Origin of the sequence: Psychrobacillus sp. OK032 (assembly GCF_900111345.1) — a bacterium.
GTDB lineage: Bacteria > Bacillota > Bacilli > Bacillales_A > Planococcaceae > Psychrobacillus.
This window is the reverse complement of record NZ_FOGY01000005.1, coordinates 230,686-330,140: the sequence shown is the minus strand read 5'-3', so window position 1 is coordinate 330,140 and position 99,455 is coordinate 230,686. Positions and strand designations below refer to the sequence as shown.

General features: G+C 36.7%; 100 protein-coding genes, 10 tRNA genes and 1 other annotated feature. Of the genes, 75 read left to right on the top strand and 35 right to left on the bottom strand.

Annotation, left to right across the window (positions count from 1 at the left end; genetic code table 11):
* Window positions 1–18 precede the first annotated feature (18 nt).
* From BMZ04_RS12340 to BMZ04_RS12295, 10 genes are all read left to right on the top strand, one after another.
* Window positions 19–94: transfer RNA gene (locus BMZ04_RS12340), tRNA-Phe, on the top strand.
* A 15-nt stretch (window positions 95–109) separates the two neighbouring features.
* Window positions 110–185 (top strand) — tRNA-Thr (locus BMZ04_RS12335).
* Between the two features lie 5 nt (window positions 186–190).
* Window positions 191–274: transfer RNA gene (locus BMZ04_RS12330), tRNA-Tyr, on the top strand.
* Between the two features lie 6 nt (window positions 275–280).
* Window positions 281–354 (top strand) — tRNA-Trp (locus BMZ04_RS12325).
* A gap of 27 nt (window positions 355–381) precedes the next feature.
* Window positions 382–457, top strand: a tRNA-His gene (locus BMZ04_RS12320).
* A 38-nt stretch (window positions 458–495) separates the two neighbouring features.
* A tRNA-His gene (locus BMZ04_RS12315) sits at window positions 496–571 on the top strand.
* Window position 572: 1 nt separating this feature from the next.
* Window positions 573–644 (top strand) — tRNA-Gln (locus tag BMZ04_RS12310).
* Window positions 645–653: 9 nt separating this feature from the next.
* A tRNA-Gly gene (locus tag BMZ04_RS12305) sits at window positions 654–728 on the top strand.
* An 11-nt stretch (window positions 729–739) separates the two neighbouring features.
* Window positions 740–813 (top strand) — tRNA-Cys (locus BMZ04_RS12300).
* A 32-nt stretch (window positions 814–845) separates the two neighbouring features.
* Window positions 846–928: transfer RNA gene (locus tag BMZ04_RS12295), tRNA-Leu, on the top strand.
* A 105-nt stretch (window positions 929–1,033) separates the two neighbouring features.
* On the opposite strand, the gene BMZ04_RS12290 is transcribed toward BMZ04_RS12295, so the two are convergent.
* The 4 genes from BMZ04_RS12290 to BMZ04_RS12275 form a co-directional block, all read right to left on the bottom strand.
* A complete protein-coding gene (locus BMZ04_RS12290; RefSeq protein ID WP_093270663.1) occupies window positions 1,034–2,326 on the bottom strand; it encodes a TRAP transporter large permease in 1,293 nt (430 codons plus the stop codon).
* A 19-nt stretch (window positions 2,327–2,345) separates the two neighbouring features.
* Complete coding sequence (locus BMZ04_RS12285) at window positions 2,346–2,846, bottom strand: TRAP transporter small permease (protein WP_093270659.1); 501 nt, start codon at window positions 2,844–2,846, stop codon at window positions 2,346–2,348.
* Between the two features lie 103 nt (window positions 2,847–2,949).
* Complete coding sequence (locus BMZ04_RS12280; RefSeq protein WP_177184425.1) at window positions 2,950–4,020, bottom strand: TRAP transporter substrate-binding protein; 1,071 nt, start codon at window positions 4,018–4,020, stop codon at window positions 2,950–2,952.
* Between the two features lie 373 nt (window positions 4,021–4,393).
* Window positions 4,394–5,161 (bottom strand): fumarylacetoacetate hydrolase family protein, encoded by a 768-nt coding sequence (locus BMZ04_RS12275; protein WP_093270650.1) that lies wholly within the window; start codon window positions 5,159–5,161, stop codon window positions 4,394–4,396.
* Window positions 5,162–5,525: 364 nt separating this feature from the next.
* Between BMZ04_RS12275 and BMZ04_RS12270 the strand changes: the two genes are divergently transcribed.
* From BMZ04_RS12270 to BMZ04_RS12255, 4 genes are all read left to right on the top strand, one after another.
* Complete coding sequence (locus BMZ04_RS12270; RefSeq protein WP_093270726.1) at window positions 5,526–6,533, top strand: 2-hydroxyacid dehydrogenase; 1,008 nt, start codon at window positions 5,526–5,528, stop codon at window positions 6,531–6,533.
* Window positions 6,534–6,634: 101 nt separating this feature from the next.
* Window positions 6,635–7,300, top strand: a complete 666-nt coding sequence (locus BMZ04_RS12265) for a GntR family transcriptional regulator (RefSeq protein WP_093270647.1) — start codon at window positions 6,635–6,637, stop codon at window positions 7,298–7,300.
* Window positions 7,301–7,324: 24 nt separating this feature from the next.
* Complete coding sequence (locus tag BMZ04_RS12260; RefSeq protein ID WP_093270644.1) at window positions 7,325–8,746, top strand: NAD-dependent succinate-semialdehyde dehydrogenase; 1,422 nt, start codon at window positions 7,325–7,327, stop codon at window positions 8,744–8,746.
* A gap of 95 nt (window positions 8,747–8,841) precedes the next feature.
* Window positions 8,842–10,149, top strand: a complete 1,308-nt coding sequence (locus BMZ04_RS12255) for an aminotransferase family protein (RefSeq protein ID WP_093270641.1) — start codon at window positions 8,842–8,844, stop codon at window positions 10,147–10,149.
* A 123-nt stretch (window positions 10,150–10,272) separates the two neighbouring features.
* Here BMZ04_RS12255 and BMZ04_RS12250 read toward each other — a convergent pair whose 3' ends face one another.
* The 3 genes from BMZ04_RS12250 to BMZ04_RS12240 all read right to left on the bottom strand — a co-directional run bounded on the left by BMZ04_RS12250 (window position 10,273) and on the right by BMZ04_RS12240 (window position 12,339).
* Window positions 10,273–10,779 (bottom strand): DUF6933 domain-containing protein, encoded by a 507-nt coding sequence (locus BMZ04_RS12250; protein ID WP_143128299.1) that lies wholly within the window; start codon window positions 10,777–10,779, stop codon window positions 10,273–10,275.
* 139 nt (window positions 10,780–10,918) lie between these two features.
* Window positions 10,919–11,767 (bottom strand): MBL fold metallo-hydrolase, encoded by an 849-nt coding sequence (locus BMZ04_RS12245; protein ID WP_093270635.1) that lies wholly within the window; start codon window positions 11,765–11,767, stop codon window positions 10,919–10,921.
* Window positions 11,768–11,967: 200 nt separating this feature from the next.
* Window positions 11,968–12,339 carry a VOC family protein gene (locus tag BMZ04_RS12240; protein WP_093270632.1) on the bottom strand — a complete coding sequence of 124 codons (372 nt, stop codon included), beginning with the start codon at window positions 12,337–12,339 and terminating at the stop codon, window positions 11,968–11,970.
* A 215-nt stretch (window positions 12,340–12,554) separates the two neighbouring features.
* Between BMZ04_RS12240 and BMZ04_RS12235 the strand changes: the two genes are divergently transcribed.
* The 4 genes from BMZ04_RS12235 to BMZ04_RS12220 all read left to right on the top strand — a co-directional run bounded on the left by BMZ04_RS12235 (window position 12,555) and on the right by BMZ04_RS12220 (window position 16,180).
* Complete coding sequence (locus tag BMZ04_RS12235; RefSeq protein WP_093270629.1) at window positions 12,555–12,923, top strand: DUF1801 domain-containing protein; 369 nt, start codon at window positions 12,555–12,557, stop codon at window positions 12,921–12,923.
* A 49-nt stretch (window positions 12,924–12,972) separates the two neighbouring features.
* Window positions 12,973–13,190 (top strand) — a binding site (T-box leader).
* A gap of 47 nt (window positions 13,191–13,237) precedes the next feature.
* Window positions 13,238–14,677, top strand: a complete 1,440-nt coding sequence (gene proS, locus BMZ04_RS12230; RefSeq protein WP_093270626.1) for a proline--tRNA ligase — start codon at window positions 13,238–13,240, stop codon at window positions 14,675–14,677.
* A gap of 128 nt (window positions 14,678–14,805) precedes the next feature.
* The gene (locus BMZ04_RS12225; protein ID WP_093270623.1) at window positions 14,806–15,318 is read left to right on the top strand and encodes an RNA polymerase sigma factor; all 513 of its coding nucleotides are present in this window, start codon (window positions 14,806–14,808) and stop codon (window positions 15,316–15,318) included.
* The gene (locus BMZ04_RS12220; RefSeq protein ID WP_093270620.1) at window positions 15,305–16,180 is read left to right on the top strand and encodes a hypothetical protein; all 876 of its coding nucleotides are present in this window, start codon (window positions 15,305–15,307) and stop codon (window positions 16,178–16,180) included. Before BMZ04_RS12225 ends, BMZ04_RS12220 begins: the two co-directional genes overlap by 14 nt.
* A gap of 217 nt (window positions 16,181–16,397) precedes the next feature.
* On the opposite strand, the gene BMZ04_RS12215 is transcribed toward BMZ04_RS12220, so the two are convergent.
* From BMZ04_RS12215 to BMZ04_RS12205, 3 genes are all read right to left on the bottom strand, one after another.
* On the bottom strand, window positions 16,398–17,432 hold the full coding sequence (locus BMZ04_RS12215) for an ATP-grasp domain-containing protein (protein WP_093270617.1): 1,035 nt from the start codon (window positions 17,430–17,432) through the stop codon (window positions 16,398–16,400).
* 266 nt (window positions 17,433–17,698) lie between these two features.
* Window positions 17,699–18,214 (bottom strand): hypothetical protein, encoded by a 516-nt coding sequence (locus BMZ04_RS12210; RefSeq protein ID WP_093270614.1) that lies wholly within the window; start codon window positions 18,212–18,214, stop codon window positions 17,699–17,701.
* Window positions 18,215–18,217: 3 nt separating this feature from the next.
* Window positions 18,218–18,907 carry a B3/B4 domain-containing protein gene (locus tag BMZ04_RS12205; RefSeq protein WP_093270611.1) on the bottom strand — a complete coding sequence of 230 codons (690 nt, stop codon included), beginning with the start codon at window positions 18,905–18,907 and terminating at the stop codon, window positions 18,218–18,220.
* Window positions 18,908–18,963: 56 nt separating this feature from the next.
* Between BMZ04_RS12205 and queG the strand changes: the two genes are divergently transcribed.
* The 4 genes from queG to BMZ04_RS12185 all read left to right on the top strand — a co-directional run bounded on the left by queG (window position 18,964) and on the right by BMZ04_RS12185 (window position 21,936).
* Window positions 18,964–20,103, top strand: a complete 1,140-nt coding sequence (gene queG / locus BMZ04_RS12200; protein WP_093270608.1) for a tRNA epoxyqueuosine(34) reductase QueG — start codon at window positions 18,964–18,966, stop codon at window positions 20,101–20,103.
* Between the two features lie 9 nt (window positions 20,104–20,112).
* Window positions 20,113–20,589: a tRNA (uridine(34)/cytosine(34)/5-carboxymethylaminomethyluridine(34)-2'-O)-methyltransferase TrmL gene (gene trmL / locus BMZ04_RS12195; RefSeq protein WP_177184424.1), complete on the top strand. Its 477-nt coding sequence runs from the start codon at window positions 20,113–20,115 to the stop codon at window positions 20,587–20,589.
* Window positions 20,590–20,889: 300 nt separating this feature from the next.
* Window positions 20,890–21,072, top strand: a complete 183-nt coding sequence (locus BMZ04_RS12190) for a hypothetical protein (RefSeq protein WP_093270605.1) — start codon at window positions 20,890–20,892, stop codon at window positions 21,070–21,072.
* A 39-nt stretch (window positions 21,073–21,111) separates the two neighbouring features.
* Window positions 21,112–21,936, top strand: coding sequence for an aldo/keto reductase (locus tag BMZ04_RS12185; protein WP_093270602.1), 825 nt, complete (start codon window positions 21,112–21,114; stop codon window positions 21,934–21,936).
* Between the two features lie 34 nt (window positions 21,937–21,970).
* On the opposite strand, the gene BMZ04_RS12180 is transcribed toward BMZ04_RS12185, so the two are convergent.
* From BMZ04_RS12180 to BMZ04_RS12160, 5 genes are all read right to left on the bottom strand, one after another.
* Window positions 21,971–22,546, bottom strand: a complete 576-nt coding sequence (locus tag BMZ04_RS12180) for a hypothetical protein (RefSeq protein WP_093270599.1) — start codon at window positions 22,544–22,546, stop codon at window positions 21,971–21,973.
* 370 nt (window positions 22,547–22,916) lie between these two features.
* Complete coding sequence (locus BMZ04_RS12175; RefSeq protein ID WP_369802661.1) at window positions 22,917–23,267, bottom strand: HIT family protein; 351 nt, start codon at window positions 23,265–23,267, stop codon at window positions 22,917–22,919.
* Between the two features lie 29 nt (window positions 23,268–23,296).
* A complete protein-coding gene (locus tag BMZ04_RS12170; protein WP_093270593.1) occupies window positions 23,297–24,145 on the bottom strand; it encodes an RluA family pseudouridine synthase in 849 nt (282 codons plus the stop codon).
* 51 nt (window positions 24,146–24,196) lie between these two features.
* Window positions 24,197–24,667 (bottom strand): thioredoxin family protein, encoded by a 471-nt coding sequence (locus tag BMZ04_RS12165; protein WP_093270590.1) that lies wholly within the window; start codon window positions 24,665–24,667, stop codon window positions 24,197–24,199.
* 2 nt (window positions 24,668–24,669) lie between these two features.
* A complete protein-coding gene (locus BMZ04_RS12160; RefSeq protein ID WP_093270587.1) occupies window positions 24,670–25,095 on the bottom strand; it encodes a disulfide formation protein C in 426 nt (141 codons plus the stop codon).
* A 369-nt stretch (window positions 25,096–25,464) separates the two neighbouring features.
* Between BMZ04_RS12160 and BMZ04_RS12155 the strand changes: the two genes are divergently transcribed.
* The 6 genes from BMZ04_RS12155 (at window position 25,465) to BMZ04_RS12130 (ending at window position 31,596) form a co-directional block, all read left to right on the top strand.
* Window positions 25,465–27,006: a carbon-nitrogen hydrolase family protein gene (locus BMZ04_RS12155; protein WP_093270584.1), complete on the top strand. Its 1,542-nt coding sequence runs from the start codon at window positions 25,465–25,467 to the stop codon at window positions 27,004–27,006.
* 18 nt (window positions 27,007–27,024) lie between these two features.
* On the top strand, window positions 27,025–28,746 hold the full coding sequence (locus tag BMZ04_RS12150; protein WP_093270578.1) for a phospho-sugar mutase: 1,722 nt from the start codon (window positions 27,025–27,027) through the stop codon (window positions 28,744–28,746).
* Between the two features lie 152 nt (window positions 28,747–28,898).
* A complete protein-coding gene (locus tag BMZ04_RS12145) occupies window positions 28,899–29,075 on the top strand; it encodes a Zn-dependent hydrolase (RefSeq protein WP_093270575.1) in 177 nt (58 codons plus the stop codon).
* Window positions 29,059–29,637, top strand: a complete 579-nt coding sequence (locus tag BMZ04_RS12140) for a Fic/DOC family protein (protein ID WP_093270573.1) — start codon at window positions 29,059–29,061, stop codon at window positions 29,635–29,637. Before BMZ04_RS12145 ends, BMZ04_RS12140 begins: the two co-directional genes overlap by 17 nt.
* A gap of 184 nt (window positions 29,638–29,821) precedes the next feature.
* Window positions 29,822–30,937 carry a GAF domain-containing sensor histidine kinase gene (locus BMZ04_RS12135; RefSeq protein ID WP_093270570.1) on the top strand — a complete coding sequence of 372 codons (1,116 nt, stop codon included), beginning with the start codon at window positions 29,822–29,824 and terminating at the stop codon, window positions 30,935–30,937.
* 11 nt (window positions 30,938–30,948) lie between these two features.
* Entirely contained in the window at window positions 30,949–31,596 is a 648-nt protein-coding gene (locus BMZ04_RS12130) for a response regulator transcription factor (RefSeq protein ID WP_093270567.1), read from the top strand.
* A gap of 352 nt (window positions 31,597–31,948) precedes the next feature.
* On the opposite strand, the gene BMZ04_RS12125 is transcribed toward BMZ04_RS12130, so the two are convergent.
* Together BMZ04_RS12125 and BMZ04_RS12120 are read right to left on the bottom strand one after the other, a co-directional pair.
* Window positions 31,949–32,824, bottom strand: coding sequence for a cation diffusion facilitator family transporter (locus BMZ04_RS12125; protein WP_093270564.1), 876 nt, complete (start codon window positions 32,822–32,824; stop codon window positions 31,949–31,951).
* Window positions 32,825–32,905: 81 nt separating this feature from the next.
* Window positions 32,906–34,228 carry a hemolysin family protein gene (locus BMZ04_RS12120; protein ID WP_093270720.1) on the bottom strand — a complete coding sequence of 441 codons (1,323 nt, stop codon included), beginning with the start codon at window positions 34,226–34,228 and terminating at the stop codon, window positions 32,906–32,908.
* Window positions 34,229–34,461: 233 nt separating this feature from the next.
* On the opposite strand from BMZ04_RS12120, the gene chrA reads away from it, so the two are divergent.
* From chrA to BMZ04_RS12090, 6 genes are all read left to right on the top strand, one after another.
* Window positions 34,462–35,625, top strand: a complete 1,164-nt coding sequence (gene chrA, locus BMZ04_RS12115) for a chromate efflux transporter (RefSeq protein WP_093270561.1) — start codon at window positions 34,462–34,464, stop codon at window positions 35,623–35,625.
* Between the two features lie 463 nt (window positions 35,626–36,088).
* Window positions 36,089–37,831, top strand: coding sequence for an ABC transporter ATP-binding protein (locus BMZ04_RS12110; RefSeq protein WP_093270558.1), 1,743 nt, complete (start codon window positions 36,089–36,091; stop codon window positions 37,829–37,831).
* The gene (locus BMZ04_RS12105; RefSeq protein ID WP_093270555.1) at window positions 37,828–39,567 is read left to right on the top strand and encodes an ABC transporter ATP-binding protein; all 1,740 of its coding nucleotides are present in this window, start codon (window positions 37,828–37,830) and stop codon (window positions 39,565–39,567) included. Before BMZ04_RS12110 ends, BMZ04_RS12105 begins: the two co-directional genes overlap by 4 nt.
* A gap of 62 nt (window positions 39,568–39,629) precedes the next feature.
* The gene (locus tag BMZ04_RS22405; RefSeq protein WP_177184423.1) at window positions 39,630–39,812 is read left to right on the top strand and encodes a hypothetical protein; all 183 of its coding nucleotides are present in this window, start codon (window positions 39,630–39,632) and stop codon (window positions 39,810–39,812) included.
* Between the two features lie 286 nt (window positions 39,813–40,098).
* Window positions 40,099–40,908: a DUF2935 domain-containing protein gene (locus BMZ04_RS12095; RefSeq protein ID WP_093270718.1), complete on the top strand. Its 810-nt coding sequence runs from the start codon at window positions 40,099–40,101 to the stop codon at window positions 40,906–40,908.
* Between the two features lie 88 nt (window positions 40,909–40,996).
* Window positions 40,997–42,253, top strand: coding sequence for an MFS transporter (locus BMZ04_RS12090; protein WP_093270549.1), 1,257 nt, complete (start codon window positions 40,997–40,999; stop codon window positions 42,251–42,253).
* Between the two features lie 317 nt (window positions 42,254–42,570).
* Here BMZ04_RS12090 and BMZ04_RS22820 read toward each other — a convergent pair whose 3' ends face one another.
* On the bottom strand, window positions 42,571–42,786 hold the full coding sequence (locus BMZ04_RS22820) for an SRPBCC family protein (RefSeq protein ID WP_255367905.1): 216 nt from the start codon (window positions 42,784–42,786) through the stop codon (window positions 42,571–42,573).
* Window positions 42,787–42,866: 80 nt separating this feature from the next.
* Window positions 42,867–43,070 carry a YheE family protein gene (locus tag BMZ04_RS12080; protein WP_093270546.1) on the bottom strand — a complete coding sequence of 68 codons (204 nt, stop codon included), beginning with the start codon at window positions 43,068–43,070 and terminating at the stop codon, window positions 42,867–42,869.
* Between the two features lie 72 nt (window positions 43,071–43,142).
* On the opposite strand from BMZ04_RS12080, the gene BMZ04_RS12075 reads away from it, so the two are divergent.
* The 4 genes from BMZ04_RS12075 (at window position 43,143) to BMZ04_RS12060 (ending at window position 46,153) form a co-directional block, all read left to right on the top strand.
* A complete protein-coding gene (locus tag BMZ04_RS12075) occupies window positions 43,143–43,532 on the top strand; it encodes a ferritin-like domain-containing protein (RefSeq protein ID WP_093270544.1) in 390 nt (129 codons plus the stop codon).
* 206 nt (window positions 43,533–43,738) lie between these two features.
* On the top strand, window positions 43,739–44,881 hold the full coding sequence (locus tag BMZ04_RS12070; RefSeq protein WP_093270715.1) for a DUF445 domain-containing protein: 1,143 nt from the start codon (window positions 43,739–43,741) through the stop codon (window positions 44,879–44,881).
* Window positions 44,882–44,897: 16 nt separating this feature from the next.
* Complete coding sequence (locus BMZ04_RS12065) at window positions 44,898–45,242, top strand: YlbF/YmcA family competence regulator (protein ID WP_093270541.1); 345 nt, start codon at window positions 44,898–44,900, stop codon at window positions 45,240–45,242.
* A gap of 131 nt (window positions 45,243–45,373) precedes the next feature.
* The gene (locus BMZ04_RS12060; protein ID WP_093270538.1) at window positions 45,374–46,153 is read left to right on the top strand and encodes an enoyl-CoA hydratase; all 780 of its coding nucleotides are present in this window, start codon (window positions 45,374–45,376) and stop codon (window positions 46,151–46,153) included.
* A gap of 224 nt (window positions 46,154–46,377) precedes the next feature.
* On the opposite strand, the gene BMZ04_RS12055 is transcribed toward BMZ04_RS12060, so the two are convergent.
* Entirely contained in the window at window positions 46,378–46,563 is a 186-nt protein-coding gene (locus tag BMZ04_RS12055; RefSeq protein WP_093270535.1) for a YhzD family protein, read from the bottom strand.
* Between the two features lie 143 nt (window positions 46,564–46,706).
* Here BMZ04_RS12055 and BMZ04_RS12050 point away from each other — a divergent pair, with 143 nt between their 5' ends.
* The 6 genes from BMZ04_RS12050 to yhaM all read left to right on the top strand — a co-directional run bounded on the left by BMZ04_RS12050 (window position 46,707) and on the right by yhaM (window position 52,399).
* On the top strand, window positions 46,707–46,904 hold the full coding sequence (locus tag BMZ04_RS12050; RefSeq protein ID WP_093270532.1) for a helix-turn-helix transcriptional regulator: 198 nt from the start codon (window positions 46,707–46,709) through the stop codon (window positions 46,902–46,904).
* Between the two features lie 2 nt (window positions 46,905–46,906).
* Window positions 46,907–47,218, top strand: a complete 312-nt coding sequence (locus BMZ04_RS12045; protein WP_093270529.1) for a DUF2178 domain-containing protein — start codon at window positions 46,907–46,909, stop codon at window positions 47,216–47,218.
* Window positions 47,219–47,243: 25 nt separating this feature from the next.
* Complete coding sequence (locus BMZ04_RS12040; RefSeq protein ID WP_093270712.1) at window positions 47,244–47,441, top strand: hypothetical protein; 198 nt, start codon at window positions 47,244–47,246, stop codon at window positions 47,439–47,441.
* 97 nt (window positions 47,442–47,538) lie between these two features.
* Window positions 47,539–48,750 (top strand): metallophosphoesterase family protein, encoded by a 1,212-nt coding sequence (locus BMZ04_RS12035; RefSeq protein WP_093270526.1) that lies wholly within the window; start codon window positions 47,539–47,541, stop codon window positions 48,748–48,750.
* A complete protein-coding gene (locus tag BMZ04_RS12030) occupies window positions 48,747–51,464 on the top strand; it encodes an ATP-binding protein (RefSeq protein ID WP_093270523.1) in 2,718 nt (905 codons plus the stop codon). The genes BMZ04_RS12035 and BMZ04_RS12030 overlap by 4 nt, the downstream gene beginning before the upstream one ends.
* Window positions 51,461–52,399 carry a 3'-5' exoribonuclease YhaM gene (gene yhaM, locus BMZ04_RS12025; protein ID WP_093270520.1) on the top strand — a complete coding sequence of 313 codons (939 nt, stop codon included), beginning with the start codon at window positions 51,461–51,463 and terminating at the stop codon, window positions 52,397–52,399. Before BMZ04_RS12030 ends, yhaM begins: the two co-directional genes overlap by 4 nt.
* Window positions 52,400–52,831: 432 nt before the next feature.
* Here yhaM and BMZ04_RS12020 read toward each other — a convergent pair whose 3' ends face one another.
* Complete coding sequence (locus tag BMZ04_RS12020; protein WP_093270517.1) at window positions 52,832–53,770, bottom strand: peptidylprolyl isomerase; 939 nt, start codon at window positions 53,768–53,770, stop codon at window positions 52,832–52,834.
* Between the two features lie 138 nt (window positions 53,771–53,908).
* Between BMZ04_RS12020 and BMZ04_RS12015 the strand changes: the two genes are divergently transcribed.
* Window positions 53,909–54,016 (top strand): YjcZ family sporulation protein, encoded by a 108-nt coding sequence (locus BMZ04_RS12015; RefSeq protein WP_093270514.1) that lies wholly within the window; start codon window positions 53,909–53,911, stop codon window positions 54,014–54,016.
* A 110-nt stretch (window positions 54,017–54,126) separates the two neighbouring features.
* On the opposite strand, the gene BMZ04_RS12010 is transcribed toward BMZ04_RS12015, so the two are convergent.
* From BMZ04_RS12010 to BMZ04_RS11985, 6 genes are all read right to left on the bottom strand, one after another.
* Window positions 54,127–54,312, bottom strand: a complete 186-nt coding sequence (locus BMZ04_RS12010) for a hypothetical protein (protein WP_093270511.1) — start codon at window positions 54,310–54,312, stop codon at window positions 54,127–54,129.
* 69 nt (window positions 54,313–54,381) lie between these two features.
* Window positions 54,382–54,927, bottom strand: coding sequence for a DUF3267 domain-containing protein (locus BMZ04_RS12005; protein ID WP_093270508.1), 546 nt, complete (start codon window positions 54,925–54,927; stop codon window positions 54,382–54,384).
* A gap of 116 nt (window positions 54,928–55,043) precedes the next feature.
* Window positions 55,044–55,577 (bottom strand): HTH-type transcriptional regulator Hpr, encoded by a 534-nt coding sequence (locus BMZ04_RS12000; protein ID WP_093270505.1) that lies wholly within the window; start codon window positions 55,575–55,577, stop codon window positions 55,044–55,046.
* Between the two features lie 416 nt (window positions 55,578–55,993).
* On the bottom strand, window positions 55,994–56,377 hold the full coding sequence (locus BMZ04_RS11995) for a YtxH domain-containing protein (RefSeq protein ID WP_093270500.1): 384 nt from the start codon (window positions 56,375–56,377) through the stop codon (window positions 55,994–55,996).
* A gap of 103 nt (window positions 56,378–56,480) precedes the next feature.
* Window positions 56,481–57,005, bottom strand: a complete 525-nt coding sequence (locus tag BMZ04_RS11990; protein ID WP_093270497.1) for a tryptophan transporter — start codon at window positions 57,003–57,005, stop codon at window positions 56,481–56,483.
* A gap of 120 nt (window positions 57,006–57,125) precedes the next feature.
* A complete protein-coding gene (locus BMZ04_RS11985) occupies window positions 57,126–57,551 on the bottom strand; it encodes an HIT family protein (protein ID WP_093270494.1) in 426 nt (141 codons plus the stop codon).
* A gap of 112 nt (window positions 57,552–57,663) precedes the next feature.
* Between BMZ04_RS11985 and BMZ04_RS11980 the strand changes: the two genes are divergently transcribed.
* Entirely contained in the window at window positions 57,664–58,413 is a 750-nt protein-coding gene (locus tag BMZ04_RS11980; RefSeq protein WP_093270491.1) for an ABC transporter ATP-binding protein, read from the top strand.
* Entirely contained in the window at window positions 58,397–59,593 is a 1,197-nt protein-coding gene (locus BMZ04_RS11975) for an ABC transporter permease (RefSeq protein WP_093270488.1), read from the top strand. Before BMZ04_RS11980 ends, BMZ04_RS11975 begins: the two co-directional genes overlap by 17 nt.
* 250 nt (window positions 59,594–59,843) lie before the next feature.
* On the opposite strand, the gene BMZ04_RS11970 is transcribed toward BMZ04_RS11975, so the two are convergent.
* Together BMZ04_RS11970 and BMZ04_RS11965 are read right to left on the bottom strand one after the other, a co-directional pair.
* A complete protein-coding gene (locus BMZ04_RS11970) occupies window positions 59,844–61,013 on the bottom strand; it encodes a M20 metallopeptidase family protein (RefSeq protein ID WP_093270485.1) in 1,170 nt (389 codons plus the stop codon).
* A 307-nt stretch (window positions 61,014–61,320) separates the two neighbouring features.
* A complete protein-coding gene (locus BMZ04_RS11965) occupies window positions 61,321–61,809 on the bottom strand; it encodes an antibiotic biosynthesis monooxygenase family protein (protein ID WP_093270482.1) in 489 nt (162 codons plus the stop codon).
* 202 nt (window positions 61,810–62,011) lie between these two features.
* Between BMZ04_RS11965 and hemE the strand changes: the two genes are divergently transcribed.
* From hemE to BMZ04_RS11925, 8 genes are all read left to right on the top strand, one after another.
* A complete protein-coding gene (gene hemE / locus BMZ04_RS11960; RefSeq protein WP_093270479.1) occupies window positions 62,012–63,064 on the top strand; it encodes a uroporphyrinogen decarboxylase in 1,053 nt (350 codons plus the stop codon).
* A 17-nt stretch (window positions 63,065–63,081) separates the two neighbouring features.
* Entirely contained in the window at window positions 63,082–64,014 is a 933-nt protein-coding gene (hemH, locus tag BMZ04_RS11955) for a ferrochelatase (protein ID WP_093270476.1), read from the top strand.
* 295 nt (window positions 64,015–64,309) lie between these two features.
* A complete protein-coding gene (locus tag BMZ04_RS11950; protein ID WP_093270473.1) occupies window positions 64,310–65,248 on the top strand; it encodes a YncE family protein in 939 nt (312 codons plus the stop codon).
* Window positions 65,245–65,919 (top strand): response regulator transcription factor, encoded by a 675-nt coding sequence (locus BMZ04_RS11945; protein WP_093270470.1) that lies wholly within the window; start codon window positions 65,245–65,247, stop codon window positions 65,917–65,919. Before BMZ04_RS11950 ends, BMZ04_RS11945 begins: the two co-directional genes overlap by 4 nt.
* Entirely contained in the window at window positions 65,916–67,310 is a 1,395-nt protein-coding gene (locus BMZ04_RS11940; protein ID WP_093270467.1) for a sensor histidine kinase, read from the top strand. The genes BMZ04_RS11945 and BMZ04_RS11940 overlap by 4 nt, the downstream gene beginning before the upstream one ends.
* On the top strand, window positions 67,307–67,753 hold the full coding sequence (locus BMZ04_RS11935; protein ID WP_093270464.1) for a FixH family protein: 447 nt from the start codon (window positions 67,307–67,309) through the stop codon (window positions 67,751–67,753). The genes BMZ04_RS11940 and BMZ04_RS11935 overlap by 4 nt, the downstream gene beginning before the upstream one ends.
* A gap of 96 nt (window positions 67,754–67,849) precedes the next feature.
* Window positions 67,850–68,419, top strand: coding sequence for a TetR/AcrR family transcriptional regulator (locus tag BMZ04_RS11930; protein ID WP_093270461.1), 570 nt, complete (start codon window positions 67,850–67,852; stop codon window positions 68,417–68,419).
* A gap of 67 nt (window positions 68,420–68,486) precedes the next feature.
* Window positions 68,487–70,676: a YhgE/Pip domain-containing protein gene (locus BMZ04_RS11925; RefSeq protein WP_093270458.1), complete on the top strand. Its 2,190-nt coding sequence runs from the start codon at window positions 68,487–68,489 to the stop codon at window positions 70,674–70,676.
* Window positions 70,677–70,932: 256 nt separating this feature from the next.
* On the opposite strand, the gene yhfH is transcribed toward BMZ04_RS11925, so the two are convergent.
* Entirely contained in the window at window positions 70,933–71,058 is a 126-nt protein-coding gene (gene yhfH / locus BMZ04_RS11920; RefSeq protein ID WP_093270455.1) for a protein YhfH, read from the bottom strand.
* A gap of 122 nt (window positions 71,059–71,180) precedes the next feature.
* Here yhfH and BMZ04_RS11915 point away from each other — a divergent pair, with 122 nt between their 5' ends.
* The 7 genes from BMZ04_RS11915 to BMZ04_RS11885 all read left to right on the top strand — a co-directional run bounded on the left by BMZ04_RS11915 (window position 71,181) and on the right by BMZ04_RS11885 (window position 80,805).
* Entirely contained in the window at window positions 71,181–72,173 is a 993-nt protein-coding gene (locus BMZ04_RS11915) for a lipoate--protein ligase (protein WP_093270452.1), read from the top strand.
* Between the two features lie 144 nt (window positions 72,174–72,317).
* Window positions 72,318–73,019: a response regulator transcription factor gene (locus BMZ04_RS11910; protein WP_369802662.1), complete on the top strand. Its 702-nt coding sequence runs from the start codon at window positions 72,318–72,320 to the stop codon at window positions 73,017–73,019.
* Between the two features lies 1 nt (window position 73,020).
* Complete coding sequence (locus tag BMZ04_RS11905; protein WP_093270443.1) at window positions 73,021–74,067, top strand: sensor histidine kinase; 1,047 nt, start codon at window positions 73,021–73,023, stop codon at window positions 74,065–74,067.
* The gene (locus BMZ04_RS11900; RefSeq protein WP_093270440.1) at window positions 74,027–74,803 is read left to right on the top strand and encodes an ABC transporter ATP-binding protein; all 777 of its coding nucleotides are present in this window, start codon (window positions 74,027–74,029) and stop codon (window positions 74,801–74,803) included. Before BMZ04_RS11905 ends, BMZ04_RS11900 begins: the two co-directional genes overlap by 41 nt.
* Window positions 74,775–76,709: an FtsX-like permease family protein gene (locus BMZ04_RS11895; RefSeq protein WP_093270436.1), complete on the top strand. Its 1,935-nt coding sequence runs from the start codon at window positions 74,775–74,777 to the stop codon at window positions 76,707–76,709. The genes BMZ04_RS11900 and BMZ04_RS11895 overlap by 29 nt, the downstream gene beginning before the upstream one ends.
* A 117-nt stretch (window positions 76,710–76,826) precedes the next feature.
* Window positions 76,827–78,377 carry a fatty acid--CoA ligase family protein gene (locus BMZ04_RS11890; RefSeq protein WP_093270431.1) on the top strand — a complete coding sequence of 517 codons (1,551 nt, stop codon included), beginning with the start codon at window positions 76,827–76,829 and terminating at the stop codon, window positions 78,375–78,377.
* Window positions 78,378–78,828: 451 nt separating this feature from the next.
* Window positions 78,829–80,805 (top strand): S9 family peptidase, encoded by a 1,977-nt coding sequence (locus BMZ04_RS11885; protein WP_093270425.1) that lies wholly within the window; start codon window positions 78,829–78,831, stop codon window positions 80,803–80,805.
* Between the two features lie 128 nt (window positions 80,806–80,933).
* On the opposite strand, the gene BMZ04_RS11880 is transcribed toward BMZ04_RS11885, so the two are convergent.
* Window positions 80,934–82,289 (bottom strand): amino acid permease, encoded by a 1,356-nt coding sequence (locus BMZ04_RS11880; protein WP_093270421.1) that lies wholly within the window; start codon window positions 82,287–82,289, stop codon window positions 80,934–80,936.
* Between the two features lie 135 nt (window positions 82,290–82,424).
* On the opposite strand from BMZ04_RS11880, the gene BMZ04_RS11875 reads away from it, so the two are divergent.
* The 8 genes from BMZ04_RS11875 to BMZ04_RS11840 all read left to right on the top strand — a co-directional run bounded on the left by BMZ04_RS11875 (window position 82,425) and on the right by BMZ04_RS11840 (window position 89,808).
* A complete protein-coding gene (locus BMZ04_RS11875; RefSeq protein ID WP_369802660.1) occupies window positions 82,425–82,952 on the top strand; it encodes a GNAT family N-acetyltransferase in 528 nt (175 codons plus the stop codon).
* The gene (locus BMZ04_RS11870) at window positions 82,949–83,677 is read left to right on the top strand and encodes an ABC transporter ATP-binding protein (protein ID WP_093270413.1); all 729 of its coding nucleotides are present in this window, start codon (window positions 82,949–82,951) and stop codon (window positions 83,675–83,677) included. The genes BMZ04_RS11875 and BMZ04_RS11870 overlap by 4 nt, the downstream gene beginning before the upstream one ends.
* On the top strand, window positions 83,674–84,423 hold the full coding sequence (gene fetB / locus BMZ04_RS11865; protein ID WP_093270408.1) for an ABC transporter permease: 750 nt from the start codon (window positions 83,674–83,676) through the stop codon (window positions 84,421–84,423). Before BMZ04_RS11870 ends, fetB begins: the two co-directional genes overlap by 4 nt.
* Before the next feature lie 216 nt (window positions 84,424–84,639).
* The gene (locus BMZ04_RS11860) at window positions 84,640–86,484 is read left to right on the top strand and encodes an SLC13 family permease (RefSeq protein WP_093270405.1); all 1,845 of its coding nucleotides are present in this window, start codon (window positions 84,640–84,642) and stop codon (window positions 86,482–86,484) included.
* 137 nt (window positions 86,485–86,621) lie between these two features.
* A complete protein-coding gene (locus tag BMZ04_RS11855) occupies window positions 86,622–87,260 on the top strand; it encodes a class I SAM-dependent methyltransferase (RefSeq protein ID WP_093270401.1) in 639 nt (212 codons plus the stop codon).
* 11 nt (window positions 87,261–87,271) lie between these two features.
* Window positions 87,272–87,742, top strand: a complete 471-nt coding sequence (locus BMZ04_RS11850; protein ID WP_093270398.1) for an S-ribosylhomocysteine lyase — start codon at window positions 87,272–87,274, stop codon at window positions 87,740–87,742.
* Window positions 87,742–88,674, top strand: coding sequence for a cysteine synthase A (cysK, locus tag BMZ04_RS11845; RefSeq protein WP_093270393.1), 933 nt, complete (start codon window positions 87,742–87,744; stop codon window positions 88,672–88,674). The genes BMZ04_RS11850 and cysK overlap by 1 nt, the downstream gene beginning before the upstream one ends.
* Complete coding sequence (locus BMZ04_RS11840; RefSeq protein WP_093270389.1) at window positions 88,675–89,808, top strand: bifunctional cystathionine gamma-lyase/homocysteine desulfhydrase; 1,134 nt, start codon at window positions 88,675–88,677, stop codon at window positions 89,806–89,808.
* Between the two features lie 114 nt (window positions 89,809–89,922).
* Here BMZ04_RS11840 and BMZ04_RS11835 read toward each other — a convergent pair whose 3' ends face one another.
* The 4 genes from BMZ04_RS11835 to BMZ04_RS11820 all read right to left on the bottom strand — a co-directional run bounded on the left by BMZ04_RS11835 (window position 89,923) and on the right by BMZ04_RS11820 (window position 93,554).
* Entirely contained in the window at window positions 89,923–91,149 is a 1,227-nt protein-coding gene (locus BMZ04_RS11835) for an NAD(P)/FAD-dependent oxidoreductase (protein ID WP_093270384.1), read from the bottom strand.
* Complete coding sequence (locus tag BMZ04_RS11830) at window positions 91,142–91,480, bottom strand: (2Fe-2S)-binding protein (protein ID WP_093270379.1); 339 nt, start codon at window positions 91,478–91,480, stop codon at window positions 91,142–91,144. Before BMZ04_RS11830 ends, BMZ04_RS11835 begins: the two co-directional genes overlap by 8 nt.
* Window positions 91,477–91,743, bottom strand: coding sequence for a (2Fe-2S)-binding protein (locus tag BMZ04_RS11825; protein WP_093270375.1), 267 nt, complete (start codon window positions 91,741–91,743; stop codon window positions 91,477–91,479). Before BMZ04_RS11825 ends, BMZ04_RS11830 begins: the two co-directional genes overlap by 4 nt.
* 80 nt (window positions 91,744–91,823) lie before the next feature.
* On the bottom strand, window positions 91,824–93,554 hold the full coding sequence (locus BMZ04_RS11820; protein WP_093270372.1) for a sigma 54-interacting transcriptional regulator: 1,731 nt from the start codon (window positions 93,552–93,554) through the stop codon (window positions 91,824–91,826).
* A 159-nt stretch (window positions 93,555–93,713) separates the two neighbouring features.
* Here BMZ04_RS11820 and BMZ04_RS11815 point away from each other — a divergent pair, with 159 nt between their 5' ends.
* Genes BMZ04_RS11815 through BMZ04_RS11795 form a run of 5 tightly spaced genes read left to right on the top strand, consistent with a single transcriptional unit; the run spans window position 93,714 to window position 99,319 of the window.
* Window positions 93,714–94,895 (top strand): NAD(P)/FAD-dependent oxidoreductase, encoded by a 1,182-nt coding sequence (locus BMZ04_RS11815; protein ID WP_369802659.1) that lies wholly within the window; start codon window positions 93,714–93,716, stop codon window positions 94,893–94,895.
* The gene (locus BMZ04_RS11810; RefSeq protein WP_093270366.1) at window positions 94,895–95,935 is read left to right on the top strand and encodes a proline racemase family protein; all 1,041 of its coding nucleotides are present in this window, start codon (window positions 94,895–94,897) and stop codon (window positions 95,933–95,935) included. The genes BMZ04_RS11815 and BMZ04_RS11810 overlap by 1 nt, the downstream gene beginning before the upstream one ends.
* Entirely contained in the window at window positions 95,936–96,856 is a 921-nt protein-coding gene (locus BMZ04_RS11805) for a proline racemase family protein (protein ID WP_093270363.1), read from the top strand.
* Window positions 96,857–96,914: 58 nt separating this feature from the next.
* A complete protein-coding gene (gene dapA / locus BMZ04_RS11800) occupies window positions 96,915–97,808 on the top strand; it encodes a 4-hydroxy-tetrahydrodipicolinate synthase (protein ID WP_093270360.1) in 894 nt (297 codons plus the stop codon).
* 20 nt (window positions 97,809–97,828) lie between these two features.
* Window positions 97,829–99,319 (top strand): aldehyde dehydrogenase family protein, encoded by a 1,491-nt coding sequence (locus BMZ04_RS11795; RefSeq protein WP_093270357.1) that lies wholly within the window; start codon window positions 97,829–97,831, stop codon window positions 99,317–99,319.
* Window positions 99,320–99,455: the final 136 nt, after the last annotated feature.

Below are 99,455 nucleotides of genomic sequence, written 5' to 3'. Positions count from 1 at the left end.
CTTAGCGTAAATCGAAGAGGCTCAGTAGCTCAGTCGGTAGAGCAAAGGACTGAAAATCCTTGTGTCGGCGGTTCGATTCCGTCCTGAGCCACCATGTTTTTTTTAGCCGGCCGGAGTAGCTCAACTGGTAGAGCAACTGACTTGTAATCAGTAGGTTGAGGGTTCAAGTCCTTTCTCCGGCACCATTCTTGGAGGGGTAGCGAAGTGGCTAAACGCGGCGGACTGTAAATCCGCTCCTTAGGGTTCGGCGGTTCGAATCCGTCCCCCTCCACCAGTTTTTAGGGGCATAGTTTAACGGTAGAATAGAGGTCTCCAAAACCTTTGATGTGGGTTCGATTCCTACTGCCCCTGCCAACTAATTATTAGTTAACTTGAATAATGGCGATTGTGGCGAAGTGGTTAACGCACCGGATTGTGATTCCGGCACTCGTGGGTTCAATTCCCATCAGTCGCCCCATATTCCTTTAAAGTTAGCTCTTTTTTTATTTAATAATGGCGATTGTGGCGAAGTGGTTAACGCACCGGATTGTGATTCCGGCACTCGTGGGTTCAATTCCCATCAGTCGCCCCATTGGGGTATAGCCAAGCGGTAAGGCAACGGATTTTGATTCCGTCATGCCCTGGTTCGAATCCAGGTTCCCCAGTTTTTTTTTGCGGAAGTAGTTCAGTGGTAGAACACCACCTTGCCAAGGTGGGGGTCGCGAGTTCGAACCTCGTCTTCCGCTCCATTATTTCCTTCGGCGGCATAGCCAAGTGGTAAGGCACAGGTCTGCAACACCTTTATCACCGGTTCAAATCCGGTTGCCGCCTCCAGTTTTATAATTAAATTATGATACTTATATTTTGCCGGTGTGGCGGAATTGGCAGACGCGCGGGACTCAAAATCCCGTATCCTCTGGATGTGTCGGTTCGACCCCGACCACCGGTATCCTTAGTTAAAACGAATTAATTCAAGAAACAATAAAACACCCACAAACGTTGTCAAATCAATGTTTGTGGGTGTTTTTGTTTAGTCTGATAGATAGTACTTTCATTAACGACCTGTTCCACCTATTAAATTCGGTAAAAACATAATAAATGGCTCTGCAAACATAAAAACAAATAGTAATATGATTAAAGCGATTGTAAATGGAAGTGTTGCTTTAGCAACTTGTTCTAAAGTTAATCCACTAATAGCACTAGCAACGTTAAGGTTATCGCCAACCGGTGGTGTTAAAAATCCAATTTCTGCTGCTAAAATCATGACAATCCCAAAGTGCACGGGATGCATTCCTAATTCTGTTACAACAGGCAATAAAATAGGAGCTAATAAAATAATTCCAGCTAATGTTTCCATAAACATTCCGATAAACACAAGTAGGATAACAATTGCACAAAGAATGACCCATGACCCGACAGGAAGAGATGTTAAAAACTCCGCAATTAATATAGGGATTTTCTCTATTGTAAGAATTCTTCCATAAGTAGAAGCGGTCGCTATAATAATAAGGATTATCCCAGAAATTAAAATAGTCTGTTTAAATAATTCAATTGCATCTGCCCGTTTTATTTCCTTATAAATAAAAATTCCTAAAAAGGCACTATACGCTACTGCAATACCTGCTGCTTCAGTTGGAGTAAATATTCCTCCGTAAATTCCGCCGAGTACAACAATGGGCATTAACAGTGTCCACTTTGCTTCATTAATATAATTAAAGCGTTCTTTCCAAGTAGCTTTTTTTCCAGATCCAATAAAACCTCTCTTTTTAGAGATAACATAACTGATCGACCAAAGTAACGCTGCGATAAATAAACCAGGTATGATGCCAGCAATGAATAAATCGCCAATAGAAGTATTTGTTGTAATACCATAAATAATTAAAGGTATACTTGGTGGAATAATTATTCCGAGGGTTCCGGCTGAAGCAACTACTCCTGAACTGAATCCTGGATCGTACTTTTCTTTTACCATTGCTGGGATCATAATTCCTCCGATAGCTGCAACCGTCGCTGGACCAGATCCACTAAGTGCTGCAAAAACAGTACAAGCCAAAATTGCAACTCCAGCAAGTCCCCCAGTCTGGTGACCAACAAATGACTTAGCAACATCAATTAATCGTCTAGAGAGCCCTCCATGTTCCATTATTAAACCAGCAAATACAAATAGTGGAACTGCCATTAAAGCGTAAGAATCTACTGTAGTGAACATTCCTTGTGCAATGAACTGCAGTGGCATTTTTTCCGTGATGAATAATGTTAAAACAGATGATATACCAAGTGCAAACGCAATAGGAACACTAAGAATCATTAAAATAATAAAACTTCCAAATAATATTAGAGTAGCCATGCTCTCACCCCCTGTAAAATTAATGGCTTTCTTTTAAGTTTCTCAATTCCTTAAAGCCATTTATGATATGTTGGGTAACTCTAAATGTCATTAATAAAGCTCCCATTGGTAATCCGAGATAAACAATATACATTGGAATTCGGTTGGCAGGTGATACTTGTCCCATGTTGAACTGATTAATAACTGTTTGAACACTATAGTAATCTACGAATAGTAGAAAACCTATCCAACAAAATAGAGCAATTATTTTAAGGATTTGACTATAAGTTGGAGAAATTTTATGAAGTATATTCACTAAAAAGTTAAATTTCACATGCCGTTGATATCTTACCGCAAAGGCTGCACTTGTATAAACAAACCAAACAAATGCATATCTTGATAATTCCTCTGACCATGTCAATGACTCGTTAAAGATATAGCGCATAATAACTTGGAAGACACATAAAAATGAGAAGAAAATTAATAAACTTGCTGATAAATAAGTTTCAATATGATCATCCAAATGTTTATAAAGTTTCATTAAAGTCGCCTCCTTAAACGCATTTAAACTAAATTACACCCAGAAATTCGTGGTTAAGTTATGGTATAATCGCCAAGTCTCTGGGTGCTAATTTTATACATTATTATTTTATGGCATCTAGGAATTTGTCATTTCCAGTAGCTTCAAGTAATTGGATTAATTTTTCTTTATCAACTTTATCTGCATTCTTTTTATAAAACGGTACGGAAGCCTCAATCCATGCATTATATTCATCATAAGTTAGGTCCCTAAAGATAGCACCTTCTTCTTCGAGCTTAACTCTTAGCTCAGCATCGATCGTACTATTTAATTCCCTCAAATACGTAACTGTATCATTTATAGAGGATTGTATTATTTCTTGATTATCTTTAGAAAGTCCATTAAAGAAATCTTTGTTCATGATATATATTTCAGGATCATAAATATGGCCAGTTGTTGTAATATACTTACTAACCTCGTGGAATTTTCCTGAATGGATAAGTCCAAGAACGTTTTCAACTCCATCGACAACACCTTGAGATAAACCTGTAAATACTTCAGTGAAAGCTAATGGTGTTGGATTTGCTCCTACTTCTTTCCAATATGCGATATGCATAGGGACTTCCATCGTACGAATTTTCAACCCACCTATATCATCGGGTGTAACGATTTCTCCTTTATTGTTGGATAAGTGTCTATAACCTAGTTCACCATAATTTAATCCAACAAGTCCGCTTTGTTCTAATCCTTTTAATAATTCTTGTCCAAATTCTCCATCAACAACTTTATGCGCTGTCTCTGAATCTTTAAAAATAAATGGAAAATCAAATATTTGTAGTGCAGAAGAGAAGTTGGCAAGTACTCCAACTGAAGGAGATGACATCTGAATATTACCTGCTTGTGTACTTTCTATCATTTCTCTTTCTCCACCTAGCTGACCATCAGGATAAATATCAACTTCGATTCTTCCATCCGATCTTTCTTCAACTAGCCTTTTAAATTCCATAAATGCTTTATGTTGTGTAGTTTCTGTAGATACAACATGCGCTGCCATAATTGTGATTTTTTTATCACTACTTGTGCTTCCATTTGAAGCACCGCCACTACTACTTGACGTTGTATTTGTTTTGGAACATGCTACAAGTGTTATAGCTACAAAAGCTAAAAGTAAAAAATATAACCCTTTTTTCAACATATTCATATCCCCTTTACCAATGTCATAGAAACTTTCTTTAAGAACAAATCATCAATTACTCCATATGTTTAATTCAAACTTCTGAGTAAAACTAACATCTTTCCAATCGATAATGACCCAATGCCTCATACTTTTATCAAACAAAAAGTAGAACTTTTTTCTTTTCTGCTTGCAAGAACTTGATACAAAAGCTTGTTTTTTTGGATATCTTCGCTCCTTTCAGGTAAGTCCTTGAATGTTTGTGTGTAAAAGTATAATTACACCCAGTACCTAAAAACAGGCATTTGGTTGCTTTATAACACTTTGAGTCGATTGTCGACGAAATTAGTGTCTATCGTATAATATTTTTATTTGTTAATGATATATTTTAAAATTAACTTTCTGTCGACAACACAATTTTATTTTTTAATTCACCAATTCCTTTAATACGAACTACCATTTCATCTTTAGGATTTACGGGACCTACTCCAAAAGGAGTCCCTGTAATAATTACATCGCCCGGAAGAAGTGTCATTACTTTGGATACATAGCTCACGATATAGTCTATTCCGAAAATCAAATTTTCAGTATTGGAACTTTGTTTTAATTCGCCATTAACATGGAGAGTAATATCTAATTTACTTGGATCGATGTCCCTTACAATACCCGGACCAATTGGGCAAAATGTATCAAAAGATTTTCCTCTTGTCCACTGACCATCAGAAAATTGCAAATCTCGTGCTGTTATATCATTTGCTATTGTATAACCAAAAATTGCATCTTTAGATTCTTTTTCTGTTATGTTTTTAGTTTTCTTTCCAATAACTATTCCTAATTCTGCTTCATATTCAACATGTTTTGTTTGTATAGGGTAAATAACTACATCTTCTGTAGCAATTACCGTTGTGTTTGGTTTAAGAAAAATTAGTGGTTCTTTCGGTAGTTCAAGATTTACCTCTTTTGCATGATCAACATAATTAAGGCCAATACAAACTACTTTGGATGGCTCAGTAGGGGGTAATAATTTTATATCTGTTATGTCTAATTCTTGTTCAGTTACAGTAAAATTTGAAAAAATGTCTCCGTCAATCACTTTTACTTTTTTGTCTTTTAATACCCCATACAATATATTGCTATTTTGATCTTCAAATCTAATTATCATCGTAAATAACTCCTTTCATAATTTCTTTATTTTTTTCATAACCCACAAAAAGGTAATACTGGGTTGAGGTATATTAACCTGACGATAGATTAATAGTTTTAATACTCTATGTTCATGGTAAGCGCAATTATTCGAACAATTTAAAAACCATTTTTTCTATTCAAAACTTTTACTAATAAGTAGTAATTCAACACTTTTTAATAAATTTAAAATAGTAGTTATGAAATAAACTTCTATCTAAGTTAGAAAACGTATTAAATATCTTTATAATTAATACCTTCAGCTAGAACTTTTCTAAAGTTTTTTAAAGTAGTCATATTGTCGACTATCGACAATATAATAAAAATACGGAGGGAATTATGTGATCAAAAAAAGGATTATTGCCTACAATCGATTGGAGAAACCTGTATTAGAAGAATTAAAAAGTAAGTATGATGTTAAGTCTTTTAAAAATATAAATACTAAAACTGACAAAGTGTTTTTAGGTTACTTAGAAAAAACGGAAGGGATTATTGGGCTAGAATTAGAAGTTGATAAGGAGCTACTAGAAAATGCACCTAATTTGAAAATCGTAAGTAATGTTTCTGTTGGCTATAGTAATTTAGATATGGAAGAATTAACAAAGAGGAACATTATGGCAACAAATACACCAGATATCTTAACAGATACAGTTGCTGATACTGTATTTGGTCTATTACTAGCTACCGCAAGACGAATTCCAGAGTTAGACCATTTCGTTAAATCAAAACAATGGAAGGATCCATTAGAATCAGAACATTACGGCATAGATGTGCATCATAAAACATTGGGTATCATTGGAATGGGGAAAATAGGGCAAGCAATTGCTCAACGTGCAAACCTTGGATTTAATATGAATATTTTATACAATAGCCGGACAAAAAAGCCTGAAGCCGAAGCAAAATATAATGCTACCTATTGTAATTTGGATGAATTACTTAAACAATCTGATTTCGTTGTACTAATTACTCCTTTAACGGAGGAAACGAAAGGTTTTATTGGTCGAAGGGAATTTCAACTTATGAAAAAGTCGGCCATTTTTATTAATGGGTCTCGAGGAAAAACCATTATAGAAGAAGACCTTATTGAAGCATTAAAAAATGGCGAAATTGCCGCAGCAGGCCTCGATGTTTTTAAAATAGAACCGGTTGAACATGACAATCCATTATTAAACATGAAAAATGTTGTAACACTTCCTCACATTGGTTCTTCAACCTTTGAAACAGAGTTGAAAATGTCTGAACTAGCGGCTAAAAACCTTGTGGCTGGTCTAAATGGTGAAAAACCACCTTCTTTAATTAATTCGGACGCTTGGGAAAATATTAAGCCAGTAGTGGGTAAAAAATTCTATTGATAAGTTTAAAAATAGAATTATACTCCTTCAACAAATTGTCGACAATCGACTAACTGGCTGATCGTAACATATGGGCAATATATAGGGGGATTTCGTTTAATATGAATGATTCCATCAAACAAGAGTCATTAGGTGAACTTGTAGCAAATGAAATAAGGAAAAGTATTTGGTATAAAGAACTAGAATTTGGTCAAAGGTTAATTGAAAATGATTTATCTGAAAAGTATGCCGTTAGTCGAAGTACGATAAGAGATGCCCTAAAAATTCTTGAATATGAAGAATTGGTAATTAGTAAGCCAAGAAAAGGCACTTATATTTCTCAATTTTCTAATAAAGATTGGCGAGAAATAATTGAACTTCGAACGATGGTAGAAGCTTATGCTTTCGTTAAAGCGATTCCCAAAATTGAAAGTGAGCAAATTAAGAAATTAAAGACGATTCTAGAAGAAATGCGCACCAATACAATAAATGAAAATTGGAGAAATTTATTTGACTTGGACATGAAGTTTCATAGTTACGTTGTAAATTTATCGGGAAATTCTCGTGTTATTAGGATATATGAGTCAATTCAAGTTCAAATAAGGACTTTTCTCGTTAATCTTGATAAATATTATTCTAACCATCAGTCATTCTACGAAGAACAAAAAGAACTATTTGAAACTATGTTAACGAAGGATCCTCAACTAATAGATAAAAAGATTCGTATCCATATTGAATATGTGGAGGGTGAACTTCTGGCATATGATCAAAATTCAATTAATGATTAATAGATTTTATTAGAGGTGATATGAATGCAAAACTTATTGTTTATTGATGGAAATTGGACTGGGGAAAACTTGGAGAAGTTACCGGTGTATAACCCGGCTACTGGAGATATAGTATCTGAAGTACCAAAAGGCGGTAAAGATGAGGCACTTGCAGCCGTGGAAGCGGCACATCGAGCATTTGAGTCATGGTCTGACACTACAGCTTATGAGCGAGCTGCTCTATTGAAAAAATACTTTCATTTAATTATTGACCATGAAGAAGAATTAGCAGAAATAATGACGAGAGAAATGGGAAAGCCGTTTACTGAAGCAAAAGGTGAAGTTCATTATGCTGCAAATTATATTGAATGGTACGCGGAACAGGCAAAACGGATTTACGGTGAAACGATTCCTAGCCATGATAAAAACAAACGACTGCAAGTTTGGAAAAAACCTATTGGTGTTGTTGCTGCAATTACACCATGGAATTTCCCAGCTGCCATGTTAACAAGAAAGATGGGACCAGCTCTAGCTGCCGGATGTACAGTCGTTATAAAGCCTGCTAGTGACACTCCATTAACAGCAATCAAACTCGTAGAATTGGCGGAAGAAGCAGGTTTTCCAAAAGGAGTTATTAATATTATCACTGGTTCTTCAAGTGAAATAGGCGGTGTCTTTTTATCAGATCCACGAGTGAAAAAGGTTACCTTTACGGGTTCTACGGAAGTTGGAAAAGTTCTAATGCGACAAGGTGCTGACACCGTGAAGAAGTTAAGTCTTGAGCTTGGTGGTCATGCCCCGATGATTGTTCTTAACGATGCAAATATCGACACTGCAGTTCAAGGAGTGATGGCTTCAAAATTTAGAAATGGTGGTCAGACTTGTGTTTGTGTCAATCGGGTTTATGTACAGTCTAAAATCTATGAACAGTTCATCGATGCCTTTGCTGCTCGAGTAAAAGAACTTAAAGTTGGTAATGGGATGGAAAGCGGTGTAAATATCGGTCCGTTAATTAATCAGGCTGCTGTGGAAAAAGTCGCTGAACATGTTGAAGATGCTGAAAAAAACGGTGCTACAGTAGTTGTGGGTGGCGGTCAACCAGAAGATAAAGGAAATTACTATTTACCAACAATCATTAAAGATGCAAACGAAAATATGTTAATTATGCGAGAAGAAACATTTGGTCCAGTTGCTCCGATTCAAAAATTTGAGAGCATTGAGGAGGCAATTAAACTAGCAAATGATACACCTTATGGTTTAGCTGCATATGTCTTTACAGAAAATATTTCGCAAGGTACGAAAATTATTGAAAAACTAGATTATGGAATTATCGGTTGGAATGATGGTGCACCTTCTGCTGTGCAAGCACCATTTGGCGGCATGAAAGAAAGTGGACTTGGCCGTGAAGGCGGACATCAAGGTATTGATGATTTTCTAGAGATTCAATATGTATCAATCGGAATCTAATAGATTAACAGATTCTTTTGGGAATCGATATTTTAAGTTGCTTGCAAGAAACAGACAAAAAGAAAAGTCCATAATATATTAGGAGGAGAAGAAATATGTCAAAAACATCCCAAAAAAGTTTAAAAGAAGAGTTAGTGGAATTAGACAAAAAGCATTTTATTCATCCGACATCTAATATGAAACAACTTCAAGAGGATGGTCCAACATTTATTTTTACTGAAGGTGACGGGATTTACCTGAAGGATGTAGAAGGAAGAAAATTAATGGACAGCCTTTCTTCCCTTTGGAATGTAAACATTGGACATGGGCGTAAAGAACTTGCAGAAGTCGCAAAAGAACAAATGGAAAAGCTAGCATTCACTTCTACTTTTAATAACTGGAGCCATGAACCAGTTATAAGACTTGCCGCTGAAATTGCAAACTGGACACCAGGAGATTTAAATGCGACATTCTTTACTTCTGGTGGGTCGGAATCTAATGATACTGCATTTAAAACAGTTCGTCATTATTGGAAAATTAAAGGTCAACCAGAAAAAAAGAAAATTATATCTAGAAAACTTTCTTATCATGGCGTTGCAATGGGAGCAACAAGTGCAACGGGTATTGAACAATTCCATACGTTTACAACGTCAATCGCTCCCGATTTCCACTATGTCGATAGTTCAGTAGTATCATTGAAAGAACTGATTGAAAAAGAAGGCGCTGATACGATTGCTGCATATATTTCAGAGCCTGTTCAAGGATCTGGTGGGGTAAATCTTCCTCCTGAAGGATATTTCCAAGAAGTTAGAAAAATTTGTGATGAAAATAATATCTTATTTATTGCAGATGAAGTGATTTGCGGTTTCGGTCGTCTAGGAACGAATTTCGGTATAGAACGGTTCGGTGTGATCCCAGACATTATTACGATGGCTAAAGGTATAACGAGCGGATACGCGCCGTTAGGTGGTATGATTCTTTCTGAAAGACTTCATAATGAAATCATTGAAAAAACGGAAGGAAACTTCTGGCATGGGTATACGTATAGTGGTCATCCGACTGCAGCTGCTGTTGCACTCAAAAATTTAGAAATTATTAAGAATGAAAACTTAATGGATAATGTTAATGTCGTTGGAAAACAAATGCTTGAAGGTTTTGAGTGGATAAAAGAACAAAATGATAATGTGGACAATGTTCGGGGGATGGGCTTACTCGGAGCAATTAGTCTAGAAAAAGCTTCAAAATCTGCTGAACCAATCGGACCTAAAGTAGTTGCAAAAGCTCTTGAAAAAGGACTAATTTGCCGTTCTGTTATTTACGACGGGCAAGATACTCTTGCATTTGCACCACCCCTAATAATCACGAAAAACCAAATGGAGGATATGATTACGATCGTCAATGAATCTATTAAAGCAGTAAAATAGTATGGGCAGGTTGGCATTTATGCCAACCTGTTTTCAAATTATGGAGTACCTCCGAATATCACCTTTTTTTCGCGCCACACACCATTCAACGATATTTCAAAATTCTATTTAACATCTACATATCTAAAGCTTTGTTTGAAATATGGGAATACCCGCGAATTCCTCCAAATCCTTATACATTTCTTGATTTGGATAGAAGTAGTCTTTTTTTCCATCACCGACTAAATTACGGCTAAGCTTTCGACTTATGGCAGGTTGATAAATTGTATCATTATCAAGCAATTCCTCAAAGAAATACAATGTTTCACATGCTTTATTCATCCTTGAAACTAATGTCCTGTTTTTTGTTTTCGAATAAGTAATGTTCTTAGCAGAATCAATAAACTGCTCTATCACATCGTTGTTTATATACTCTTGTTCAAAGGTATTCCGGATAGATTGTAAAATAATTTCATCCATATTTTTAAAATCTTTAGCTTTAAGTCCATGCAAAACAATTACGTAACGATTCTTATCGTTTACAAGTACAACTGTTTTTCTTCGATTAACAATTATCAGATTGGCATGCCATGATGTGAGAGGTTTCTCCTCATTAACTGTTTCTGGATTCTTTTTTAATTGATCTAACAACTTTTTCGTACATTGAATAATCATAAGTCAAATCCCTTTCGGCATAGATTTCTCCATATACATTCAAAATCACTCCCAGAAATCCTGAACAATTTTTGGTCTATTTAAAAGTATGGAGTCACTCTCCCGTTTTGCATTGTTACGCATACCCATTCACAAAGTATCCGATTATTTCTAAATCGTCTTTCGTTAACTCATGTTGGAAATACGAGGACATCTCTGTCGCAATTTCCTCTATCTCCCCTTTATGTTTTTTCGTTAATATAGCACTCTTCTTCAATAATGACACAAAGCTAGCAAATTCATCTTTTGTTAAAGGTGCTGGATGATGAGATAAGAAATATATTTCTGCATCATACCCTTCTATCTTCTCCAAAAGCTTAGTCATCTTTTCAATGGTATAGTGCCATTTTTCAGCGTACATATTTGCATAGAGGCAGTCACCAAGAAACAGCGCTTTTTCCTCCGGTATATAGAGGAGGTTCGAATCAGATGAATGATCTCCACCAACATGTTCAATGATACAGGAAACCCCACCGAGTTTAAGGGTTATTTGCTTTTCAAAAAGGATTGTGGGATTTGGTATAATAACCTCTCGCTTACTTCCAAGCTCTAGTTTTATTGCGTCTGCACAAAAAGGAATTTCAATCCCTGCTTCGACACGTTCATCCAACTCCTTGTCTTCCCATGATAATTCCTGCATTTCCTTTACTTTATCAAAGGTCATGAAATTGGCGATGGAAGTCATGTCCATTTCGCTTAAGCCAAATACATGATCCCAATGCCAGTGTGTAAGGGCAAGAATACTCCCGGTAATATGATAGGAAGTTAATTGCTCTTTGAATTGTTTAGCGTGATTAGAAGAATTCCCAGCATCAATCAACAACGTCTGTTCGTCCCCTACAACAGCTGCTAATATCGGACGATCTGTTTTTTGATAGGGAGGGAGGTAGAAGAGGCGATTGGAAAGCTTTTGTAATGTTTGCATGTATTCGTACTCCTTTAAAGAATGTTTGTAACGTTCATTATATACTACTCTTAGAGATGACAAAACAACGGTCCCCCGGTAATATGAATTTAATCTTAATTCGTTTAAATAAAAATAAAATCCTCGTAAATGTTGCGAAATGAACATTTACGAGGATTTTTAGTTTTTTGAGAAAAAATGTTTTATGTAGCCAATTATTTTTAGCGGTGTTGATCTAGAAGAATTTGATTCCCGTCTGGATCTTCAATTGTAAAATGTGCGGGTCCTTCATTTGTTTCATCAGCTTCAGTCAACATTTTCATTCCTTTTGCTTTAAGCTGTTTTTGAATTTCTCGAATGTCCGTAAACGAATCGAGATTCTCCGCATTTTGATTCCATCCTGGATTAAAGGTTAGAATATTCTTTTCAAACATTCCTTGGAATAAGCCAATAACGCAATTTTCATTCTTCAAAATAAGCCAATTTTGACTGATGTCTCCACCAAAAACTTGAAATCCGATGTTTTCGTAGAATGCTTTAGATCTATGAATGTCTTTTACATTTAAACTTACTGAAAATGCACCTAAATTCATGTTTTCTCCTCCACTTTTACAAAATATTCAGTTAATTATTTTCTGTAAAATAATCAATTTGATTTAAGTATAAATGAGGAATTTGAAACGTACAACCATTATCTCGATGATAGCATCCGCTAAAGTTTTGTATAAACAAGGACTTCCATATGGCATAATTGAAGTTAATACTGAAAGATCCTCAAGTGTTTAAAAACAATGGAAGGTGATAATTAATGTATGAAAATGTAAGGACAGTTGAAGTGGTTGATCAGTACATTTTGGATTTGCCAGATGATATTCAAAACATTACAACCAAATTAAGAAAGATTATTCTTAATTCTTCTCCCAAACTTAAAGAAGAGTACAAATGGTCTATGCCGAATTACGCTTATAATGGATTAGTATGCTATTTGCAAGCATCCAAAAAACATGTGAATCTTGGTTTTCAAAGAGGAAATGAACTACTTGAAAAGGACACGAACAAATTATTACAAGGAACAGGCAAAACAATGAGACATATTAGAATAAAAAACATGGAAGATATTCAATCAGGAGCTTTTACTTCATTAATCAAAGAAGCACTTGCATTGAATGAGAATTAACCATTAAGCAATTGTATTAAATTCATCTATTTGGTATATTATTAAGTATATACAATCTTTGATGTGGCCAAGTAAATAAGAATTGTGAAACAGAAAATATAGCAGCTTGCTGAGAGCTATATCACCGCTTCTTGTTGAAACCTACCACGGAGATGTTATGCAAACATAACCGAGTCGTTTTCGTTAACAAACGTATTAGAGGGCTAAAAGTAATTTTAGCTAAACTAAGGTGGTACCACGTCTATTCAGCACAAAGACGTCCTTTCATAAGGACAGCTTTGTGCTTTTTTGAATTATTTAAGGAGGATTTTATAATGACGAACCAACAACAAAATGATTTTTCAAAATGGTATATCGACACAATTCAAAAGGCAGATTTAATGGATTACACACCAGTTCGTGGGTGTATTGCTTTTAAACCAGACGGCTTTGAAATTTGGGAGCACATTCAAGAGGAAATGAACAGACGTTTTAAAGAAACAGGTCATCGTAATGCTTATTTCCCTATGCTAATTCCGGAATCTTTCTTCCAAAAAGAGAAGGACCATATTGAAGGGTTCGCTCCAGAGCTTCCTTGGGTAACAGAGGCAGCTGGTGAAAAATTGGAAGAACGTCTAGCGTTACGTCCTACATCAGAAACGATGATTGGTCATTTGTATTCGGATTGGATTAAGAGTTACCGTGATCTGCCAGTTCTTATTAACCAATGGGCAAATGTGTTCCGTTGGGAAAAGAAAACTCTTCCATTTATCCGTACTTCTGAATTTTTATGGCAAGAAGGACATACAGCTCATGTGGATGAAGAAGAAGCACGTCAAGAAACAATGCAGATGCTTAACATCTATAAAGAGGTGGTAGAGGAGCTTTTAGCCATCCCTGTATACGATGGTCAAAAAACACCTTCAGAACGTTTTGCAGGGGCTGTAGATACGTATTCAATTGAAGCTATGATGAAAGATGGGAAAGCTGTTCAAGCTGGTACATCTCATTACCTTGGAACAAAGTTTGCAGAAGCATTTGATATTAAATATTTAAATAAAGAAAATAAACATCAGCATGTTCATACAACGTCTTGGGGAACGTCTACTCGATTAATCGGTTCGGTTATTATGGTACACGGTGACGAGCAAGGGCTTGTATTGCCACCACGTGTTGCTCCAACTCAGGTAGTGCTAATTCCAGTAGGTCCATGGAAGAAGAACCCGGCAATAATGGAAAAATTAGATGAGCTTTATGCAGCATTAAAAGCAAAAGGTGTTCGTGTTCGTCTTGATGATTCAGATCAATCTCCTGGCTATAAATTTAATGAGTGGGAGTTAAAAGGTGTTCCAGTTCGTATTGAATTAGGACCTCGTGATTTAGAAAACAACCAAGCACTATTAAAAGCACGCGATGAAGCAGATAAAGTATCTGTAGATATTCCTAATTTAATGGAGCGCATTGAAGAAGAATTAACTACAATGCAAACACGCTTACTTGAAAAAGCTCGTGCATTCCGTGATGAGAACTCACATACAAATGTGGATTCCCTAGAGCAGTTAAAGCAACATCTTACTGACTCAACTGAAAAAGGAGAAATCCCAGGTTGGGTTCTTGCAGGATGGTGTGGGGATGATGCTTGTGAAGAAAACGTGAAGAATGAAACGAAATTTACAACACGTAATATTCCATTCAATCCACCAGCTGAAAAATCTACTTGTATTAACTGTGGAAAAGAGTCGAAGCATACTGTATGGTTCGGAAGAGCTTACTAATTAAAAAGTAGAAACAATTATAGAAAATCAACCATTGATTGTTTAATGGTTGATTTTTTATTTTTTCAACATTTCATGTAAGATAAATGAAATGCATTCGTCTAATTATTAGGGGAAGGGGGGATCTCTTGGAGAGAAGCTGGATTGAAAAATGGTTTGAGTTATATGAAAGAGATATTACTAGCTTTCTAATATACTATACTGGATCATTGGACATTGAAGATCTTGTACAAGAAACATTTCTACGTGCATGGAGCAACATAAAAAAGTACAACGAGAGCGCCCATCCAAAAACATGGCTCATATCCATCGCTAGAAATATGGTAATCGATCATTATCGAAGAGATCGAGTCTGGAGCAAAATTAAGAATACGTTATTACACGAGAAGAGTTTTTCTATTAATACGGAACAACATATAATTCTAAATCAAGAAAACAGCCATTTATACAATGCAATTAGTAAGCTTCCATCAACTAATAAAGAAGTTATCATTCTTAAAGGGATTTTGGAGATGTCGTCCAAAGAAGTTAGCCGTATTATGAAAAGTAATGAGAATAATATAAATGTGATGTATCATCGCTCCTTAAAAAAACTGAAGACACTCATGGAAAAGGAGGGATATGAATATGGAGAATTATAAGGAACTGCAAAATCGATTGAAAAACCTACCTAAATATTCTCTTGAGAACGAACAAAAAGAGAAATTTTTATATACGTTAAGATCTAAGCAGAATCCACGTAAGAAACCAGTCTTTTTAACACCAATTCTTACGATCATAGGCATATGCTCTATTCTTTTCATTCTTTTTTTAACGCAAGAAAATTATTACAAATTAAGTGCACAGCAAGGAACAGTTTTTACATTACCAGACAGAAATCAAGAAGTACTTGGAGTTGAAGGTAAGATAGGAATTCTTGTTTTTAATGAACAATTTGTTGCAGAAGACGGGAGAAGAGGAGCAAAGCTAATGCTTTACTTCTGGGGAGATGAGCATGCGCTTGTGGACAAAAATTTCCGGGTAGAAGCGGAAAATACAAAAAGAGTAAAAGTTAAGTTAACAGAAGGAGTTCTTTCAAGTGGCCTTTATAGTGAGGATGCTCATACATTAACTAGCTTTATTCCGTTCCCATCAGAAGGGGTATGGCAGTTATCGTTTTATGTGGAGGATGTGCTATTCGAATCTTTTACAGTTAATGTCTTCCCACCATTCCCTAAATCGGAACACTATACAATGGTTGACTCTCCAAGGGAAATTCCAATCGGTGAAGCATATGAAGTATATTTACAAAGCACAATTGGGGATAAGGAAATAATCGAGGTGAAGTTACTTGATAAAAAAGGGAATGAAGTAGAAAACACCATTTTTAAGCAGGAAAGTAGCGTAATAGATGGTGGAGGGGGAGGAACAATCTATTATTACACGGGCAAACTTACATGGAAGAATCACGGAACGTGGAAGCTCCTAATTGATGGAGAAGAAACAGGTCTTTTTGAGAATTGAATAAATTTCATGAATAACAATAATAACAGTGGTATTCTTTTTACGCATGCTCTCACCTCCAATATGTTTAAAAATGCTCCTTCCCAGAAGTGGAAATGAGCATTTTTAGCATATGAATATTCAAGGTAATAAAAAAGGTACTTTATAATGCTTGGAAATACTTTTCATAGTGTTAATTTAATCGTGTTGTATTGGTTTTTACTCCGATTATTGAAGTTTAAGATAAAACGACAGATTGTTCTATATGAGTTGCTTTCACATCATATTTAATTGAAAATGGTTCTATTTTGCCTCCAAGTAATAGCTTAACTGCATAATATGGAATATTAATACCTGCCAGGCAACTAATGTGTAATCCTCCACTCATTCGAGGGTTAATTTCCAATAGTTTAGGAATGCCATCTTTATATCTGACTTGAATATTGAAAACAAAAGGAATTTTATATTGTTTAGCTATTTTCTCGGCAATTTCTATTAGTTCTTCATTGTACTCAATTTCTCGTATACGACCATTCCCTTTCTTTCTAGGAATAGCAACGTTTAATGTTCCGTCTGCTCCAGCTAAACAATCAATACTATATTCATAGCCATCTAGATATTCTAATACCATTAAATCTGGAAAACGTTCTTGTGTTTGCAATACTTTATAAACTGTTTCAAAAGAGATCTTTTGGGAAGAAGCAGTGTTAAATAAGAAAGGAATAGTATCTGAAATATCATCAATAATACGGAATCCACTTGCTCCTTCTCCTACTATTGGTTTAATACATAGTTTCGTATTATCTTTACTTAATTCATCATAAGCCTGTTTGAAGCCATCCGCATCGTTTACAATTCGGTAGGAAGGGATATGAACTATAAAATGACCTTCTTTTTCAATATTCTCTAAGGAACGATACATAGCTGCTTTATCATCCATCAGTTTCATTAATTCACCGATAGGACATACTAAAACTTTAACACCAATCTCTTCAAACTTGTTTAAGTTCTGTGCAATGAGGACATTTTCTTTTCGAGGAACAAATACATGAATATTATTTTGCAAACAGTACTTTAAACAGAATTGAAGATATTCTTCCCCACCAATATCAGGTTCTGTTCCAGATACATCACAATTTTTAAAATATACAGTATCTGGGTTAGGGTGTGTACCGTAAATAACAAACTCTTGTTGATCTGGGTTATGTCGAATCATATCCATATAATGTGCTACAGTTGAAAACCATCTATTGAACCAAATATTAATCGCCATGCCAATTCCCCATTTTCTATGTATAATTTTAGGATAATTCAAGACCATTATGTTTTAAAGAACGCTCCTCCACAAAAAAGTGGTAGGAGCGTTTTTCATAGTAGGAAATCGGGAAACACACTAATTGGTTATCGTTTGCAATTGCAAATAGGTAGTCATTAGTTATTGGTCACAAAGTGAAAGGTTAGAGGTCATTGGTTTGTCTAATTCAATTTGAGAGTGATTTCCTAACTATGCCTTGGTAAGGAGTCTCACCTTACCAAGGATTACGCATATTTTTCATCATCAAAATTGATGGTAATGGAATAATTTTTTGCGTTTATATTTCCGGATAACTTATTTGCATCTTTTTCATATTGAAGAGCCTTCAAACGATAATTTTCCGGTTCGAATAAAGCGACTTGTACATATGTAGTGCCATCACCATAACCGTATTGTACTACTTGTTTTTCAGCTGCCCCTAGCTGTTTATAAATTCTCGCTTGGGCACGCATTTGTGTAGCTAGTTCGATTGCTTCAACAATTGTGTATTCTTTATCCTTAAACGAAACGGTATGTTGAACATTTGCTTCATAAATGAGTTTGTCGAGCGTTCTAATATCTTTTCTTGTTTCGGTCAATTCCAAGTCTACATTTGCTACATTTCGAGGACCTACTTCTGGAACGCTGTCTTTTTCAATTACTGTATATGCAACTCGCATTATTTCCTCTTCCAGTTCATGAACTCTTTTTAGTAATATACTTTTTAGCTTAACAGCTTCAGCTAGCGTGATATTAGACATGAATCAGTTCCTCCATTCTTTATTTTCATTAGATAATACTGTAGAGTTTACATCTCCACCATGTATTTGATGGAACATATCGCTTATTGAATTTAGTAGCTTTTCTCCTTCTTCCTTACCTATGGAAGGGCGAAGAAAAACGACTTGTATTGCTTCAGTAGTATTTTCTGTAACGGCAGTTCTTATTGAATCCACAAAAGGACTTCCAAATGCTCCAGTTGCATCATGAAGGACAACGATATTTTTTAGTACATTTTCTCGTCCATTCAATCCTTTATATTCGGAGTTTTCCGTTCCGAGGGAGATGGTAATATCTTCTTGTATTTTGTTACTGTCGTAAATGCCAAATGGCAGTTCATATTGTATTGAGAAGAAGTTATTTAAATCTACTGCAGAATGTATAGGTGTGATATAATTTTGTTTTGAAATTCTTCGATATAACGCTTCAGCTGAGTGGCGGTATCTGTTAGGATCAGCCCCAAACTTTTTCCACAAAGCTCGCCATTCTTTTATGCCTTCAAATTCTGTAACTTTTTTCTCTTCCATTTCAAAGAAAAGCTGTTCTTGAAATAATTGGAGACGACCTTTAAGCATTTGAGGAGAAGAAGAAACGACAATTTTGGTATAATGAATAATGCCTATTTTAAAGTTAGGTTCAATTTGCAATAAAGAATCATCTAATGTAATAATCATAGCAACCATCCTTACAACTATTTTCTTAAGTGTATCATAAAGAAAGGAGATCAAACGTGAATATTATTCAGTTTCAACAACAACTAATAGAATACGCAGCGAGCATAGGAATTGATAAAATTGGATTTACGTCTGCTTCTCCATTTAAAGAATTGAAAAATAGATTAGTGCGCCAACAAGAGTTAGGATATGCATCGGGTTTTGAAGAACCGGATATTGAAAAAAGAACGCAACCACAGCTCTTGCTATCTGAAGCAGAGAGTATTATTTCGATTGCCATAGCATACCCATCGAAAATGAAAGATGCTCCGAAAAGTATAAAAGGTGCACGACGTGGAATCTTCGCGAGAGCTTCTTGGGGAATGGATTATCACACCGTTTTACGAGAGAAGCTTGCCCTTTTAGAGTTATATATATTAACGCATATACCGCATGCAAGTCTGCGTTCTATGGTAGACACCGGTGAGTTGTCGGATCGTGCCGTTGCAGAACGTGCTGGAATCGGATGGAGTGCGAAAAACTGTGCGATTATTACCCCTGAATTTGGTTCCTATGTGTATTTAGGGGAGATGATTACGTCTATTCCGTTTGCACCGAGTGAGCAAATGGAGGATCAATGTGGGGATTGCAGGCTTTGTTTAGATATTTGTCCAACAGGAGCTTTAATTGAAGGTGGACAGTTAAATGCGCAGCGTTGTATAGCATTTATCACACAGACCAAAACGAAGGTGCCAGATGAGTTTCGAGCTAAAATAGGGAATCGAGTTTATGGCTGCGACACTTGCCAAACAATTTGTCCGAAAAATAAAGGAATAGCGAATTTGCATCAAGAAGCATTTACACCAGATCCAGAGCTTGTGAAACCGCTCCTTCTGCCATTATTGAATATGACAAATCGTACGTTTAAAGAAACTTATGGACATATGTCTGGTGCATGGAGAGGGAAAAATCCGATTCAGCGAAATGCAATATTGGCGCTTGCACACTTTAAAGAAGTATCTGCTGTACCTACACTGATAGAGCTTATGGAGAATGATGCTCGTCCAGTTATAAGAGGAACAGCAGCTTGGGCAATCGGAAAGATTAATACAGACGAAGGTCTAACTGCATTGAAAAAAGCGGAGCAGACAGAAAAAGTAGAAGAAGTACTGGAAGAAATTAAAAAAGGCTTAGAGTTTTATACAATCGAGAAATAGGAAGTGGAAATGTTGAGTATTAATATCGTATTATATCAACCAGAAATCCCTGCAAACACAGGGAATATTGCTAGAACTTGCGCAGGAACAGGGGCAAAATTACATTTAATTAGACCACTTGGATTTTCAACAGATGACAAAATGCTAAAACGAGCTGGGTTAGACTATTGGGAGCATGTAGATATTACGTATTATGATGGGTTAGATGAGTTTTTTGAGGCACATCCAGATTCTGAATACTATTTGATCACTAAGTTTGGAGCAAAGCCACACACGACCTATAACTTTAGTGACGCGGAGAAAGATCATTTCTTTATTTTTGGGCGTGAAACAAAAGGATTGCCGCGCGAACTGATTGATGCTCATCCAGACCGAGCGCTTAGAATCCCAATGAATGATAATATTCGTTCACTAAATTTATCAAACACGGCTGCAATTTTAATATATGAAGCGTTAAGACAACAAGATTATCCTAATCTACACTAAAAAACGGACGAGCCTATAAAGGCATCGTCCGTTTTACATATTTTCTTATTTTTTAGCTGCACCTGGTTTATCATCGTATCCTGCAGTGAAGATGGCAGAAAGGAATGCTACACAAACGCCAAGAACTAGGATTAATCTCATATTAAGCGCCTCCTCCAGTATATTCTGTAATAAGTATACCCTACTTTAGGCTAAAAAGAAATATTGCTAAACTTGAATTTTAAGACGAAAATCGTTCACCTAAAGAGTTGCATCTGCCACATAATTCTACTAGGATAAAGAAAAGGAGTGATTTTTTAAATGAGTAATTTGAAAAATGGTCCAGAAAACGGTTCAATGGCAACAAATATGGAAGAGGTAAAGCAACTAGGAAAACAAATGGAGAAGCTTCGTGATGATAACGAACTCGAAAAAGATCATCGAGTATCTGACCCAGCGCAATCAGACGATACTTCTTCTATGAAACAAAGGAAAAACGACTGATTTTTTCAGTCGTTTTCTTTTAAAGAAAGGATGAGGGACATGGAATTACATATGGATTCAACAAAACAATTAGCAAATGGCGTAGAGATGCCACGTATTGGTTTAGGGGTTTACAAAATGACCGAACCTGATATTGCTTTGCAAGCAATATCCACTGCACTAGATAATGGCTATCGTCATATTGACACGGCTTCTCTTTATGCAAACGAGAAAGAAGTCGGAGAAGCAGTTCGTAATTCTAAGCTTGCAAGAGAGGATATTTTCATCACAACAAAAGTGTGGAATACAGATCAAGGATACGATCAAACACTAAAAGCTTTTGAAAAATCACTCGAGCTTCTTGGGTTAGATTATGTAGATTTGTACTTAACCCATTGGCCAGTAAAAGAAACGTTCGTTGACACATACCGCGCAATCGAGCGTTTATATGAAGAAAAACTAATTCGGGCAACGGGTGTTTCTAATCACCACCAACAACATCTAGAAACAATTGCAGCAAAAGCCAATATACAACCGATGGTCAATCAGATTGAATGTCACCCAAAATTATCGCAAGTGGATCTTAGAAATTATTGTGCAGAAAAAGGGATTGCCATTACTTCTTGGTCACCACTAGCAAGAGGCGGACTACTTGATGAACCTACTTTAAAAAGTATTAGTGCAAAATATGGTAAGTCAACAGCACAAGTAATTATTCGCTGGCACTTGCAGAATGATTTAATCGTTATTCCAAAATCAGTGACACCTGCTAGAATAATAGAAAATGCAGAGTTATTTGATTTTGAATTATCATTTGAAGATATAAAACAAATCGATGCACTAAATTTAGATGAAAGAACCGGCATGGATCCGGACACATTTTAGTTTTGATAAGGAGCAAGAGTCACATGAATTATTTCTATTTATGGGATTTACCTTTCTCTTCCTCTATATGTTTCATTTGTTCCTGATATTCTTTTTCTACTCCAGTTGTTGTCGGGATAAAAGGTTCCTGACAATAATCGGTTCGTTTACCGTGTCGGAATATTTCATAAATAATCATTCCATTGTTAGGCATACCATTTAATGTTTTCATAGGAACCAAATCAAATAGAACATAATAAAACGCATAAAAAATTAAACGTTCCCAAAAAGTCTGATGTTCTTGCAGAATTCCATTCGCTAAAAGCGCATTAAGGATTAATGCAAGTAAGAGATTAACGAGAATAGGTCCAGCGTAAATACAGATATAAGCAAACTTACTTTTTCTTTTTATAGCATCATAAGAAAACCAACTGTATAGATGATAATATTTTCGAACGTCAAAAATTCCTATTTTAATAATCCGAGGACCTGATCCGATGGTAAGCCTTGGGTTCTCAACACCAATTATTTTACTAACTATTAAGTAACCAGTTTCCCTCAAAAATACAACAATGGGCAAGATGATGAAAGCCGAAACAATTAACGATAGTAAATCTGAAAATCCGAACAAGTATATCGCTTCCCTCTTAATAATGACAATGCACTATTTAACTAATACCCGAGGTGAAAGAAATAAATCATGTAATCATTTTTCAGATACAGATTTAAACTATAAAAGAAAAAGTATCGGACGTGCCAATACTTTTTCTTTTTGTGAAATTGATATTTGGTTTGAACAATTGAGACTTGCACCTATGTGGAGTTTGAACTACCTCCAACTGAACAAGTAGATCCCGATGTGACATTTGTTAAAGATGAGGAGCTTATGCAGGCGGTTGAAAGTGCAAAGAAAGAATTATATTTATAAACAAATAAAAATCAGTATCAGAGGGTAATAGTTCTGATACTGATTTTTTGGGTCTATTATTTTAGAAAGTGTACTATACTCGTTTATTTTTAGTATCCTTTATCCAATATCTAATCCCTTTACCAGCGAAAGGTTCATCCTTAAAACGAGGAATTACATGAAGATGTGCATGCATAATATGTTGACCACCAGCGGGCTGACTATTCCATCCTACATTATAACCATCAGGATTATAGCGTTCATCCAATAGAGTCTTCACTTCCTGTAAAAGCGAAAATGTCGAGTTCCACTCATCTTCCGTTAAGTCAAACAAGTTTTCACGATGTACGATAGGCACAATAAGACCAGATCCTATTAAAACTTCTTGTGGTACTTGAAGGAACATACAATTTTCATTTTTCAAAATAATTTCTTGTTCTTCCATAAATCCGATATGACAAAACGGGCAACTCTTCATCGTCTATCTTCTACCACAATCATTTCCCCCGTTATCGGGTGAGCGAATTGCACTTTAAATGCATGCAATTCATATGTTTTCGTCGGTGTTTTTTTAGCTCCATACAGATCATCCCCAACGATGGGGTGGCCTAAATCAGCAAAATGTACACGGATTTGATGGGTGCGACCTGTTTCTAAAATAGCATGTACCTTTGTATATTGGTCATGTCTGCCGACCACTTCATAATGTGTAATAGCTTGTTGACCTGACGGCGATACACGCTTTCTCGTAGGGTGGTGACGATCATTTCCAATTGCAGCGCGGATAGTACCATGTTGATTTTTCACTTGACCTTCTACAATTGCCTCGTATGTGCGAATGATTGTTTTATTTTCAAGCATGCGATCGAGCATACCTTTGACTATTGGATTTTTCGCTACAACGACTAAACCTTTCGTGCCTTCATCAATTCGGTGAACATGTTCACCATAACTTTGGCCTTTACTTGATAAATAGTGGGATACGGTATTCATAAATGTATGATTTTGCCCGTCATCGTTAGGATGAGTTGCAACACCACGAGGTTTGGACGCTATTAATAAGTACTCATCCTCATATGCAACATATAATGGAATTTGAGCGGAAGGAAGATAATTGGATGCCTCTCCTTCCCATTTAAAAACGAGTATGTCCCCTTTTTTGTTTGGTAATTTCCATTGTAAAAGTTCTCCACTAGTATCACTTACTGCCTTTTGCATACGTAAATCATGGATCAGCTTTTTACCTAGCTTCCATTTGTCTTGTAAAATTGCTTCAATCGTCAGTCCATCTTCTGGTACAGTATACGTTAAAGTATGTAACATTCTTCCTTCTCCTTTAAAAAAGGCCATGTCTATATGACACGACCTTTCTAGTTATTTCAATACAACTTGATCAAAAAACGCTTGAATATTTTCATCCGGTTGTGCACCGACCATTCTAGCTACTTCTTTTCCATCTTTAAAATAAATAGTTGTCGGTGTAGCCTCGATTAAATAATCTTGCCAACCTTGTTCATACTCAAGAACATTATATTTTACGATATCCACTTTATTTTCCTCTGCGAGTGGCGTTAGTCTTGGTGTCATTTCTTGACAGTGCACACATTCTGGGCTGAAGAAGTAAGCTGTAACAGGCTCACCGCTATCAATTTTCTTTTTTAGATCATCTGGAAGGATGATATTTTGATAGTTAGGGTCTTTTATTAAATCGATTGTAGATTGGCTTAAGTCTTCTTTGTCATAAGGGTTATCCGTTAATGCTTGTTTATTTTTTTGGCTATTCAATACGAAAATTAATACGAAAACTAAGACAATAATTCCGCCGAATATAGCTAATTTCTTCATAATTATTTTTCCTCCTTCATACTTCTTAAAATCATTACACTGCTAACTGCGATTAAAATAAATGCAATGAGTGCTAAAAATGGAATCGTAATAAATCCTAAATAATTTATGTACTCACCGGTACAAGGCACTCTACCACAAGCTGGAGCAGAATCTTGCATAAAGTCTAACTTTTGAATGCTATAATGGTATGCGGAAATACAAGCTCCAATAATGGAAAAAGCAAGAGAAGTAACTGCAATTTTTGCATTTTTTTGGACGTATGCAATTCCTACTATCACTACGAGTGGATACATAAGTATGCGTTGATACCAGCATAATTCACAAGGCTCGTACTGCCTTATTTCTGAAAAATATAACGAACCAAGTGTTGCAGTAAAAGCTACTACCCACATAAATAACATTAAATTTTCTACTTTTTTTGTCATAGGCTTCTCCTTTTTAAAAATTAAGAAAGTAAAACTTTTCTATTCTGTATCGATTCAGCTCCAGCGCCTAGCCCCTCGGGGTCAAATGGGAACAAAAGCGTTTGTGGTGGCTGGGGGGAGCTGCCTCCAGGCCCCGCACGAACGGGTCATGCAGTCGTTGCGAAATGTTCTTTTATTTTGCGACGAGCTTTGCGCAGGAGCACCACGATGTCTCGAACTTAGACTGTATTCCTCTTACATAGGCGCTTGCGCTTTTCTTATAAACTCCATTCAAAGTATACGGGTTCTTTGAAAACATGTAAAATATTTTAACTGCGAGGAAAAGAGTTATATAATAGAAATTAGTGAAAAGTTTGAGGAGTGGATATTATGTCGGAAGAATTTGATCTATCCCAATTTGAAAAAAGTATGGTTATAAGGCAAACGACTTTTTCTGATATTGAATCTATTTTAGAAATACAGCGTATTTGCTTTCCAGGAATGGACCCTTGGGAAGTAGCACATTTACGGAGTCATTTAACGATATTTCCAGAAGGTCAATTAGTAGCGGAATTGGACGGGAAAGTGATTGGTTCATGCTCAAGTCTAATCATTAACTTTGATGAGTACGATGACCGTCACTCTTGGTCTGACGTAACAGACGCAGGTTATATTACGAATCATAATCCGGATGGATATAATTTATACGGAATCGAAGTAATGGTTCATCCTGAATATAGAAGGATGAAAGTCGGTCAACGTCTGTATGAAGGTCGAAAAGATATTGCTAGGCAGTTCAATTTAAAATCTATTATTATTGGTGGTCGCATCCCAAATTATCATAAACATGCAAACGAGATGTCACCGAGGGAATATGTAACGGCTGTTTCTCGTCATAAAATATACGATCCAGTATTAACCTTCCAGTTGATGAACGGCTTCACTTTAATGCGGATCAACCCTAACTATTTACCTGACGATAAAGCATCTGCAAAATATGCGACTTTAATGGAATGGAATAACGTAGATTATATCCCACTATCGAAGCGACATTTTAAAACTAGCTATCCAGTGCGAATTTGTGCAGTGCAGTATATGATGCGTAAAATTAGTTCCTTTGAAGAATTTGCTCATCAATGTGAGTACTTTGTAGATGTCGCTTCAGATGCACAATCTGATTTCGTCGTATTTCCGGAAATTTTCACGACACAGCTGATGTCTTTTTTAGACGAATCCTCTCCGAGTCAGGCAGTTCGTAAATTAACGCAATACACTCCACAGTACATGGAATTGTTTGCAGATTTATCTGTACGCTACAATATTAATATCATTGCTGGTTCTCACTTTGTAGAAGAAGAGAATGAAGAAATATATAATATTGCGTATTTATTTCACCGAGATGGTGCGATTGATAAGCAGTATAAAATCCATATTACACCAAACGAACGCAAATGGTGGGGCATTAGTGCGGGAGATTCCGTACAAGTATTTGACACTGATTGTGGAAAAATTGCGATTCAAATTTGTTACGATATCGAATTCCCAGAGCTTGCGCGAATTGCAACAGATATGGGAGCAAATATTATTTTTACGCCGTTCTGTACGGAGGATCGCCAAGGGTACTTACGTGTTCGCTATTGCGCACAAGCACGCGCAGTTGAAAATCAAATTTATACGGTTGTTTCAGGTACAGTAGGAAACTTACCACAAACCGAAAATATGGATATCCAATATGCACAATCTGCCATTTTTGCTCCATCTGATTTTGAATTTGCGAGAGACGGTATTGTAGGCGAAACAGAACCAAATGTTGAAATGGTTTTAATAGGAGATGTCGATTTAGAAATACTGAGACGACAACGACAAGACGGAACAGTTAAGCATTTAAAAGATCGTCGACATGATGTCTATGGTATAGATTATAAAAAATGAGGAATGGGTGTTTAACGAATGTCTTATAAACAATTGTTCGAACAATGGAATGATTTTGCTGAGTTGGAATCTGTTTGGAAAGAAGACCTGCATCTGTTAGCGAAAGATGAAAAACGCTTGGAAGATGCTTTTTATCGCGATCTAGAATTTGGTACAGGTGGAATGCGAGGAGAAATAGGAGCTGGGACGAATCGTATGAATACATATACGATTCGTAAAGCTACTACAGGACTTGCGGCTTATATTAAGACTGCTGGAGTAGATGCGATGAAACGTGGTGTAGTTATTGCATATGATAGTCGTAGATTTTCTCCGGAATTCGCAAACGAAGCAGCGAATACACTAGCTTCTAATGGTATTCAAGCTTATTTGTATAATGATCCTAGAACGACGCCACAGCTGTCATTTTCAGTGCGTAAACTAAATGCATTTATGGGAATTGTGGTTACTGCAAGCCATAATCCTCCGGAATATAATGGTTACAAAGTATACGGAGAAGACGGAGCCCAGCTAAATTTACAAGATGCAGATGCCGTTATTCATTACGTTACAGACGCTGGTGATGCACTTCAAATAACACAAAATGCTTTTAATGATCGCTTAGTTACATATTTAGACGAAGACATGGATAGCGCTTATATTAATGAATTAAAAACCGTGCAAGAAAATCCTACATTAGCTTCAACTACCGATTTAAAAGTAGTATTCACTCCGCTACACGGTGCGTCTGGAAAGACAGTGAAACGAATTTTAAGCGAAGTTGGATACGAGCATATACATTATGTAGAAGAGCAAATGGAACCAAATGGTGAGTTTCCTACAGTAAAATCGCCAAATCCAGAAGAACAGAGCGCTTTTGAATATGCAATTCGTTATGGGGAAAAACACGATGCAGATATTCTAGTTGCTGCGGATCCAGACGGAGACCGAGTTGGGCTAGCGGTGAAAACAGTAGAAGGATACAAATTGTTAACTGGCAATCAAACCGGTGCAATTTTAATCGAGTACTTATTAACACAGCGAAAAGAAAAAGGGACTATGCCCGCAAACGGTCGTGTGTTTAAAACGATAGTAACTTCTGATTTTGGAAGAGTGATTGCCGAATATTATGGAGCAAGTACGGAAGATGTGTTAACTGGCTTTAAATTTATAGGTGAAAAGATTAAACAATATGAAGAAACGAAAGAATACGAGTTTTTGTTTGGCTATGAAGAAAGCTATGGTTATTTAATCAAAAGCTTTGCGCGTGACAAAGATGCAATTCAAAGTGTGTTAGCAATTATAGAAGCTGCAGCTTTCTATAAAGAAAAAGGCATGACACTGTTAGACGTTTTATATGCTTTATACGAGCGACATGGATATTATTTAGAAGGACTTGTATCTGTTACGAAAAAAGGAGTAAGTGGAGCGAATGCCATTAAAAACTTACTAGAACAAGTTCGTATCAATCAGTTAACCGAAGTTGCAGGCATCGAAATTTCGTCCCAGGAAGATTATTCGACGTCCCTTCGAACATTTACGGATGGTCGGAAAGCGGAGCCTATTTTATTACCGAAATCGAATGTGTTAAAATACTTCCTTGCCGATGGCTCCTGGGTTTGTGTTCGACCAAGTGGAACGGAGCCGAAAATAAAATATTATTTCGGTGTAACCAGCGGGTCAGAAGCAGAAAGTATTACAAAATTAGAACTTCTAAAAGAAGCTTTCTCAACTGAAATGAATAAGTATTTAGAGGATTAAACAAGGGGAGCGCTTGAGGCTAGTGGATACCCATTACCTTGACTAAAGTAAATGCTTTTTTACGAAGAGCTAGCGCAGGAAGATGTAGTTGTATAAGTGGAAAAATCCTGTTGAAACGCTTATAATTAAAGGTATAGAGAGGGGACATTTCCATGAAGCAAATTCAATTGAATTCTCCTGAGTTTGATCGTGTACTAAAAAATATGCAGCTTGAAAATTTATATTTAAGTCATTCTCTTCAGCTAAAGGCTATCGAAATCGTCAATTCCGGTAAGATAATAACGCCGACTTTGATCAAGGAAGCCTTGGCAAATGGCAAAGTACAATGAATTTAACAATGATGACTATTTATTAAAAACAAATCTTTTAGATATAAACGATTTTGATGAGTTAGAACAAGCCGAAGCTTTTACTTTTTCTATTCGTGCAGCTCAAATTGAACAGGGTGCGTATAAAATAACTGCTTTTTCAAAAAAGGATTTTGTCGATCTTCATTATCAACTTTTTCAGGATATTTACAGTTTTGCTGGTCAATTTCGAAAGGTGCAACTGATGAAGGGTACAACACGATTTTGCCAAGTGCAGTTTTTAGATGCATATGCTTCTGATCTATTCAATCAATTACAAAACGAACCTGCCTGGGATTCCCTAGTACTTGCTGCCAAAAGATTGGCTTATTTTAAGTCTGAGCTGAATATGCTACATCCATTTCGTGAAGGGAACGGACGCACCACTCGTATTTTTCTACAAGAATATACACAATCAAAAGGGTTCTTTTGGAACTACAACAAAATAGATCGCAATGATTACATGCAAGCAATGATTCGTTCAGTGACGAGTGAAGACTTACTTGAGAATCTATTCCTAAAAACTTTAATACGTGTTAATTAGATAGCACGAATATATATCCAAATTAAAAACCAGTCCTTTGATATTGCAAAGGGGCTGGTTTTTATTTGGTATTGATACTGAGGAAGGAAATTTATCAGTCAAAAGTATGAAGCTATGTAGATACTGTGAGGTTCGATTAAATGATATGATGGAAAGTAAGAGAACCTAAGGTGGAGGAGTTTACATGCAGTTAAATGAACTCTCAAATATTGAATTATTGAAAGAAATAGCAGAATTTCTAAACGAAGAAACCGAAATGGAGAAAATGCTTCAGGGTGCACTTCGAAAGTTATTAGAAGGAACGTTATTCGAGACCGGTTGGATATTTTTTATCAACGAAAAAGGAAAACAAGAATTAATCGCCCATGAAAATTTGCCGAATGCATTACAACAAAATAATTGTAGACATTTGCAAAAAGGCGGTTGCTGGTGTGTTTCGAGATTTCAAAATAGCGAGTTAGACAAGGCTTCTAATATCATTGAGTGTAAAAGAATTGTCCATTCTAGAAGGAGTAGCAGCAAAGATTATAATAATATCACACATCATGCAACAGTTCCTTTGCAGTCCGGACAAGAGAGATTTGGTCTCTTAAATGTTGCAACGCCAAACACGATTCGTTTTTCAGAAGGAGAACTTGCATTATTAGAGTCTGTTGCTTTTCAAATAGGATCCGCGATTAAGCGGATTTTACTTACGAAACAAGAGCAGCAAGTAGCACTTGTACAGGAAAGAAATCGACTCGCACGTGATTTACATGATTCGGTCAATCAATTACTATTTTCCGTCACATTAACTGCAAGAGGCGGTATAGAAATGACGGAGCAACAAGACGTAAAGGACACATTTAAAGAAATCCAATATTTAACGCAAGAAGCTTTAACTGAAATGAGAGCACTTATATGGCAGCTTCGTCCGAAAGGGTTAGAGAATGGAATAATAGAGGGTCTTAAAGGATATGGAGATATATTAGGGCTAACGCTGAATGTGACTGTAAAAGGAGTCATTAATTTACCTGTTAAAATTGAAGAAACTTTGTTCCGAATCGCGCAAGAAGCAATGAATAATGTACGGAAGCATTCAGGCGTCCTACAAGCAGAGCTATATTTAACCATTACTTCGACAGACGTATTGCTAGTCATAAAAGATGAAGGACGTGGATTTCATATGAATGAATTGAACAGCCTCAGGTCATTAGGTTTGCAGAGTATGAGAGATAGAGCATATTCAGTTAGTGGAACAGTAGATTGGGTAACCGAATGGGATAAAGGAACGGAGATATTAGTCCGTTTACCGTATTAGGGGGGATAGAAATGATACGAGTATTAATCGCCGACGACCATCATGTAGTTAGAAGAGGTTTAATGTTCTTTTTAAAAACGCAAAAAGATATGGATATAGTAGGTGAGGCCTCGAATGGTAAAGAAGCGGTGGAACTGACTGCTACTTTAAAGCCTGATATTGTATTAATGGATCTTGTGATGCCAGAAATGGATGGCATTCAAGCTACAAAGCGTATTAAAGCAAAATATCCACAAATTCAAATTTTAATGCTTACGAGTTTTTCTGATAGAGATCACGTTATCCCAGCCTTGAAAGCTGGAGCTGCAGGATACCAATTAAAAGATATAGAACCTGATGACTTGGCTGAAGCTATCCGCAAATTAATGCGCGGAGAAAATACACTGCATCCAGAAGCCACTTCTCAGCTTCAAAAAGAAGTAGAAGTCTTGCCCCTTTCGCCACATGAGGAACATCCTTTAACTCCCAGAGAGCAGGATGTTTTGTCAGAGCTAACAAAAGGAAAAAGCAATCGGGAAATAGCATCATCCTTATTTGTAACGGAAAAAACAGTGAAAACGCATATATCGAATATATTCGTTAAGTTACAAGTCCAAGATCGAACCCAAGCTGCGCTATATGCAGTGAAACACGGACTCACAGAACCAAGTGGGCAATAAAGGGAAAAGGAAGTTCGCAAAGCTATTGCGAACTTCCTTTTTAGAAAGATAAGAAAGTATAAACTTTTTTACTCAGTATCAATTCAGCTCGTAGCAGAAGAGCGTGCCTGACTGGGGCAGACATAGGCGTTTGCACATTTCTTGAAGAATAAGAATGTATATAAGTTTCCATTCCCTATATCCAATGTTTCAGATATTTTGGAGGAAAAGATCAATTAGGTTTTGTACTTAGACGGTGCTAGCACTTTTCTTAATGTGAAAAATGAGGAATCAATCGAACTTCAAGGTGAAAAATCGATCAATCATAGTCAATAATCGATCAATGACGACCGAAAATCGATCAATCAATTACTCACTCTTTCCCTAAATGAGGCTCAATATGTACGAGCACTACGGAAAAAGGCTTTACTTTCATAATTCGTTGCTCAATTTCTTCTGTTATTCGGTGACTATCAATTACGTTAAGATTGGGATCTACCGTAACAGTTAAATCGACAAACATTAAATTACCATGCATTCTACCTTTAAAATCTTTTAACGTTTCTACACCTTGTACGCGGTTTACAACAGTAGATAATGCCTCCGCCTCTTCAACATTGAATCCATCCGATAATGTATAAGCAGCTTCATGAAAAATAGTATAAGCCGTATAAATTATAATGAATCCTACTATTAATGCAGTAATACCATCTAAAATAGGAAAACCAAAAATCGATCCTAATATCCCGATTGTTGCGCCTATACTAACTAATGCATCTGAACGATTGTCATATGCAGCTGCTTTTAACGCTGCACTATTAATACGAGTAGCTAATTTTAAGTTGTATTTATACACAACATACATGGCAATTGCACTAATGAGTCCAACAACTGCAGTTAAAATAGAGGGGGTTTGTTGTACTGGATTTGTTATATGTTGTATCGCTTGAATAATTACTTGAATTCCGATCGACGCCATAATAAAAGCAGCAATTAAAGATGCAATAGTTTCTGCACGTAAATGACCATATTGATGATGATCATCTGGTGGTTTTTGTGAAATTCGAAGTCCGATTAGGATAGCAATAGATGCAATAATATCTGTGAAGTTATTTAATCCATCTGCTTTTAACGCTTCAGAAGAACCGAGAAAACCCGCACTAAGTTTAAAAGTACTTAACAGTAAGTAAATACTAATACTAATCCAAGCTCCTTTTTCCCCTTCACGTAAATTTGTATATAGCTCCAAAGTGTTTCCTCTTTTCAACATTTTATTGCATACGAAAACGACCCTCAATTTGAGAGTCGTTTTACATTATTGCATCATTTTTTATTGTTCTTCCGATATTTCTTCTAAATCATCATTTAATGGAGTGGCTTTAATAATTTCCAAGTATTGAATATGATGGCCATCAATATCTTTTATCATGAAATCATATCCTTGTTCGACAATATTTTCACCTTTAACGGCTTCAAAGCTCTTTGTCATGAACCAACCACCAATTGTATCGATATCTTCTTCATCGATATTAATGCCAAGGAGCTCATTGACATTTTCAATTAACATTTTTGCATCGATGATAAAATGATGTTCTTCAATCTTTTGAACTTCTGGAAGTTCATCTGTGTCAAATTCATCGCGAATATCACCAACGATTTCTTCAATGATATCTTCAATTGTAACAAGACCAGAGGTACCGCCATATTCATCCATTAGGATGGCCATATGAATACGTTCTCTTTGAATTTTAAGCAATAAATCAGCAATCGGCATATTTTCAATCACCCGAATAATTGGCTGCATATAGTCAATTACTGGAGTAGATGCATTTGCAGGATCTTTAATATAGGCTGTTAATAAGTTTTTCATATTAACAAGTCCAATTATATGGTCTTTGTCACCATCAGTGACAGGATATCTTGTATATTGTTCCACACCTATTAACTCAAATACTTCGTTTAGTGTTAAATCTTTTTCAATCGAAATAATTTCCGTTCGTGGAACCATAATTTCTTTTGCAATACGATCATCAAATTCAAAAATCTTATTTACATATTTATATTCGGCTTGGTTTATCTCTCCACCTTTAAAGCTGTCAGAAAGAATCATACGAAGCTCTTCTTCTGAATGGGCCACTTCCGAGTCTGATACGGCTTTTAAACCAAACACTCTTGTAGCTAAAAATCGCGCGGACCCATTCATCCCGTGAATAACCGGGTACATTAGGCGGTCAAAAATCATCAGCGGTTTTGCAACGGCCAATGTAATTTCTTCCGACTTTTGAATTGCCATTGTTTTAGGTGTTAGTTCCCCAACAACTACATGTATAAATGTTACAAGAGAAAATGCAATAATAAATGAAAGGACGGAGGTAACACTCTCCGGTAGGACAAAATACTCGAAAACTGGATGTAATATCGCTTCTATTGTCGGTTCTCCAAGCCACCCTAAACCTAGGGCAGTAATGGTGATCCCGAGCTGACACGCAGATAAATATTCATCCAAATTAGAGACGACTTTTTTGGCATTTATTGCCCTAGTGTTTCCTTCAGCGATCAGCTGATCAATTCTTGTCGTTCTTACTTTTACAATTGCAAATTCACTAGCAACGAAAAATGCAGTGAATGCGATTAAGACAGCAAATGCTGTCAATCGTATGGCTATTTCCAAATAATTACTTTATCCCTAACCCAAATGAGGGGTAGAACAAAGTATACACCTCCTGTTTTCTAAAAAATAGTTTATACGTTTAATAATAAAATATATAAAAGGAAAATACAAATCTTTCTTCTCGCTAAGAACAAATTTCTATAGTAATTTTACATAAACTTATTAATCGAATATCCCCCAAAATGCGATAATAGTAGCTATATAGATTGGAGGACTTGCATTTGAAAAACAAATATATTGAAATAATAAAGGCTTCTACGAAATTAGGGTTAACTTCCTTTGGGGGTCCGGCTGCACATATAGGATACTTTCGGGAAGAGTACGTACAAAAAAGAAAATGGTTAGATGACAAAATGTATGCGGACATTGTAGCACTTTGTCAATTCTTACCTGGTCCTGCATCTTCACAAGTTGGCATATCAATCGGTTTGTTAAGAGGAGGTATATTAGGTGGAATTCTTTCTTGGATCGGCTTCACACTACCCTCCGTAATTTTGTTAATGTTATTTGCAACTTTAGTTACGACTACTGGGTCATTTGATAGCGGCTGGATTCAAGGTTTAAAGATTGTTGCTGTCGCAGTTGTTGCACATGCACTACTTGGTATGCAAAAATCGCTAGCGCCTGATAAGGTGCGAATTTCTATTGCAGTAGCTTGTGCTATTTTAACTATGCTTATTCCTACTGCGATTGGTCAAATTAGCATCATTGTTGTTGCAGGGGTTTTTGGCTATCTATTTTACAGAAAAGAAACGGTGAATCCTGCTCCTAATATAGCACTCACCTTTGGAAAAAAGACAGGAATAATAAGTTGGATTTTGTTTCTAGGACTACTAATATTATTACCAATTTTCAAACCATTTTTCCAATCAGTTTATTATTCTATTTTTGATACGTATTATAGAGTTGGGTCGATTGTGTTCGGGGGTGGGCATGTCGTATTACCAATGCTTGAGCGAGAAGTGGAAATCGCTCCGGATGTTTTCCTTGCTGGATACGGAGCTGCTCAAGCAGTTCCAGGGCCTTTATTTACATTAGCAGGCTATTTGGGGCAAGTGGCTGCAGGAATCCCTGGTGCTATTGTGGCGGTCATTGCGATGTTTTTGCCGTCTTTTTTATTAGTAATTGGTACTTTGCCGTTTTGGTCTTTTATTAGATCAAAAAAAGGAGTTCAAGCCGCTTTAAAAGGGGTCAATGCGGCTGTAGTGGGAATTCTTCTTGCGGCATTATATGATCCCGTGTTTACGAGTGCAGTAACTAGTACGACTGATTTTATTATTGTATTAATTACATTTACGTTATTAGTCGTGTATAAATGGGCACCGATAAAAGTAGTATTAATAAGTGTGCTCCTAGGTGCAATCATGCACATTGTTTAATTTTATTCAGTAGTGGTTCACAAACCACTGTTCCTGCCGCTTTGAACGAAGAGAAGCAGAAGCATTTAAGGGTGAAACGTATTTGATTATTCAAAAAGTATTGACAACGGAAATTTCCGTATGCTAATGTTAAGGGACACTAAATAAATGGAAATGGAGGTATGAAAAATGATTCGTTTAAAAGATAGCCTAAAAAACTTAATAATTTGTTCATACCTACCATTAGACGAAAGATGATTAATAAATAGACGTGTAAAGGAATAATACTGTCTATTATTAAAGCACATTGCCGTATTATGGGTAATGTGCTTTTTTGTATTCTTTTATTTCCATTTTTTAGTAAAAATGAAAGGAGTGTTGGATATGACTATTCAACGGACAAAGCAAATTTTATTAAAGGAATCTCTAGAAGGCGGATAGCCGAATGGTTAAGCAGATATGTTGAGAAAAGAGGGGGTAACGAATGTTTTCTGTTTTATTTAAATTAAAATGGTTTTTCCAAGAAAACTGGAAGCGTTATACGGTTGCGGTAGGATTGCTTATAGTTGCGAGTGTTGTAGAAATTTTACCTCCTTGGGTGGTTGGGAATGCAATTGATACAATTACTTTAGGTGAAATGACGTCAAATCAATTATGGCAATATTTTTTCTTGTTTTTAGTAATTATCGTTGTGATGTATCTACTCAATTTTGTATGGCAATATCAGTTATTTGGTGGATCGATTTCCATTGAACGAATTTTACGTACTAGGTTGAATCGCAAATTTTTAAGTATGACACCGACTTTTTATGAAAAAAATCGTACGGGAGATTTAATGGCTCGTGCAACAAATGATTTAAATGCCGTATCCCAAACTGCAGGGTTTGGAATTATGACGCTAATCGATTCGACGATGTATATGTCTGCGTTAATACTTGCAATGGGGTTCATCATTTCATGGAAACTTACATTATTCGCACTAATACCTATACCGATTATGGCATTTATTATGCAATATTTAGGGAAAATCATTCATGAAAAATATATGACCGCGCAAGATGCATTTGGCGAGTTAAACGATCGCGTATTAGAATCCATCGCAGGTGTTCGAGTTATTCGTGCTTATGTGCAAGAGCGTGCGGATGAAAAAAACTTTGCGGACATGAGTGAAGATGTGTTTCAAAAAAATATGGTCGTTGAACGAATAGATGCACTTTTCGGACCTATTACTAAAGTAGGTACTGGCATTAGTTATGTAGTTGCTTTAGGATATGGTGCGTACTTAGTATCAAAAGGCGAGATGACAGTAGGGAATTTGATCACTTTTAACGTCTACTTAGGTATGGCAATATGGCCAATGTTCGCAATCGGTGAGTTGATAAATGTCATGCAACGCGGTAATGCTTCTTTAGATCGTGTGCAGGAAACATTGGATTATGAACAAGATGTAAAAGATCCGACGAATCCGATTGCGTTAAAAGACGCAAGCTCTATTGGATTTGAAGAAGTTGGGTTCCAATACCCGCTGTCACAAGTGAAAAACTTGCAAAATATTCGAGTAAACCTAGAAAAAGGGCAAACGCTGGGCATTGTTGGAAAAACGGGTTCTGGGAAGACGACCTTTATAAAGCAATTATTAAAGGAATATCCGATAGGCATAGGATCATTAACAATTGGAGAAACAGCCGTTTCTGAACAAACAAAAGATCAAGTTTTAGATTGGATTGGCTATGTTCCACAAGACCATGTGTTATTTTCGAGAACGATTCGTCAAAATATCCTTTTTGGAAAAGAGGATGCAACAGAAGAAGAGTTAGAAGAAGCAATTCGATTAGCTCACTTCCAACAAGACTGGATGAATTTACCGATGGGACTAGAAACACTAGTAGGGGAAAAAGGTGTCTCTTTATCGGGCGGCCAAAAGCAGCGTGTGTCCATTGCTCGGGCGCTTATTAAAAATCCAGAGATCCTATTATTAGACGATTCGCTTTCGGCAGTTGACGCAAAAACAGAAGCGAAAATTATTGAAAATATTCAAACAGAACGTAGTGGGAAGACAACAATTATTACGACGCATCGATTATCTGGTATTCAGCATGCAGACCATATTATCGTACTAGATGAAGGACTAATTGTAGAAGAAGGCACACATGAAGAACTTCTTCTACAAAATGGATGGTACAAAGAGCAATACGATCGTCAACAGCTTGAGGGGGTGTCGTCATGAGTACAGGAAAACGACTCTACCATTACGCATTATTTTATAAAAGACCAATTTTGCTTGGTTTAATCTTTTTAACAATTGCAGTGATTGCTGATTTATCCGGACCATTCATTGCCAAGACAATTATTGATGAACATATTGTAGAAGGTACGATTGAATTTCAACCGATTCTGCTGTTACTTGCATTGTTTTTTGGACTAAGTGTTGTTACGGCAGTTTTTCGATACTTTATGTTCATCCAGTTACAAATTGGAGCAAACCGAGTTGTACAAAAACTACGAAACGATGTATTCCAACATATCCAAACATTACCGATTCAGTATTTTGACAATTTGCCAGCTGGTAAAGTAGTAGCTCGTGTAACGAATGATACAGAAGCAATTCGTAATTTGTATGTGCAAGTATTATCACAATTTGCGACAAGTATTATTTCCATTTTAGGGGTTTACGTCGCGCTTTTCATTTTAAATGTACAAATGGCTTTGATGGCTTTATTTGTTCTTCCGATTATTTATATATGGATGATTGCTTATCGGAAATATGCTTCTAAATATAATCATATCGTCCGAACAAAAATTGCCGACTTAAATGCAATGCTTAACGAATCTATTCAAGGAATGTCCATTATTCAAGCGTTCAAACGAGAAAAGCAAATGGACCGTGAATTTGAAGAGATGAATGAGGAGCATTATCGCTATCAGAAGAAATTATTAGTACTTGATTCCGCTACATCATTTAACTTAGTAAGCGTGCTGCGTTCTATTATGTATATAATGTTTATAACGTATTTTGGCTTACAATCGATGGAGCCAATTAGCATCGTAACGGCCGGTATGCTATATGCATTTGTTGACTATACGACGAGATTATTTAATCCTATTACAGGAATTGTAAATCAGTTCTCACAATTGGAGAGATCACTAGTAGCTGGTTCTCGCGTGTTTACATTACTCGATGAGTCAGGTGAAAAAGTCGAGGATAAGAAGATGGAGCGATACGAAGGGAATGTAGAATTCCAAAATGTTTCATTTGCATACAAGGAGCAAGAGTATGTGTTGAAAAACTTGAACTTTGTAGCCAATAAAGGAGAAACGGTAGCTTTAGTAGGACATACCGGATCTGGTAAAAGCTCCATTATGAATTTATTGTTCCGTTTCTATGATCCATCGAAAGGGGAAATTCTTATTGACGGTATCGATATTACGACAGTACCAAGACAAACGATTCGGGATCATATGGGAATTGTGTTGCAAGATCCTTATTTGTTTTCAGGGACGATAGCATCGAATGTGAGCTTAAACGACCCAAGTATATCGCGAGAAAAAGTAGAAGCGGCACTACATGCAGTTGGTGGGGAACGTGTGTTGAAAAATTTGGAAAAAGGGTTGGATGAACCGGTTATTGAGAAGGGGAGTACATTATCCTCTGGTCAAAGACAGCTCGTCTCCTTTGCAAGAGCACTTGCCTTCGACCCAGCTATCCTAATATTAGATGAAGCAACCTCTAATATTGATACGGAAACAGAAGAAATCATTCAACATGCAATGGATGTATTGAAAAAAGGAAGAACGACTTTCATCATTGCACATCGACTTTCTACTATTAAGAATGCGGATCGTATTTTAGTATTAGAACGAGGCGAAATAGTTGAAAGTGGTACGCATGATGAATTGCTGCAACTTCAAGGTCGCTATGAACAAATGTATAAATTACAAGCAGGAGTATCTCAGCATGTTTAACACATGCAGAGATACTCTCTTTGCTTTATAACTATTGCTTCTATTTACTATTCCTATTTTGTGTGTCTTCATCAATTGAAGAAGAAGCTTTCTTATACTCTCCATTAATTGGAGGGGAAGAATTAATAATTGGATCTCCATATGCAGTATATGTAGATGTGTCATTCATTGAGTTGCTTTCATTTTTATTAGAGATTATTTGGCTATTTCGTGGATTTTGTGTACTTTTTTGCAATTGTAGATGAAGCTCTCTTGCACTTATTATTGATAGTAGGAGAAGTAGCTATTATTGGATCTCCGTAGGTAGAAGTGTCTCTATCTTCCATGTTGTCATTTTTATTGTATTCATATTTTATTTTGTCATTTATGTAGAACCTCCAAATAGTTATAGCGAATCATTTTTATCTCCTCCCATAATTTTCAAACTATACATGCCTTAATGGCAATTAAATTTTCGAATTGCAAGAGGGGAGATTTTTGAAGGAAATGAAACATATAATTACTACTGTACGTAATAATGGAGGTGAATGGATGGCAACTGAGTTTGTTGTAAGGTCCTTAAATGAAATCAAATTTTGGTCAAGAATTATGAAGGAACATGCTTTATTTTTAAGCTTGGGATTTACGTTTAACGAGAAAAAGTTAATTGAGGAAGCACAACAGTATATCGCTATTTTCGAACGAATTGAAGAGCAGCTAGCAGGTTACAATGTGAATTCTGATCCAAGACAAATACAGGAGTTCAATTCGTATGTGTATCAATCAGCAGTCTCGATTTGGGCATACAAACGAAAAGTTTTAGGTCTAATACTTCGTTGTGAAATCAGGACCAATAATTATCCTCTATTAGTCGATCATATAAGCAGAGAAGCCGCTTACTATGCCAAAAGATTAAAGGAACTAAATGAAGGGAAACTGAAACCATTACCGGAAGCTATCATAAAAGAAAATGTATTTTTCCTAAAAATTATGGCAGATCATGCGAAATTTATTGGGCATCTTTTAGATCCAAGTGAACGAAAGCTTGTTGATCAGGCAAGAGAGTTTAGCCATGATTTCGACCAGTTATTGTTTCAAGCACAAGACTTGGATAGTATGCGACCACAATCCGAAACCCCACCACTACTACATCAATTTTTGGATCAAAATCGAGTATCTGTTGTTTCATTAAGAGACTTTAAGAAAACAGCTCGCGATTTAATCGAGGAATGCCGTATCAAAAGTAATATTCACCCCCTATTAGCTGACCATACATTTAGAGAAGCAGAACGATTTATTGAAATCATTGATCTATTTGAGGCGAGTCTTACAAATGCGACCCAGCATGGGGAGCAGCAGTAGACTCTTCATAATAAGTCCAATTTTATATTGAATTTTTCAAACGGAAATCGTATATTTAGGGTACCGAAATAAAGAGAAGAGGTACCCTATGTTTTTTTTGCTTGCAGATTGGAAAAAGAAAATAACTTCATTCAATAGAAATATAAAAATGTTCATGCTTGCAAATGTTCTCATCCAAATAGGGATGGGTGTATTTTCTGTTATGTACAATTTGTATATAAAAGAGCTTGGCTTTCCAGAAACACTAAATGGTAAAATCATTTCCATGACTGCCCTTGCTACGGCGATTATGTTAGTACCAGCAGGATACTTAAGTGACCGTATAGGTAGAAAGGGAATCATCATTACAGGTACAGTAGTTGCAGCTAGTACGTTGTTTTATAGAAGTTTAGTTACTGGTGAACAATTGCTAATTTATGCTGCGTTCCTCACTGGATTATTTATGGCATTAGTACAAGTATCTGGTGTTCCTTTTCTCGCAGAAAATTCGAAAGCCAGTGAAAGGATGCATCTTTTTAGTATTCATTTTTCATTGATGACTATTGCAAGTGTTGTTGGGAGTCTTGGCGGGGGAGTGCTAGCAGATGCGCTCCATGTAATTGGAAATATATCTACCGTAGATTCTATTAAATATGTACTAGTAATTGGGGCATTTATTTTCACTATTGGTATAATCCCTTTATTTCAGTTAAAGCCAATTAAAATAAAGACAGAGGTACCCGAACACGAGGAATCCGATGTTAAATTACCAATTGGGCTGCGAAAAAATTTGAAGGTTATTTTATTGTTTGGATTTGCAAATCTACTAATTGGAACTGGGTCAGGCCTTGTTATCCCTTACTTAAATTTATATTTTTCCAACCGTTTCGATGCTTCTAACACCTATATTGGACTCATCTTGTCACTCGGTTCTGCGATGACAGCCGTGGCTATGTTACTCGGACCTGCTCTTGTGAAAAAGGTAGGAAAAGTTAAAGCGTTAGTTATTTTTCAACTGCTCTCGATCCCGTTTTTATTTATAACCGGCTATACCAATTCTTTAATCATAGCATCCATCGCGTTTTTAATACGACAAGCATTAATGAATGCGGGAAATCCTATTCAAAGTGCAATAGCGATGGAGCTTGTAATGGATAAGTATAAGGGGCTAGCCAATTCGGTAAATCAGATGGTTTTTAACATAGGATGGGCAAGTACCGGAGCCATTTCTACAGGACTTGTAGTGACATTCGGCTTCTATTGGGGGTATGCGTATACGTTTACAATAACAGGAGTTCTATATATTATAGCTTCAACCTATTTCTATATTATTTTTGGGCGAAAGAAAAAGTTAGCGAACGACTAGAAAAGTAAGAGGGATGGTTGTTGTGATGATATAGCAGCGGTAAGTTCGAAAGAGGCAATTGATGTATAAGAAAAGTGTAAGGAAGAAAAAATATCATTTCTTCCTTACACATTAGTAGATGAGGCTATTTATTTACTGTTTTCTTTATTAAACATGAGGAATATCATTTCCTTCTATTAAAGCTTTGAGATTTTCTAATGATTGATCAAATCCCGCTGAATTTATGGTCACCCTTGTTCCATTCAGTACTGGTTCTTGTCTAAAAGATATCGTTGTCTGTTGTCCGTCTAAATAAAGGGAGAATACATCGTATGGTTCTAGAGCTTGATAGTAAAGGTCATTGGAAGCATTTCAGATAAATTATTATGTCGACTAGGCATTAATGTAAAGGTACCTTTTTCCCCTACACTGAGCTTGGTGATCTTCCAAGGTGAACCTGGAACATACCATTGGGAGAGTTTATGGGCATCAGTTATGGCATTCCAAATAGTTTTTTTATCCCCATCTATTAAAATTGAACTTTTATCTTCCATTTCGACTCCTCCAATTGTGCCTTATGTAGGTTAAATAATCACGTTCTCAATAAATTTAAAGTTTCATGCACAGGGGGATCTTAGTCATACACATGAAATAGCATGAGTTCATGTATCATTTTCTTCACTGTTTCTACATCAGCTGGTGTTTCACCGAGCCATTTTATCGTTCCATCCGGTTCATATTCTGCAGCGTATCTTTGTTGTTTATAAAAGAAAGAGACGGACCAACCCGGGAGCTGTTTGTTATCATAGAGTGGTTTGAAACTAAAGTGTTGTAGCAATAATATCAACCTTTCATGTGCGTGAATTTATTCGCATACACTAGTAGAAATGACTAGTGAAGGAGCGTCTAATTGTTTACTGAAAAATTAAAACAAGCAATACTAAACGAATATGATGATTATCACTTTTATCGTTCCATGTATAATTTAACTGATGATCCGTATTGGCAAAGTTTTATCGAACATATATATGTAGATGAAAAAAGCCATTACGAAATGTTCCAACAATTATATTATATGCTTACGGGGACATTTGTTCAAAATTTTCCGGAGCCTAAAGAGTGTTTTGATTTAAAAGAATGTGCAAAGATTGCAATTAGAGATGAGTTAGAAGCAGCCGAAATGTATAAGGAAATGCTGCTCCAAATACCGATTCAGCAAGCATATGCTCCGCTATTTGTCGCAATGCATGATGAAACCGAGCATGCTATTCGTTTATCAACCATGTATAACGCGTTGTAAAATGTAAAATCTTTTAACTTTATTCAGAAAAAATTCAAACCCGGCTGAATAAAGTTAAAGCCTCCGGCGGATGTCACAGATTTTTTAGTGGAATTTATCGAGCAAGCTCGATAAAAATCTGGACGCAAATACGCCAAGGCGAATTTGATGAGTTTGTCCTTCCTCTGCTATAATAAATGAGAAGCTAGAGGAAAAAGGTGAAACAAATGAATTTTATATGGACAATCGCATTTATGGCAATCGTCGGAGCAGCTATTGGAGCAGTTACGAATCATTTAGCTATTAAAATGTTATTCAGACCACATGAAGCAAAATATATCGGATCATGGCGACTTCCATTCACACCAGGTTTAATACCAAAAAGACGTGATGAACTAGCAAAACAATTGGGAAATACTGTGATTAATCACTTATTAACTCCTGAAATTTTTAAACGAAAATACTTTAATGAAGAAATGCAAGAAAAGACAACCAAATTGATCGTTCGTCAATTGAATGAAAAAATATTGCTTTCCGATAAAACAATTGCAGATTGGTTAAAGCTGAGTGGTCTTGAAAATATTACTTCTATGGCAAATGGAAAAATTGAAAACCAAGTAGATATCCAATTTGAGCAATTAAAATCAAGATTTGAACAGGAAACGATCCGTGAATTGGCACCAATAGAATGGCAACAGAAAGCAGATACAAAAGTAGGAGAAATTGTCGCCTATATACTCGAAAAGGGAGAAGACTTTTTCGAGTCAGAACAAGGAAAAATGACGGTGAAAAACTTAATCGATGATTTCCTGTCAACTAAAGGAACACTTGGAAGCATGATTCAAATGGTCGTCGGAGAATCTTCATCACTTGCAGGAAAAGTGCAACCTGAAATCTTGAAATTTTTAAAAGCACCTGGAACGAAAAATATGTTAGAAAATATTGTACAAAATGAATGGGAAAAGCTAAAGGATCGTCCAATTGTAGAAATGATTGATGGATTTGATTTTGAACCGGTCATTGCCAATGTGAAGAAGTATTTGACTGAACAATTGGCAATCGAAGAACGTTTAAGTCATAGCCTAATTTTTTATTTCCCAGAAGCAGCAGAATGGACACAAACAAAACTAGTACCCAAGCTTACTACTTTTGCATTTGCAGAAGCAGAAGCAAAATTAGAAGAAGTATTGCGTAAAATGAAATTAGAAGATATGGTAAAAGAGCAAGTCGATTCTTTCCCAGTCGAACGCTTGGAAGAAATTGTACTTGGTATATCAAAACGAGAGTTTAAAATGATTACCGTTCTAGGTGGAGTTCTTGGAGGTCTTATCGGGATTATTCAAGGAATCATTGTATTTATAACGGGATAAAAAAGGAGCAAATAGCATGATCAATATTTATGACGATATTAACAAATTAGAAGCAACATTACGTAAAACAAATGAGTTCGCAAACGTACAGGCAGCTGTTGGTGCTGTAAAAGCAGATGCTGAAGCCTTAGCATTATTCAAAAGCTTCCGTAAAATCCAATTAACCCTTCAAGAGAAACAAATGAAGGGTGAAGATATTGCTGGGGAAGAAATAGAATATGCACAAAAAACTGCGCAACTTGCGCAAGGAAATGAAAAAATTGCACAAATGCTTCAGGCGGAAATGGGATTAAGTCAATTAATCGAGGAAGTAAATCGTGTGTTAATTAAACCAGTGCAAGAACTATACGAAGGCATTTAACTTTAGATACTTGAAAGGGTCTCTCCAAAACAATTGGGGAGACCCTTTTTGTATTGTAAAGCAGGAATATTGTAATGGATGACGAATGTATTAACAATGAATGACTATTCTCTAACAAAGGGGAGAACGAAATGTATAACACGTTGACATTGGAAAAAGAAGGTAGAATTGCTACGCTAACTTTAAATCGACCAGAATCAATGAACTCGATGAATGAAATTATGATGCAGGAGCTAGCAGATTGTTTGGAATCTCTAAAAGAGGATACTTCTGTACAAGTACTACTGCTTAAAGGGGAGGGGCGTGCATTTTCAGCTGGTGGGGACATTAAAGCGATGATTGATCCAGAGATTAGATTTGATATAGAAGAAGTGATGAAATATGTTACTCGCATTGCATTAGCATTATATACGTTACCTCAAATTACAATAGCCTCGATACACGGTGCAGCAGCAGGGCTTGGTTTTAGTATCGTACTTGGATGTGATATCGTAATAGCAGAAGAAAATAGTAAACTAGCGATGAACTTTATAGGAATTGGACTAGTGCCGGACGGTGGAGGACACTTCTTCTTAAAAGAAAGAGTTGGAATTACAAAAGCAAAACAACTAATGTGGAATGGCCAGCTATTTACAGGGATAGAAGCTCGAAAAATTGACTTAGTGGATGAAATAGCATCTGATGGTCTTGGATGGGCAACCGCAACTTCCTACGCCCAAAAGTTACTACAATCGCCAATCGCAGCGATGATTGCCTCGAAAGAAATATTGCATGCAAGTAAATTAGAGGAACTGAAGTCCATACTAGAGCGAGAAGCCATAACCCAAACGGCAATGCGTAAAACTGCAGATCATGTAGAAGGGATAAATGCATTCGTGGAGAAACGTAAGCCTGAATTTAAAGGGATATAAAATTAGTCATAAAAACAGTAAAGGGATTATTAGCAGGAGATCAAGTACAATCGATCTCCTGCTAATTTTATGGAGTAAATATCCTTTTTAACTAACGCTATGATTATTCCAACTAAATGGACCATAATTCCAACTAAACACTTCAAAATTCCAACTAAACAAATTCCCCCAAAAACACACAAAAAAAGGACTAAAACCAAGTCGGTTTTAGTCCCTTCACAAGCTTACACATGAAATAATACAAGCTTCCCTGCACTATTTACTAAACGATGTGTTGTTTCAAGCAATCCTTTTTCTTCGATTACTGCTTCCCCTTTTTTCTTCGCTTCCTCATCGTTTTCGAAAGTCCATGTTTCTTCAACAATCAGCTTTCCTGTTTGTTCAAATGCAGTAAATTTATACGTTTTCATGAATCAACACCCCTTTTTTTCAATTATCTATATATTATACATTAAAAAATTTAAAAGATAAATGTAAAGTGAGCTTGACATACTTTCTGGAAGTAAAGTATACTTTACGTAAAGTTAGCTTTACAAAGGAAGTAGGAATCACGATGGAAAATTTAGTTAGAGAAAAGCGAGTGGCTCTAGGCATGACTCAAGATGAACTATCACTCATGCTGGATGTTTCTAGGCAAACGATTATTTCGTTAGAAAAAGGACGATATAATCCTTCTATTACACTAGCTTTTAAGCTTGCAAAATTGTTCCAATGTACGATTGAGGAAATATTTATATATGAGGAGGAATAGGAATGTATGAAAATTTTGATTTAGTCTCCTTTTTGATTGGGTTGCCACTTGCAATTATAATCATGACAATTGTGTTTCTAATTATGAGAAGTATAGGTAAGCAAAGAAGATGGTTTGATGAGCGCTATGTTAGAATCCATGAAAAAGCACGCTCTTTATCTTGGACTGTTACTACGATAACTATATTAATCGTGTGGATGATTATTATTTTTATGGAGGGTCCGGGGTTAGCTTTCTTCTTAATGACAGCGATTTGGGTAATTCATATGCTTTCTTATGCTATTGGGTCATTCGTTGCCAGTAAATCCAATTAAATCTAAGTGGAAAGGCGGTATGAAATTGAGAAGTAATACTAAATGGGCACTTGGAGTTTCCTTATTTGCTTTAATTGGTTTCCCAGTTATTTTTTTATTTATTTCATTACTTTCAGGTCAATGGAATTATTTAATAATCAGTATTTTTCCATCCTTTTCAGCAGGTCTCACTGGATTAATAATATCGCTTCAGCAATTGAAAAAAGAACGTAATTATAATTAGCAAAGGATAGAATAAGATTGTATACATTTGTTTGTATGCAATCTTTTCTTTATGATAAAATAAGAACAAATATTCGTTTTTGAGTGAGGTGGAAGCAATGACAGAAATTCGATTTCTCCATATAGCTGATTTGCATCTGGACAGTCCTTTTAAAGGGATTTCTTCTATTCCGCAAAGCAAGTGGAATGACATACGTGAAAGCACATTTAACGCTTTTACAAACATTGTGGAATATGCATTGGAAAATAAGCCAGATTTCGTGTTAATAGTTGGAGATATTTATGATGGGGAAAATCGTAGTTTACGTGCCCAACATTTATTTCAAAAAGGAATGGAAGCACTACAATCAGAAGGAATTCCTGTTTTCATTTGTTATGGAAACCATGATCATTTAAGTGGAAACTGGGTGCGGTTTCAGCTTCCAGACAATGTGCAAGAATTTGGAGGAGACGTGGAAACAAAAACATTAGATATTAAAGGGCAAAAAGTAAATATATCAGGATTTAGCTATAAAGAGCGACATGTTTTAGAAGGAATGCATACCTATTACCCGACTGCTAATGGACAACATATTCATATCGGAATGCTACATGGTAGTGTGGAAGGAAACGTGGAACATGATGTATATGCCCCTTTTCAAAAAAATAATTTAATAGCAAAGGGCTATGATTATTGGGCACTTGGCCATATTCATAAGCGACAAACTTTGCATGATGATCCACCGATTGTGTATCCAGGTAATACGCAAAGTCGTCACCGAAACGAAAAAGGGTTAAAAGGATTTTATGATGTCACCTTAACGAAACATAATGCAATGCTTCGATTTATACCGTCATCTGCATTTCTTTATGATGTAGTAGAAGTTTCTTGTGAAGGAATTGTTCATGCAAATGAATTAATAAAACATATCGAACTAACCTTAGACCACTACAGGAAAACAAATGGAAATGCATTGATTGAACTTATTTTAACGGATATTACAGAAGAGACAAACGAGCTTATTCAAGGTTCTTCTAAGGAAGAGTGGCTATTTCTCCTACAAGAAAACTTGGAGATGGATAGTCCGTTTATAATAGTGAAAGACTTGCATATAACTCACCCTAATAAAGATCGAAGAGAATTGAATATGCTTCTAGATATAATGAAAGAATGGGATTCTTCCGACTGGAAACATGTTTTAAAAGATCTTTATCGACATCCAAAAGGTAGCAGATATTTACCTACAATAGACGAACTGTTTTTGAATGAAACGTTACAAGAAGCAGAACATTTGCTTTCAAAAGTAGTGACAAAGGTGGATAAACAGTGAAAATAGAAAAACTCCATATATATGGCTTTGGAAAACATGAAAATGTAGAAATAAATTTAATGGATGGCATCAATGTCTTGTACGGGGAAAATGAAGCCGGAAAGTCCACCATCCAACAATTCATTTTGCATATGCTTTTTGGATTCCCACAAAAAAATGCACAAATATTAAGATACGAACCGAAAAGTGGGGCCAAGTACGGTGGAAAAATTCATCTAATAGATAAGCATGGAGCTCGTATAATAGTAGAACGTGTTAAAGGAAAAGCAAGCGGAGACGTTACACTATACTTTGAAGATGGCACCCGAGGTGGGGAGAAAGAACTTTCATCTTTACTTCATTCATACAGTCGTGCAGATTTCGAAGCAATTTTCTCTTTTTCATTGCTTCAATTGCAAGGCTTCGAAAAAATGACAGAAGAAGAGCTAACAAGAACGCTCCTTATATCAGGTACAACTGGGATGGACATGTTAACAAGTGTCGAAGCTCAATTTGTAAAAGAAATGGGAGAACTCTTTAAACCAACTGGGAAGAAGCCATTAATCAATCAAAAAATCGAAGAATTACGAGAATTAGAGTTAGCATGGAAACAAAAAATGGAAGAGACGCAAATGTATGAGCCCTCTATTAAACGTTTACTTGAACTTGAACTACTCATAACGAAAACGATCGAAGAGGAGAAAAATATCTCTGATCGATTACAACACTATTTAAGTTGGAAGCAACTAAAGCCCATAAAAGAAAAAGAAATAGTGTTGGAACAAGCGCTTGAAAAAGTAAAGCAAATAACCTTCCCAGTAGATGGAATACGTCGCTATGAGTTAATCAAGGATAAAGAAATTAGTGTGAAAATTATGCTTGAACAATTAGAGGAAGAGCTCGCTAATACAACAAATAATCACAAAGTTTTATCACAAGAAGAATTAGAAGCGCTACAAGCATTTTTAAACAAGGAAACCGAGTGGCATGAACAGAGAGCAAAACGAATACAAATAGAAGAGGAACAAAGTAAAACTTTGCAGAGCCAAATGCAACAATTAGCGCTAATTGGAGTAGATTGGGAAAAAAGTTTAACTCATATGGTTCAAGCGGATGTATCCATTGTGCAAGAAGATAAACTTGTTTCATTCCTTAAAAAACAGGAACAACTAGAACGACAAATCATTCAGGAAAATCGTTTATTACAAATGAAAAAAGAAGACCTCGAAAAACACCAAAATCATATAAACGAATCGAAACGATCGAACAGATCCTCTTCCGAGAAAAATAATGCAAACCGAATAGCTATTTTGCTTATTGGAGTCATTCTTTTACTCGGTTTAACTTTTAGCTTTCTTCAAGCAAATTGGATGATCGCTCTGACAACTGTCCTAATTAGTGTGATTGTTTACGTTGGCTTCACGTTCCTGCTTAGAACATTGCAACAATCAAATGATGTTCAAAAATATTCTAGTTTATTGTTGAAAGAACAACAGAAGTTAAAGGAGCAAATAGCACAACTCGAATATGCTATACGAGAACTAGAGCGAGAAAATAGTGAGATTTACCATCAGATACATTCATTTTTAACGAAGTACCATATTAGTAATGAGCTCTCACCTAGCCTATTGCCAGAGTTATTTAATAGACTCCGAATAATTCAAGAACAACAAATGATATTAGATCAAATGGAAGAGAAATTATATGAAGTGAGTAAAAGGTTTCAAATACTATTCGAACAAGCACAAGAAGTGGCAAACATTCATTTAATAGAAGATATACTTTTCCACCAACTTCGTGAACATTATTTAATAGAAAAGAGAAAAGCGGAAGAACAACAGTTTAAAGCTAAAAAAAATGTTCAAATTGAAACAAAACTACAGGAAACTAAATTAGTTCTTGCTGTATATGTAGAAAAAATTGGTGAGTTGTATAAAGAAGCGAATGTAGAAAATGAAGGAGATTATTACACTGCATCTAAACTTTATGAAGAAAAGCTAGCATTAGAGAAAGAAATCGAACAAATTAGAATGCAATTAGGTAATAGAGAAATTAATATCCATGAATTTAATGAAAGCTTTGAAATAGAGAACAAAGAAAAACTGCATGCCTTCCAACAAGAACGGAATCAATTGCTAGAAGAAAAAGCATCTCTCCAATATAAAACAAAAAAGTTGATCGAAAATGATGAACAAAGTGAAAAACTACAACAGCTTGAACAGAAAAAGACAGAGCTATATGAATTAGTGAAAAAGTGGGCTGCTTATAAGGCGATTGTAGAAACGATACAACAAACATTTGTGCAACTAAAGGAAGAACGCCTTCCGGAAGTATTGGAGTACGCACAGAGCTATTTCCGCACGCTTACAGGTAATGTTTATGAAGCGTTGGTCCTAACGCCAGAGGGAAATTTTGAAGCCGTCAGATCAAACGGACAGCGTTATAAAATTGCCGAGCTTAGCCAAGCAACAAAAGAACAAGCATATATTTCTTTACGAATTGCACTTGCAGTAGCGTTAAAAGGGACAACACCTTTTCCAATTATTATGGACGATCCATTTGTACATTTCGATCGTTTCAGGCTGCAACACATGGTACAATTAATGACAGAGCTACAGAAAAAACATCAACTACTGTATTTTACATGTCATGAAAATATGCGATATGGCTGGAAAGATGCACATATCGTTGAAGTAGCAGACATATTAGCCGGAAGTGGAGGGAATGTGAAATGAAAGGTATTACACAACTACGAGTAGGGGATCCAGTAGATCATTTCTTACTAATAAAACAATCAACAAAAGGGATAACAACTGTTGGCAAGCCATTTATGTCACTTGTTTTACAAGATAAAAGCGGCGATATCGAAGCGAAACTATGGGATACAAATGATGAGCACGAAAAGTTATACGCTGCTAGTCAAATTGTCCGTGTAGGAGGAGAAATTCAAGATTATCGAGGAAAGTTCCAGCTTCGAGTAAAAAGCATCCGTCCAGCAAAATCAGACGAACAGGTTACTATTCAGGACCTTGTGCCATCAGCTGAAAAGTCGAAAGAAGAATTAATGGAAGAAGTGATGCAATTTTTCTTCGAAATGAAAAATCCATTGATCCAGCGGGTTACGCGTCACTTACTAAAAAAACATCAACCTGCATTTATGACATACCCAGCGGCGACGAAAAATCACCATGATTACGCATCTGGTCTAATCGACCACGTTGTTTCCATGTTAAAACTTGCGAAAGCATTATGTGATTTATATCCAACGCTTAACAAAGATCTATTATATGCCGGCATTATTTTACACGATATCGGAAAAGTAATAGAGCTATCTGGACCGGTTGCAACAACATACACGACCGAAGGAAATTTACTTGGTCATATTACAATTATGGTCAATGAAATCTCAAAAGCAGCAGATGAACTTCAAATAGAAGGGGAAGAAGTTATGCTTCTTCAACATATGGTGCTTTCTCACCATGGAAAAGAAGAATGGGGAAGTCCAAAGCGCCCAATGGTTCGTGAAGCGGAAATCTTGCATTATATTGATAATATCGATGCAAAAATGAATATGCTAAATCGTGCATTAGACAAAACAAATCCAGGAGAGTTTACTGAACGTTTATTCCCGTTAGAAAACCGTTCATTTTATAAACCTACATTTGAATAATAACAAAAGCGAAAGCGCCTATGTTAGAGGAATACAATCTAAGTTCGCGACATCGTGGTGCTCCTGCGCAAAGCTCGTCGCAAAATAAAAAGATATTTCGCGACGACTGCATGACCTACACCCTGCAGGCCTCAGACAGGCAAATGGGACGGGAAGGCATCTTAAGTACGCCACATCCTGTGGCAAAGGACGCATGACCCGCATCGTGCGGGCCCGGGAGGCAGCTCCTCAGCCACCACAAGCGATTTTGTTTACAACGAGCTTGCGCAGGAGCACATGGTTTAACTGCGACGAGCTTGCGCAGGAGCACGGCGTTGGAGTCTAGAGGAAGAATCACTTGTAGAAAGTAATCTATATGCCATAGATTTTATAATTTCTTAAAGCACAAAAAAAGCGTAAAGGCTTATGCCCTTACGCTTTTTGTATGAGAAATTATTTACTTTCTTCTGTTGATGTATCTGCATCTTCAGTCGTTGTATCAGCAGTTGGTGCTGGTGTTTCAGCTGCAGCTAAAAACTCATCTAACGCTGTTTTTAAATCTTCATCCTTGATCTTGATATCAGCATCTTTCATCATTTTCGCTACTTTCGTTAATAACGTTGATGTATCTGCTTTTGCAAGTTTTAATTGTTTTTCAAGCTCGGCTTTTTTATCTTCGTATGATTCTTCAATCTCACGCTTGTCCGTTACTTCAATGATATGATAGCCAAAGCTAGATTGAATCGGCTCGCTTAGAACGTTTTTCTCCAATGCGAAAGCACCTTCTAAAAACTGTTGATCCATATTAGTTGCTTTGTTAAACCAACCTAAATCCCCACCAGTTGTTTGTGCCGCTTGTTCAATAGAATACTCTTTTGCAACTTCTGCAAAATCTTTTCCAGATTCAAGTTCCGCTTTCACCTTTTTAGCAGTCTCTTCATCTTCTACTACTATATGACGAGCTTGGATTTCGTTTTTGATATTTTCGTATTCAGCCTTTATTTCATCTTCTGTTACATCCACGTCTTCAACTAATGCTTTTTCTTGCATCAAGTTAAGTTCTATGAATTTTTTGTACGAAGATTCTGTATAGCCTTGTTGTGCGATTATTGCTTCGAAGTTTTCGCCATATTGCTTTTTGTCAGCTTCTAATTGCGCGTTTACTTCATCTTCTGTAACTTCATACTTCGATGCTAATACTTTTTCAATCATCAGAAGTTGAAATGCTTGATCTCCTATAGATGCTTTCATTTCTTCATATAAATCATTATGAGTGATATCTCCAACTTTAGAAGTAGCGATTACTTCGTCTTTAGTTGCTGAATCATTACTACAAGCGCCTAATGCAAGAACTGATGCTGCAAGTGTAAATGTTAATACTGTTTTTTTCATGGAATTCTCTCCTAACTTCTTGTTGCTGCAGTTGTAACTATAACATAAACGAAATAAAAACAAAAATGGTTCCCGTTCATTTGCCTACCGATTATTGAAAATATCGCATAGGATACATGGAAAAGGAGGTGTTTTTAAATGGGCGGACAATATAGCGGTGGCGGTTATGGTTCGGGTTCTGGCTTTGCTTTGATAGTTGTTCTATTTATTCTTTTAATCATTGTAGGAGCAGCGTTTATCTACTAATGAAGACGTGAACTAAGATCGTGTAAAATCGATCTTAGTTCCCTATGCATTTAAAGAGAAAAAAGAAATGACCCGAAATCATTCTAATGATTTGGGTCCATTTTTTCCTCTTAAACTGTGTAAAAAAGTTCTACGTAGAAGGAAACAAGAAGAATCGTAATAAGTATATTAATGGTACGAAAAATCTTCGGGTGTTTTTCTTCCGGAATTTCTTTTGACATAACTAAAGCGTATGTCATTCGGTTTATTTGTAGCAAATAAAATGCTGAGAATAGAACTAACGTAAATATGATCATGTCCAGACTCCCTTCATATACTAGTAAGCATATCAAAGAAGGAACGAATTTTACAAGTGTTACATTTTGCTAAGGATGGGTTGGAGCGATTAGAATTTCGAAACCAGCTTCTGTTTCTTCAATATATGCACTTTTTGGAGACTTGCTTAAATGCTTTACATATATTAAATCGATCAAACAAATACCACAATGGTACGCAAATAGCATAGTGAAATAATGTGAAAAAACAGGTATAAGTAATGCTCCGATTATTAAAACAAAATTGATAAATATAAAAGGTGCTAATAAAGAATAGATAAATCTGTTTTTATTAATTGGTTCAACTACTCTAATAGAAACAGTAGGTAGAAAACCAAATTGTTTTTTCTTTATGATCTTCACGTTATCACGAAACTTAAAAAGTGGAATGAAGTGTAGTAACTTATGAAGCGGGTAAATGCTTAAAAATGCTAGTGTGAATACTAGAAAATAATCATCTGATTTATTTGTGTCGTTAATAATACCTAACAAAACGTATGCGAAAGAAAAAACGATTATAACTAATAGAGAGGATAATAGAAATAACCTTTCTAAGCCATATTGTTTTTTTACATTAATTGTTTTCCAACAATGCAAAGTGTATGCAACTCCTGTAGAAGAGAATGAACTTCAGATACATACCATACGACTTTTACTATTAAAATGCAATACATAAATTATTAAGAATTATAGAGCGCTTACACTGACAAAATCTAATCTTTTTGGGTGAAAGATTCATCGATATTCTTAATAGAACGCTCAAATATTTCCATGAAGTCATCCCCATAAATATTCCGTATAACAGCCATTACATCTAAAAATTCTGGAAATTTACCATACAATTGTTTCATTGAACGAGAACCTTCGATAACAGAGTGAGGTGTATCATGATAATTTTCATACATTTCGTCGAGTAATGATTTTCCAGTTGTTGTAATTTCAACATATGTGTTTCGTTTGTCGGCGTCTCTTTTCGAAAAGGTAAGTAAACCGCGCTCTTCTAGCTTTTTAGAGAAATTAAAAGCAGTTGAAACATGCATTACCCCGAATTTTGCAACTTCGGATACTGTGGCACCTTGCAAATGATAAGAAATCCATAAAATATGATGCTCATTAATATTCAAGTCATAAGGTTTTATCCATGTCTGCCAATCTTTTTCTACAGCTTTCCACAGTGCCTTCGATAGCTGTGCGATACGCTGACTATAGAGCATTGCTTCTTTCATCGTATAAAACTGTTCAGTCATATGTATGCCTTCTTTCTCTATTATAATCTTTCAAATATTATAGCAAGAAAGTATGTAACTGAATACATATTATCAAAAATAAATAATAGTATTTTTATCATAAAAAAAAGATACCGCTCATCATAATGATTACGTGCATCTCTTTAAATTACATCTTTGGCTGTTTTTAACTAGATTAGAAAGTGGGCTAGTCCTACGTTTGCAATGGTACTTGTTTATCTGTACTTTTGGAGAGTGACGGACGAATGATTATTTTAAAAAATGCGTAGGGAAGCTACAAAATCGTATCCCTACGCATCAAAAACTCTCGGTAATGGAGTAGAACTGGTTCAGTTCAAAGTACTCCAAAAGCACCTATTTATAGGATACCTCGTGTGTTATCACCATTTACTAAACAATTTACCAGTTACATTTGGTTAATCAACAAGTGTGGCAGCAGCTTCTTTTCTCTTTGGTAACGCTTTTTCCATCTCTTCGATTGCTGATTGAATAGCGGAAATTTCATCTTGAAGTTTTGCTTGTAATGGTGCAGTTTCACTTTTCCATTGTTCCACATCTGCTTTAATCTCTTCAATAGCTTCTGGGATAACTTCTTTTGACTCTTTTGTTAGAGTGCGAATAGAATTTTTTAAATCTTGCATTTGAAGTTTTATATCAGATAGTTTGTCCAGAAAATCAGTTGAAGTGGATTTTAAGGAAATACGTACTTCATTACCCGACTTTGGAGTGGATAACAATACTGTAGTAGCCCCAGCTAACACGCCCGTTGCAATCCCTAAAAATAATTGCCCTATTTTCATTTGTGCTCACCCCTTATTATTATATTATTCCTTTATATATCATAATTAAAACATATTAATTAAAACAAAAAAAGCTTTCCTTCGAAAAGGAAAGCAAGTAATTTTATGCTGTAAGTGCTGTTTCAAATTTAGACCGTTTAATTAATTTGCCGATAATCGGATAGATAATAAAGAATGCTACTGCATTAATCACAATTGCTGGAAGAACTACTAAAACGAATAATTCCCCGAATACTGCACCTGCTCCAAAAACAAAAATCGCAGTTGATAAAAATACCGTACCCGATACAAGTGTTCCTATACATGTAAGAACTACAGCTACAGGTAATTTGTTAGCAAATTTAGTAAGTAATAGTACTAATCCAAAGAAGACAAATGCTGTTACCGATTTATCAATAATGTTCGGAACAAATCCACCTGGAAATGTAGAAAACAATCCTGAAATCACACCTGTTGAAATGCCAAGTAGAAACACACTTTTAACTTCAGGGAACAATAGAATTCCTATAAACATCATCGTTAACATGAAGTCTGGTTTCATCCCACCATTAATTCCAGGGATAATAATATAAAGTACTGCACCGACCCCTATTAATAGGGACATTAATACTAGATTTTTCGTATTCAATTCTCATCTCTCCTCAGCTTTTCTAAGCTCTATTTGTTTAAATCCCTCTAACGTATCCTCTTGATCGTTAGCAAGAATCTTACCATTGATTGTATGTCTAATTTCCCTAAAATGCAATAACTAGTTTGAAAGTTTTTCAGCTAATTCTTTTGCTAAACCTTGAATAACTTCCGGTGTAAATGTTTTTTCTTTCGTAAGCCAAGTTGGACGGAAGCCATCCGTTTGATCATAACGAGGGATAAAGTGTAAGTGAAAATGGAAAACACTTTGTCCAGCAGGGGCTCCATTATTATTGAGCAAATTCATGCCAACAGGTCCAAATGTTTCTTTAAGAACAGAAGCGATCTTTGGTACTACTTTAAATAAATTACTTGCTTCCTCTTCCGATAAATCATATACATTCTCTTTGTGATTTTTGGGGATAATAAGTGTATGTCCTTTTGTTAGTGGCTGTATATCCATAAAAGCATATACATGTTCGTCCTCATAAATTTTCGCACTTGGAATAGAACCGTCAATTATTTTGCAAAAAATACATTCACTCATGGAAAAACCTCCTATTCATTGTTACCAATAGTTTAGCATATAATAGGACAACTTAGAGAAGATTTTTCGTACAGGTTTTGGTAAACTATTTAGAAGAGATGAGGTGCGAGAGATGACAGTATTAGAACTAACTAACGTAACAGGTGGCTATACAAGAAAGCCAGTGCTACATGATTTAACTTTTTCCATTGGAAAAGGGGAGTTAGTCGGATTAATAGGATTAAATGGAGCAGGAAAGAGTACAACTATTAAACATATTATCGGAACGATGAACGCTGCAAAAGGGGAAATTCTACTTAACGGAAAATCGTTAAAAGATGATCCAGCAACGTATCGAACTTCTTTTTCGTATATACCCGAAACGCCAGTATTGTACGATGAGTTAACATTAAAAGAACATTTAGAGCTAACTGCAATGGCTTATAATTTGGAACCAACAGTATTCGAGGCAAGGAAAGAGTCTCTATTAAAAGAGTTTCGAATGGAGAAACGATTGAATTGGTTTCCAGCACACTTTTCTAAAGGAATGCGTCAAAAAGTAATGATTATGTGTGCATTTTTAGTAAATCCTGATTTATATATTATTGATGAACCTTTTGTAGGGTTAGATCCATTAGGTATTCAATCGCTCCTTGATCAAATGAAAGCAAGAAAAGAAGAAGGTGCTTCTGTTCTCATGTCTACACATATTTTATCGACAGCCGAGAAATATTGTGATCGAATCCTTCTGTTGCATAATGGGAAAATACGTGCACAAGGAACGATGAATGATCTACGGGTTGCTTTTAATAGGCCACATGCGACATTAGATGATTTATATATCGAAATGACGAAGGAACAACAAGATGAACAATTTGCGTGAAATATGGGGTAAACGTTTCGTTTTTTATATAAATGAATTACAAAAATACTTAAAGTATATCTTCACTGGACATATAGCGATTGTATTTGTTTTCGTAATAGGTGCAGGGGGATATACGTATAGTGAATGGCTAAATACAGCTCCGAAGGATTTTCCCGCTTTTTTAGTTGTAGCTTTCATTTTAAGTATCCTAATAGCGATTAGTTCACCAACTACATTAATGAAGCACGCAGATAGTGTGTATTTTCTGCCGTTAGAAACAAAGCTTAAGGAGTATATTAACTTAGCATTGAGATGGACCTTCTTTTCATCTGTTTTTCTTACGCTTGCGGCATTTCTTGTTTCTATACCGCTACTTACGAAAGTCGCGGGTGCTACGAAAAATGAGGTTTTGTCTTTTTTTATTTTTGTTCTAATATTGAAATATTGGAGTATTCACACGGAATTTAATTATCGTTTTGCTTCGAATGGAAGATCTGTATGGGTTGACCGTTTTATACGTTTTCTTTTGTTATTTGCAGCGCTCTATTTCTTATTGAGTGGAAATTATGTGTTTTTAATCACGATTGTTATTATTCAACTAATATATGCAATCGTATGGCAGAAGAAAAAGAAAGAAGTACCGTTTCCATTTGAACATTTTATCGAAGTGGAACAATCGCGAATGATGCGGTTTTACCGATTTGCGAATTATTTCACCGATGTTCCGCATATTCGAGGGATGACGAAAAGAAGAAGATGGCTGGATGTCGTTTATAATCTTGTTCCATATGCGCAAAAAAATAGTCAGCTATATTTAGTGTTACGAACTTTTATCCGCACAAATGATTATTTCTACTTATGGGTAAGACTTACGGTAATATCGGTTATTGGAGTGATTTTTATTCCGTTTCCAGTTGTTGCGATTATTTTCACAGGTGCGCTTGCTTTTGCAACAGTTGTACAGTTGCGCCATGCGTTATTAGCTGGACACGAGTTTCGAATGGATCAGTTATTTCCGATTGAGCCGAATGCTAGGAAATGGGCAGTTAATAAATTTATGCGTATGATTCAATTCGTACAAGCAATATTAGTACTTATCGTAGTTTTAATACAAGGTGAACTTGAGCCTCAATCGCTCTTCATCCCAATTGCGGTATACATTGTATCGGAACTAACGATTCGAATGAGTAAGAAATAAAGAAAGGCTGTCAGTTATTGACAGCCTTTCTTATGCTTTAGGAAATTATAAAATCTATAGTATCTGGATAACTTTCTACAAGTAATTCCCTGTCCAGACCCCAGCGCCTTGCTCCTGCGCAAGCTCGTCGCAGTTAAAATCATGTGCTCCTGCGCAAGCTCGTCGCAGTTAAAAACATGTGCTCCTGCGCAAGCTCGTCGCAAACAAAATCGCTTGTGGTGGCTGTGGAGCTGCCTCCTCGCTTTTCCTCTTATTTCGTTTGATATTGAATAGCAGCTGTTCCTAATGTTTTCGCTGCGATGAGCATTGCGCGCTCGTCGAAGTCAAACTTAGGACTATGATGTGGGAAAACTTCCCCTTGTGGCATCGCACCTGTAAAGAAGAACGTTCCAGGAACCACTTCCATATAATATCCAAAATCTTCTCCAATCATTAGAAGCTCTGACTCTTTTACTAGATCTACACCAGGCACGTCTTTTGCAACTGTTGCTAGAAATTCGGTTTCTTCTTCATGATTAATAACTGGAGTGTATCCTCTATCGAAAACGAATGAATACGTACAATCAGCAGCTAGACATGTACCTTCAATTACCCGTTCTAATTCCCGTTCCATTAAGTCCCTTACGTCTGCATCAAAAGTGCGTACTGTACCAGCGAGTTTTGCAGTGTCTGCAATAATATTAAAAGCATTCTCAGCAACAAAAGAACCGACGGAAAGAACGGCAGATTGTGTAGGATCTACTCTTCTCGCTACTAATTGTTGCAAATTTACTACAAGCTGAGAGGCTACAACGATTGCATCCTTTGCTTGATGCGGATTAGCCCCATGTCCGCCTTGTCCTTGAATAGTAATTTCAAAACGATCCGCTGCCGCCATAATTGGACCAGACTTATATTCAATTGTTCCAAGTGGATACAAGGACCATAAATGAGTACCGAAAATAGCGTCGACACCTTCTAGACATCCTGCTTCAATCATCGGTTTTGCCCCACCAGGAGCGTATTCTTCCGCATGCTGATGGATAAATACGTACTCTCCAGCTAACTGGTCTTTTAATTCATTTATCGTACGCGCAAGAATGAGCAGGGTTGCAGTATGGCCATCATGTCCACATGCATGCATAACACCATCTACAGTAGATTTATATGGGACATCTTTTTCATCTTGAATTGGTAATGCATCGAAATCTGCGCGAAGTGCAACAGTTTTACCAGGTAATGCTCCTTTTACTCTAGCAACAACGCCATTTCCACCAACATTTGCTTGAAAAGGAATTTCTAAATTTGTATAAAAGTCTTGAATATATTGAGCGGTTTTCGTTTCTTTAAATGATACTTCTGGATGCATATGTAAGTAACGACGGATTTCGACCATCTCTTCAAATGCACTATCTAATTTTTCCGATAATTCTAATGTCATAAACTTAACCTCCATTTATCTTTTTACCATTATAACAAAAAAGTAGACTATTAGTTCTAATGGATTCTTTACCTATCTCCAACATTGAAAATATAATTTAAATGTATATCAAATGAATTTTTTCAAAAGAAAATAGTAAACCGCCCCTAAGCAATAGCAAGTATTGGGTGGTTTACTTATCTTTACGCCTATGAAGCGCTACTATTTTATTGCAACACTGTTGGGTGTTGAAGCATCAAACATTCATTTTTTATAGATGCAAGCTCAATGTATATTAGACCATAGTCTATTAAACATCTATATAATATTAGGCTTCTTCATTTATAGATGAATAAGTTGAGACATAAGGGGCACTTGTGAAGATTCGTTGCTTATCTGCGACCTCATCGAAATTCATTGGATGGGATTTTGCCCATACTTCATAGCTGTTTGGACCAGACCATTCTGTTAAAATAATGTAAGTTTCTGATTTGATTGGTTTTAATACACGTAGCGCGATAAACCCTGGCTCAGATTGAAGTGTTGGTGATAAGTTTGTATATTTAAATTCAAAAATGGGTTTACCTTCGTCGGAAAGGGGAATATTTTGTATGGCGAAATAACCCTTTTCAGAGAATTGACCAAAAGCTTCTAAAATTTCATATTTTCTTGGAGCTTGGAAAACAGATTTTTGGGGAGTTTCATGGATAAGTACAGAATTACCTATTCCATGCAATGCATATATTTGCTCATTGGGATGTTTCTTTTTTATGGATTCCATAAATTCTGGTGTTCCTGAAGTTATATAGAGATTCATACTAGTACCTCCTAAATTTGTTTGTTGCTTATACTTTTCCCCTAAATGCAAACTTAAAAACACATTGACCGGATTATAACGAAGAAACAGGACAAATTTATGACAATTACACTATATACCTATACAATAGGAAATAGAACGACTATAGTGGAGACGTATATTAGAAAAACGACCGTAGATAGAAGAAAGGCAGGAATTTTGAATGACTACTTTTAATGATACACTGCTTCGTGCAGCCCGTGGAGAACAAGTGGAGCATACGCCAGTTTGGTATATGAGGCAAGCAGGTAGATCTCAACCTGAGTACAGAAAAATAAAAGAAAAGTATTCTTTAGAACAGATAACGCATGAACCAGAATTATGTGCATATGTTACACGTTTGCCAGTGGAAAATTACAATGTAGATGCAGCGATCCTGTATAAAGATATTGTAACACCTTTAACTGGAATCGGCGTAGATGTGAAAATAAAAGCTGGTGTGGGACCAGTAATTTCAAATCCAATCAGCACGGTGCAAGATGTATATAATCTTGGCGATTTATCTCCAGAAGATGATGTTCCATTTGTATTAGAAACGATTAAATTGTTAACAACTGAACAGTTGAGTGTTCCATTAATCGGATTTGCAGGGGCTCCATTTACACTGGCAAGCTATATGATAGAAGGTGGTCCTTCGAAGAGCTATAACAAAACAAAAGCGTTTATGATTTCGGAATCGCAAGCATGGTTTACATTAATGGACAAACTTGCTGATATGACTATCGTATATATTAAAGCACAAGTAAAAGCAGGTGCTAAAGTGATTCAAATTTTCGACTCTTGGGTCGGGGCTTTAAACGTAGCAGATTACCGTATTTTCATTAAACCGGTGATGACAAGGATTTTTACGGAACTTCGTGAGCTTGGTGTTCCATTAATAACATTTGGTGTTGGTGCAAGTCATTTAGCAATGGAATGGCATGACTTACCTGTAGATGTAGTTGGACTCGATTGGCGTCTATCAATTGAGGAAGCGCGTGCAAAAGGATTGACTAAAACGCTTCAAGGGAACTTGGATCCATCGTACTTAATCGGAGACTGGGCAGAAATCGAAAAACGTGCAAAAGTCATTGTAGAGCAAGGCGTAGCACAACCAGGTCATATATTTAATATTGGTCACGGTGTATTCCCTGAAGTGAATCCGGATACATTAAAACGTTTAACAACATTCGTACATGAATATAGCCGTGAACTTATTGCAGCAAAATCTAACTAAACTTTTTTGAGGTGACAATGATGAAAAGAACGATGGGATTATTAGTAATGGCATATGGAACACCATACGAAGAAGCAGATATTGAACGTTACTATACACATATTCGTCACGGACGTAAACCAAGTGAGGAACAATTAGCTGACTTAACTGGTCGTTACAAAGCGATTGGTGGAATTTCACCTTTAGCGAAAATTACGAAAAACCAAGCACAAGGTTTATGTAATCGTCTAAACGCAGTACAAGATGATATCGAATTCAAATTGTATATTGGGTTAAAACATATTGAGCCTTACCTTGAAGATGCCGTTGCACAAATGCACAAAGATGGAATTACAGAAGCAGTATCTATCGTATTAGCACCTCACTTCTCTACATTCTCAATTAAGTCATATAATGGTCGCATTAAAGAAGAAGCTGAGAAATTAGGTAATTTAACGATAACTTCTGTAGAAAGCTGGTATGATGAGCCGAAATTCATCCAATATTGGAATGAAAAAGTAAGCGAAGCATTTGCAGCAATGCCGGAAGAACAACGTGAAAAAGCTTGTTTAATCGTTTCTGCTCACTCTCTTCCTGAAAAAATTCTTTCTATGGGAGATCCATATGCAGATCAGTTAAATGAGACAGCAGATTTGATTGCAAAAGCAGCAGGCGTTAAAAACTATGCCGTTGGTTGGCAAAGTGCTGGACAAACTCCAGAGCCATGGATTGGACCAGATGTACAAGATTTAACTCGTGAATTACACGAAGAAAAAGGCTATACAACATTCGTGTATACGCCAGTAGGTTTCGTAGCAGAGCATTTAGAAGTGCTATACGATAACGACTATGAGTGTAAAGTCGTATGTGACGATATTGGAGCTACATATGTACGCCCGGCAATGCCAAATGATCAACCATTATTCATCGATGCAATGGCCGATGTTGTGTTAAAACAACTTCGTGCGTAGATAGACAATATAATCCCCAAAAGCCACTATTAATTGGCTTTTGGGGATTTTTATGTCCGCTTTAAATGCACATAGAACACACTTATCTAAGTTTAAATTTATTAATCATTTTGTTTAGTTGTAAAATGTCGGTCTTAGTTGTAATCTTGAGGAATTAGTTGTAAATTTGTGACGTTGATCAGTTTGTTATAAAAGGATTTTTTATCCAAAGTCTTCTAATTTTTTTTTATGCTTGGATAGAATTTCAAACTTTTTTCACACGTTTTCTGTAAAATAGCTCTAGGGGGGTATGAACTTGAGAAAGCTTAGTATATTGTTCATCTTGTTTTTGCTTGGTGCGTGTGTACAGCCCTCATTACCGTCCATTGATCCATCTGATGATTTCGTTGCAAGTTTGAATACTGTAGATGGAACAATCGATTTCATTTCTACAGAGCAGGAAGTGATGGAAAGTTGGCAATTGGATGCTACATATACGGGATTTACATTAGTGTCAGATGACCTCCTATTACTATATGGATTTACGCTGAAGGAAGCGGTTCTTATCCAGTTATCTACAGGTAAACAGCTGGCAACACTGGATGTACAAAAAGGAACAACCTTTGCATACGCTTATGAAGAAAACATCTACATAGCAAATGGAAAAGAAAATACTGTTTCACTTTTCAATAATAAAGGGGAACCCCTAGGACAAGCTGCTACTGGGAATTATCCGATGTCGATGATTGCACATGACGGCAATCTATACGTAGTAAACTTCAAAGATGAAATTCTTTCTATTTTTTCATTAGATTTAACAGAAAAAAACAAATGGGACATCCCGAATTCTTCGCATGGACTTCTCGTAAATGGAAATGAACTATGGCTCGGTGGTCATGGTGCTGGCAGTAGTCCTAATCGTTTTATTAAAAGATATAATATAGCGACTGGAGAGTTGCTCGGTGAAATAGAAGCGCCGATGATGCCGATTAATATGACGAAGGCAGCAAACGGGAATATCTATGCAGTGAGTCATGGAAGTAGCACTGTTTATGAGATATCAGAAGAGGGTGAAGTGCTAGCATCATTCAAAGCAGGTGCGAACCCTTTTTCTATCGCAACATTTAGAGATAATATCGTATTATCAGGTTATGATGATTATCAACTATACTTTATCCAATCAGGTAAAGTAACGAATGAACTGCAAGTAGGAAAAGGTCCATTTCAGTTAGTCGTAAGGGAGGCGAGCAAATGACAACGATATTAGTAGTAGATGATGAACAAGATATGCGAGGATTAATTGAATTGCATTTGCAAAAAGCTGGTTATGGTGTGTTACACGCTGAAAATGGAGAAGACGCAATTAAAATGGTTCAATCGTTTTCAATTGATTTATTATTACTTGATGTCATGATGCCTGGGAAAAGTGGCTTTGAAGTTTGCAAGGATTTAAGAGAATTTACATCGATACCCGTCATATTTCTTACCGCGTTAGATGCGAAAACGGACTTAGTAAAAGGACTTACGCTTGGTGGGGATGATTATGTCATTAAGCCGTTTACCTCGATCGAACTAATTGCGAGAATAAATGCTATTTTAAGAAGAACAGGAATAGTATCGAAAGAGGATAAGCTTATAAAAGGGATTTTAGTAAATGAACCGGCTGGCAGACAAATATTACGAAACAATCAAAAAATTAATCTTACGCTCAAAGAATATGAACTACTTCATCTATTTATGGATAATGAAGGGATCGCGTTCTCTAGAGAGCAGCTACTAGAAAGACTTTGGGGATTGGATTATGAAGGCGGAACACGGACAGTAGATACACATATTAAAACGCTTCGATTAAAGCTCGGTAACGTTGCAGGAAAATATATTGAAACCGTTTGGGGAATTGGCTATCGTTTTGAGGTAATAGAATGAAAAAGCTATCGGTTAAAATATGGATATTGTTACTCATTTTTATTACAACGACGATTGTATTTTTGGTTATTTTTACGAACTTTTTGTATGAGGGACTTTACGTACAACATACTGAAATGTCTATGAAGGAAGTTGCTGAAAATTTGCAACGTACATATGATGGTGGTGCCGTTACGAATGCATTTATTAAACAAACCGAGGATTATAATCGTTTTTCAGATGTGGAAGTATTTACGGTAAGAAATCCGAGGGAACTAAGTGCATGTCTACCTTTTGATATCGATTATGATACATTAATCGGAGCAGAAGAACGAGCGGAATTGATAGATGGGAACCCAATAACAAAACGTGGGTACGAAAAGCGATTTGATAGAGATGTAGTATCGGTTATTTATCCACTTGTTGATGAGAATAGATTAGAAGGAATTATTTATGTATATGTTCCTTTAACGAAAATTACAGAAATGGCGTCGAGTGACGCACTTTTTTTAATAGTAATTGTTTCTCTTTTATTAATCTGCTTAGCATATATAAGCTTGAAAAGTCTGCAAAGAGTGTTAAAACCATTAGCCATTTTAAATGAAGCAGCGCTGGATATGGCTGCAGGAAAGTATGATACACGAGTCAAAATGGATTCTCAAGATGAAGTGGGAGAGCTTGCAAAAAGTTTTAACCAAATGGCAACATCCATTCAACAAGAAGATGACAAGAAGCGAAACTTTCTCTCTGTCGTTTCACATGAACTTCGCACTCCGATTAGCTATATTAAAGGGTATGGAGAGGCATTTGAACAAGGACTTGTACCAGAAGAGAAAAAGGCAGAAATATATACTCTCATCGTGCGAGAAGCAAATCGTATGCAGAAGCTAACGAATGATTTGTTAACCGTTGCAAGATCGGAAACGTTAGAAGAAGTAGAAACTAATCCGCTCGTTTTAGCAGAAACAATCCGTGAAGTAGTACAACTTCTAAGACCAATGGCGAACGAAAAAGAAATAACGTTTGCTATTTCGATAGATGAAGAGACAATTTTATGTGCAGACGAACAAAAGACAAAGCAAGTACTTATAAATATCTTAGAAAATGCCATTAGATATTCTCCTAATACATCTAAAATTGCAATATCGAATAAAACAACTAAAAAAGAAACGACTATTCATATTGCAGATGAAGGATGTGGAATAGAAATGGAGCATCTAACACATATTACGGAACGTTTCTACCGTGTGAATAAGGCAAGAAGCCGATCAGATGGAGGAACGGGACTAGGGTTATCCATTGCTGCGCAATTAGTAGAAGTGCAAAATGGTAAACTTGCATTTGAAAGTGAAGTAGGAAAAGGAACTACCGTATATATTACACTACCAATTTGGGAGGATTCATTCGCATGAAAAAAATCATAGCAGCGTTTACTTTAACAGCAATGGTGTTAACAGGTTGTGGAGCGGAAGAAGCAAATCAGGAGGAAACCACATTTCAAGAAATCGTTGTACAAATACAAACAGCTGAGCAATTACCAGTAGGAGAGGAAGTTGTTTTATCTGTCAAAGTGTCCCAAGGAGAAAAAGCAGTTGACGACGCGGATGTAGTAGAATTCGAGGTGTGGGAATCTGGTTTACGTGATGAAGGGCAAATGATAGAAGGAACATTTACAAAAGATGGTGTATATGAAGCGAATTATACATTCGATCATGACGGGGTCTATTATATGCTTGCTCACACTACTGCGAGAGGTCTTCATACAATGCCAAAACAAAAGCTAACAGTTGGAAGCCCAGATTTGAGTATAGTATTACCAGACGAAAACGATGATACAATGCACAACAGTCATTAGAAATACTTGCAAATAGAATAAGCAGAGCGTAATATAGTGACTAGATGACCGGAATGGTTTTCTGGTCATTTTTAATGGGAAATGGAGTGTTTCTAAATGGATCGAAAACAAGAAATTTTAGAAGCTGCAACGAGATCTTTTTCGCTTTTCGGATATAAAGCTACGACCATGGAGCAAATAGCGAAAATCGCAAACGTAGGTAAAGGGACTATTTATACGTTTTTTGAAAACAAAGAAGTTCTCTTTCAAGAAATTGTGCGAAGAATGATTTGTGAGATGAAGCAGGTGGCAACGAATGCAATTCAAGAAGGTGCTTCTTTTGAAGAAAATGCACATGCTGCGTTGATGAAAATGTTAGAATTCAGGGAAACCCATCAACTATATGCCAAAATTGTGGATGAAGAAAAAGATTGGCGAACACCAGCTGTCAAACAAATGCTGCATCAAACGGAACAGGCTATTGTCACGTTCATTAAAGAGAAGATTGATAAGTATGTGGCAAAGGGTGAATTGAGACAAATAAATAGCGAACTTGTAGCATATTTATTATTTAAGGCTTATCTTGCTTTTATCAACGATTGGAATGTGACGCATGACGAATCTTTATCCGAATTAGAAATCGCAAACTTTTTTCAAGAAACAATTTTTCGCAGTCTCTTAGTTTGAGACTTGTTTTTTTTATGAAAAATGACTAAATGAATGAAATGGTCAATTAGTTTTTGGAGGAGATAAATTGATTAAATCAGAGTGGAAATATATTTTTACAGATAAAAAAATGCTTATTTCTATTGTTGCTGTATTATTTATTCCGGTTTTATATGCAGCAGTGTACTTATGGGCTTTTTGGGACCCTTATGCAAACTTGAGTAATTTGCCAGTAGCCATTGTCAATTCGGATGAAGGTGTAGACTTTGAAGGCGAAGAGCTGATACTTGGAGACGAATTGGTAGATAAGTTAAAGGAAAGTGATCAATTTAACTTTATTTCCGTGAAGAAAGAAGATTCAGAGCATGGATTATTAAATCGGGATTATTATTTATTGATCGAAATACCGGAAAATTTTTCACAACATGCAACGACTTTATTGGATGAGCATCCTCAAAAAATGGTCCTTTCCTATAAGGCAAATCAAGGGAATAATTTTCTTTCTGCCCAAATTGGAGAAACGGCAATGGAGCGTATTCGTACCGAGGTGAACGAAGAAGTAACGGCGACTTATGCCGAGCAACTTTTCGACTCCGTTACAAAACTGGGTGATGGATTCGCGGAAGCTTCTGACGGAGCTGGCCAATTAAAAGATGGTGCAACGGATCTTAATAATGGTGCAAGTGACTTAAAAGGATATTTGGAGCAATTAATAAGTAGCACAGTGGAGTTAAAGGACGGGACAAATACGATTGCTTCTGGTATTCAAACCGCAGCAGATGGTTCTAGCCAATTAAATAAAGGACTAGCTACTCTTTCCGAGGGGGCTACCCAACTAACAGACGGTATAGACGGAGCAGTAACTGGAGTAGCAACCTTAAAATCAGGAATTGACGAGTACACAGCTAATGTCGGCAAATTAAACGAAAGCTACCAATTACTAAGTGAAAAAGACAAAGCGTTCATCGATTCTTTTAAACAAATAGAAAACAGCACACCCTCATTGAATGATAGTGCTAAGGAATTATCGAAAGGGTCATACGAAGTGACGTCTGGAATAGTGGCTCTATCTGAACAAATTTCAAAAATAAGTACAGGGCTACCCGCAGAACAAGCTACTGCACTAATAGAAACGATGCAACAAGTACAGTCTGGAAGTTCTACTATAACAGCTGGATTAACAAAACTAGCAACTGGGACAGATGCTTTATCTAGTGGAACTACCAAGGCATATGACGGGGCAGCGCAGTTAAGTGCAGCATATGCACAAGTAGGGCAAGGAATAGAACGTTTACATGAATCTTCCGCGGCATTAGTAGAAGGTGCATCTAATTTAGCAAATGGAACATCTACACTTGCTACAAAAATGAACGAATTTAATGCGGGTGTACAGCAAGTTTATCAAGGTTCTACTAATTTAGTGAGTGGATTAACTCAATTAGCAGATGGCACATCCCAATTACAACATGGAACTGGGACACTTGCAGCGAGATCAGGAGAACTTGTAGACGGATCGTTAAAACTAGTGGATGGAACAAAAGAGTTAATAGATGGAACAGATTCGTTACAAACGAGTTTACAAGAGGCAAGTGACGAAGCAGGAGAAGTGAATGCGACGGATGAAACGTATAAGATGGTTGCATCCCCAGTAGATGTTAACGTGGAGGAAGTAAATGCCGTTCCGAATTATGGAACAGGTTTAACTCCTTATTTCTTATCACTTGGCTTATTTGTTGGTGCACTTATTATTTCCGTTGTTTTTCCATTAGTACAGCCAGCGATAAAACCAACAAGTGGGACATCTTGGTTTGCAAGTAAAGCATTAGTACTTGCGGTAGTTGGAATTTTACAGTCTTTAATTGTCGTTTCAATTGTACTATTTGGACTTAAATTAGAAGTTGAAAGCGTTGGGATGCTCATTTTGATCGCTATTATTACAAGTTTTACGTATTTAGCGATTGTCCAATTGCTTGTATCGATGATGGATAACCCAGGTAGATTTATTGCGATTCTTATATTGATTCTTCAATTGTCCACAAGCGCGGGTACATTCCCGTTAGAATTGATACCGCAGCCATTACAAATTTTTAATAAGTTGTTACCTATGGGGTATTCGATCCAAAGCTTTAGAGCGGCAATATCAACGGGGGATGTTGGTTATTTTTGGTACAATAATAGCGTTTTAATCGGATTTATGGTCGTTTGTTTAGCCTTAACATTCGGTTACTTCCTGTTATTGTTCAAAAAACGTTATTCTAAACAAACAGCAGAAGCATAATATAAAGCGCTTATTCCTTAAAAGGAGATAAGCGCTTTTGCTATTCAAAAATAAGAAATAAAAGGGATGGTGATTTTACAGTGAATGGTAAAGGGTAACGGAATGGAGTGTGAAAGTAACCAGTTTACCTGCCAGAGCAACTATTGCATCAACAAGAGCAACTAATCCGTTGACGAAAGCAACCAAATCATCTATCAGAGCAACCAAAAAAAAGCCAACTAGAAAGGGGAGGATCTAGTTGGCATTTCTAATGAAATTACAAGTTACTGCATTTGTCGCAGTGATTTCCATAGCACTCATGTTGTTCTTCGATGGTCTCGCCGCATGTAGCGCATTTCTTTTTAGGCAGGTTACGGAAAAATTCAAGTACGTTTTCTAACATATTTGTTCCACCTCCATCTGTTATATAACTGTTAAAGTTAAATACATTGTAATATAACACAGAATCTTTTGTCAACACATTATTTCGTTTTTTGTTAAAATAGGAATAAAGGAGAGATAAACATGTATTTTATTGATAATAAAGGAATTACTGACCCACGTATTAACCTTGCAATTGAAGAGTATGCATTGAATACAATGGATATAGAAAAAGATTCTTTTCTATTGTTTTACATAAATCAACCTTCTATCATCATTGGAAGAAACCAAAATACAATAGAAGAAATTAATACAGATTTTGTAGAGAAAAACGGGATTATACCTGTCCGCAGACTTTCAGGTGGAGGTGCTGTGTACCATGATTTGGGGAATTTGAATTTTAGCTTTTTAACGAAAGATGATGGGGACAGCTTCCGTAATTTTAAAAAGTTTACACAACCAGTTGTCGATGCATTGCAAAAAATGGGTGTGAATGCGGAACTATCGGGACGCAATGATATACTAGCAGAAGGAAAGAAAATCTCAGGAAATGCCCAGTTTTCTACACGTGGAAGAATGTTTAGCCATGGTACATTAATGTTTAATACGGAAATTGATGCAGTCGTTTCCGCATTAAAAGTAAGTAAAGATAAAATCGAGTCAAAGGGTATAAAATCAGTTCGAAGCCGTGTAACGAACATTGCTGAATTACTTACAGAACCAATGACCATTGAACAATTCCGTGCCGAAATTCTTTCCTCTATTTTCGATGGAACAGAAAATATACAGTATTGGGAGCTAACGGATGAGGATTGGAAAAATATTCATAAGCTTTCAGAGGAACGTTATCAACAATGGGATTGGAACTACGGTAAATCGCCTAAGTTTAATATGAAGCATTCACACCGCTTCCCAACAGGCGGTGTAGATGTTCGCTTAGAAGTGAATAAAGGTATTATAGAAGAAGTGAATATTTATGGTGACTTCTTTGGCGTTGGAGATATTAAAGAAGTGGAAGAGTTACTAACAGGAAAAGTGTATAGTAAGCAAGCAATTGAAGAATCATTAGAGTCGATTGACGTACCGAAATACTTTGGTGGCATTTCGAAAGAAGAACTAGTACAACTTATTTACTAATTTGTTCGAGTTAGCAAACAGATGATACGTAACTCTAAAGATTAATATGAGTAATAATGGAAGAGTCTAACATACTAACGTATGGGAGACTCTTTTTTGATATAATATAGAAAGAATAATGTTTTCAAAAGGAGGATTTTATTGATGATACACCGTGTGTTAGTAGTAGAAGATGACCTGAAAATCGCATCACTACTTGCAGATACTTTGAGGAAATACCATTACGAAGTACATACAATTGAAAATTTCGATCATATAATCGAGGAGTTTACAGCGTTCGATCCTCATATTGTACTATTAGATGTGAATTTGCCATCTTATGATGGCTACTATTGGTGTCGTCAACTCCGTCAGCTAACTACTTGCCCAATTATTTTTGTTTCGGCAAGATCAGGTGAAATGGACCAAGTATTCGCCCTTGAAAACGGTGGGGATGATTTTATCACGAAGCCTTTTCATTACGAAATCGTCCTAGCTAAGATAAAAAGCCATCTAAGAAGAACATATGGTGAATATGCAGCGAAGCAGGAAGAGCGTGTTGTGAAAGTAGGGAAATTGCAACTCTTTATGGAACGCATGGAATTACATACATCAAAAGAAGAAATTCCACTTCAAAAGAAAGAATGTACTATTTTAGAGCTATTACTGAAGAATCATCCGAAGCTTGTCACTAGAGAGCAATTACTAGAAGAACTATGGGATGACCAGTCATTTGTTGATGAAAATACGCTCAATGTCAATATGACAAGAGTGCGAAAGAAAATGGCTGATTACGGTGTTATATCTACAATTGAAACAGTTCGAGGAGCGGGATATCGTTTGAACCTAAGTCCGGAGGAAGCTTAATATGTTTCGTCTATTTTTAAAGGAACATCTACTATTTATCATTTTTCAAATTTCATTAGTGCTATTTGTTATGCTTTTGTACTGGCTGGACGGATTTCGAAACCTAGATACCGCTGTCTATTCCATTGTTATTAGTATTATATTAACGCTTACTTTTTTAGGGGCATTATTTGTGAAAAAATATACGTTTTATAAAAAAATTCTATCTATCCCAACTCATATAGAAGTTGTCTTGCAACGATCAGCGCAGTCTCCGGAAATTAGACAGGTAGAGAATTATCTACAACATATCTATCGTTTATATCAAAAGGAAGTACAACTTTTATACGCAAGACAAAATCGGCATTTACAATTTATGAATAGTTGGGTTCATCAAATGAAGACCCCAATTTCTGTACTCGAACTGATGACGCAAAATAGTGAACAAATAGATTCAAAAAGTGTCATGGAAGAAATGGAACGACTCAAGAGAGGGCTCGAAGCAGTTTTAATGAATGCGAGATTAGACACATTCGAAGAAGACATGCAAATCGAGCGGATAGATTTAAAACAATTAGTAACTGAAGTCGTAACGGAGAACAAGCGATTATTCATCGGAAATCATCTGTTTCCAGTAATTTCGATGGAGGATAATTGTATGATTACATCGGATAGAAAATGGATTCGATATGTCATTGCCCAATTTGTAACGAACGCGGTTAAATATACATTTGAGAAAAATAAAAAAGTATTTTTTGAAACGAGTATCGAAGAGAAGCAAATAACTTTCTCTGTTAGAGATGAAGGAATCGGTATTCCTGCATCTGATATTAAAAGAGTGACAAAAGCATTTTTCACTGGAGAAAATGGTCGAAAAACTGGTGAGTCTACAGGCATGGGATTATATTTGGCAAAGCAAATTTGCAACCGTTTAGGACATGAAATAAGTATAACCTCGCATATAGGGCAAGGGACCACCGTATCGATTAAATTTGATAAACAAGAAATAATGAAGCGAGGTGAGCAAGATGTCCATATTAATACTGGAGGAAGTAACGAAAGTATATGAAGGAAAAGTAGCACATCTAGCGATTAATCAATTAAGTTTTGAAGTAGAAAAAGGAGAATTTATCGCAGTAATGGGTCCTTCTGGAAGCGGAAAAACGACATTATTGAATATTATTTCGACTATCGATCGACCAACATCTGGAGATATTACGATAAGTGGCTTAAAACCTGCACAACTCCCTAAAAATGATTTATCACTTTTCAGAAGAAGGGAGCTTGGTTTCGTGTTTCAAGACTTCAATTTGCTTCCTGCACTAACAGTGGAAGAAAATATGGTATTACCACTAACACTTGATGGCCGATCGATAGAAGTAATGAAAGCCAAAGTACAACATATCGCTGAACACCTTAACTTAACGTCAATTTTACAAAAAAGACCTTCTGAGATTTCTGGAGGTCAGGCACAAAGAACAGCTATTGGACGTGCGTTAATACATGAGCCGAGTATTATACTTGCGGATGAGCCAACTGGGAATTTAGATTCAAAAGCAGCAAAAGACGTATTAGAAATTCTTTCACAAGTGAATAAGGAAAGTAAAACAACCATTATGATGGTCACACATGATCCAATAGCAGCAAGTTACTGTGATCGAGTGTTATTTATAAAAGATGGGGAATACTTCAATGAGATTTATAAAGGTGACCTGAGGCAAACATTTTTCCAACGGATATTAAATGTGTTGTCTTTATTAGGTGGTGGCGGTGTAAATGACCTTTCAACAATTCGCTTATCATAACGTAATTCGAAATAGTCGAATATATGCCGCATTTTTTATGGCAAGTATTTTTTCGGTTATGGTTTTCTTTGTTTACTCGATGCTTATGTTTCATCCGAATATTGAAGATCAGTTTTTAAGAGATGTGGCTTTTGGTGGAATGCTAGTGGCACAAGTAATTCTAATCGTTTTTACTATGTTTTTTTTATTTTATTCGATGAGTGCGTTTTTACAAGCTAGATTACATGAGTTCGGGGTTCTATTGAATTTAGGTATGGAAAGGCAACAGTTAAATCGATTAATCTTTTTAGAAACCATGATTTTAGGTTTTATATCCATTACAATTGGTATTTTCTTTGGGTTTTCGTTCTCAAAATTTTTCTTCATGATTATCCGAGAATTGTTTTTGCTGGACAGTCTGCCTCTTTATTTATCTTGGAAACCATTTGCTTTGACAATTATTGTGTTTTTATCTCAGTTTATTATCATATCAATCAGTAGCGTTGTATTTATCCGAAAAAAAGAGGTTGTCCAGCTTATAAAAGGGGACGGCAAATTCAGCGAAGTCGCTACGTATAAAAAGGGAAATGCTTTTTTAGGATTAGGTTTGCTTGTCGTAGCGTATAGTCTCGTTATTTTTTCTGTTTTCCATATGAATATATTTATGAGCTTACTGATTATTTTCATGGCTATTATTGGAACGTATTTCTTTTACACAGATAGTATGTTATATATACTCGACATAATTAGGAGAAAGGAAAGACTTTATTGGCATTCTTTTCGTTTAATCGCTTTTGCGGAAGCTTCGATTAAAATAAGGGAAAATGCACGCATGTTTTTTGTCGTGACGATTGTGTCGACGATTGCATTTTTATCTGTAGGGGTCGTGACTTCTTTCACTTCATTCACAGCCCAATATCGGGAATTAAACCCTGTCAGTATTTTCTATGCTAGTGATTGGGACAACCCATTTGAAGAAGCGGATATTATGAAATTATCGCAAGAACTTCAAAGGGAAGGATTGTCTTACGAGCTCGTGAAATTTAATGTGAAAAAGCAAACTTCCTCGAATTCACATGAGCCAGTGAATGTGATTAAGGAATCTGAAGTCAATAGTTTGGCTGTTGCCTTAAAAATTCCTTTAATCGACTTGAATCAAGGGGAAGCTTTATTGGTTTCGAGTACACAAGTAAACTTTGATAATATTCGGAGTGGTATGGAACAAACAGTGCTCGAGGAAAGTAGCATACCTATCCAAATAAAAGGAATGTATAAACACCCGATCTTTCCTTCTTTCGTTATAAAAAATAGAGCATTCATTATAAGTGATGAGGATTTTTCTCTCCTAACGGAACCGCTATTTGGATTTGGTGTGGAAGAGTCGAAAACAACTTTTTTTGCATTCCATGTATCTGATTGGTTGCGTACAAAAGATGTTGGAACAGATTTAGATAAGATAATGACCGAAACGATGGGAATTTCAGAAGTGAATCCGAATCCATTTTATTTTGTTAATCCTGGATTGAATTTTTCTGTTATTCGCGCTACGTTTGCATTGTTATTGTTTACTGGTCTACTTGTAGCAGCGGTTCTCTTACTTGCAGCAGGAAGTTTTGTCTATTTTAAACTTTATACAGATTTAGATAGAGATAAAAAGCAATATGATGTCCTTAGAAGAATGGGGGTAACTGATCAAGAATTAGTGAAAATCGTCAATCGACAATTGGTGCCACAATTCTTTTTACCATGGGGACTAGCAATGGTACATAGTACATTTTCATTTATTTTTCTACAAGCTTTTTGGGTGGATCTAGCAGCGGTATCAATCGCCATGGAAATGTTAATTGTGCTAATTGTATTTACTGTTATTCAGGTATCTTATTTTTTCTTAATTCGATGGAGATATATTGCACATATACAGGAGTAAAAGAAGATTGCATCTGGCAATCTTCTTTTAAGATTGAATAGTCAAAACTTTTTTTATATAATGAATTTGGGGAATATGAATGAATATTCATTCAAATAAAGAAAGGGAGATGGGAAAATGGGTTTAGCTTCACAAGTTCAACAAATTGCCTCCATGCATCCAGAAAAAATAGCTTATCACTTTATGGGGAAAGACACGTCTTTTGCAGAATTTGACCAATCAGTCGAGCGATTTGCACATGGGCTCCAAACATTAGGAGTTCAAAAAGGTGACCATATAGGATTTTTACTTGGCAATACGCCACATTTTTTAATATCTTTATATGCAACAATGCGTTTAGGTGCGACTGCTGTACCGATAAATCCTATATATACACCAGATGAAATTGGTTATATTGTGAAAAATAGTGATGCAAAAGTAATTATTGCACTTGATGCGTTACTACCTTTAGTGGAAAAAGCAGCTAATGTATTTGCTAATGTGGAAAACTATATTATTTGTGAAACACAACCTGATACGCTTGAGAAGTTAGCTGGACTTTCAGACGATTTGAAAGTAAAAGTGAAATCGTTTTCATCTTTACTTGCTAATTCTGTAGAACATGTTAAGCCTGTTGAAGTGATGGACGAAGATACCGCAGTGATTTTGTATACATCTGGTACTACGGGACATCCAAAAGGTGCGATGCTGACATACAATAATATTTATTCGAACGCTCGTGACGTAGCAGAGTATTTAAGTATTAATACAGATGATCGAGTCATTGCGACGCTTCCTGTTTTCCATGTGTTTGCCTTAACAGTTGTTGTGAATGCACCACTATTAATGGGAGCTACAATATTACTAGTTCCTAGATTTAACCCATTAGAGGTTTTTACTATTGCAAGAGAACAAAAAGCCACCGTTTTTGCAGGAGTGCCAACGATGTACAATTTCTTGTATCAATATCCAGAGGATAGAGTGGAGGATTTCTCAACTATCCGTTTGGCAATTTCAGGTGGATCTTCAATGCCAGTTGCATTACTGCATAGTTTTGAGGACAAGTTTGGTGTACGAGTGTCAGAGGGATACGGGTTATCCGAAGCATCTCCGGTAACTTGTTTTAATCCGATTGATCGAGATCGTAAACCTGGTTCTATTGGTACAAGTATTCTGAATGTGGAAAACAAAGTAGTGAACGAATTAGGAGAAGAAATTCCGGTTGGAGAAGTTGGGGAACTTATTGTCCGAGGACCTAATGTGATGAAGGGTTATTATAAAATGCCAGAAGAAACCGAAAATGCGCTTCGTGATGGCTGGTTATATACAGGAGACCTTGCTAGACAAGACGAAGAAGGATATTTCTATATTGTAGATCGAAAGAAAGATTTGATTATTGTGGGAGGTTATAATGTATATCCACGTGAAGTAGAGGAAGTTCTTTTTGAGCATCCTAATATTATAGAAGCAGCGGTTGTCGGAGTGCCGGACCCTACTTTTGGTGAAGAAGTACTTGCATTTGTTGTGAAGAAAGAAGCTGCTTTAACAGAACAACAATTGTATGAATTTTGTGCACAAAAACTAGCAAAATATAAAATTCCTAATCGAATTGAGTTTTTAGAGGAATTGCCGAAAAACACTACAGGGAAAATTTTACGACGTTCGCTGAAAGAGCAAACGGTTCAATAAACGTAGAAGCCACTTCTAATAGGAGTGGCTTTTTGATTTTGTCGGGTTCGCGGGTGATTTTGTTGCTTTCAGCTACTGTTCTGTCGTTTTCAAGTGGTTGTTTGTCGCGTTCGCTTATTGTTTCGTCTCGTTCAACCATTAATTGTAAAAAAAATATACGCTTCAATTTTGATAATATGCTGTGTTACATTTTTCGTTGATTATTAATTAAGTGTAGTGGAAAGCGTCTGCCTGCAGCGAGAATCATAGCGGTTACCTAATAGAGCTTTTTAGTGCGCAGTATTCCTCTATTACGCAAACTAACCTTTATAAGAGGAGCTTTTAGAATTATCACTTTCAAACATTAATTGCGAATATTAAACACTCGAAACCTTTTTGCTGCATAAGCAGGAAAAAGGTTTCGAGTGTCGAAATACATGAAAGAATCGTTTTGAAAGGGTGGAGTAGACAAATGACGAAAAGAAAATTAGAGGCGAAGGATTTATTCAACTTGCATTCAGTTACAAACCCGGTTATTGCACCAAATGGGAAAGAAGCAGTGTTTATTCGCACCGACATGGATGAAAAAGATAATACATATTATGCATATTTATATCATGTCAATTTGGAGACAGAAGTGGTAACACAGTGGACGCATAAGAAGGAACGTATATCTGCACCTAAATGGTCCGTAGATGGAAAATACATCGCTTTCCTATCGACTCGGGAAGAGAACAATCAAGTTTATATCCTTTCTGCAAATGGCGGGGAAGCCAAAAAGATAACCGATGTTGAAAAAGGGATATCTAGCTTTCTTTGGTCACCATGCAGTAATAGAATTTGGTTTGATGCACCATTAAAAGAAGGTAAAGCATGGACAGATGAGTTGGAAAAAGAAGAAAAGAAATTGCCGAAAGCTTATATTGTAGAAAAAATGAAATATCATGCAGATGGTGTTGGACTGTTACCGAAAGATACATATAAACAAATTGGATACGTGAATATCGATTTAAAAGTAATAACGCAGTTTACTGAAGGATCATACAATTATAATTTACAAGCTATTTCACATGATGGAAAGAAACTAGTAATGGGTGTTAACCGAGAAGAAAATCAAGACTTCACATTCCGTCAACCATTGCTACTAGTAGACATTGAAACGAAAGAAGAGATCGTACTAATAGATGAAGAAGGCTATTATGGTGGAGCAACTTTCTCTAAAGATGACAGGTATATTGCATTTACTGGAAGCAATCGTCAATTCGAAAATGCAACACATGCAGAAGTATATGTATATGAGATAAGTTCAGGAAATCGTCAAGTGCTGACAGAAGGAATTGACGCGCCAGTAGGGGACTATTCAGGTGGAGATGTACAACAGGGGGCAAGTGCTCCTAATGTTGTATGGACGAGTGCCAACCATTTATATTTCCAATTATCTACAATGGGTGATGTTCGACTGTATTTCGCATCTCTTGATGGAGCAGTGTATCCGGCAACAGCAGAAAATGAACATGTTTATGATTATGATATAGATGCGACGGGGACCTTCGCTATTGCGACAATAAGTAACGCAATATTTCCCGGGGAATTATTTAAGCAAAATTTAGCGACTGGTGAAAGAATTAATCTAACTCATTTTAACGAGAAATTATTAAATGAGGTAGAGCTTTCAGAACCAGAGGCAATTGTCTATAAAAGTACTAAAGACTGGGACGTTCATGGGTGGCTAATGAAACCAATAGGTTATGAGGAAGGTAAAAAGTATCCACTTATCGTAGAAATTCATGGTGGACCGCATACGATGTATGCAAACACATTTTTCCATGAGCTACAATTGCTTGCAGCGCAAGGGTATGGCGTTTTATATGTAAACCCGCGAGGTAGCCATTCTTACAGTCAACAGTTCGTAGACGCAGTACGGGGTGATTACGGTGGAGGAGATTACGAGGATATTATGGCAGGACTCGATTATGTGCTTGTTGAAAATGACTGGATTGATGAGACAAGACTTGGTGTAACTGGCGGTAGCTATGGAGGATTTATGACGAACTGGATTGTTGGTCATACGAATCGATTTAAAGCTGCGGTCACCCAAAGATCAATTTCAAACTGGGTTAGTTTTTACGGTGTTTCCGACATCGGCTATTATTTTGCTGAGTGGCAAATTGGTTCTGACATGACCAATATTGAAAAACTTTGGGATGCTTCTCCATTGAAGTATGCATCGAAAGTAGAAACACCTCTGCTGATTTTGCATAGTGAAAATGATTACCGATGTCCGATTGAACAAGGGCAACAATTGTATATAACGTTGAAAGCAATGGGGAAAGAGACGAGTTTTGTTCGTTTCCCGCAAGCGGATCATAATTTATCAAGAGTAGGACTACCAAATTTACGACAAACGCGGTTAGAACAAATTACTAGTTGGTTTGAAAAATATCTTTAATATTGAAAAACCGCCTTCATTTCGTTTGTGAAATGAAGGCGGTTTTGATGAATCGATCGATCTACCTGGAAAATCAATAGAACTCCAAGCAAAATCGATCAATCGTACAAGCTTATCAATCTATTGAATTATTGTTTATGAAATCCTTTATTATAATAGACTATAACTAGCAAGATAATCCAGATAGGTCCAACAATCAAAGCAATTCGTGTTTCAGGGAAATATGCCATGAGCCCAAGTACGAGTACTAAGAATGCTAAAGCTAAATACGAACCAAGTGGATAAAACAACGCTTTATACGTTAATTTAGAAACCTCTCCCTTTGATAGCGTCTTACGGAATTTTAATTGGGACAATAGAATAATTCCCCAGGTCCAAACTGCTCCGAAAGTGGAAATACTCGTTACCCATATAAATACTTTCTCAGGGACCAGATAGTTCAAGAGAACACCGAACAATAGTAAAACTGCAGAAAATATTACTGCTCTTGCTGGTACTCCAGCTCCATTTATTCTCTTGAAAGAAGGAGAAGCCTGCTTTTGTTCTGCCAAGTTAAATAGCATACGTCCTGTACTGAAAATACCACTATTACAGCTAGAAAGTGCCGCCGTTAACACAACAAAGTTAATAATACCAGCTGCTGGTCCTATGCCTATTTCTTCAAACATTAAAACAAATGGACTACCATTTTCACCAATTTCATTCCAAGGATAAATGGACATAATAACGAAAAGAGCGCCAACATAAAAAATAAGAATACGCCAAAACACAGTATCAATTGCTCGAGGGATAATCGTTTTCGGGTTTTTAGCTTCTCCTGCCGTTACTCCAATCATTTCTACACCTAAATAAGCAAACATAACCATTTGCAGAGACATTAAAATTCCTGTAATGCCGTTAGGTGCAAAACCACCATTGGACCATAAGTTGCTAATACCTACCGCTATACCACCATTACCTAATCCGAAAATAATAACTCCAAGTCCAACGAAAATCATTGCTAAAATTGCGACAATTTTTATTAGGGCAAACCAGAATTCAAATTCTCCATATGCTTTTACGGCAATTAGGTTTATTAACGTCATTATTATGAGTGCCGCCAATGCCCATATCCAACTTGGAGAGTCGGGATACCACATTTGCATATACACTCCGACTGCTGTAATTTCGGCCATACATGTAACAACCCATAAAAACCAATAATTCCACCCCGTAATGTATCCTGCAAGTGGTCCTAGATAGTCTTTGGCATATCTACTAAACGATCCAGAAACAGGATTATGTACTGCCATTTCTCCAAGGGCACGCATGATAATAAAGATAAATAAGCCACCAATTATGTATGAGATAAGTATTGCCGGTCCCGCCAACCTAATAGCTGTTGCTGAGCCTAAAAATAATCCAACTCCAATTGCTGCACCTAAAGACATGAGGGTGATATGCCGCTGTTCTAGTCCACGTTGTAATTGCTGATTTCCACCCAAAGTTGTACCACTCCTTTTACCTTTAATACTTTTGTTATATAACACTTTAACACAACAAAGTGCGTGATGGATACGGTCATATGAACGAAATTATGATAATATTATGTATATGAATGTAGGACGGGGGTCATGAAAATGCAAGATATTATGATTAGACCGATAGTAGAAAAAGAAATTACCCGGCTTTGGGAGCTAAGCGCAAAAGAAGCATCACCGGAATGGAAAAAATGGGACGCCCCTTATTTTCCATATGAGCCGAAAACATTGGAACAATTTTTAGAGAAAAAAGATCAACTGATTAACCAAGAGGATATGTGGGGTGTTTATGTAGATGGCGAACTAGTAGGATCACTTTGCTATTACTGGGAACATGAAGAATCGCTTTGGCTAGAAATGGGCATTGTCATTTATGAACCACGGTATTGGAGCGGCGGTATTGGAACGAAAGCTCTTCGTATGTGGATTACGCATTTATTTAGAGAATTACCACTTGTTCGAGTAGGCTACACTACTTGGTCTGGAAACCAACGGATGATCAAAGTCGGTGAAAAGTTAGGAATGACGATGGAAGCACGTCTTCGTAAATGTCGTTACTATGATGGTGTTTACTATGATTCTATTCGAATGGGTTTATTAAGAGAAGAATGGGAAGAGCATGCATGACTGCTTTGTTAGAAATGAAAGGCTTAACGAAAAATTATTGGCTTACAGAAAAACAAACGGATCGTACTTATTTATTTTCCGATATAACCGCAACAGTAAAAAGCGGTGAACGTATTGCATTACTTGGTAAATCTGGACAAGGAAAAAGTACGCTATTACGCATCCTTGCACTATTAGAACAGTCCGATAGAGGAGAAATACGCTTAAACGGGGTTACATCAAGGCATACGGATACGCGGGTTTGGCGAACGATCGTAACTTATGTAGCGCAACAAGCAACTATGCTTCCAGGAACGATTGAGGAAAATTTGAAAACGGTTAGTAAAATACATAATGAAACATTTGATGACAAGCTTGCACGAAAGTTAATGAAAGACGTTGGACTGGAATCAATTGATTGGGCAAAGAAAGCGACTGATTTATCGGGAGGAGAGAAGCAACGAGTTGCTTTAGTGCGATCCCTATTGTTAAAACCTTCTATCTTATTACTCGATGAAGTGACCGCTTCACTTGATCAGCAAAGCAAAGAATCTGTCGAGAACCTTTTGTTAAACTGGAATGCAGCATATAAAACTTCTTTTCTTTGGGTAACGCATGATTCAGAACAAGCGAGACGAATTAGCGAGCGAATATGGTTTATGGAAAAGGGAACATTAGCAGCTGATTGCGAAACAGAGATATTTTTTAATAATCCCACCTCGTTATTTAATGAGGTGACAACATGAGTTTATTGGCTTTAAGTTTTACTTTACTTTTTGTTGTTATTACGATGCTTCTATCTGTTTGGCAAAAGCTTGATTTAGAGAAGGATATTGCGATTGGTACGGTGCGTGCAGCAATTCAGCTACTCGCTGTTGGGTATGTACTACAATTTATATTTAAATCAGAGAATTTATTGCTTATTGGATTGATCATCTGCCTGATGATTATTGTTGCGGCTACGAATGCGGCTAAACGAGCTCAAGGAATGAAAGGGGTCGTTTGGAGAATAATTCTGTCGATTGCAACAATGGAAATACTAATGATGGGACTCTTACTTAGTTTGCAAATAATTGAAGCAACTCCGCAATATATTATCCCACTTAGTGGCATGACGATCGGTAATGCAATGGTTGCTTGTGGACTCTTTTTGACACAACTAAAAAGAGAAACAGAAAGCTCCAAAGGTGAAATTGAAACATTACTAGCACTAGGTGCCACAAGTCGACAGGCAGTTCAAGATGTGCTGAAACAATCCGTTAAGTTTAGTATGATTCCAACGATTGATGCGATGAAAACAGTAGGATTAGTCCAACTTCCTGGAATGATGACGGGAATGATTATTGCAGGAGCAGACCCTGTTGAAGCGGTCCGATATCAAATACTAATCATTTTTGTGTTTACAAGTTCCTCTGCAATTACGAGCATGATGTTAAGTGTGCTTTGTTATAAAAACTTATTCACGAAGGATTTGCAGTTGAAGAAGTGGTGAGAAAATGAAAAATGCGGTGGGGGTTGGATTCCTCACTGCATTTTTTTATGTAAAATGCTTTTAGTTGTAAAAATAGGATGTTATAAAAGGAAATTCAAGTGAAAAATATGTGGCATTCTGTGGAATATTCAACTAAGGGGATAATTAGCATGAAGTACTTGCCCCTAACTTCTTATATAATAGAAGTATTATCTGACGGAAAGGACGCAGGTTAATATGCAACTTATTATTACTTTTAGTATTTTAGCGATAAGTATCGTGTTATTTATAAGTAATCGAGTACGAGCAGATTTAGTTGCTGTTTTGGCGTTATTGGCATTCGTTATTACTGGGGTTTTAGAACCGGCAGAGGCACTTGCTGGGTTTTCAAATTCTGTCGTTATCATGATTGCGGGATTATTTGTTGTGGGGGCAGGTATTGTACGAACGGGTCTTGCACAGACGGCTGGAAATCTACTACTTAAATGGTCTGGAGAAAGTGAAAACCGATTATTTGTCTTATTGCTTATCATTACAGGTACGGTTGGAGCATTTATGAGTAATACGGGAACGGTTGCATTAATGCTCCCGATTGTTATTAGTATTGCGATTAGTATTAATAGTAGTCCGTCGAAGTATTTAATACCACTTTCGTATATCAGTAGTTTGTCTGGACTTTTGACGCTAATTGCAACACCCGCTAACTTAATCGTTAGCCAAGTCCTTGTAGATAATGGCTATAAAAAACTTGGATTTTTTGAAATTACGCCTGTCGGAGTTATTGCTATTATTGTTGGTATTCTTTATTTTGTTGTGGCTCGAAATGTTGTATTACCAAATGCGAAAAATAAAAATGCGTTAAAAGATGGGCATAAGCTCTCGCCGAAACAATTGGCAATCGACTATGAACTTGGCGGGAATTTACATAAGCTTATTGTTCCAGAGCATTCAACAATAATCGGAAAGCAACTCGCTGAATTGAAGCTTCCGGCTAAGTATCATCTAGCCATTCTAAAAATAGATCGTAAATCGATAGAAGGCATGAATCTGTTACCGATTACATATCAGGAAATGGCTGGACCAAATAGTATTATTCATGCGAAGGATATTTTATTTGTGCAAGGTGCATTTAGTAGCATGGAGCAATTTGCAACGGATTTTTTATTGGAAATGGACGAGGAAGAATCGGAAGCAGAAGTGCTTGTATCCAAACAATTAGGGATTGCCGAGGTGCTTTTAACTCCACATTCTAGCCTAATAAATGAAACGGTTGGTAGCATTGGCTTTCGGGAAAAGTATAATTTGAATATACTAGGTGTTAATCGCAAAGGGGATTATGTACTTAGTGAAATGGCAAATGTACGTCTTCGTTTCGGGGATGCACTTTTAGTGCAAGGAGCATGGGATGAAATAGAATTACTATCAAAAGCAATGCAAGATGTTGTCGTAGTTGGACAGCCGAAGGAGCACGCAAGTATTGCTGCAGCTAGTGGAAAAGCACCAATTGCAGGTGCCATTATGTTATTCATGATTGTTCTGATGATTTCTGAAGTTTTTCCGGCTGTCATTTCGGTATTAATCGGATCGGTGTTAATGATCATTACAGGATGTTTACGGAATATGGATGATGCGTATGGAAAGATGAACTGGGAGAGTATTGTATTAATAGCTGCGATGCTTCCGATGGCTACGGCTCTTGAGAAAACGGGAGGAATGGTTATTCTTTCGGAAGGGATTATTAATCTGCTCGGTGGCTTCGGAGCGATGGGAGTACTTATAGGGATCTATTTTATAACGATGGTGTTTGGACAGTTTATTAGTAATACGGCTACGGCTGTTTTATTTGCACCTATTGCGATGAGTGCGGCTGTTAGTATGGGAGCAAATCCGTATACGTTTTTAATAGCAATCGCTGTTTCATCTAGTATGGCTTTTGCAACACCTGTTGCGTCACCGACAAATGCATTAGTGATGACGGCAGGTGGATACAAGTTTTTTGACTTTGTGAAAGCGGGAATTCCGCTGCAAATTGTCATGTTCGTCGTCATGATGATCGTTATTCCGCTATTTTTTCCTTTATAAATTTAGAATGGGTTTCTCTAATTGCAGAGAGACCCTTTTTTGTTTGACAATTTATCTGATTATGATATAACTATTTATAATGCGCCTAATCCAAAGTAATTAACTAGGAATAATCTAGTTTAAAAAGGGGTTAATAGATGGGCAGAGAGTTTGTTGATATTTTTGATGTTTGGGTGGATTCATACGAAGCTTCGGTTGCTGGAGAAGATCCGGAGTATCGCGATGTATTTGAAGGATATGAAAAAATATTAAATGCAGTTGTATCAAGTGTTTCAGGCACTGTCGTTGAATTTGGAACCGGAACCGGAAATTTAACAGCAAAGTTAATAGAAGCAGGTATTTCGGTTATTGGTATCGAACCTAATACAAAGATGCGTCATGCGACAGCTACACGATTTCCTTCTATTAAAGTTATAGATGGGGACTTAATAGAATTTGAAGCAGGTACTGACAGCATTGATGCATTTGTTAGCACGTATGTATTTCATCATTTAACCGATGATGAAAAAAGAGAAGCATTGCAAAAATATGCATCACTACTTTCAGCAAATGGAAAAGTTGTTTTTGCAGATACTGCTTTTATATCAGAGGATGCAAAACTTGCCCAAATTGCAAAAGAAAGAGCACGTGGATTTAATCATGTAGCAGACGATCTAGAAAGAGAATATTATACGACGATCCCAATTTTAGCAAAATTGTTCGATGAAGTGGGTTTTCAAGTGCATTTTACGAAAATGAATGATTTTGTTTGGTTAATGGAAGCGAAAAAACTATAGGAGCGATAAAAATGCAAAAAATGAATGTAGAAAGTTTTAACTTAGATCACACAAAGGTAGCAGCACCATTTGTCCGTTTAGCAGGCACAAAAGAAGGAATTCGTGGAGATGAAATTTATAAATACGATATTCGTTTCAAACAGCCAAATAAAGAACATATGAAAATGCCAGCTCTGCATTCACTAGAGCATTTGATGGCAGAAAATATTCGTAACCATACTGATCAAGTAGTAGATCTTAGTCCAATGGGATGCCAAACTGGGTTTTACTTATCTGTTATCAATCATGAAAACTATAATGAAATTTTAGAGATTCTAGAAAAAACATTACAAGATGTGCTAAAAGCAACGGAAGTACCAGCTTGCAATGAAGTGCAATGTGGATGGGCAGCGAGTCACAGCTTAGAAGGTGCGAAAGAAATTGCGTCGGAAATGCTCGCTAAAAAAGATGAATGGCGACAAATCTATAAAGAGGAAGCATAATGAACTATTTTCGTAGTGTCCAGGAATTAATAGGAAGAACGCCTATCGTGGAAATTACGCATATTACTATTCCAAATAATTGCAGGATTTTTGCAAAGTTGGAGTATTTAAATCCAGGTGGTAGTGTGAAGGATCGACTCGGTTTAGCTTTGATCAATGATGCGCAAGAATCCGGAAAGCTAAAACCTGGTGGAACAATTATAGAACCGACTGCCGGGAATACTGGAATTGGTCTTGCTCTCGCCGCAATTGGGAAGGGGTATAATGTAATTTTTGTCGTTCCACAGAAGTTTAGTATCGAAAAACAAACGTTAATGCGCGCTTTAGGTGCAGAAATCGTAAATACAGAAACATCTCTTGGAATGCAAGGTGCAATTGATAAAGCACGTGATCTAGTTGCCTCGATTCCAAATGCCTTTTCACCATCCCAATTTTCAAATCCAGCAAATCCTGCTACTTACGAAAAAACTATTGGTCCTGAATTATGGAGAGATCTCGACGGACAAATTGATGTGTTTGTTGCTGGTGCAGGAACAGGTGGAACGTTTATGGGTACATCTAAATTTTTGAAAGAGCGAAATGCTAATGTGAAAACGGTCATAGTAGAACCAGTTGGATCTACTTTGAATGGTGGAACTGCGGGGGCGCATGCGACAGAAGGAATTGGAATGGAGTTTCTACCTTCATTCATGGATCGTTCATATTTCGATGAGATTTATACTGTACGCGACGAAGATGCTTTTGCACAGCTTCGAGCATTAGCCAAAGCGGAAGGTTTGCTTGTTGGTAGTTCTTCAGGAGCAGCTTTTTATGCGGCTTTGAAAGAAGCAAAAATTTCAAAAGAAGGAAGCCATATTGTTACTATTTTTCCAGACTCTAGTGAACGTTATTTAAGTCAAAATGTGTATGATTTGTTTAAGGAGGCAAAGTAAATGCGTGCAAAAACGAAACTGATTCATGCAGGAATTGTTGGCGATGAAGCAACCGGGGCCGTATCGACACCGATTTATCAAGTGAGTACGTATAAGCAAGAAGCAGTCGGTAAATTCAAGGGATATGAATATTCGCGTACTGGAAATCCTACTCGTCATGCATTGGAAGTATTAATAAGTGAGTTAGAGGGTGGAGTTGCCGGATTTGCATTTGCTTCTGGGATGGCTGCAACAAGTTCCGTAATGATGCTTTTTCAAAAAGGCGATCACGTCATTTTAACAGATGATGTCTATGGTGGGACATATCGTGTGATGTCGAAAGTATTAAATCGTTTTGGAATAGAGGCTACTTTTGTTGATACGAGTGATGTATCAACAGTGGACGCTGCTATTTTAGAAAATACGAAAGCAATTTTTTTGGAAACACCGACGAACCCTTTATTAAAAGTTACAGACATGGAAGCAATTGCAAAGCTTGCAAAAGAAAAAGGGTTACTTACGATCGTGGATAATACATTTATGACGCCATACTTCCAGCAACCAATCGCACTTGGAGCAGACATTGTTCTGCATAGTGCAACGAAATATATTGGCGGGCATAGTGATGTAGTAGCTGGTTTAGCTGTTGTAAATTCCGAAAAGCTTGCAACTGATTTACATTTTGTACAAAACTCAGTTGGGGCAGTACTTGGACCCCAAGATTCTTGGTTATTAATGCGCGGCATTAAAACTCTCGGACTTCGTATGGAAGAGCATCAGTCGAATGCACAGCGAATTGCAAATTTTTTACATGAACATAAAGTTGTGGAGAAAGTATATTATCCAGGTTTAGTACAGCATCCAGGTCACGAACTCATGAAAAAACAAACGACTGGCTTCGGTGGAATGATTTCCTTTGATGTTGGGAGTGGTGCAAAAGCTGATGCGTTACTTGCGAAGCTTCGATACTTTACATTAGCAGAAAGTTTAGGGGCAGTGGAAAGTTTAATCTCTGTACCAGCAAGAATGACACATGCATCGATTCCAAGTGAGCGCAGGTTAGAATTAGGTATTACGGACGGGCTTGTACGAATTTCCGTTGGAATTGAAGATGTGGAAGATTTGTTAGAAGATTTAGAGCAAGGATTGTCTTAATTATTATTTGTACACCACTTGAGTTTTGTGGTGTGCTTTTTTCTTTTTCAAGATAAGACTATCTTCAAAGCCGTAATTGAATTCGAAGATAGCCTGAATTACTAAAAATATTATTTAGCTGAGTATTTCCAATTTCTTAGAATTCCTATGATTTTCCCAGTGCTGCTTTAGTTTCTGTTTCCCCTCTTTCACAGCTGGGTGGAACTGAATAAAAGCTTCTTTTCTTGTTTGTTCGATATGATGGATTGCGGCTTGTATAGCAGCCTCTTGATTAGATAAACCATAGTTGTGAATGATTGATAAACCTGCCGTAATTCCTTGACTTATTGCTACTTTGGCACCTTCAATTCCAGTAATATTTCCAGCTACATAGAGGCCATCCAATGTGGTTTCCATACGTTCATTATGAAGCGGTATGTAGCCTCCCAATTCTTCGATATGATAAAAAGGGCATCCGGCTACAGCTGCCAATTCTGCCAAAGGATATAATCCACCTGCAATACAGACAAAGTCAGCTCCGATTTTCTCTTCAGTACCTGCAATGACTTCTCCAGTAGGACTAATGGTGGCTACTTTCACACCTTCTACTTTACCATCTCCATATATTTCAATTACCGCTTTACGAAGCATAATTGGAATATCCCACATTTTCACCCCACTTTTCGGAAAAAAAGAGATACCCAACTTTTTCATGAACTCATTCTTCATTAGTTTACTTCCGAGTTTAACAAACGTAGAAGGGGCCATATGAGAAACATGTAATAATGAATTCATGACATCCATGGGATTTCCTGATTCTTTTGTTACTTTGTTCATTTTAGGTAGAGCAATACACTCGACTCCAATACCAGCAAGCTTGAGTTCCATCGCTATTGCGGATGAAAGGACGTTAACACCGATAATTACACCATGATATCCGGGTTTAACTCGATGCACATTTGTCATAACCTGTGCAGCTCCAACAGACATGACGCCAGGAAGTGTCCATCCAGGGATAGGTAGTGGGGCTTCGGCTGCCCCAGTTGCGAGCAATAAATGGGAAGTAGTATATGTTTCGGTGTTTGTATAAATAACCCAGGTATCATCTATTTTCTCGATATTGGAAACCGGTGTATTTAGATAGATTTTGACACCGAGTTCAACTGCCTTTTCATATAACTTTTGGGATTCCTTTATACCATTCCACCAATTTCCGTTAGGTTCTTCATACAGTTGCCCTAGTAATCTACCACCAGCAATCATATATTCATCGAGAACTAAAACATCCAATCCATTTTCTGCAATGGTAATAGCGGCAGATAATCCTGCAGGACCTGCGCCTATAATAATAACTTTACTCATTCTCTGACCTCCAATCTCTTACTGATGTAAGGAAGGTTTCGCCACTTGATACATTTATGCCTTCTTTTAAAGGGGTTAGACAAGCTCTTACTCCTTGTTGTCCATCGACAGTTACACGACATTCAAAACAATGACCAATGTTACAATAAATACCACGTGGTGTCCCGCTTTCTTCATGAACTCGTAATGTGCGGATGCCATTTGCTAACAGAGCAGCAGCTAATGATTCATTTTTCAAACCCCGTAGTTCTGTGTTATTAAAAGTAAAAGAAATAACATTCGTTTCGTCTATTTTATCCAATACTGGATGATTAATAATTCTTCTTGTCATCTCTCCACAGCTCCTAAATCACCGAAACTTATAGGTCTAATTGGTGGTTGATATTTTAGCGTAATTTCCGTACTAATTCTTTCGGAGGAGGAATAGGCAATGCTATCAACCATATTGCGACAGGTTCTACCCCCACAATAGCCCATACCTGCTCGCGTTCGAAGCTTCAGTTCCCGAGAAGTACAGTTATACGTATTGGCGGTTTCAACTAATTTACCGTAAGTTATTTCTTCACACCTACAAATAATCATTTCTTTTTCCATGATTAATATCACCTCATACTTAGCATTTTTATTTTACATATTAATAACTATGCAAGAATGAAGCCAAAATGGTGCGTGTATTATTTAATACCCAATTTGTTCATGCGGTTATAAAGCGTTGCTCTCGTAACTTCTAAATTTTTGGCGCAAAGTAGTTTGTTCCCATTTACATTATTCAGTTCTCGAAGAATAATTTCTTTTTCATATTCTTGTAGCTGATCACTTAAGGACTTACCCTCATTCGTAAAAGAATGATATGGAATGCTATCACTATCTATTTTTATCGATGGTGTTATTCTTTCCATTTCAATAGGAAGATCATCAATTTTAATTTGACCGTTTTCGGAAAATACAACTAAACGTTCGATGATATTCTTCAATTCGCGAATATTTCCTGGCCATGAATATTGAAGCAAAGACTGCATGACAGCTTGTGATATTCCATGAATCGGTCGATTGTATTTGACGGAAATTTCATATAAAAAGTAATGGGTCAATTCAATAATATCTTCTAAGCGTTCCCGAAGAGGGGGGACTCGGAAGTTGACTACATTTAAGCGGTAATAAAGATCTTCCCTGAACTTTCCTTCTTTAATAAGTTCTTTTAGATCACGGTTTGTTGCTGCGACAACTCTAAAATCTACCTCTAATTCTTTTGTTCCTCCAACTGGATAAAATTTCTTTTCTTGTAAAAGCCGCAAAATTTTTACCTGCATTTCCAAGGGCATTTCGCCGATTTCGTCCAAAAATAATGTGCCATTTTTAGCGAGTTCTACTTTGCCCTTTTTCCCCTTTTGATCTGCTCCGGAAAAAGCACCTTTTTCGTATCCGAAAATTTCACTTTCAAACAGACCACTAGGAATTGCCCCGCAGTTTATCGCAACAAAAGGTGCATTTTCCGATTCACGTAAATAGTGAATAGCCTTTGCAAACAGTTCTTTACCGACACCACTTTCTCCATATATAAGGACAGCAGCATTTGTCGAAGCCGTTTTTTTGGCAATTTCAATAACCTGTTTTAATGCTGGACTATTTCCTTTTATATAGGAAAAAGGATCAATAGCAGGTAGGGATTTTCTTACTTCTTCTTCTAAGTGAAACAATTTTTCGGATGTCTTATAAAGCTCATTATTCAATCTAATTTGACTTGTAATATCTGCTTCAGACACCACTGCCCCAATAATTTCCCCATTAAAATAAACAGGATTTGAATTGATCATAACGACTAAATCCTTTCTTGCGTGATGTTGACTATGATAAACGGAAGTTCCTTTTTTTAATGTGTTTAATATCTCTAGTTGACCCTCATCAAAAAAATTTGTAATTGGTTTTCCGATAATTTCATTTTCTTTAAAAGAGAAGATTTTTTCAGCTCCTTTTGTCCAATAAAGAACGTTTGTATCGTGATCAATAACGGTACAAGATTCATCAATTGTATTCAAAATTGTGTGTAAGTAAGCCTGTGTGCGATCGTATTCATTCAAAAGGTGTTTGGAAAACACATCATAAGTAAGAAACCCTACATAATCATTATTATCATTTACGACAACTACAAAGTCGTTATCCGCGAGTGACTCAAGCACTTCTTCCATGGTGCAGTTTAAGGAGATTGTTTTGCAAGGAATATACATTATTTCCTTTGTGGATTCAGTAATTTGAACACAATATGGTTCTTCATCAATTGAGATAAATACTTTTTTGGGTGCTTCTTGTTCTATTCGTTTGGCTAAAATGGACTGATCCTCTACTGAATTTATTTTCACAAAATCTTTATCTATCAATTTCTTTAGTAGAAATTGTCTGTAACTCATTTAATTAGCCACCTCCACTGTCAAATTATTTTGAATTGTATAATTTATTTTACACGAGCGGATTAAAAGTTCAATAGAAGCTATAGAACTTTGGTGTTTTATAGTTTGGCACAGTACTTGCATTAAGTAATTATGAATCATTAAATGGAGGTGAAAGATGTGGGAAATGTTCAGCATAGGGATGTTGTCGTTATTGGTGGAGGCATTATAGGGGCAGCAATTGCCTACTATGGCTCAAAGGCAGGTCTTGATATTACGATTCTTGAAAAAAATGAACTTGCAAGTGGGACATCCTCCAGATGTGATGGAAACATACTTGCAATTGATAAAGATCCCGGTTTTGACAGTCAAATGTCCTTGAAAAGCCAACAACTCGTACATTCTTTAAATACGGAACTCGAAATACCTTTTGAATACCGCAATCCTGGAAGTATTTTAGTTTGTGAGAACGATGCGGAAATGGAGGCTGCAAAAAAATGGGTCAGTAGCCAGCAAGAGGCGGGATTGGATTTTAAAATGTTGGATCGTGATGATCTACGAAATGAATCCAAATACTTCGCGGATGATTTATATGGTGGTCTAGAATGTAAAACGGACTCGACTGTAAATCCTTATATGCTAACGTATTCAATGTTTTATAGTGCGGAAAAGCAAGGGGCTAAAATTCATATAAATACGGAAGTAAAAAATGTTACAACAAACGGTTCTGGTCAATTTATTATCGAAACGGACAAAGGTACGTTTACGGCTAATAAAGTCGTGAACGCAAGTGGAGTATGGGCTCCAAAGATTGGTGAAATGTTAGATCTGGATATCCCAATTTTCCCGAGAAAAGGTCAGCTGATTGTTGCTTCGCGACAACAACCGGTCGGTTTAAGAAAAGTGATGGAGTTCGGCTACCTCATTTCCAAATTTGGAGGAGAAAGAACCGTAGATCCTTTCACAGAGAAATACGGTGTTGCACTTGTGTTTGAGCCGACGGAAAGCCAAAATTTTTTAATAGGAAGCAGTAGGCAATTTGCTGGTTTTGACACTCGAGTTGATCATGAAGTGACAAAGTATATCGCGAAGCGTGCAGTTCGTTTTTATCCGAAAATTGTGGATATGACTGTTATTAGAACATATGCGGGGTTGCGACCATGGACAGAAGATCATTTGCCGATAATTTCGCAAGTAGAACATATCCCAGGATTTTATATTGCTGCAGGGCATGAAGGGGACGGTATTAGTTTAGCCGCGGTAACAGGAAAATTGGTGGAAGAAATGATTAATGAAAAAGAAACTTGCATTCCAATTGAGCCACTGCAATTGAGACGTTTTAAAGGGATGGTGACTAACTAATGAATTTCCAACGATTATTCACAACAATTGATACACATACAGGCGGAAATCCGACAAGGTCTTTGATCAGCGGACTTCCTCCTCTGAAAGGAGATACAATGTCCGAAAAGATGTTGTATATGGAGGAGCATTACGATTGGATTCGAAACTTTCTAATGAATGAACCGAGGGGACATGGGGTCATGTCAGGAGCTTTAATGACAGATCCTTGCCATCCTGATGCCGATGTAGGTGTTATCTATATTGAAACAGGCGGTTATTTGCCAATGTGCGGTCACGATACAATCGGATTTTGTACAGCACTTGTTGAAGCTGGATTAATCGACGTACAGGAGCCTTTTACAAATATTAAAGTGGATACACCAGCAGGACTTATCGATGTGAAAATCAAAGTAACTGGTGGAAAAGCCGAAGAAGTGACCTTTGCCAACGTACCTGCATTTTTGTTGAAGTCTATCGACATAGAAGTGGAAGGCATCGGAAATGTGGAATGTGATATTGCCTATGGCGGTAATTTTTATGGAATCATCGATGCCCGTGAACACGATCTAGCTTTAGTGGAGCAAAATGCAACAACTATTATTAATAAGGCAATTGACATACGAAACGCAATTAATGCGTCTGAAGAGGTTGTCCATCCAGAGTTTCCTTTCATCAATGGGCTGACGCATATTGAATTTTTTACGGATCCGGTGCATCCGAATGCGGATATAAAAAATACGGTTATCGTGCCACCAGGAGGAATTGATCGTTCCCCTTGTGGAACAGGTACTTCTGCTAAGCTTGCGACGATGTATAAAAAGGAGGAAATTGGCTTAGATGAACTTTTTGTACATGAAAGTATTGTCGGTACACTCTTTAAGGCAAAGGTACTGGAGGAAACGAAAGTGAAAGAATTGGATGCAGTAATTACTGAGGTGACTGGTTCCGCTTGGATTATGGGGATGCATAAGTTTTTCTACAATGAAAAAGATCCGCTCCGGGAAGGATTTTTACTCATCCCTCCGATGCAACATGAGCCAGTGAAGGAAGGTGTCTAAGTGAACTTCGAAAAATTGTTTAGCACAATCGATACGCATGTAGTCGGTGAAGCATTCAGAATCGTAATCCAATCCCCGATTACGTTTCTAGGGAGCGATATAAAGTCTAACCATGATAAGTTGAAAAACAACTTTGAAAACGAGAAAAACTTGTTGTTGAATGAACCGAGAGGCCATCGCGGCATGCATGGTTGTGTAGTTACTTCATCTAGTGTAGCGGATTTTGGATTATTATTTTTCAATCACGAAGCTGTTACTAATTTTAAGTATGAAGGATTACTCGCGACAGTAACTGCATTAATTGAAACTGGGAATTTGAACAGGAAAAAGGAAGAAATTTATACAGTTGAAACCGAAAATGGTATCTACACGGTAAAAGCGAATGTTAACAAGCAGGAAGTGGCTTCCGTTTACATTGAAAGTGAAGCAAGTTCCGATATCAATTTCACTTCTGACTACGTTTCTATAAGAGTGGACAATGCACGCAATTATTTGCTCTTTACGTTACCTGAATCCATTCCAAATATTGAATTAGTTCATTTAGCGGCATTGAATAATTGGGGAATGGCTTGTGTAGCGAAACTGGCTAAAGAAAACGTGGATTTTGAAGGGGTCATTGTCGTTGAATCAGGGCAAACGTCTCCGAATAAAGTTCGATCGGTCACATTTGAAAAAGATGGATATATTCTTCGATCTCCTGGAATCGATAGTACGATTGCAATCCTGTCTTCTTTATTGGACAGATTTGCTAGCTTTAGCGAAATCGAAAATGAAAGTATTTTTGGTAGTTCATTGAAAGCAAAAGTACTTTCAGCAAGTGATCGTCGATTTTCAATAGAGACAGAGGCGTTTGTTACAGGCTTACATGAATTTATATTGGACGAGGATGATCCACTAAGGAACGGTTTTTTATTAGTGTAAGGAAGAATTTACACTAAATTAAACATAATTGTAAATTAAAAAATAGGAGGAATTTATAATGGTAAAACTTGAAGGGGTATTCCCGGTATTAATTACACCAATGGTAAACGAGAAGGAAATTGATTGGGAAGGGTTCAAAAACAATATAGAACACTTTATCAAGGAAGGCGTAACAGGTATCACAATTAACGGCAGTACAGGAGAATTCGTTAGCCTAACGAAAGAAGAGCGATTTAAAGCAGTGGAAGTTGCTGTTAAACAAGTGAATGGACGGATTCCGCTTGTTGTTGGTACAGCAGCTGAAACAACAGCAGATGCGATCGAATATACACAACAAGCAGAAAAAGCTGGAGCAGATGCAGCACTACTGATCAACTCATATTATGCGCATCCAAAAGAAAACGAAATCTACGAACATTTTAAAAGTGTTGCAGAATCAGTGAAATTTCCGATTATGATTTACAATAACCCGTTCACGTCAGGTGTCGACATTAGCACAGAAACAATTTTGAAAGTAGGACGTGACGTCGACAATATTACACATGTAAAAGAATCGAGTGGAGGCATAGGAAAGGCTCGTGATATTGCAAGACAAGGCAAAGGGTTTATAAAAGTATTTAGTGGTTCTGAGGACCTTGCGCTTGAATCACTGCTTGTCGGGGCGACCGGCTGGATTTCTGTGTCGGGCAACATTGTACCGCGTCTAGTAACAGATATGTATAATCATGTTCAAAACGGGGAAATGGACGAAGCTTGGGCACTTTACGACAAGGTACTACCGCTTTGTCAATTCCTAGAAGGTTCCGGTAAATACGTTCAAATTGTAAAAAGAGCGATGGATTTACAAGGGTTAGCAGGCGGGCCTTGCCGCAAACCTAGACTACCTCTCAATGAAGAGGAAGAAGCGAAATTGAAGGAACTTCTACAAAGCTTGGAAACAGTCACAAACTAAGAAAAAGAGGTGGATACATTATGGAAGCAACTGACTATAAATTAAAGCCGAAAGTTCAAGAGTTCCTAGAAGGAGTGAAAGGACTTTATATTAACGGAGAATATGTACCGGCAATTAGCGGTAAAACGTTTGATGTTATTAATCCTGCTACGGAAGAAGTGATTGCAAAAGTAAGTGAAGCACAAGTAGAGGATGTTGATGTTGCGGTCACTGCTGCACGAAAAGCTTTTGATGAAGGTGAATGGACAAAGTTGGCGACAGCAGAACGCTCACTACTCATCTATAGGTTTGCAGACCTCCTTGCGGAGAATAGGGAGGAGCTAGCACAGCTTGAATCACTCGATAACGGGAAACCATATGCGGTTGCGTTAGCAGACGATGTGGATGGAACTATTCAGCACTTCAGATATTATGCGGGGTGGGCAACGAAAGTATTAGGCCAAACAATACCGGTCTCTCCGGATTATTTAAACTATACAGTTCATGAACCAGTAGGGGTCGTTGGTCAGATCATTCCATGGAACTTCCCACTAGCTATGGCTGCTTGGAAACTCGGGTCGGCACTCGCTGTCGGCTGTACAGTCGTCATCAAGCCTGCTAGTGAAACACCGCTTTCTCTTCTCTATGCAGCGAGATTATTTAAAGAAGCAGGCTTCCCGGACGGCGTAGTGAATGTTGTCCCAGGCGCTGGTCGGATTGCAGGAGATGCAATTATCACACATAAACATGTGGATAAAGTCGCGTTTACCGGATCAACTGCAGTTGGAAAAGAGGTAATGAAAAAGGCGGCAGACCAGATTAAAGGCGTTACCCTGGAGCTTGGTGGAAAGTCACCTAGTATTATTTTGGAAGATGCAAACATTGAAGATGCAATTGAAGGTGCATTTAACGGTACAATGTACAACCACGGTCAAAACTGTAGTGCTTGTACGCGGGTTTTTGTTCACCGCAAGCATTACGATCTTGTCGTAAATGCATTAGCAGAACGTGTAAATACTTTAAAGCTGGGTCCAGGTATGGATTCTGAAACGGAAATGGGTCCACTTGTTTCGGAAAAACAACAACAAACGGTTCTTCATTATATTGAGCAAGGGAAAAAAGAAGGGGCACGACTTGTTGCTGGTGGAGGAAAAGCGTTCGATAAAGGCTACTATGTCCAACCAACTATTTTTGCAGATGTTGAAGATCATATGGTTATTGCGCGAGAAGAAATATTTGGTCCAGTTATGTCGATATTCGTTTTTGATACGGTAGAAGAAGTAATCAAACGTGCAAATGATAGCGATTATGGTTTGGCGGCTAGTGTTTGGACAGAAAATATTAAAACAGGTCATTATATTGCCGGTAAGCTTAAAGCCGGAACAGTTTGGATTAATGACTTTGGTCTAGAATGGGAAACAATGCCGTTTGGAGGCTATAAGCAATCCGGAATCGGTCGCGAAATGGGCGGGGAATACGGGCTGGCCAACTATACAGAAGTGAAAAGTGTCTTTGTGAATATTAAACAATAATTGTATATTACTACTTCGCCTTTATGATAATGATCCCGAATGTATATTCCGGGATCATTTTCTTAAAGAGCTGTTTATTCTATCTTTTAAAAGTGTTACAAGCTCCAATTCTTAACATACAACTAGTAAATTTAGG

Coding starts and splice junctions, on each gene's coding strand:
- BMZ04_RS12290 (WP_093270663.1), bottom strand. CDS start 2,326: ATGGCTACTCTAATATTATTTGGAAGTTTTATTATTTTAATGATTCTT.
- BMZ04_RS12285 (WP_093270659.1), bottom strand. CDS start 2,846: ATGAAACTTTATAAACATTTGGATGATCATATTGAAACTTATTTATCA.
- BMZ04_RS12280 (WP_177184425.1), bottom strand. CDS start 4,020: ATGTTGAAAAAAGGGTTATATTTTTTACTTTTAGCTTTTGTAGCTATA.
- BMZ04_RS12275 (WP_093270650.1), bottom strand. CDS start 5,161: ATGATAATTAGATTTGAAGATCAAAATAGCAATATATTGTATGGGGTA.
- BMZ04_RS12265 (WP_093270647.1), top strand. CDS start 6,635: ATGAATGATTCCATCAAACAAGAGTCATTAGGTGAACTTGTAGCAAAT.
- BMZ04_RS12260 (WP_093270644.1), top strand. CDS start 7,325: ATGCAAAACTTATTGTTTATTGATGGAAATTGGACTGGGGAAAACTTG.
- BMZ04_RS12255 (WP_093270641.1), top strand. CDS start 8,842: ATGTCAAAAACATCCCAAAAAAGTTTAAAAGAAGAGTTAGTGGAATTA.
- BMZ04_RS12245 (WP_093270635.1), bottom strand. CDS start 11,767: ATGCAAACATTACAAAAGCTTTCCAATCGCCTCTTCTACCTCCCTCCC.
- BMZ04_RS12240 (WP_093270632.1), bottom strand. CDS start 12,339: ATGAATTTAGGTGCATTTTCAGTAAGTTTAAATGTAAAAGACATTCAT.
- BMZ04_RS12235 (WP_093270629.1), top strand. CDS start 12,555: ATGTATGAAAATGTAAGGACAGTTGAAGTGGTTGATCAGTACATTTTG.
- proS (WP_093270626.1), top strand. CDS start 13,238: ATGACGAACCAACAACAAAATGATTTTTCAAAATGGTATATCGACACA.
- BMZ04_RS12220 (WP_093270620.1), top strand. CDS start 15,305: ATGGAGAATTATAAGGAACTGCAAAATCGATTGAAAAACCTACCTAAA.
- BMZ04_RS12215 (WP_093270617.1), bottom strand. CDS start 17,432: ATGGCGATTAATATTTGGTTCAATAGATGGTTTTCAACTGTAGCACAT.
- BMZ04_RS12210 (WP_093270614.1), bottom strand. CDS start 18,214: ATGTCTAATATCACGCTAGCTGAAGCTGTTAAGCTAAAAAGTATATTA.
- BMZ04_RS12205 (WP_093270611.1), bottom strand. CDS start 18,907: ATGATTATTACATTAGATGATTCTTTATTGCAAATTGAACCTAACTTT.
- trmL (WP_177184424.1), top strand. CDS start 20,113: ATGTTGAGTATTAATATCGTATTATATCAACCAGAAATCCCTGCAAAC.
- BMZ04_RS12190 (WP_093270605.1), top strand. CDS start 20,890: ATGAGTAATTTGAAAAATGGTCCAGAAAACGGTTCAATGGCAACAAAT.
- BMZ04_RS12185 (WP_093270602.1), top strand. CDS start 21,112: ATGGAATTACATATGGATTCAACAAAACAATTAGCAAATGGCGTAGAG.
- BMZ04_RS12175 (WP_369802661.1), bottom strand. CDS start 23,267: ATGGAAGAACAAGAAATTATTTTGAAAAATGAAAATTGTATGTTCCTT.
- BMZ04_RS12170 (WP_093270593.1), bottom strand. CDS start 24,145: ATGTTACATACTTTAACGTATACTGTACCAGAAGATGGACTGACGATT.
- BMZ04_RS12165 (WP_093270590.1), bottom strand. CDS start 24,667: ATGAAGAAATTAGCTATATTCGGCGGAATTATTGTCTTAGTTTTCGTA.
- BMZ04_RS12160 (WP_093270587.1), bottom strand. CDS start 25,095: ATGACAAAAAAAGTAGAAAATTTAATGTTATTTATGTGGGTAGTAGCT.
- BMZ04_RS12155 (WP_093270584.1), top strand. CDS start 25,465: ATGTCGGAAGAATTTGATCTATCCCAATTTGAAAAAAGTATGGTTATA.
- BMZ04_RS12150 (WP_093270578.1), top strand. CDS start 27,025: ATGTCTTATAAACAATTGTTCGAACAATGGAATGATTTTGCTGAGTTG.
- BMZ04_RS12145 (WP_093270575.1), top strand. CDS start 28,899: ATGAAGCAAATTCAATTGAATTCTCCTGAGTTTGATCGTGTACTAAAA.
- BMZ04_RS12140 (WP_093270573.1), top strand. CDS start 29,059: ATGGCAAAGTACAATGAATTTAACAATGATGACTATTTATTAAAAACA.
- BMZ04_RS12135 (WP_093270570.1), top strand. CDS start 29,822: ATGCAGTTAAATGAACTCTCAAATATTGAATTATTGAAAGAAATAGCA.
- BMZ04_RS12130 (WP_093270567.1), top strand. CDS start 30,949: ATGATACGAGTATTAATCGCCGACGACCATCATGTAGTTAGAAGAGGT.
- BMZ04_RS12110 (WP_093270558.1), top strand. CDS start 36,089: ATGTTTTCTGTTTTATTTAAATTAAAATGGTTTTTCCAAGAAAACTGG.
- BMZ04_RS12105 (WP_093270555.1), top strand. CDS start 37,828: ATGAGTACAGGAAAACGACTCTACCATTACGCATTATTTTATAAAAGA.
- BMZ04_RS12095 (WP_093270718.1), top strand. CDS start 40,099: ATGGCAACTGAGTTTGTTGTAAGGTCCTTAAATGAAATCAAATTTTGG.
- BMZ04_RS12090 (WP_093270549.1), top strand. CDS start 40,997: ATGTTTTTTTTGCTTGCAGATTGGAAAAAGAAAATAACTTCATTCAAT.
- BMZ04_RS22820 (WP_255367905.1), bottom strand. CDS start 42,786: ATGGAAGATAAAAGTTCAATTTTAATAGATGGGGATAAAAAAACTATT.
- BMZ04_RS12070 (WP_093270715.1), top strand. CDS start 43,739: ATGAATTTTATATGGACAATCGCATTTATGGCAATCGTCGGAGCAGCT.
- BMZ04_RS12065 (WP_093270541.1), top strand. CDS start 44,898: ATGATCAATATTTATGACGATATTAACAAATTAGAAGCAACATTACGT.
- BMZ04_RS12060 (WP_093270538.1), top strand. CDS start 45,374: ATGTATAACACGTTGACATTGGAAAAAGAAGGTAGAATTGCTACGCTA.
- BMZ04_RS12055 (WP_093270535.1), bottom strand. CDS start 46,563: ATGAAAACGTATAAATTTACTGCATTTGAACAAACAGGAAAGCTGATT.
- BMZ04_RS12050 (WP_093270532.1), top strand. CDS start 46,707: ATGGAAAATTTAGTTAGAGAAAAGCGAGTGGCTCTAGGCATGACTCAA.
- BMZ04_RS12045 (WP_093270529.1), top strand. CDS start 46,907: ATGTATGAAAATTTTGATTTAGTCTCCTTTTTGATTGGGTTGCCACTT.
- BMZ04_RS12035 (WP_093270526.1), top strand. CDS start 47,539: ATGACAGAAATTCGATTTCTCCATATAGCTGATTTGCATCTGGACAGT.
- yhaM (WP_093270520.1), top strand. CDS start 51,461: ATGAAAGGTATTACACAACTACGAGTAGGGGATCCAGTAGATCATTTC.
- BMZ04_RS12020 (WP_093270517.1), bottom strand. CDS start 53,770: ATGAAAAAAACAGTATTAACATTTACACTTGCAGCATCAGTTCTTGCA.
- BMZ04_RS12015 (WP_093270514.1), top strand. CDS start 53,909: ATGGGCGGACAATATAGCGGTGGCGGTTATGGTTCGGGTTCTGGCTTT.
- BMZ04_RS12010 (WP_093270511.1), bottom strand. CDS start 54,312: ATGATCATATTTACGTTAGTTCTATTCTCAGCATTTTATTTGCTACAA.
- BMZ04_RS12000 (WP_093270505.1), bottom strand. CDS start 55,577: ATGACTGAACAGTTTTATACGATGAAAGAAGCAATGCTCTATAGTCAG.
- BMZ04_RS11995 (WP_093270500.1), bottom strand. CDS start 56,377: ATGAAAATAGGGCAATTATTTTTAGGGATTGCAACGGGCGTGTTAGCT.
- BMZ04_RS11985 (WP_093270494.1), bottom strand. CDS start 57,551: ATGAGTGAATGTATTTTTTGCAAAATAATTGACGGTTCTATTCCAAGT.
- BMZ04_RS11980 (WP_093270491.1), top strand. CDS start 57,664: ATGACAGTATTAGAACTAACTAACGTAACAGGTGGCTATACAAGAAAG.
- BMZ04_RS11975 (WP_093270488.1), top strand. CDS start 58,397: ATGAACAATTTGCGTGAAATATGGGGTAAACGTTTCGTTTTTTATATA.
- BMZ04_RS11970 (WP_093270485.1), bottom strand. CDS start 61,013: ATGACATTAGAATTATCGGAAAAATTAGATAGTGCATTTGAAGAGATG.
- BMZ04_RS11965 (WP_093270482.1), bottom strand. CDS start 61,809: ATGAATCTCTATATAACTTCAGGAACACCAGAATTTATGGAATCCATA.
- hemE (WP_093270479.1), top strand. CDS start 62,012: ATGACTACTTTTAATGATACACTGCTTCGTGCAGCCCGTGGAGAACAA.
- hemH (WP_093270476.1), top strand. CDS start 63,082: ATGATGAAAAGAACGATGGGATTATTAGTAATGGCATATGGAACACCA.
- BMZ04_RS11945 (WP_093270470.1), top strand. CDS start 65,245: ATGACAACGATATTAGTAGTAGATGATGAACAAGATATGCGAGGATTA.
- BMZ04_RS11940 (WP_093270467.1), top strand. CDS start 65,916: ATGAAAAAGCTATCGGTTAAAATATGGATATTGTTACTCATTTTTATT.
- BMZ04_RS11935 (WP_093270464.1), top strand. CDS start 67,307: ATGAAAAAAATCATAGCAGCGTTTACTTTAACAGCAATGGTGTTAACA.
- BMZ04_RS11930 (WP_093270461.1), top strand. CDS start 67,850: ATGGATCGAAAACAAGAAATTTTAGAAGCTGCAACGAGATCTTTTTCG.
- yhfH (WP_093270455.1), bottom strand. CDS start 71,058: ATGTTAGAAAACGTACTTGAATTTTTCCGTAACCTGCCTAAAAAGAAA.
- BMZ04_RS11915 (WP_093270452.1), top strand. CDS start 71,181: ATGTATTTTATTGATAATAAAGGAATTACTGACCCACGTATTAACCTT.
- BMZ04_RS11910 (WP_369802662.1), top strand. CDS start 72,318: ATGATACACCGTGTGTTAGTAGTAGAAGATGACCTGAAAATCGCATCA.
- BMZ04_RS11905 (WP_093270443.1), top strand. CDS start 73,021: ATGTTTCGTCTATTTTTAAAGGAACATCTACTATTTATCATTTTTCAA.
- BMZ04_RS11900 (WP_093270440.1), top strand. CDS start 74,027: ATGTCCATATTAATACTGGAGGAAGTAACGAAAGTATATGAAGGAAAA.
- BMZ04_RS11895 (WP_093270436.1), top strand. CDS start 74,775: ATGACCTTTCAACAATTCGCTTATCATAACGTAATTCGAAATAGTCGA.
- BMZ04_RS11890 (WP_093270431.1), top strand. CDS start 76,827: ATGGGTTTAGCTTCACAAGTTCAACAAATTGCCTCCATGCATCCAGAA.
- BMZ04_RS11885 (WP_093270425.1), top strand. CDS start 78,829: ATGACGAAAAGAAAATTAGAGGCGAAGGATTTATTCAACTTGCATTCA.
- BMZ04_RS11875 (WP_369802660.1), top strand. CDS start 82,425: ATGCAAGATATTATGATTAGACCGATAGTAGAAAAAGAAATTACCCGG.
- BMZ04_RS11870 (WP_093270413.1), top strand. CDS start 82,949: ATGACTGCTTTGTTAGAAATGAAAGGCTTAACGAAAAATTATTGGCTT.
- fetB (WP_093270408.1), top strand. CDS start 83,674: ATGAGTTTATTGGCTTTAAGTTTTACTTTACTTTTTGTTGTTATTACG.
- BMZ04_RS11860 (WP_093270405.1), top strand. CDS start 84,640: ATGCAACTTATTATTACTTTTAGTATTTTAGCGATAAGTATCGTGTTA.
- BMZ04_RS11855 (WP_093270401.1), top strand. CDS start 86,622: ATGGGCAGAGAGTTTGTTGATATTTTTGATGTTTGGGTGGATTCATAC.
- BMZ04_RS11850 (WP_093270398.1), top strand. CDS start 87,272: ATGCAAAAAATGAATGTAGAAAGTTTTAACTTAGATCACACAAAGGTA.
- cysK (WP_093270393.1), top strand. CDS start 87,742: ATGAACTATTTTCGTAGTGTCCAGGAATTAATAGGAAGAACGCCTATC.
- BMZ04_RS11840 (WP_093270389.1), top strand. CDS start 88,675: ATGCGTGCAAAAACGAAACTGATTCATGCAGGAATTGTTGGCGATGAA.
- BMZ04_RS11835 (WP_093270384.1), bottom strand. CDS start 91,149: ATGAGTAAAGTTATTATTATAGGCGCAGGTCCTGCAGGATTATCTGCC.
- BMZ04_RS11830 (WP_093270379.1), bottom strand. CDS start 91,480: ATGACAAGAAGAATTATTAATCATCCAGTATTGGATAAAATAGACGAA.
- BMZ04_RS11825 (WP_093270375.1), bottom strand. CDS start 91,743: ATGGAAAAAGAAATGATTATTTGTAGGTGTGAAGAAATAACTTACGGT.
- BMZ04_RS11820 (WP_093270372.1), bottom strand. CDS start 93,554: ATGAGTTACAGACAATTTCTACTAAAGAAATTGATAGATAAAGATTTT.
- BMZ04_RS11810 (WP_093270366.1), top strand. CDS start 94,895: ATGAATTTCCAACGATTATTCACAACAATTGATACACATACAGGCGGA.
- dapA (WP_093270360.1), top strand. CDS start 96,915: ATGGTAAAACTTGAAGGGGTATTCCCGGTATTAATTACACCAATGGTA.
- BMZ04_RS11795 (WP_093270357.1), top strand. CDS start 97,829: ATGGAAGCAACTGACTATAAATTAAAGCCGAAAGTTCAAGAGTTCCTA.